The organism is Devosia neptuniae (assembly GCF_025452235.1).
Lineage (GTDB): Bacteria > Pseudomonadota > Alphaproteobacteria > Rhizobiales > Devosiaceae > Devosia.
In genome coordinates, this window is sequence record NZ_CP104965.1 from 2,865,359 (window position 1) to 2,976,970 (window position 111,612).

The window sequence follows — 111,612 nt, forward strand, 5'->3', positions numbered from 1 at the left end:
AGAGCGACCTGGAAGGCTCAGCCGGCATTTACCGCCTCAAGGAAGAGCTGACGCGCCGCGTCAATGTCGCGATCTATCCGCAGCGGGTCGAGAGCATCCTGTTCAAGGAAATCCTGGTGCAGTGATGGCTGGACCAACCGATCAAGACAAGCTGTCGGAAAACTGGGGGCTCGACGCCGCCGGCAAATCCGAGGAAGCGCGTGCCGCCGAAGCCGCTGCCGAATGGGCGGCGATGATCGAAGGCGTCGCCGGCGACGGGGAAGATAGTGGCGACCGCGTCCTCAACCAGGACGAAATCGATAGCCTGCTCGGTTTTGACGCCAGCGTGGGCAGCAATGTCGAATTGACGGGCGTGCAGGCGCTGATCAATTCGGCGCTGGTCAGCTATGAACGCCTGCCCATGCTCGAAATTGTCTTCGATCGCCTGGTGCGGCTGACGACTACCTCGCTGCGCAATTTCACCTCGGACAATGTCGAAGTCACACTCGACTCCATTTCCTCGGTGCGCTTCGGCGATTATCTCAATTCCATCCCGCTGCCGGCGATCCTGTCGGTGATCCGGGCCGAGGAATGGGAGAATTACGGGCTTTTGACCGTCGATTCCTCGCTGATCTATTCGATGATCGACGTGCTGCTGGGCGGCCGGCGAGTCGGGGGCAATATTCGCGTCGAGGGCCGGCCCTATACGACCATCGAGCTGGCGCTGGCCCGGCGGATGATCGAGGTCATTCTCGACGATACCCACCGTGCGTTCGAGCCGGTGACGCAGGTCAATTTCAAGCTTGAGCGCATGGAAACCAATCCGCGCTTTGCCGCCATTTCCCGGCCGGGCAATGCCGCCATCCTGATCGAGCTGCGCATCGAAATGGACGATCGCGGTGGCAAGATCGAAATCCTGCTGCCCTACGCCACCATCGAGCCGATCCGCGAGCAGCTGCTGCAGATGTTCATGGGCGAAAAATTCGGCCGCGACCCGATCTGGGAAGGCCATCTGGCCACCGAAATCTATTCGGCCGATGTCGAGATCGAGGCTGTGCTGCATGAGCAGGAATTGCCCTTGTCGCGTGTGCTCAACCTCAAGACCGGCGACATGGTGATGTTCGAGCGCACGCCGAGCGATCCGGTGCGCCTGCGCTGCGGCGATGTGGAACTCACCGAGGCCATTATGGGCCATATCGGCAATCATGTTTCGGTGCGGGTTACCCGGCCGCTCAATCCTCCCAAGGTTACCATGGCGGCCTTTGAGGAACTCGACGACACAGTGGAAGGACGATGATGTTCGGTTTGCCCCTCGGGATATTCGTGGAAGGCGCGGTTGCCGTACTTCTGGCTCTGACCATCGGCTATTGTACGGTCCTCAACCAGCGCCTCAAGCGGCTGCATGCCGACAAGGATGTGATGCGCCAGATGGTGGCGGATCTGGTGGGCGCCACCAATCTCGCCAATCAGGCGATCAAGGAACTCAAGCAAACCGCGGTGGAAGCCGATCTGGCGCTCAATTCCCGCCTTGAGGAAGCCGAGCGCTTCGGTATCGAACTCGCCAATCACGTCACCTCCGGCACGGCCGTGCTGGAGCGCATCGCCAAGATCACCAGCGTTGCCCGGCAGAGCCAGGCCCCCGAGCCGGTGGAGCAGCCCAATAAGGTGCAATCGGCGCTGGAACAGCTCTCCTCCCGCGTTCGCAATCGCGGGGTTGCCGCGTGAAAACGGTTCGCCTGCTTCCTGTCGTGGTTATGGCAGTTGCGGCCCTCCTGGTGTTCAAGACCATCGGCCTGGTCACCAACGGCGGCTATGTGCTTACTGGCGTGACCGCCGCACGGGCGGCAGGTGCCAGCGGCGGCGAAGCTGCCTCGAGCCAGCCGGGCGAACCCACTCTCGACGATTCCGCACCGACACTGTCCGATACGGCTCCGACCCTGGGGGGCTCCGAGACGGCAGCGGGCGGTCATGGTGAGCCGGCGCCGGCCGAAAGTCCCGCGGCCGATCATGCCACTCCGACCGCTGCGACATCGGGCGACAATTGCGTCGCTGTCGATGCCGAGTTGAAGGAAAACGGTTCGGTGACCACGACAGCCCCGGCTGCCGCCGCCGGCCATGGCGAGACCGCGCCTGCCGAAGGCGCCGCCGCGGACCCCGGGACCAGCAGTTTTGTGGATTCCATGGCGCTGGATTGTTTCCCCTCCGGCGACGCCGTGCCGATGCAGGTCGATGCCAACGGCGTGCCGGTGCCCATGACCAATGTGCAGGGCGGCTCGGCCACGCAGGATACCATTTTGCAATCGCTGGCGGCGCGCCGCACGGAACTCGAAGCCTACGAGAAAGATCTGGCCCTGCGCGCCTCGCTGGTCGACGCCGCCGAAAAGCGAGTGGCCGAGCGGCAGACGACGCTGGAGGCGCTGGAAGCGCAGATTTCTGCGCTGGTCGATCAGCGCCAGGAAATGGAAGCCGGGCAATTTGCCGGAATCGTGGCCATGTACGAGACCATGAAGCCGCGCGACGCCGCCAATATCTTCAATGCCCTGGACATGGATGTGCTGCTGCGCGTCGCCAAGACCATGAATCCGCGCAAGATGTCGCCCATCCTTGCGGCCATGGATGCCGCCCGGGCGCAGGAACTCACCGTGCGCATGGCGGCACTGGCCGACCAGCCGGCCGCCGAGATGACACCGGACGACCTGGCGGCGCTGCCGCAGATCGTGGGACAATAGGGCTTTGTCCCTATTGGAGTAAGCCGCCGTTAAGCCCGGCACGCTATGGGTTAGGCACAAGAGTTTGTGTAACCCACGTGTTTTCAAATTCCCGGCAAGAATAGCCGGCGGAGAAGACGCGTCAGAGTGCTCGGGGTAGCGGCCGGTGAAGACCGCAATACTTGCAACCTGGCAGAAGGCCAGGCGTGCGTTGGCAATATGTGCGGCGGTGACGCTTTGCGCTGTTGCACCCGCTTTTGCCCAGGAGCAGGGCCAGCTCTACGTGACCCAGGAAGACGGCTACGGCCGGCTGATCCTGAGTTTCCCCGGCCTTGATCGCCTGCCCAGCTACAAGATGCGCATCGAAAACGGCGTGCTTTCGATCGAGTTCGGCGAGCAGGTTTCGATGATCCTGCCCGATGTCGGCACCACCATGTCCGATTATCTGTCGGTGGCCCGCGTCGATCCCGATGGGCGCGGGCTGCGCATGGGCTTGCGCAAGGCCTTCAATTTCAACCGCATCGAGGCCGGCGAGAAGCTGTTCATCGATCTGCTGCCCACCACCTGGCAGGGCATGCCACCGGCTTTGCCGCAGGAAGTGGTGGACGAATTGGCCGAACGGGCGCGGCTGGCTGCCATCCGCGCCGAGCGCGAGCGCAAGGCGGCTGATGCCGAAGCGCTGAAGCCGGAAGCGAATGTCCGCATCGGCCGCAATCCCACTTTCCTGCGCCTGCAATTTGATTGGACCGTGCCGACCACGGCGGAATATGTGCAGGATGGACAGACGGGCCATATCGCCTTCGAGTGGCCGGTCGGCGTCGACATGCGCGGTCTTTTGGCTGATCTTCCCGCCGAGATTGTCGGGGTCGACAGCGCCGTCACGCCCGATGGCGCCAATGTCACGCTGCAACTTGCCGAGGGGGTGACGCCTCGTTTTTACCAGAATTCGTCGCGGCAATTCGTGCTCGATATCGATATTGCCGGGCAGGCTCTGCCCAGCTTCCAAGCGGCCGAACTAGCCGAAGCCGTCAAGATTCCGGCCAGCGCCGGTCCAGCCGGGGAGGTGGGTGGCGCCCCCCGCATTGGCGCCTTGCAGGCCGAGACGCCGGGCGCCACGGTAAAACCCTTCGTTAATGTGGTGGGCTCGACCATCCGCGTCGTGTTCCCGTTCGAGCAGGATACGCCTGCCGCGGTGTTCCGGCGCGGTGATACCGTCTGGATGATTTTCGACACCACGGCCGGCATTGCCCCGCCGGCCCAGTCGGACGAGCTTGACGCTTTGGCCGACGAATTCTCGGTGGTCGCCGCCGGCGATACGCAGGTGGTGCGGGTCAATCTCAACCAGGATCGCTTGGCCAGCCTTGGCTCGGAAGGCATGGCCTGGGTGCTGTCGCTGGGCGACACCGTGCTGACCCCGACCGAGCCGATCCAGCTCAGCCGCCGCCGCGATGTCGAAGGCTCGTTCGAGATCACCGCCAATATCGCCCGTCCGGCCAAAGTGCATGATTTCCGCGACCCCGATGTGGGCGACATGCTCAAGGTGGTCACCGCCTATCCCCCCGCGCGTGGCATTACGCGCGCGCTGGACTATGTCGATTTCTCCGCGCTGCGCAGCGTGCATGGCCTCGTGATCAAGCCGGAAACCGAAGGCCTCGCCATGGCCATTGACAGCGATCTGGCTGTCATCTCGGCGCCGGGCGGGTTGACCGTTTCGGCGCTCGATGGTCCGCGGAGCATTGGCGGCGCTGCTGCCGGGGAGGGCGCGCGCGGCAGTTTTGTCGATTTGGCCCGGCTCGAACAGCCCGACCCCAAGGCCTTCGCCACCCAGCGCGATGCCTTGCTGGCGACTGCCGCCGAGGCTGACGGTGCGCAGCGCGACGTGGCCCGGCTCGATCTGGCGCAATATTACCTCGCCAACCAGCTGTCCTATGAGGCGATCGGCGTGCTGCGCGTGCTCGAAAGCCAGCTGCAATCCATGGCGCTGACCCGCAAGCTGCGGATGAGCCTGGCCATTGCCGATACCGTGGCGCACCGCCCCAAGGAGGCTCTGGCCATCCTCAATACCTCGGCCATGGCGCAAGAGGTCGATGGCCTGTTCTGGCGCACCATTGCCCGCGCCGACGCCTACGATTTCAAGGGTGCCAAGCTGGATGCCCTCGAAGCAGCCAGCGTGGCCGGCTCCTACCCCGCCTGGGCGCGCAATCGCTTCTATTTCGCCGCCATGCGGGCAGCCGTCGAAACCGGCGATAGCGCCGTGGCCGAGCGCTTCCTCGGCCAGGTGGATTTCGCCAGCCTCGATGCCGAGGACAGCAGCCTCTATCACCTGATGTCGGGCCGGGTCGACGAGGCCAATGGCCGGGTCGATGAGGCCATCGACACCTATGGCCAGGTCATTGCCGCCGATATCCGCCCCACCCGCGCCGAGGCGGTCTATCGCACGCTCTATCTGCTCGATCAGGCCGGACGGCTTGATCTCGCCAAGGCCTCGCAGACGCTGGCTGCTGAAGCCCTGCTATGGCGCGGCAATCCGCTCGAAGCCGACATGCAGAAGCTGTTGGCCGAATTCTATTTCCGCGAGGGCGACTACCGGCTGGGCTTTGAAGTGGTCAAGCAGGCGGTCGGCACCTATCCCGATGGCACCTCGACCAATGCGATGCGCGACGAAGCGCAGGCCGAGTTCGGTGCGCTGTTCCTCGATGGCAAGGCCGATACGCTGGGACCGGTCGAAGCCCTCAGCCTTTACTACGACTTCCGTCATCTCACGCCGCCCGGCCGCCGTGGCGACGAGATGATCCGCAATCTGGCGCGCCGGCTGGTACGGGTTGACCTGCTGCCCCAGGCCGCCGAATTGCTCGAATACCAGCTCGACAATCGCCTGCGCGGCGTGGCCAAGACGCAGGTCGCCACCGATCTTGCCGTGATCTACGTCGCCGATCGCAAGCCGCAGGATGCCCTCCGCGTGCTCAACGCTACCCAATTGCCGGGCCTGCCGGAATCGCTGGTGCGCCAGCGCCGGCTGCTCGAAGCCCGCGCCATGATCGACCTGGGCCGCGACGTGCTGGCGCTCGATATGGTGCGCGACATGGATGGGCGCGACGTGAGCCTGTTGCGCGTCGATGCCCATTGGAAATCCAAGCGCTATGTCGAAGCCAGCGAAATGCTGGAAGCATTGTATTCCGCGCCCAACCAGACCGATCCCTTGGGCCAGCCCGAGCGCATGAGCGTTATCAAGGCGGCGGTGGGCTATGTCATGGCCAATGACACGCTGGGCCTCTCCCGCCTGCGCTCCAAATTCGCCGATCGCATGGTCACTTCGCCGGAATGGCCGATGTTCGACTACGTCACTGGGCCGATCCAGGTCGATAGCCTCGAATTCAAGAAGGTGGCGAGCCAGGTATCGGGGACTGATGGCCTCAACGCCTTCCTTGCCGCCTATCGCCAGACCTATGGCGGCGAGGACGCCCTGGCGCCGCTCTCCGCCAGCCAGCCCGATGCAGGATTGGCGGCGCTTTAACTGCTGACGAAACTTCGCACCAGCGAGCCAGCCACCAGGTACCAGCCGTCCACCAGCACGAAAAAGATCAGCTTGAACGGCAGCGAGATCACCACCGGGGGCAGCATCATCATGCCCATGGACATCAGCACCGACGCCACCACCATGTCGATGACCACGAAGGGCAGGAACAGCAGGAAGCCAATTTCGAAAGCGCGGCGCAGCTCCGAAATCATGAAGGCGGGCACCAGCAATTGCAGCGGGATAGCTTCGGGCTCCGCCGGCGGTTCGGCGTTGGTCAGGTCGAAGAACAGCTGCAGATCCTGCTCGCGCACATTGGCGCGCATGAAGGCATGCAGCGGGGCCGATCCCGCCTCAAAGGCTTCGGCAACCTCGATCTGACCCGCCAGCAAAGGCGCGATGCCCTGGTCATAGGTCTGTTGCAGCGTGGGCTGCATGACGAACAGCGTCAGGAACAGCGCCAGCGACACCATCACCGAATTGGGCGGCGCGGTCTGTAGCCCGATGGCCGTGCGCAGCAGCGACAGCACCACCACGATACGGGTGAAGCTGGTGACCATCACCAGGATTGATGGGGCCAGCGACAACAGTGTGATCAGCCCGATGAGCTGGACGGCTCGCTCGGTCAGCGTCGCTTCGTCACCGAAATCGATGGAAAGGTTTTGCGCATAGGCCAGGCCCGGCAGCGCCAGCAGGACAAAAGCGGCAAGGCCGGCGACAACGATCAGACGTCGCGCACGGCGCGGCGATGCGTCAGTTCCGGTTGGCCGTGCTATCGCCGTCGACAAGATCAGTGCCTTCCACGTCCTGCTGTGCACTGTCTTCTTTAGCTGAGTCGGCGGGTCGCGAAGCCGCTTTGTCGGAGTTTCCCGCCTTTACTGCGGGTTCGGCGGGTTCCACCGACCGCATCAGCCCGGTCTGCCGCAAGGAGCGGGGCCCGCGAGGCTTATCGGCCAGCTGCTCGACCACCGCGACAGGTGCGACAGTGGGCGCGACCACCGGCTCTGGCGCCATAGCTTTAGGGGTAGGGGCCACTGGCTGCATCGGCTTGCGGCCCAGCATCGGCACGGGCCGGCGACTGGCGAGTGCGGTTTCATCGACCGCTATGCCGGTTTCGATCACTACGTCCTGCGGCCCGCCGATCAGCACCAGATGTTCGACATTGTCGCGCCGCACGATGAGCAATTGCCGCTTCTGGTCGATAGCGAGGCTATCGATGACCGACAGCCGCCGATTGCGCCCGCGCGCCACATTGCCGGTGGCGCCGTACAGCAGCTTGAGCAGCCACACGGCCAGCACGATGAGCACCAGCACGATGCCGAGCGCAAAGACCACCGTGAGGATGGAGTTTTCCGTACCGCCGAACAGGCTGGTGATGAATTGCATGATGGCTCCCAGAACGTGCCGACCCGAATCCGGACGGTATAAGCGGCATATATTGCCTATTTGGCGGCGGCAATTTGCAAATTGCGAGGCCGGCGCCGGTATTGCAGGGGTTAATTAACACTTGATTAACCATGACCCGGCAAGATTTGCCCATCGCGCATTATCAGAAGACTCGCGGGGGTATCGGCCAATGGGCCTTATGGACATGCCGGTTTTTGCCGCGCTCACCGACAAGATGCGCTGGCACCAGGCCCGTCAAGGCCTGCTTGCCGAAAACGTTGCCAATGCGGAAACGCCCAATTACCGCGGCCGTGATCTGGCGCAGTATGATTTTGCCGACCAGATGAGCGGTTTCTCCTCTGCCAGCGTCACCACGCTCGCCACCCAACCGATGCACTTTTCCGTGTCCAGCAGCGAAGGCGGGGCCTTCGGCGCCCAGCGCATGGCCAATTTCGAAATCACGCCGGAGGGGAATGGCGTCTCCCTCGAAGACGAGATGATGAAGGTGACCACCAACATGATGGACTATCAGGCCGCCACCACGGTCTACCAGAAGTCGATCAAGATCCTCAAAACCGCGCTTGGCCGCTCGGCCTAGGAGCCTTAAACATGGATTTCAATTCCTCGCTCCGCATCGCCGCTACGGGCCTGCACGCGCAGACCGCCCGCATGCGCGTCATCGCCGAAAACATCGCCAATGCCGACTCGGCCGGCAAGGCGCCGGGCGAGGAGCCCTATCGCCGCCGCGTCCCCACCTTTCAGGCGCAGTATGATGCCGAAGTAGGGGGCAAGGTCGTCGAAGTGGGGCGCCTGGCCTATGACATGAGCGATTTCACCAGCCGCTACGAGCCCGGCCATCCGGCCGCCGATGCCAGCGGCTATGTGCAATATCCCAACGTCAACACGCTGATCGAGACGATGGATATGCGCGAGGCCCAGCGCACTTATGAAGCCAATCTCAACGTCGTCACCGTCACCCGGCAGATGCTGGGCCGCACGCTCGATATTCTGCGCGGCTAAGCGCGACAAGGATAAGCCAGATGGTCACCACCCCGTTCAACGCCGCCACCGCCGCCTACGGCAATGCCAGCCGCCTGATCAACCAGGCCGCCAAGCCCACCACCGATCTCAGCGCTGCCGCCGGCGGCTCGGGCAATAATTTCGCCAGTATGCTGGCCCAGCAGGTGCAGGGCGTGATGGATGCCGGCAAGACTTCGGACGCCATGGCGCTCGACATGGTCAATGGCAAGGCCAATGTGGTGGATATGGTCACCGCCCTCAGCCAGACTGAACTGGCCATCGAAAGCATGGTCACGGTGCGTGATCGGGTGATCTCGGCCTATGAAGAAATCATGCGGATGCCGATCTGACACTGACCCCCGCGCGGGAATGACGCGAGGGGAGTAGACTGGGCGCGTGGGCGACGATTCGCCCGACAGGACCTGCAATGACCGGCGCCGAAGTTCTCGATATTTCCACCGATGGCATCTGGACACTGATCATCGTCGCCGCGCCGATGATGATCGTGGGTCTGCTGGTCGGCGTGGTCGTCGCGCTGTTCCAGGCGCTGACGCAGATCCAGGAACAGACCTTGGTCTTCGTGCCCAAGATCATCGCCATTTTCATCACCATGCTGATCACCCTGCCGTTCCTGGGCGCCACCATGGGCGGCTATATGAACCGGGTGATCGACATGATCATCGTGGGCGGCTGATGATCACGATCGGGCTGGATTGGCTGCCCAATACCGCCTTTGTCTATTTGCTGTTGTTTTCCCGCATCGGCGCCATCCTGATGCTGATGCCCGCGCTGGGCGAAACCATGATCCCGGCGCGCATGCGGCTGGCTTTTGCCCTGGCCTTCACGCTGGTGGTCTATCCGCTGCTGGCACCCAACCTGCCCAATATGCCGGTGGATTTCATGGGCATTGTCGGACTGATCTTCCACGAACTGGCCATAGGGCTCATGCTGGGCGCCATTGCCCGCATCACGGTAATGGCGACGCAAGTTGCGGGCGCGGTCATCGCCTTCCAGTCCGGGTTGAGCGCCGCCATGGCCGCCGATCCGACCCAGGCGGGTGTGCAGGGCGCGGTGTTTGGCAGTTTCCTGTCCTTCCTCGGTGTCACGCTGATCTTTGCCACCGACCTGCACCACGTCGCCTTGGCCGCCACCTATGACAGCTATGTGGTGTTCGGCATCGACGCTCCGCTGATGTTCGACGATGCCGCTCAATTGGCGCTGCGCACTGTCGCCAGCGCTTTTTCCATCGGCATCCAGATGTCGGCGCCGTTCATCGTTTTCGGCCTCGTGTTCAACCTGGGCGCCGGCATCCTCGCCCGCCTGATGCCGGCGCTGCAGGTGTTTTTCCTGCTGATGCCGGCCAATGTGATGGTGGGGCTCATTCTTTTTGCCCTGCTGTTGACCATGATGATGGGCTGGTACATCACCGGCTTTGAGAACCATCTGGCGATGTGGAGGGGCTGAGTGTCAGACGAAGCTCCGGAACAAGCCAGTAAAACAGAAGACCCTTCTCAAAAGAAGCTGGAGGACGCCCATCAGAAGGGCGATGTCGCCAAGAGCCAGGAGGTGACCACCTGGTTCATGCTGCTCGGCTCGGCCACCATTTTCGCCATGATGGCGCCCTCGACCAGCGCGAGTCTCATGGAATCGCTCAAGGTGGTGATGACCAATGCCGATCAGTTCGAGTTGGGCGGTTCGGGCTTTGCGGTGTTCTTCAATGGCTTGGCGCTGGCGCTGCTCGGCACAATTCTCGTGCCGCTGGCCATTCTGACCTTTTGCGGGGTGGCCGCCAATCTCATCCAGCATCGGCCTCTGATCTCGACCGAACCGATCACCCCGAAATTCTCCAAGATTTCCCCGCTCGCCGGTTTCAAGCGACTGTTTTCGACGGAATCCCTGGTCAATTTCGGCAAGGGCCTGCTCAAGATCTGCATCGTGGGCACGGTGCTGTTCTACGTCGTCTGGCCCGAGCGCGACCGCCTCGACACCATGATGACGGCCGACCCGCTCATCATCCTGGCTGATTTCCAGGAGATCGGCCTCAAGATTTTCGGCGCAACGCTTGCCGTGCTGACCATCATCGCCTTGGCCGATTACATCTATGTCCGCCAGAAATGGTGGAAGCGGCAGATGATGACCGTGCAGGAAACCCGCGACGAATATAAGCAGATGGAAGGCGACCCCAAGATCAAGGGCCGCATCCGCCAGATGCGGCAGGATCGCGCCCGCAAGCGCATGATGGCCTCGGTGCCCGACGCCACCGTGGTGATCACCAACCCCACCCACTTTGCCGTGGCGCTGAAATACGACCGCTCGATGGGCGCCCCGCAATGCGTCGCCAAGGGTGCCGATGCAGTGGCCTTGCGCATCCGCGAAGTGGCCAAGGAAAATGACGTGCCCATCGTCGAAAATCCCCCGCTGGCCCGCGCGCTGTTCGCCAGCGTCGATATCGACGACGTCATCCCGGGCGAACATTTCCAGGCCGTCGCCGAAGTCATCGGCTTCGTCATGCGCCTCAAGAAACCCGGCGGCTGGAAGGCGGGGTAGGGGCGCCTCCTTCCCACCGCTCTCCCTCGGGCTCGACGCGAGGGCCACTCGCCACTTGCGCCGGGCCAGACGTGTGGCGCTTTTTCACGCCGGTGTTTATAACTTTGTTCACCCTCCCAACGGGTCGGTTCCTTTGCTAGACCTGTCGCAGGCCCTGATTCGCCCCGACTCACCGTCATCCGGAGCACCACGACCCATGGCATCGACGCCGCTCGGCGAGGACACCTATCCCGATCCACTTCTGGCCTCCGAGCGCAGCAGCGCCGGGCTGTGGCGCGTTGTGGCCCTGGGCGTGGCGCTGGTAGCGTTGGCCGTCGTCTTTTCCTTCTTCAGCGACCGGATCCCGATGGATCTGGTGATGACCTTTGTCGGCATCCTGGCCGTGGTCGGCGTGTTCTGCCTGTTCGGGTTGGCCGCGGGCCTGTTCCGCTTTGCCGGCAACGCGGAACGCCGCACCATTTCCCGCGCCGTGGTCGATAGCCTGCCCTTCGGCGCGGTGGTGTCCGATCGCGACGGCAAGATTTCCTACGTCAACGCCCACTATGGCAATTTCAGTGGCGCGCTGAACAATGGCTTGCCCGTGGGCGTGCCGCGCCTGTTCGCCGGCCAGTCCGACGCCAGCGAAGCGATTTATCGCCTCTCCCGTGCCGCCAAGGATGGCCGCAGTGCGGTCGAAGATATCCGCCTCGTCGGTGGACTGGGTGGCTCGCAGGCCGAGAGCGCACGCCCCTTCTGGTATCGCGTCGCCGTGCGCCCCTTGCCCGAGAGCGACGAAACCAAAAAGCCGCTGGTCATCTGGTCGGTGGAAGACATCACCCGCGACCGCGACAACAATGAGAGCGCCTTCCGCGACCTGCAGCGCGCCATCGATTATCTCGATCATTCCCCGGCCGGCTTCTTCTCGGCCGACGCGCATGGCCGCATTCAATATCTCAATTCGACGCTATCGGATTGGCTCGGCTACGACCTGGCCGAGTTCAATGCCGGCCATCTGGGCCTCTCCGACATCGTGCGCGGCGACGGCGCGACGCTGTTGATGCGTGGCCGTGGCGATGGCGAGATTTCGACGGAAGTCATCGATATCGACCTGGTCCGCCGCAATGGTACCAGCCTTCCCGTGCGCCTGCTGCATCGCGCCGCCCGCATGGCCGATGGTGAATTGGGCGAGACGCGCACCTTGGTGCTCGACATGTCGAGCGCCCCCGACACCGAGGAAGAGCTGCGCGCCGCCGAAGTGCGGTTCTCGCGCTTCTTCAACGACACCCCGTTTGCCATTGCCACGCTGGATGGTGAAGGTCGCATTATCCGCACCAATGCCCCGTTCGGGCGCATTTTCAAATGGTCGGGCGAGGAAAAAAGCCTCGAAATGCAGCCGCTGAGCGAACTAATCGGGGAGGGCAGCCGCGACAAGTTTGCCCGCGCCATCGGCGACGCTACGGCGAACCGCTCCGAGGTCGAGCCGGTCGATGCTCTGCTCAATGCCGAGGGCGATCATGCCGTGCGGCTTTATCTGTCGGCATCGGAGCTCAGCGAAGGCTCGGCCGAGCAGGTCAATGTCTATGCCCTCGACATGACTGACCAGCGCAAGCTGGAAGCTCAGTTCGCCCAGAGCCAGAAAATGCAGGCTGTGGGCCAACTCGCGGGCGGCGTAGCGCATGATTTCAACAATCTGCTGACCGCCATTATCGGCTTTTCCGACCTGCTCCTGCTCAAGCACAAGCCGGGCGATCCCTCGTTCAGCGAATTGATGCAGATCAAGCAGAATGCCAATCGCGCCGCGGGCCTGACCCGGCAATTGCTGGCGTTCTCGCGCCGGCAGACGCTGCGTCCGCAAGTGCTCGAACTGCCGCTGATCGTTGATGATCTGACCGTGCTGCTCAAGCGCATGATCGGGGAGAAGAATACGCTCACCGTCGAGCATGGCCGCAATATCTGGCCGGTCCGGGCCGATGTGGTGCAGCTCGAACAGGTCATCATCAACCTCGTGGTCAATGCCCGCGACGCCATGCCTGATGGCGGCGCCATCACCATCCGCACTTCCAATGTCGAGCAGGCCGAGGCCGAACGTCTGACCTTCGAGGGCATGGTGCCGGCCGATTTCGTTTTGATCGACGTGCAAGATACCGGCACCGGCATGAGCCAGGACGTCATCGCCAAGATTTTCGAGCCCTTCTTCACCACCAAGGAATTGGGCAAGGGCACGGGCCTTGGCCTCTCGACGGTCTATGGCATCGTCAAGCAGACCGAGGGCTATATCTATCCGGTCTCGACCGTCGGGGTCGGCACGACCTTCAAGATTTTCCTGCCCCGCCATGTGCCCAATGAGAACGAAGTGGCCAGCAAGGTGGCTATTGCAGCCCCGGCGCGCGATCTCACCGGCCAGGAACGTATTCTGCTGGTGGAAGACGAGGAAAGTGTGCGCGCCTTCTCCGCTCGCGCCCTGCGTGCCACGGGCTATGAAGTGTTCGAGGCCGATGGCGGCGAAGAAGCGCTCGAGGTGCTCGAAGATATCGACTTCAAGATCGATCTGATGATTTCCGACGTCGTGATGCCGGAAATGGACGGGCCGAGCCTGCTCAAGCATGTGCGCAAGCAAATGCCTGACCTCAAGGTGATTTTCGTCTCCGGCTATGCCGAGGAAAGCGTGCGCCGCGATATCGAGGACGACCAGAGCGTGGACTTCCTGCCCAAGCCCTATTCGCTCGATCAGATCAATTCCAAGGTCAAGGAAGTGCTGCAGCGGCTGGGCAAGGGCGAGGTCAATTGAACGAGTTGGGTCGCTTCGGCGGCGCCGAGTTCAATGTGCTAGGAGAGCCCCTGCAACCCTGTTCCAGTGATCCGCTCACCGGCTTTTTCCGCACCGGCTATTGCGCCGCCGGACCAGACAGCGCCGCTGTGCACCTGGTCTGCATTGAGGCGACCGACGAATTCCTCGAATTCTCCGCCTCGGTCGGCAATGACCTCTCGACACCACATCCGGAATTCTCGTTTCCGGGTCTGGTGAGCGGCAACCGGTGGTGCCTCGTTGCCGGCCGCTGGGCCCAAGCCCATGCCGCTGGCAAGGCGCCAAAGGTGTTCCTGCGCTCGACCAATCAGGCGGTACTCGGACTTATCCCCCTTGGCGTGCTCAAGGCTTATGCTCTGGATTTGAACTAGGGCAGTAGAGACCTCATGGTGAGCCTGTCGAACCACGAGGTCGCGCGAGTGGAGATTGGGGTGCCACGACCTCGTCCTTCGACAAGCTCAGGATGAGGTCTACTGGGGGCGGGTCAGGAACCCCACCCCTCCGCCAGCAACGCATCGAGATGCTGGAAACTCATCTCCATGCCCTCGGCCATGCCCGTCGCCGCAATCTGATCCCGCAGGGCCTTGGACGCATAAGTCAGCCGATTGACCACCGTGGTGCCCTCCGGCTTTTCCGCAAAATCCACCGCAGACTTCGACGTCCCACCTGTCGCGTCCTGATCGAACGCCTCTTCGCTCAGAATATGCTCCGGCACAGCGATGGCATGGATCACGCCGGACATGGCCAGACGTTCCTCGCCCTTGTGCCATTCATAGCGGTAGCGGCCACCCGGCCGGGGCTCAAAGACGCAGACTGGCATGGTCCAGCCCGGCGGGCCGGTAAGCCAGCGCTTGATCAGCGGCGGCTGGGTGTAGCAGGCAAAAACCAGATGCCGGGGCGCAGCAAAGTCGCGCTCGGTGAGAATTTCGGTGTCGCTGGGCATGGATATCCGCAACGGTCCGCCAAATGCCATCCTGCTCTCCCTCAGGTCTTGCCCGTCATCGCCTCGAGCCGCTTGAGTTCATCCAGCAGGTCATCGAGCCGATCGAACTGGGATTCCCAATATTTGCGATATTCGATCAGCCAGCCTGTCGCCTCGGCCAGCGGCTGCGCCTCGAGCTTGCAGGGTCGCCGCTGGGCGTCGCGGCCACGGGAAATCAGCCCAGCATTCTCCAGCACTTTGAGATGCTTGGAGATGGCCGGCTGGCTCATATCAAAGGGCTCGGCAAGCTCCATAACCGATGCCTCGCCCTGCGCCAGCCGCGCCAGAATGGCGCGCCGGGTCGGGTCGGACAGGGCCTGGAACGTGGCGTCGAGATTGGCAGACGTCGGCATGAATGACCTTTGGTTGCAAAACCGTTTGGTTATTCAACGCCTGTTCGGCGTAGTCGTCAAGCGACGCCGCCCGGAATGGGTGTCCCCACCGCCAGCAGCCCCTGATTGGCCAATTCCCCCCACAGCGCATCCGGAATTTTGGCGTCCCACCACTTGAGAATACCATCCAGCTCTTCGGGAGATTTCGGTCCCGGCAAGACATTGCACACCGCCGGATGCGTCAGCGGGAATTGCAAAGCCGCGGCGGGCAGGGCCACGCCAAAGTCCTGGCAGACGGTTTCCAGCGCCTTGACGCGGTCGACAATGGCCTGCGGCGCCTTGGCATAGTTGAAGGTGGAGCCGCCCACCAGAATGCCCGAATTGAACGGTCCACCGATCACCACCGAGGCGCCGCGCTCCAGGCATGTCGTCATGAAAGGACTGAGCGAAGTCTGTTCGAGCAAGGTATAGCGCCCGGCGAGCAGGAACACGTCCCAATCGCCCAGCGCAAAGGCGTCCATCAGCACCTGCCACTCATTGACGCCCAGCCCGATCGCCTTGACCGCGCCGCTGTCGCGCAGCTCCCGCAGGGCCCGATAGCCGCCGGTCTCGAGCTGCTTCCACAAGGGCTTGTTGCCCTCGATGCCATGGGTCGCCGTGCCAATATCGTGCACATAAAGAATATCGACGCCATTCATGCCCAGCCGCTGCAGGCTGTCCTCATAGGAGCGCATCACGCCGTCATAGGAATAGTCATACACTTGGTCAAAGGGCAGGGGATTGACCCAGTTATGCGGCTCGCTCCACCCCGTCACCGGCTTGAGCTTGCGGCCCACCTTGGTCGAGAGCACCGTGCCGGCCCGGCGCTCCCGCAGTACGTCGCCGACCAGATGTTCGGAGCGGCCATAGCCATATTGAGGCGCCGTATCGACATAGTTTATCCCCACATCGAGGGCGTGGCTTATCGTGGCCCTCGCCTGGTCGGCCGGCACATCGGTGAAAATGCCGGCCAGGGAGGCGCAACCGAGCCCCAGTGTGGTGATTTCCAGACCGGTTTTACCGATCTGGCGCTTCTCGATTATGCGTGCCGTCATGACGTCCTCCCAGGTGAGGGATAACTGACATGTTAGTTGGCCGCCGTAAAGCCGCTGCGCTTAATAGACGTTGCCGACGATGACGGGATGCTCGGTTTCCACACGGATCGGGTTGCGCAGCGCCGCGCCGAACTGGGCTTCCTCAATCTCGAAAATATCGTTGGGCTTGGTCGAAATGCCGTCGGCAAAGCTCAGCGTTGCCGTGCCGAAGCAATGCACATGGATGTCGCCGGGATTGCGGAACAGCTCGTATTTGAAGTGGTGATATTCGAGGTTGGCGATGGTGTGGCTCATATTGTCCTCGCCGCTGAGGAACGGCTTTTCCCAGATCACCTGGCCATCGCGCCAGATGCGCGACTTGCCCTCGATATGGGCCGGCAGATCGCCCAGCCGCAGTTCCGGCCCAAACGAGCAGGCGCGCAGCTTGGAGTGCGCCAGGTAGAGATAGTTGATCCGCTCGGTCACGTGATCGGAAAATTCATTGGCCAGGGCAAAGCCCAGCCGACGCGGCTGGCCATTGTGATCGATGAGATAGATGCCAGCGATTTCCGGCTCTTCGCCCGCGTCGAGCGCAAAGCTGGGCGAGGGAATGGGGTGGCCGGGATTGACCACGGTGTAGCCATTGCCCTTGTAGAACCATTCGGGCTGCACGCCCTTGGTGCCGTCTGTGGGCTTGCCGTTATCCAGGCCCATGCGGAACATCTTCATGGAATCGGTCAGGTTGTCCTCGGTCTTGGTGCCGTTGGACTTGTGCATGGCGTCGCGCGTTGCTGCGGAGCCCAGATGGGTTAGGCCCGTGCCTGTGACATAGAGATGGGCCGGATCAGGATGATCCACCGGCGCCAGCAGCCGGCCCTCGGCCAGCAACGCTGCCTTGTCGACCGTCTCGCCCAGTCCCTGCTGCGCAATCAGCGCGCCAATGCCGGTTTGAGCGGCAATGGCGGCCTGGGCCAGGGCATAGACGCTGGTCGCGCCATTGACCTGGCGTGTGACATCGCCATCCACCGCGCCCACGGCTCGTTCGCCATTGAGATCGAAATACTGGATCAGATTCATATGTGTTCCTCCCGCGGGGCGGCCCGGCGGGCCAGACTGGTGGCAGGCATAGAACGCAACAGGGGTACTCTAGGCAAGCCCAAAAATCATACTAATAAAATCTTGCCGCACCTGCGCCTTGCGTTGGATTGTGCCAAGTCCCTGGCGTCTCTATATCCAGGGCTGCGCCAGGGCGGCGCCGGGGATGACTTGACCATGCTGGATAGCGTCGAAAGTGCGCTCGCGGCGATTGCCGCAGGTGAACTCGTGGTGGTGGTGGACGATACCGACCGCGAGAACGAGGGCGACCTGATCATGGCGGCCAGCAAGGCGACGCCGGAAAAGATCGCCTTCATGATCCGCCACACCAGCGGCATCATCTGCGTGCCCATGACGCTCGAGCGCGCCGCCGCGCTCAATCTCGATCCCATGGTCGCCAACAATATCGATCCATTCCGCACGGCCTTCACTGTCACGGTCGACTATCGCGTCGGCATGACCACCGGCATTTCCGCCACCGAGCGGACCGCGACGATCCGGGCGCTGGCCGGCGGCAATGCGCATGCTGGCGATTTCATCCGCCCCGGCCATATCTTTCCGCTGCTGGCCCGCGAGGGCGGCGTGCTCGCCCGCTCCGGCCATACCGAGGCGGGTATCGATTTGGCCCGCATGGCTGGGCTTGAGCCGGCCGGCGTGCTGGCCGAAGTGGTCAATGACGACGGCACCGTCAAGCGCCTGCCCGAACTGATCGCCTTCGCTCAGGAGCACAATCTCAAGATCATCTCGATCGAGGATTTGATTTCCTATCGTTTGACACAGGAAAAGTTCCTCTCGCGCCAGGCCGTCGTGCCCACCATGGTGGCTGGCTTGCCCGCCGTGGCCTATGCCTATCAGACCCCGTTCGATCCCGTGCAGCAGGTGGCTTTGGTGCTGGGCGACGTCGAGGGCAAGAGCAACGTGCCGTGCCGCATCGTGCGCGAGCAGCCCTTGCGCGATCTGCTGGGCCGGGCCGCCGGCGATGCCGATCCGGTGGAACGCGCCGTGGCCGAAATCATCGCCCGCGGCGGCACTGGCATTGTCCTCCTGCTCCGCGGTGCCTCGGCCGGAGACCGTGAAGAGGATAGCCGCCGCTCCCCGACCCAGGACGGGCAGGGCGGCGAGCATCACGGCAGCGCCGTCAAGCGCATGAAGGGCTGGCGCGAGATTGGCGTGGGCTCGCAGATGCTGCGCGATCTGGGCGTCAAATCCATTGCCCTGATGACCACCTCCGGCCGCCAATATGTCGGCCTGGGCGGCTTTGGCCTCGAAATCGGGGAAACGATTCTGCTCTCCTGACGTCCCGGGCCTGTTTTCTTATTTTGTTCTGGTTCCCTACTTGACACTCGGGAAACAAAATGAGAACAAATAGGGCACATTAAATGGACAGCGACCTGCGGTGCCAACGCGTTGCGCGGCCCCCCAGAGCGTGAAATAAGGAGAGAACTATGGCTAGCTCGCCGCTTCGCGTTGTTGAGGGTGGAACGATGGATAAAGAAAAGGCACTTGCCGCTGCACTCGGCCAGATCGAGCGCAGCTTTGGCAAGGGCTCGATCATGCGGCTGGGCGAGGCTGCATCGATCGAAGTGGAGGCCATCTCCACCGGTTCGCTCGGCCTCGACATCGCTTTGGGCATTGGTGGCCTGCCCAAGGGCCGCATTGTCGAGATTTTCGGGCCGGAAAGCTCCGGTAAAACTACGCTGGCGCTGCATGTCATTGCCGAGGCGCAGCGTGCCGGTGGCATTTGCGCCTTCGTCGATGCGGAACATGCGCTCGATCCGATCTATGCCCGCAAGCTGGGCGTCAATGTCGATGATCTGCTGATCTCCCAGCCCGATGCTGGCGAGCAGGCTCTGGAAATCACCGATACTCTGGTGCGTTCCGGCGCCATCGATGTGCTGGTGGTCGATTCGGTAGCGGCGCTGACGCCGCGTGCGGAACTCGAGGGCGAGATGGGCGATTCTCTTCCCGGTTTGCAGGCCCGCCTGATGAGCCAGGCTATGCGCAAGCTGACCTCGTCGATTTCCAAGTCGAAATGCCTGGTCATCTTCATCAACCAAATTCGCATGAAGATCGGCGTGATGTACGGTTCGCCCGAAACCACGACGGGCGGTAACGCGCTCAAGTTCTATGCTTCGGTCCGTCTCGACATTCGCCGGATCGGCGCGATCAAGGATCGCGAAGAAATCGTGGGCAACCAGACCCGCGTGAAGGTGGTCAAGAACAAGCTGGCGCCCCCGTTCCGCCAGGTCGAATTCGACATCATGTATGGCGAAGGTATTTCCAAGACCGGCGAGTTGATCGATCTGGGCGTCAAGTCCGGCATTGTCGAGAAATCCGGCGCTTGGTTCTCCTGGGATAGCCAGCGTCTGGGGCAGGGCCGCGAGAATGCGCGCCAGTTCCTCAAGGACAATCCGGATGCAGCGGCGACCATCGAACGCGGTGTGCGCGAAAGCTCGGGCCTGCTTGGCGAAGTGCTGCTGGTCTCGGGTGGTGACGAAGAAACCACCGACGAATAGTCATCCTGCCCATGCAAGACATTTGGGAGGTGGCGCGAAGGCGCTGCCTCCTTTGCTTTTTCGGCCACGATTGGCTGCTCTAGATGCCCTCTTGCTGCCGCAATGCTGGACAGAGGCGTAAACCCCGCGATAGAAAGCCCGCGACCTTCTGCGGCGCGCTCGCGCCATTCCGATGAAAGCCTGTTGATGACCAGCGTAAACGATCTCCGCTCGAGTTTTGTCGATTACTTCGCCCGCAATGGTCACGAGGCCGTGCCGTCGAGCCCATTGGTGCCGCGCAACGATCCGACGCTGATGTTCACCAATGCGGGCATGGTGCAGTTCAAGAACGTCTTTACCGGCGTCGAAAAGCGCCCCTATTCGACGGCAACCTCGGCGCAGAAATGCGTGCGCGCCGGCGGCAAGCACAATGACCTCGACAATGTCGGCTTCACCGCGCGCCATCACACCTTTTTCGAGATGCTCGGCAATTTCTCGTTCGGCGATTATTTCAAGGATCGCGCGATCGAATTGGCCTGGAATCTGCTGACCAAGGATTGGGGCCTGCCCAAGGACAAGCTGATGGTCACCGTCTATGAGGACGATGACGAGGCGCTTGAGCTCTGGAAGAAGATCGCGGGCCTCTCCGAGGATCGCATCGTGCGGCTCGGCGCCAAGTCCAATTTCTGGCAGATGGGCGATACCGGTCCCTGCGGCCCGTGCTCGGAGATTTTCTACGACCACGGCGATCACGTCTGGGGCGGCCCTCCGGGCTCGCCGGAGGAAGATGGCGATCGCTGGATCGAAATCTGGAACCTGGTGTTCATGCAGTTCGAGCAGCATGCCGATGGTTCGCGAACCGGCCTGCCGCGCCCCTCGATCGACACCGGTATGGGCCTCGAGCGCGTCGCCGCCGTCATGCAGGGCGTGCACGACAATTACGATATCGACCTGTTCAAGGCGCTGATCAGCGCTGCCGCCTCGGCAACCGGCGCCGATATCAATGGCGAAGGCAATCGCAGCCTGCGCGTCATTGCCGATCATCTGCGCTCGATGTCTTTCCTGATCGCCGAAGGCGTGTTGCCGTCGAACGAAGGCCGCGGCTATGTGCTGCGCCGCATCATGCGTCGCGCCATGCGCCATGCGACCCTGCTGGGTGCCAGCGAGCCGGTGATCCACAAGCTAGTGCCGACCCTGGTGCGCGAGATGGGCCAGGCTTATCCCGAGCTCAGCCGCGGCGAATCCATGATCAGCGAAACCGTCAAGCTCGAAGAGGGCCGCTTCCTCAAGACGCTGGGCCGTGGCCTGCAGATTCTGGCCGACGAAAGCAAGGATCTGAGCGAAGGCCAGGTGCTGAATGGCGCCACCGCCTTCAAGCTCTACGACACCTATGGCTTCCCGCTCGATCTGACCGAGGATGCATTGCGCTCGCGCGGCATTACTGTCGATCAGGCCGGGTTCGATACCGCCATGGCCCAGCAGAAGGCCGAAGCCCGCAAGAGCTGGTCCGGGTCGGGCGAAGCTGCCACCGACACGATCTGGTATGGCCTGGCCGACAAGCTCGGTCCCACCGAATTCCTGGGTTACGAAACCGAGATCGCCGAAGGCGTCGTCATCGCTCTGGTCAAGGGCGGTGCGGAAGTCGCGTCGCTGGCTGAAGGCGAAGAGGGTTTCGTGGTCGTCAACCAAACCCCGTTCTATGGCGAAAGCGGCGGTCAGGTCGGCGATACCGGCGCCCTCAAGGGCGAAGGCGTTGCCGCCACGGTCTCAGACACGCAGAAATTCCACGGTGTCTTTGCCCACAAGGTGACAGTAACCGCCGGTGCCCTCAAGGTCGGCCAGCCGCTCGAATTGCTGGTGGATCACAGCCGCCGTTCGTCGATCCGCGCCAATCACTCCGCCACCCATTTGCTGCATGAAGCACTGCGCATCGTGCTGGGCGATCACGTCGCTCAGAAGGGTTCGATGGTTTCCCCCGATCGGCTGCGCTTCGATTTCGTGCACACCAAGCCGGTGAGCGACCAGGAAATGGCTGAGGTCGAAGACATCGCCAATGCTATCGTGTTGCAGAACACGCCGGTCGAGACGCGCCTGATGGGCGTGGAGGAAGCCAAGGAATCCGGCGCCCGCGCCCTGTTCGGCGAGAAGTATGGCGATGAGGTTCGCGTGGTTGCCATGGGTGAACCGACGGGCAATGGCCTGGGTTGGTCGGTCGAATTGTGCGGCGGCACTCATGTGCGCCGCACTGGCGATATTGGCCTGATCTCGATCGTTGCCGAAAGCGCGGTCGGCGCCGGCGTGCGCCGCATCGAGGCTTTGACCGGCAAGGCTGCCCGCCATCGCGGCAATACCAATGTCGCCATCGTCAATGCGGCTGCTGGGCTGCTGCGCTCGGGCAGCCACGAAGTGCTCGATCGCATCACGGCGTTGCAGGACAATATCAAGAAGATCGAGCGTGAGCTGAGCGATGCCCGCAAGAAGCTGGCTCTGGGCGGCGGCAGTTCCGGCGCTGCTGCCGCGGTGGACGAAACTGTCAATGGCGTCATCTATGTGGGTCGCACCGTCGAGGGCATCGAGGCAAGGGACGTCAAGGGCCTGGTCGATACCGAGAAGAAGCGCATCGGCTCGGGCGTGGTCACCGTCGTGCTCAAGGGCGAAGACGGAAAGGGCACTGTAGCCGTCGGCGTGACGCAGGACCTGACAGCGCGCTACGCGGCCGGCGAATTGATCAAGCTGGCCACGGCGGCTTTGGGCGGGCAGGGCGGCGGCGGCCGTCCCGACATGGCGCAGGGCGGCGGACCGGACGGCTCCAAAGCCGCCGAGGCCATCGCCGCCGTGCGGGCCGGGCTCTAAAAATATCAAGACCTCATCCTGCGCTTGTCGCAGGGTGAGGTCATTGCCTACAGGCCGGTGCGGTAGAAGAACAGCCGCGGCTTCCAGACGATCTTGATCTTGTCGGTCAGCACATTGGCAAGGCCCGCAGTCAGCACAATGACGAGGCCGACAATGGCCACCCAGTCGGGGTACTCGCCAAAAAACGCCGCGCCGAACACGATGGCCCAGATCAATTGGCTATATTGCACCGGCGCCAACAGATTGGCCGGCGATCGCTTCGCCGCCGAAATCAGCAGCAGCCCGCCAGTGCCGCCCATCAGGCCGATGCCGACAAACACTGCCAATTGCTCGAGCGACGGCAGCACGAAAAACGGGATCATCAGCAGCCCGTTGACCAGGCCCGAATAGATCACCTGCAGCCCCACCAGGCTCACCCGACGCTCCCGCGGCGCAACATGCCGCAGGATGATGGTGGTCACGCCGCCGAAAAACACGCTGCAGAATATCGCCAGATGCCCCAGCTGCAGCTCGCGCACGCCGGGGCGGATCACCAGCACGACGCCGAGAAAGCTGATGATCAGCAGCAGCCAGCGATGCACCGCCACATGTTCCTTGAGCACCAGCACGCCGAGCAGGGTGACCATGATCGGCGTCAGGAAACCCACGGCATAGACGTCGGCAAACGGAATGTGGGTAAAGGCATACATGACGCAGGCCGTGCCACCGATTGCCGTGGCGCAGCGCAGATGCACCAGAAAGGGGTGCTTGAGCTTGTAGAGGTCGCGCCAGCGCTCATTGCGCTTGGTCAGCATGGCGGGAATGATCGAAAAACTGGTCGTAAAGAACGCGATCTCGAAAACCGACATGGCGGGGCCGGTTGCCTTGATCAGGGCGTCGGCCATTGAAAAGCTGGCATAGGCCAAAAAGGCCAGAATGACGCCGACCGGCATCGCAATATCCAAAATATGAAGAGGACTCGGGGAAACAAATCTACCATACGAGTTTGCCGCGAAGCCGTCGACCGCCGAAAGCCCAGCAAACCCGCTAAATTTCGGGGCCCTGCACCTCGGTAATATTGGTCTTGGGGCCGGGTCGGGCGCGGTATTCGGCAAAGCGCCCGGCAATGCGGGCGCGAGCGCCGTCGATGAACACGTTGACGAGCCCGCTAAGGATCACCACGGCGAGACCCGCATAGGCGAGCAGATCGGGGTGCTCGGCATAGAAATAGGCGCCCAGGCCGATGGCCCAGACGATCTGCACATACTGCACGGGCGCGACCTGGCTGGCCGGGGCGTTGCGCGTGGCGGCAATCAGCAGGATATGGCCCATGCCGATAAAGCTGCCGCTGGCGAGCAGCAGGGCAAATTGCTGCCAGTTCGGCATGATGAAGCTGGGCGCCATGAGCAGGGCATTGACCACCAGTAGATAGAGCGCGGGCAGGGCGATTAGGCTGACGCGCTTTTCCTCGCTCGCCACAATGCGCAGCACGGTGGTGGTGGTCGCGCCGAAAAAGGCGCAGCCCAGAGCCGCCAGGTGCCCCAGTTCCAATTCGCGAAAGCCGGGCCGCACCACGAGCATGACGCCGGCAAAACCAGCCAGCAGCATGGTCCAGCGCATGGCATGGACGCGCTCCTTGAGCAGCAGCACCGACATGACCGTGATGAACAGCGGCATCATGAAGACCAGCGAATAGGTCTCGGCAAAGGGGATGGTAACGAAGGCGAAGGTCACCAGCGACGAAGACGCCACGCCGCTGAACGAGCGCAGATGCACGAGCGCAGGATGCTTGAGCCGGAAACTGTCGCGCCAGCGTTCGCCCTTGGGCTTGGCGAACATGGCCGGCACCAGCGAGAACAGGGCGATGAAAAAGCCGATCTCGAACACGCTGAGCGTCTGCCCGAAACCCTTGATGATTGCGTCACCGCAGGCATAGATCGAATAGGCGGCAATCGCGTAAAGCACGCCGATCGGCATGATAAATCCGGAAAAATCGAGGACAGGCAGGAGTATGACCTTAAGGCCGCTCCTTGCCTGCGTCGATGGGCATTATGCCGGCAATCAGTCGTCGAGCGAAATGTCGCCGCCGCTCGATGAGTCGAAATCGGTCTGGGCTGGATTGCCCTCTATGTCGATATCGCCGCCGCTTGAGGCTTCAGCTTTGACGCTTTGGCTGGCATGCACGGCAATGTCCGCCCCGCTGGAGGCTCCGGCTATAGCCGTGGCGCAGACCAGGTCGCCGGCGTCGATCCCAGAGCCGCTCGAGGCTTCGGCGTCAATGCTGGTGCAGGTGCCGGAGAGATCGATGCTAGCGCCGCTCGAGGCACCGGCGCGAACCGCGCCGAGGGTCGCGCCGGTCAACTTGACGTCGGCGCCGCTCGATGCCTCCAGATCAAGCTGGTCGGATTTGATGCCGGTGGCGCGCACGTCCGCGCCGGAGCTAGCCGAAACGCCGGAGATGGCGGGCAGGGTGATGTTGATGGTGACCGCATTGCCGCTGTTGAGCAGCATACCGACCAGCCCGCCGCTGATGATGAAATCGAGGAAATCCTGATCGAGGCGGGCGGTGAGCACGCCATCGGCGACGCTGAGTTCGAGATTGTTGAGGGCATCGGCGCTGCCTGACTCAGCGCGAACAGCGAAGCTGTCGCCAATGGTCACGACGGCATCTAGCCCGGTGGCGATATCGATGCGGTCGAAATTGTTCAGCGCGAAATCGCGGCTTTCCGCCTTGGCCGCACCTCCGAATGTCAATCCAATCGCCGTGGCGAGTGCAAGTGTGGCAATGGTCCGCATAGTCTTCGCTCCCTCGTTGACTGCCTGGCATATGGTGGTTGGCGGCGGTCGCTCAAGAGAGCTTGGCGATATAAAGGGGCCGGAGCATGGCCCCGACCCGCTGTCCTAGAACGATGCCTTGGCGCTGAAGCTGAAGGCCAGGACGCTGCCGATATCCCAGGTTTCCCCCAGCGCATTGGTGCCCGCTTCGATCATGGAATAGGACACGCCGCCGGACAGTTCGAAATTTGCGCTGGGCTTATAGGCGGCGCCCAGGTTGGCGCCCCAGCGATCGGCCTGCGTGCCATTGGCCAGGATTCCGGCGCCGTTTTGGCGCGACGTGCCCTTGTCCCAGACCAGGCCGGCGAGGATTGTCAGGTCCTCGGTGAGTTGGTGACCAACGCCGGCCGATACAGTCCAGCCGTCCTCGTAGTTGAGCACAGTGGTCAAGGTGGGGCCGGGCGTGGTCACCGTCAGTGCATCGACCACGGACCAGTCCACCCACTTGATCCCGCCCAGCACCAGCCAGCCGGGTGCGATGCCGCTCTGCGCCTTGACCTCAAAGGCCTGGGGCGTGGTGACGCTGGCTGCCGCCGGCAGACCTGCCGCAAAGGTGCCGGACAGGTCGTAATCGATGGGGGCATTGTAGATGGCGCTGACGCGCAAAGCCATTTCGGGCACTTCATAGGCCGCGCCGATGCGCCAGCCAAAGCCGTTTCCGTCCAGCTCGACCGGGAGCGTTCCCAGGGTCGGGCCGGGCAGCAGAGCGGGGACCAGGGCTTCATAATTAAGGCTTTGCGCCGAAACGCCGCCGATAATGCTGAGGCTGCCGGGGCCGACGTCAAAGCCATAGGAGCAGGTCAGGCCCAGATCGTTGGACCAGATGCGTTCGCGGGCCGACTGGCCGGTGACTGCGGCATAGGTCAGCAGACGGTCGGTGCCCGAACCCCATGGATTTTGCGCCGAAACCAGGCAGGAAACGTTCTCGAACAGATCCCCCTTGGCGGCGAAGTTGTAATAGGTGCGGTTGGACGAGGTGGCGACAGTGCCCAGGCCAGGCGCGGCAAGGCTGGTAATGTCATGGTCGATAATGACCCGGGTCACCGTGCCCTTGCCGACATAGGTGCCGGGGTCGAACAACAGGTCCCAATTATAGCCATTGGCTTCGAGGCCCCCGGCATGGGCTGCGCCCATGCTCGAGGCGGCAAGCAGTGCGGCCAGCGCGATGCTGCGAATACGTGGCATGTAGAATCCTCCCAGATTTAGTGCGGCATATTTTCGCCGCTTCGTCCGTCGGGCCGTTTGCCGGCCACGTTGACGTTAACGTCTAGTAGGTCTTGTTTGCGGCAGGTCGTCAACCGGCGCGGCCGTCGGATTAAGACTAAAATGTGTCATTGACGCAGGGGTGCAACACTGTTGCGCGAACGGCACAAACAAAAAGGCCGGAGCAATGCTCCGGCCTTTCGGTATCTATCGGCTTGTGGCGGTTACGCCATGGCCTTCTGCAGGTTCTGGTCGATCGCGTCGAGGAAGCCGATGGTGGAGAGCCAAGGCTGATCGGGGCCGACGAGCAGGCTGAGGTCCTTGGTCATCTTGCCTTCTTCGATCGTGTCGACGGTGACTTTTTCCAGCGTCAGCGCGAACTTGGCCAGCGCCTCATTGTCGTCGAGCTTGGCGCGGTGGGCTAGGCCTCGGGTCCAGGCGAAGATCGAGGCGGTGGAATTGGTCGAGGTTTCCTTGCCCTGCTGGTGCTGGCGGTAGTGACGGGTCACCGTGCCGTGGGCGGCTTCGGCTTCCACGATCTTGCCATCGGGCGTGGCCAGAACCGAGGTCATCAGGCCCAGCGAGCCGAAGCCCTGCGCCACGATGTCGGACTGCACGTCGCCGTCATAGTTCTTGCAGGCCCAGACGTAGCCGCCGCTCCACTTGAGGGCCGAGGCGACCATGTCGTCGATCAGGCGGTGTTCGTACCAGATCTTCTTGGCTTCGAACTGTTCCTTGAACTCGGCCTCGTAGATCTCCTGGAAGATGTCCTTGAAGCGGCCGTCATAGGCCTTGAGAATGGTGTTCTTGGTGGACAGATACACCGGCACGCCGCGGGCGAGGCCGTAATTGAAGCTCGAATAGGCGAAGTCGCGGATCGAGTCGTCGAGGTTATACATGGCCATCGCAACGCCGGCGGCCGGAGCCTGGTAGACTTCGTGCTCGATGACCTTGCCGTCTTCGCCGGTGAACTTGATGGTGAGCGTGCCCTTGCCGGGGAACAGGAAATCGGTGGCGCGGTACTGATCGCCAAAGGCGTGGCGACCCACGATGATCGGCTGGGTCCAGCCGGGGACGAGGCGCGGCACGTTCTTGCAGATGATGGGCTCGCGGAAAATCACGCCGCCCAGAATGTTGCGGATGGTGCCGTTGGGCGACTTCCACATCTTCTTGAGCTTGAATTCTTCGACGCGCTGCTCATCGGGGGTGATGGTGGCGCATTTGATGCCGACGCCGTGCTGCTGGATGGCGTGGGCGGCATCGACCGTGATCTGGTCATTGGTGGCGTCGCGGCTTTCCACCGACAGATCGTAATATTCGATGGGCAGGTCGAGATAGGGATGGATCAGCTTGTCCTTGATCGCCTGCCAGATGATGCGGGTCATTTCATCGCCGTCGAGATCGACGACCGGGTTGGCGACTTTGATCTTGCTCATCGGCTGGGCTCCCTTTGCCTATGCAATATGGCCCGGTTTGGCCGGGCAGTTCATGGTGCGCCCCTATAGCATTGGCAGCCGGCAGCGCAAAGGCGCGTTATGGCATGGGGGCTTGCCCAGCTTGACGCCGTGTATATGCACGACTATATCGCGGCGATGCAGGACGATTTTTCACAATGTCTGGTGCTCAATACGCGGATGGCGGCGCGCGCCATTACCCGGCGGGCCGACCGCAAGCTGCGCCCCTATGGCGTGACAGCGGCGCAGTTCACTATACTGACGTCGCTGCAGAGCCAGCCCGGCCTGTCGGTGACCGAGATGGCGGACCGGATTGCGATGGACCGCACGACACTGTCGCGCAATCTCGACCTGCTTGAGACCAAGGGCGTCGTCATTTCGACACGCCCGTCCGGTGTGAATGGCCGCGTCTGCGTGCTTACCGATGCGGGGCGGGAACTGGTTGCGCAGACCGTGCCGGTATGGCGGGCCTCGCAGGCCGAGTTGCGCGAAATACTCGTCCGCCCCGATTTCGCCGTGGTCATCACGGCACTGCAGCAACTTTCCCGGCTCTAGGCCGGACACAATCGCAACCCAAGGAGACAGAATGCTGAAACCCGATCCCGCCGATCCCATTGTCGTCACCGGCATGGGCGCCGTGAGCCCGATGGGCGTAGGGGTGGAAACGCTCTGGACGCGATTGGTGGCTGGCGAGAGCGGGGTGGTCCGCAATGACCGCTTCGACACGACTGGCTTCACCTCGGGCATTGCGGGCCTGGTGCCCAGCAAGGCCGATGTGCCGCATGGTTTCGATCCCGCCGATTTCATCGACGGCAAGGAAATCAAGAAGATGGACCTGTTCATCCAGTATGGCATCGGCGCCGCTGCCGAGGCGCTGAACCAGGCTGGCTGGCATCCGACTTCCCCCGAAGATCAGGCCGCGACCGCCACCATTATCGGTTCGGGCGTCGGCGGATCGCCGGTGATGGCGCGGGCCGTCGAGATCATCCAGGAAAAAGGCCCGCGGCGGCTCTCGCCGTTCACCGTGCCGTCCTTTCTCGCCAATCTGGCAGCCGGCTGGATTTCGATTCTGCATGGCTTCAAGGGCCCGATCGGCGCCCCGGTGACGGCCTGTGCGGCTTCGGCCCAGGCCATTGGCGATGGTATGCGCCTGATCATGACCGGCGAGGCCGAAGTGGCCGTCGTAGGCGGCGCCGAAGGATCGGTCGATCCCATCTCCATCGGCGGCTTCGGCGCCTCGCGCGCCCTGACCTCCTCGCATAATGACGCGCCGCATCTGGCCTCGCGCCCGTTCGACAAGGGCCATGACGGCTTCGTGCTGGCCGAAGGCGCTGCCGTGCTGGTCATCGAAAAGCTCAGCCATGCCAAGGCGCGTGGCGCGATCCCGCTGGCGATTCTGGCGGGTTACGGCACTTCTGCCGACGCCTATCACCTGACGGCGGGCTCGCCGGATGGTGCCGGCGCGCAGGTCGCCATGCGCAATTCGCTGAAGATGGCCGGGCTTGAGCCCAGCCAGATCGGCTATGTCAACGCGCATGCCACCTCCACTCAGGTGGGCGACAATGCCGAAATTGCCGGGATCACCGCGGTGTTCCCCGGCCGCGGCAAGGATCTTGCCGTGTCCTCGACCAAGTCGGCCACCGGCCACATGCTGGGTGCTGCTGGCGCAGTCGAGGCGATCATCTCGGTTCAGGCGTTGCGCACTGGCATCCTGCCGCCAACGATCAATCTCGAAGACCCCGAGGAAGTGGCCGATATTTTCGACCTCGTGCCCAAGGTCGCCAAGCCCAAGGCCATCGACTACGCGCTGTCCAATTCCTTTGGCTTTGGCGGCGTCAATGCCAGCCTGGTGTTTGCGCGTATCTAACGCGGGTCGTTTCGCTCCCGATAGGTCTGGTGCCGTGGCAGGTGATCTGCCACCAGGTCCCAGGTCTGTTGGGAGCGAGCGAAAATCAGCTGATTGGGATCAAACCACTGATTCTGCCCGGCAAAGAAGCCGACCGGCAGCATGCGCACATCCGGCGCCCGCGAGGATTGTCCGTAGAGCGGGGTGCCGCAGACGGGACAAAAATGTCGGGTGAAGATCGCACCGGAATCGGCGGGCCGCGCGAAATTCGCCGTTGCTCCGGCCAGGGTAACAGCCTCGGCTGATACCAGCGCCACCGTGGAATGGCCGGTGCCGGTGGCGCGCTGACAATCCAGACACGAACAGACCAGCATCGACAGCACGCGGCCGCGCAGCGTCATTACCACGGCGCCGCACGCGCAGGCGGCGGTCACATCCACCATGAGCCGATCGGGCTTGTTCATGCCGCAGAAGCTTGCACGGCCCGCCTGTTGCGGCAAGGCGCGGCTCTTGCCTTTGTGAACGAGCTTGGCAAGAGTGCGCGCGCCAAAGCTGGAGGACGCAAATTTGCACCCGGACTATCCGCTTGAAACGGCGCGGTTGCGACTGCGTCCCTTCACGCGCGGCGACGTCGACGCCGTGTTCGACTATCGCCGGCGCGAAGATGTCGCACGTTATCTGTTCGACGTGCCGCTGAGCCGGGAGGAATGCGCGCTGGCGGTACAGCAGCGCATCGGCCAGGTGGCGCTGGAGGCCGACGATGACAAGATCATCCTGGGCGTGGAGCTGGCGGACGAGGGCGCGCTGATCGGCGAGGTTTCGCTGATCCTGCGTAATCTCGACGCGCGGCAGGGCGAAATCGGCTGGATTTTTCATCCCGATTATCAGGGACATGGCTATGCGACCGAAGCGGCGGTGGCCTTGCTGGACCTGGCGTTCAAGGACGGCGAAATTCACCGGGTCATGGCGCGCTGTGATGCCCGGAACAGTGCTTCCGCCAAGTTGATGGAGCGGTTGGGCATGCGCCGTGAAGCACATTTCCGCGAGCACGCCCTGTTCAAGGGCGAGTGGGACGAGGAATTTGTCTATGCCATTCTGGAGACGGAATGGCCAGAAAAACGCTATATTTTCTTCGCTCGTTGATTCAGGTTTGCCGTCGCAATCTCTTGATATAACTCGATTTTGGCAGGTTGAGTTGGCCGGTCGCCGCTTGCTCGCAGCTCGGCGCCATCATCCGAAATCGTTCCCGGCGCTGGGGTAGAATATTTCTCTGGCTGGCAGGAACGTCTCGGACTCCCCTCGCGTTGAGTTTTCGCAATGCCCAGCGGGAGGGAGCGCAATCATGTCGTCACTGAGTCTGCCCATCGAAACCGAGCGGTTGACCCTTCGTACCTTTGAACGAGGGGATTTGGAGTCGCTCAACGCCTATTTGTCGCTGCCTGCGGCACAGCGTTATGCAGTCAGCAAGGCACGGGACAAGAATGAGGTGGCTCGGGCGCTCGAGGTGATGCGCAGTCATGTCAGCCTGCAGCGGCCGGGCGACACGCTAACCTTGGCCATGGTGCGCAAGGGCGACAAGCAATTGATTGGGCATGTGTCGCTGCATTGGTCCGATGCCACGGCGGGGCAGGGCGAAGTGCGCTTCGTGATCAATCCGAGCTATTCGGGACAGGGCTTTGCCTGCGAGGCGCTGGGTGCGCTGTTCGACCTGGCCTTTGAGCACTTCCGCATCCATCGCGTCTTTGCACGCTGCGACGGTCGCAATCACCATTCCATCAAGCTGATGCAGAGCATGGGCATGCGGCTCGAGGCACATTACCGCGAACATGCCCTGTTCCAGGGCGAATGGGACGAGGAATTGCATTTTGCCATGCTGGATCGGGAATGGAACCGACCGAGCAAAGTGCGGGAATTGCCGCAGCGGCATCGCGTCGCCTGATTTGCATCCGGCCCGGCAAATGCGATATGTGCGCCTGACTTCACGGATTGGGCGCCATGGCCGGTACGGATTCTTCGAAACAACCCACGCTTGCGCCGACCCCGGCGATCATCCTGTGCGAACCGCAGCTGGGTGAGAATATCGGCACGGCGGCGCGCGCCATGGCCAATTTCGGGCTCTGGGATTTGCGCCTGGTGCGGCCGCGCGATGGTTGGCCCAATGAAAAGGCCATCAATGCCGCCTCCCGCGCCGATCATGTGATCGAGCGGGTGCGGGTATTCGAAACGCTGGAAGAAGCGATTGCCGACCTGACGCTGGTCTACGCCACCACCGCCCGCTCGCGCGATATGCAGAAGACTGTGCTGGGACCCGAAGAGGCAGCAACCAATCTGGCTGCCCAGATCGGTTCGGGCCGTCCGGCTGGCCTGTTATTCGGGCGCGAGCGCTGGGGCCTGCTGAACGAGGAAGTGGCGCTGGCCGATGCCATTGTCACCCTGCCGGTGGAGCCGGCCTTTGCCTCGCTCAATATCGCCCAAGCCGTGTTGCTGCTGTCTTATGAATATCGCCGCCACAGCGAAGCCGGCGCGGCCCTGCCATTCTCCGACGCCCTGGCAGAAGTCGCGCCGCGCGAAGAGCTTGTGGGCCTTTTCGGACATCTTGAATCCACTCTGGACCAGTCCGGTTTCTTCACCGCCCCCGACAAGCGTCCGACCGTGGTCAACAATCTGCGCACCATGCTGGAGCGCGGCAAATTCACCAGCCAGGAAATCCGCACCTTGCGCGGGGTGATTTCCTCGATTGACCGGCGCCACCAGCGGCCAAATCCCAATCGGCAGAAGCCGGGCAGCAACACGGACTGATAAAGCACGCAGGCGAACCGAATTTACCCGTTCCGCCTTTGACTGCGACACTTTGTCATGCGATCTGCTTGCCCCATGAGCACGCCCGCCCCGCAAGACAAATCCCGCATCGCTTTCACCTATGTCGGTTTCCGCTTTTTCTGGCTGACCACGCTGCTGGTCAGCTTTGCGGTACAGATCATGTCGGTGTCGATCGCCTGGCAGATTTACGATGTCACCGGCAATGCCTTCCTGCTGGGGCTGGTGGGCCTGTGCCTGTTCCTGCCCGCGCTGCTGCTGATCCTGGTCACCGGGCTCACCGCCGACCGCTTGAACCGCCGCTTCATCATGGCAATCTGCCTCGGCGTCGAGCTGGTCTGCGCCATGGGCTTCCTGGTTTTCGTCAACGCGGAAGCCCATGAAGTCTGGCCGATTTTCGGTATTCTGATCGTTCTGGGCACGGCGCGCGCCTTCTGGGGCCCCGCTGCGCAGTCGCTGGCGCCCAACCTGGTGCCGCCCGAAGCCCTATCTAACGCCATCACCGTAAATGCCTCGGCCTGGCAGTTCGCCGCCATCATGGGCCCCGCCGCCGGTGGCTTGCTCTACGGCCTCGGGCCTGCGGTGCCGTTCGCAACAGCCGGGGTGCTGCTGCTCGCCGCCGCCATCAGCGTATTGCTGATCCCCAAGCCCGCGCAGCGGGAATCGCATCAGGCGACCAGTCTTGAGACCATGCTGGCCGGCTTCCGCTATATCTTCTCCAACAAGGTGGTGCTGGGCGCCATCTCGCTGGACATGTTCGCCGTGCTGATGGGCGGGGCCGTGGCGCTGCTGCCAGTCTATACCAAGGACATCCTGCATGCCGGCCCGCAGGAACTCGGGCTGCTGCGCGCCGCGCCGGGGATCGGCGCTATCGTCATGGCACTGTTCCTGACCCGTTTCCCGATTCGCAATCATGCAGGCAAAATCCTCTTCCTCTTTGTCGGGCTGTTCGGCGCTTTCACCGTAGTGTTCGGCCTCTCCAGCACCGTATGGATTTCCATTCCCGCGCTGGCGCTGGTGGGCGCCTCCGATATGGTCAGCGTCACCATTCGTGAGACGATCATGCAGCTTTGGACGCCCGAGGAAGTGCGCGGGCGGGTCAATGCGGTCAATTCGGTGTTTATCGGGGCTTCCAACGAATTGGGCGAGTTCCGCGCCGGCACGGTGGCGCACCTGATTGGCCCGGTGCCTGCTGTGGCGCTGGGCGGGCTGGGGGCGATTGCCGTGGCGGTGATCTGGAGCCAGGTCTTCCCCGCGCTGCGCGAGCAGAAGACGCTCGACAAGAAAATGGCCTGAGGCCCGCGCTGGCTTGACTCCTGGGCCGTCCAACTATATCACGCGGCCACCTATCGAGGCTTTCGAGCCTATAGGCGCACCCGGGATCTCCTGAATTTTTGGGGTCTGTCGGTCATCCCTCGGGATGGCAGAGGAGGGCGCGATCCATTCACCTGTTAAGAAGGATACGCGATGTCGAAGCGTCATTCAGTCAAGTACAAGATCGATCGCCGTCTTGGCGAAAATATCTGGGGCCGTCCGAAGTCCCCGCTCAACGCCCGTGCTTATGGCCCCGGCCAGCATGGTCAGCGCCGCAAGGGCAAGCTCTCGGACTACGGTCTGCAGCTGCGCGCCAAGCAGAAGCTCAAGGGCTATTACGGCTCGGTCACCGAAAAGGCGTTCAAGCGCCTCTATACCGAAGCTGCCCGCGTTAAGGGCGATACCGGTGAGAACCTGATCGGCCTGCTCGAGAGCCGTCTGGACGCGATCGTCTACCGCGCCAAGTTCGTTGCCACCGTGTTCGCTGCGCGCCAGTTCGTGTCGCATGGCCACATCCTGGTCAATGGCAAGCGCGTCAATATCCCGTCCTACCAGGTCAAGGTCGGCGACAAGATCGAAGTGCGTGAGCGCTCCAAGCAGCTCGCCGTGCTGATCGAAGCCACCCAGCTGGCCGAGCGCGACGTTCCTGATTACGTCGAAGTCGACCACAACAAGATGACCGCCACCTTCGCCCGCGTTCCCGCGCTGTCGGACGTGCCGTACCCGGTCCAGATGGAACCGAACCTGGTCGTCGAATTCTACTCGCGCTAAGCGAAGCAGAATAACAGATTTGAAAAGGCCGCCCCTCGGGGCGGCCTTTTTTGTTTTGGGCGTGTGGAAGGGCGACCCTGGTTGGTGCTGCCGCAAGGGGACAGACGCGGCATCGGAGTACCCCCTCCTAGCCTCCCCCTGATAGGGGGAGGGACCGCCTTGTGGTTAGAACTCGACCCTGCCCCAAGAGTGGAGAGATCCCTCCCCCTATCAGGGGGAGGCTAGGAGGGGGTACTCCGATCTAGCCAGATTCAACGAACCCCACCCATCCTACTGCACAGCAGGTGGCACCCCGCGGAGCGATACATTGATCGGCTCCTGATCGATCGGGATATAGCTCTCGAACTTGCGCAGACGCATGAACACCGATTGCAGTTCCACGATCGTCGTCCAGGCCCGGGCGAAGAACTGGAACGAGCTCGACACCTGCCCGAAGGCCAATTGCACCTGTTGGTAGAGGCCCATGGTCAACGCGCCCGCCAGGATTGACGGCGAGAGCGCCAGCAAGGGCACGTAGCCAACCATGTTTAGATAGGCGTAACGCGCCAGGTTGAAGTAGGTGTAGTGGAAATAGAGCCGGAAATAGTTCTTCTGCACGCCGGCAAAGAGTTCCTTGACGGTGGGCGGGTCGGCCCGATCGGCGTGATCCTCACCGAACACCAGTTCCTTGCGATACGCCGCTTCGACGCGCTGATTGGCGAAGTTCAGGCCTGGCAGCTTGACGCCCACCACCGCGAGCAGCAGCGTGCCGAAAACCGCGGTGGCCAGCGCCACCCAGACCAGGCTGCCGGGAATATCGCCGACAATGGGGAGGCCGGTAATGTTCTGGGAGAGGTTCCAGAGCAAGGGCAGGAACACGACAAGCGTAATCAGCGACCCGAAGAAGGCAGTGCCCAAATCCTCGACGATGGTGGCGAAGCGCATCGTGTCTTCCTGCACACGCTGGGCCGCGCCTTCCGTTTCGCGGATTTTTGGCCAATGCTCCATGTAGTAAAAGTTCATCGCCTTGCGCCACCGGAACACATAATGCGAGGTGACGAAGGCCAGCAGCACGGCCACGATGATGGTGGGCATGAGCACGGCGAAGAGCGTGAAGACCTCGCCATAGAATCGCTCGGGCGTCACTGAACGCGGTTGCGTCAGCGCCAATTGGATCATGTCGAAGAACACGCCGGACCATTCGTTGACGAAGGCGTCCACCTGAACCTGGAAATAGATGACCAGCAGGATGCCCGTCGAGCCGACGACCGACCACCAATACCACTCGTTGCGTTTGTAGAAATACCAGAACAGGCAGAACAGCAGCGAGATCAGCAGGACATATTGGTAGAGCCAGACGCGCTCGCCATTGAGAAAGTTGGCGGCCGAGGATTCATTGGCGCCTGCCGCTGCGGCCTGCTGGGAGGGGCTGGCGCTCTCGGTCGTCGCGGGCGCGTTGGGGTTGGCCTCCCCGGGGGTAGCGGCCGGCTGGGCTTGATCGGTCGCGGCGGGCGTTGCTGCTGGGGGCTGATCGGGAGTGGCCGGGGCCGCGATCACCGGATGGGTGAAGCGGTCGATGCTGATGGCCGATCGCAGCGGCGTGCCGATGGCGAACCAGGCGACGACGGCAAAGAGCAGCCAGAGGACTGCGGAGGAAAAGAAGATTTTGGGTTCAGGGAAGAAAGAGCGAAACACCACGAGACTCCTGGGTGCCGGTGAGGTGTGTCATGTAACTGCCGCAAAACGTCCAAAGCAAGAATGGGAAATTAAAGCTTGGTAATGTTCCCCAAGGCCGGTTTTGCTTTCCTCGCGGGGGCAGGGGCGATATCAGCTACGACATGATTGCCACAAGAGTTCTGCCATGAGCGCCGTTATGGATGCCGCCCCCCAGGCCGAAGCCGACGAAGCCGAATCCGGCGCGCACCCGATTTTCGCCGGGGCGCCGCGCAGTGTGGAGTTCAACAAGCTGCGCAAACGCCTGATCCGCAATACGCGCGAGGCGCTGGACCGGTTCGCCATGGTGCGGGCGGGCGAGAAATGGCTGGTGGCGCTGTCGGGCGGCAAGGACAGCTATGGCATGCTGGCGCTGCTGCTGGACCTCAAATGGCGCGGGCTTTTGCCGGTGGAATTGCTGGTCTGCAATCTCGATCAGGGGCAGCCCAATTTCCCCAAGCATATCCTGCCCGAATTCCTGGGCGGGCTGGGGATTCCGCACCGGATTGAATACAAGGACACCTATTCCATCGTCACCGACAAGCTGCCGGCGGGGGCGACCTACTGCTCGCTGTGCAGCCGGTTGCGGCGCGGCAATCTCTATCGCATTGCGCGGGAAGAGGGCTGCACGGCGCTGGTGCTGGGCCATCATCGCGACGATAGTCTGGAAACCTTCTTCATGAACCTGTTCCATGGCGGCAAGCTCGCGGCCATGCCGCCGCGCCTGCTCAATGACGAGGGTGACATCGAAGTGTTGCGGCCGCTGATCTATTGTGCGGAAGACGATCTGCAGCGGTTTTCCGACGCCATGGCCTTTCCCATCATCCCTTGCGATCTGTGCGGCAGCCAGGATGGGCTGGAGCGCAATGCGATGAAGGCCATGCTGAGCGACATTGAAAAACGCATGCCGGGGCGCAAGGACGTGATGATCCGCGCGCTCGGGAACGTCAATCCTAGCCATATGCTCGATCCGAAACTGTTCGATTTTGCAGGGCTGTTCGAACGAAGGACCGGAGTATGAGTGTTGATATCGGCAAGCTTGCCACCATTCTGCGCGATGCGGCCAAGGCCGAAGTGCTGCCCCGGTTCCGCCGGCTGGATGCGGGCATGGTCAAGATCAAGACCTCGGCAATTGATCTCGTGACCGAGGCCGACGAGGCTGCCGAGCGTTTCATCAAAGCCCGGGTGGCCGAATTGGCGCCCGACGCGCTGTTTGTGGGCGAAGAATCCGTCGCGGCCGATCCGGCTTTGCTGGACGCGCTGGCGCATGCTGATCTTGCCGTCGTGGTCGACCCGATCGATGGCACGGCCAATTACGCAGCTGGCCTGCCGCTCTTTGCCGTGATGGCGTCGGTGGTGTCCAAGGGCGAGACCATTGCCGGCATCATTTATGATCCGATGGGCGATGACTGGATGATGGCTGAAAAGGGCAGTGGCGCCTGGCTGCGGCGGCCCGATGGCGAGGCGGTGCGCATGCAGATCGCCGAGCCACTGCCGCTGGCGGAGATGGTGGGCTGCTGTTCGGTGGCCTTCATGCCAGTCGAGTCGCGCCCCCAGGTGTTGGCCAATTTCGCCAAGCTCCGAGTGGTGTCCAATTATCGGGTGGCGGGGCATGAATACCGCACCTTCGTTTCCGGCCACGCACAATTCCTCTGCTACAACAAGCTGATGCCCTGGGATCACCTGGCCGGCACGCTGATGGCGCAGGAAGCCGGCGGCTATGCCGCCCGGCTGGACGGCTCGCCCTATCTGCCCCATCACGTCGATGGCGGCCTGATCATCGCCACCGACAAGGACAGCTGGCAGCAATTGCGGCGCGAGGTGTTTACCTACTAGGCGGGGCAACCCAATCCATCCTCCCCGCCGCTCTCCCTCGGGCTCGACCCGAGGGCCACTCGCCGCACGCACAATGCTTTGTGCAAACCTGACAGGTCACCCACAGTGTCATTCCCGCGAAAGCGGGAACCTCCGTTTCGGGATGCTGAAGAAAGCAAACAGAGGTCCCCGCTTTCGCGGGGATGACCCGGTGGTTTGAACGATCACGAAGCCGTGGCCCCCGCTTCCACACGCCCCTTGCTCGACTCATAAGTCTGTGCTTATGTGTAGCCCATGAGCGAAGCGGATATTTTCAAAGTGCTGGCTGATCCGACGCGTCGAGCGGTGTTCGAGCGATTGGCGACGGCCGAGATGACAGCGACGGAACTGCGCGAGGGCTTTGCCATTTCGCAGCCGGCCATGTCCCAGCATCTGGCGGTGCTGCGCGAAGCGGGGCTGGTCAGCGAGCGGCGCAAGGGGCGCTATGTCAATTACCGGATCGAGCCGGCGGGGCTGGCGCCCTTGCATGGCTGGCTGGCGCGCCATCGCGCGTTCTGGCCTCAGTGGATCGATCAGCTCAAGGACCTGCTCAAGGAGATGGACCAATGATGGACGAGGCGTTGGTATATGAATGTGCGCTCGACGCGACGCCGGAAAAGGTGTGGCGGGCGCTGACCATCCCCGAATATCTCGAGCGCTGGCTGGCGCCGGATGCAGCATCGGGCGAAGCGCTCGACCTGACCATGCTGGCGGCCGAGGAGAACAAATCGCTCAGCTATCACTGGCGGGAAGCCGGGCAGGGCGCCATTGGCGATGTCGAGGATAGCGTCGTCACCTTCGAGCTCAAGCCCATGGCCGACGGGCGGACCTGGTTCCGGCTGACGCATGAGCCGGTGGTGATGCCGGTGGCGGCCAACAGCAATCTGGCCGGCCCGCTGATGCTGGCCGCCTAGCCCTTTTAAAACCTAGATCAGAACGGAGGTCGCCGATGCGCGACATGATGCAACTCGTCCCTATGGTGGTCGAGCAATCCAGCCGCGGTGAGCGGTCTTTCGATATCTATTCGCGGCTGCTGCGCGAGCGGATCATTTTCGTCAATGGCGAGATCGAGGACAATATGGCCGCGCTGGTCTGTGCGCAGTTGCTGTTTCTTGAGGCGGAGAATCCGAAAAAGGAGATAAGTCTTTATATCAACTCGCCTGGTGGCGTCGTGACCTCGGCGCTGGCCATGTATGACACGATGCAGTTCATCAAGGCGCCGGTGGGCACGCTGTGCATGGGCATGGCCATGTCGGCTGGCTCATTCCTGCTGATGGCGGGCGAGGCGGGCAGCCGCATCTGCCTGCCCAATGCATCGATCATGCTGCATCAGCCCAGCGGCGGCTACCAGGGCAAGGTCACCGATATCGTGCTGCATGCCGAGGAAAGCCAGCGGCTCAAGCGGCGTATGCACAGTCTCTATGCCAAGCATTGCGGCCGGACCTATGAGGAAGTGGAGGCCGCGCTGGAGCGCGACCACTTCATGACCCCCGAACAGGCCAAGGCCTGGGGTCTGGTCGATCATGTCTATCATGACCGCAGCGAGATCGAGGCGTTGAACCCGCCAACTGCTGATTAGTGCGCGGCGTGGTGGCTCATGTCGGTGTGGGCATTTTCGCTGCCCACGCCGAAGAGCCGGCCATTCTCGGCGATCAGGATGAAGATCAGCGTCAGCACGCCCATGACGAAATAGCCGGCGGCGACGGGCACTACGGTGCCGTTGAACTGCTGGCCGATAAAGCCGCCGATCACGGCGCCGCCAATAGTCTGGATGAAGCCGAACACCGATGAGGCGGTGCCCGCCACCGAGCCCAGCGGCTCCATGGACAGCGAATTCATGTTCGATGCGGCCCAGCCGAAGCAGAACATGATGACCGCCAGGATTGGCAGGAACAGCCAGATTGGCAGGAAGCCGATCCAGGCCAGCAGCAGCCAGACCGCGCTCATGCCGGTGAACACCAGCATGGCACCATGCGACAGGCGCCGCATGCCGACGCGCGAGACGATGCGTGAATTGGTGAAGGATGACACGGCCATCAGCGCGGCCACGGCAGCGAAAGCGACCGGGAAATAGACGCCAAGGCCGTAGATATCGACATAAATCTGCTGGGACGAGCTGATGAAGCCGAACAGGGCGCCGAAGGTGAAGGTGCCGGCCAGGCCGTAGCAGAAGGCCACGCGGTTGGTCAGCACAATGCGGAAGCCATCAAGGATGACGCCCAGCGTTAGTTCGCGGCGATTGCCCAGCGCCAGCGTCTCGGGCAGGCGGATGAAGGCCCAGAGGCCGAACACGGCGGCAAGGCCACCCATGAACAGGAAAATGGTGTGCCACGGGCCGGTCAGCAGCAGCACCTGGCCGATGCCGGGCGCGATGATCGGGATGGCCATGAACACCATGAAGGTCAGCGACATGACTTCGGCCATGGCGCGGCCCGAATACATGTCACGCACGATCGAGGTGGCGATGACACGGGTGCCCGCGGCGCCCATGCCCTGCAGGAAGCGCAGCGCCAGCAAGATGCCGAAAGTGGGCGAGAACACTGCTGCCACCGCGGCGAGGATGTAGACGACAATGCCGATGAGCAGGGGCGCACGGCGGCCGTAGCGGTCCGATAGCGGGCCGAAGGCGAGCTGGGCCAGGCCAAACCCCATCATATAGGCGGAGATGACATATTGGCGCTCGTTCTCGCTGCTGATGCCCAGGGCTTCGCCCATATAGGGCAGGGCGGGCAGCATGACGTCGATGGCGAGGGCGTTCAGCGCCATGAGTGCTGCCATCAGGGCAATGAATTCTGGACGGGATAAAACCCGCGAAAAATGATCGGACATGAATGAAACTCAGGCAGGCCACGGCAAAACGCGCGGCGGAAAGACAAGGCCGACCATGAACCTCATGGCCCGCTTTGGCAAGGCGTCAATCGGCAGATGACGATATCAGGCCGGTTTCAAGGCGAAGGCTGGCGCGGTGCGGTCGTTGATCGGCAGATGCAATGCCGCCGAGCCCAGGCCGAGCAGAATGCCCAGATACCAGACCAGATCGTAATGCCCGGTCAGATCGAAGGCGACGCCGCCCAGCCACACACCCATGAACGAGCCGAGCTGATGGCTGAAAAAGGCGACGCCATAGAGCATGCCCATATAGCGGGGGCCAAAGAACACCGAGACGAGGCCCGCCGTCGGCGGGACGGTGGAGAGCCAGAGCAGGCCCATGGCCGCCGCGAAGGTATAGGCCGTGATTTCGGTGACCGGAAACAGCATGAAGAGGCCAATGGCCACCGCACGCAGGAAATAGATGCTGGCCAGCAATATCTGCTTGGGCACACGGCCGCCCAGATACCCCGCCGACAGGCTGCCGACGACGTTGAACAGGCCGATCACGGCAATGGTCCAGCTGCCGACTTCGGGCGAGAGACCGCATTGCACCAGATAGGCGGGCATGTGGACGTTGATGAAGGCGAGGTGAAAGCCGCAGACGAAAAAACCGATCACCAGCAGCCGGTACGAGCCATGGCCCCAGGCACGGGACAGCGCCTGCATGAAGGGCATGTCCACCTGGCCCGCGGTGCGCTCGCTGCGGCCGCGCAGGGCAAAGGACAGCGGGATGATCAGCAGCAGCATGGCGCCGAGATAGATCAGCGCGGTCTGCCAGCCAAAGGCATTGATGAAGCCCTGGCTGATCGGGGCAAAGGCGAACTGCCCGAACGAGGAAGCGGCGGTGGCGACGCCAAAGATCAGGCTGCGCTTTTCAGCTGGCACGGCGCGGCCGAAAGCGGCCATGACCACGCTGAACGAGCAGACGGCAATGCCGACGCCGGTAATGACACCACCGGTCAGCGTCATGATGCCGGCATTGGGCGAAAAGGCCATGAGCACGACGCCCAAGGCGTAGACGGCGGCGCCGGCGGCCACGGTGCGGGCGGTGCCGACGCGGTCGGCAAAGGCGCCGGCGAAGGGCTGTGCTATGCCCCAGGCCAGGTTCTGGATGGCCATGGCCATGCCCCAACCCTCGCGGCTGAGGCCCAGATCGCTGGTCATCGGCAGGGTGAAGAGGCCAAAACTGGTCCGTACGCCATTGCCGATCGCCGCGACGATACAGCCGGCGATGATGATGACGATAAGGGGAACGGCAGGGCGCAGGGCCGATGAGGTCATGAGGGGGCATCCATATATGGATGTTCTATCTACGCCCGCGACATCATCACGCAAAGCAATATTGCTGAATGGGATCTATCAAGCCTGGTGATGGGTTGACCATTGCGTCAATCGCATCGACAAGTCGCGCCACTATTCGGGAGTCTGAGCGTGATCCGCCATATCGTCTTTTTCACCGCCAAGTCGGATGACCATCTCGACGCGATTTGCGAGGGGCTGAGCCTGCTCGGCACCATTCCGCACAGCACTCATTTCGAGGTGTCGCGGAACAGCAAGGTGGACCAGATTTCCAACGAAGTCGACGTGGTAGTCTACGCCGAATTCGCCGACTCAGCGGCGCTGGCAGCCTATAAGGCGCATCCCACTTATGCCGAGGCGACACGCCGAGTGCGACCGTTGCGGGAGTTGCGGCTTTCGGCGGATTTCGAGGCCAAATAGAAAACGCCGGCCGCTGGGGCCGGCGTTTTGGTTATGAGCTGGTAGAGTTAGGCCGAAAGCTTGACGGGAATGCCGGCGCTTTCGAGATGGGTCTGGAGTTCACCGGCCTGGAACATTTCGCGCACGATATCAGCGCCACCGACGAATTCGCCCTTCACGTAGAGCTGGGGAATGGTCGGCCAATTGGTGTAGGCCTTGATGCCGTCGCGCAGTTCGGCGCTTTCCAGCACGTTGGCGCTGCCATAGTCGACGCCGAGATAGCTCAGAATCTGCACGACCTGGCCGGAGAAGCCGCACTGCGGAAAGTCCGGTGTGCCCTTCATGAACAGGAAGATGTCGTTATTCTTCACCTTGTCGTCGATGAATGCATTGATGTCGGTCATTGCGGCAGCCTTTCTTGGGTCCGGGGGAAACCGGGAAAATCGTTGGTCCATAAATAGGAGCTTGACGAGGCGCTGTCGAGGCCTGCCATCGTCAATTGCCGATCAAGTGTTGTAGCCGGAATGGCTAAAGTCGCTCAGCCACCCAGGGGTGGCTGGTGAAGTCATCGACCGTGTTGAACAGCACCGCCTCCCACCCGCCGGCGCGAGCGCCATCGATCACTTTGGGTGTGTCGTCGAAGAAGAGGGGCTGTTCGGTCTGCGGGCCGATCTTGCTCATGGCGAAGTCGAAAAAGGCCGGGTCGGGTTTGCGCACACCAACCCGGGCCGAATAGAACATATCGTCGAATAGTTCATTGAGCCCCAGATGGCTCCAGAGCCAGCTGGCGCGCAGATGCTCCTGATTGGTGGCGATGTAGAGCCGGATATCGGCTTTGCGCTTGAGCTGGCGGATGCCTTCGAGCAGGGGTTGGTTGAGTTCGCTGTCGTTGATCAGCCAATAGTGGTGAAAGGCGACAGGCGAGCCCTTGTAGCCGAGCGAAGGCAGGCGGCGTTCAAGGGCGTCGATCACCGACATTTCGCCGGTCACGACCTTCTTGACGAAGATATCGAAGATGAACTCGTCGACGAACCGCTTTGGGTCCACGCCCATGTCGGCCAGCAGGTTCTTATCCCAGCGGCGGGTCAGGTCGGGGCGGGCGTGAAAGCCATGGATCAGCACGCCATCGATGTCGAAGAATACGGCACGGGTCATACGGGCTCCGTGTGGCGCAGGCTCACTTGCCCCTGGCCGGTGATGCGCCAAGGCCAGCAAGGACTTCGCGGGGAATGCTGAGGTCCTGAATCACGTCATTGTGGCGCCGAAAACCGATCAATTCGCGATGCACGAAATATTCCCAAACGGCCTGGCGGGCCGCTGCAAGGGCGGGTTCGCTGTGGGCTTCCGCCAGGGCAGCGAGGGTGGCGATCACTTTGCGCTCGGCGGCGCTGATGGAGGAGGCGCGTTCGGCGGCGATTTCATGCTCGAGCGCAGCCGTCCCGGCTTCGGGACGGACCATGCGGATCAGCTCGAGCGAGTCGCGCAGCGACACTGGTCTATTCGGGGGCGCTGGTCTGGAGGGCTAAGGCGTGTAGCGCGCCGCCCATATCGCCCTGCAGGGCGGCATAGACCAGCTGGTGCTGCTGCACGCGGGATTTGCCCTTGAAGGCAGCGGAAATAACCGTGGCGGCGTAGTGGTCGCCGTCGCCGGCCAAGTCGCGAATCTCGATGTCGGCGTCGGGCAACGCGGCCTTGATGCGGCGCTCGATCTCGTTGGCGTCCATGGGCATTGCTCAACTCCTTGGTCAGTCCGGCGACAGCGCCGACTCCACCAAGATATGGCACGGGGCAGGGCGCTTCAATACGAGCGCTGCGCCAAGCTGCTATTGCGTGGGGGCAATCGGAGCGGTTTCAACGGATTTGGCTTCCGCGCCGACGCAGCATTCGGCATCCGAGCGGGTCGAGAAATTGGCGATGATGAAATCGACAATCGGCCGAGCCTGGGCGGCGATCTCGGTGGCAAAGAGGCAATCGAGGGTATAGCCGCGCCCGGTATCGACCGCTTCGGTGTGCACGATGGTCAGCGGGATGCCCATGGGCGAGTCGGTGCTCTGGCCGTCGTAGAGCAGCGCCGGGCCGCTCTGGTAGGGCGTGGTGGTCTTGGTGCCCAGGGTGAAGCCGGGGAAGGTCTTGGCCCAGCTGGAAGCGACTTCGTTGTCATTGAGGCTGGAGAGCGCGCTTTGGGCGGTCCAGTCGGTATCCTGCACCGGCACAATGGTGAGGTCGCATTGCAGCGGCACGCTGGGATGGGTCAGGTTCAGTGGCTCGGTGGCGCCGCCCGAGGGCACCATGACGTCCGGGTAGATCACCGTGTAGGGCTGATCCTGCAGAATCGAGCGCGTGACGTTGACGCTCTGCGCATAGGCGGCGGCCGGCAGCAGGCCCATGGTCAATGCCGCTAGACCACTGATCGCCGGTCGAAAATTCATGGTCGTCTCCGAAATGATAACGCCGCCGCAACAGCACTCCAGCGGAGTGCTGTCACTTCTTTGTTTTGGGGCGTTTTCGAACCGGAAAGCGGTAGCCACTTTTCCTGAAAACGCCCCGGAGTGTCAAAGCACTCCAAAGAGCGGCGATCATAAGGCAGGCAGATTAATTGATAGCCTTACCCGTTCATGTAGTCGGGGAACCAGCCTTCATGCGCTGCGGCCAAGTCGCGGACGGGCAGGGGGCGGGCGGCGCCGAGAACCAGATCGGTGCCGCCGGTCGTGCCGATCCAGGGGGCGTGGATGCCCAGGGATTTGGCCTCGGCCCAGAGGGTAGCGATCTCGTCGCCCTGCGGGTCGAGATTGACGGTCAGCAGGTAACGACCCTGGTCTTCGCCGAAATATTGCAGAATCGGGCTCTGGTCGGTGAGATCGACAATGGTGGCGCCAATGCCCGAGGCAATAGCCATTTCGGCCAGACCCACGGCAAGGCCGCCATCGGACAGGTCATGGCAGGCGGTGGCGGTGGCGGAGCGGATCAGCTTCCGGACGAAGTCGCCCGTACGCTTTTCATGGGCGAGATCAACTGAGGGGGCCGTGCCGTCGCGGCGGCCGAACAGGTCGCGCAGATAGATGGATTGCCCCAGATGTGTGCCACGCGCAGCGGGCGAGCCGACCAGCAGGATGACCTGATTTTCGGCGGCAAAGCCGATGCGGGCCATCTTGTTCCAGTCGGGCAGCAGGCCGACGCCGCCAATGGTGGGGGTCGGCAGGATGCCGCGGCCATTGGTTTCGTTGTAAAGGCTGACATTGCCCGAAACGATGGGGAATTCGAGCACACGGCAGGCTTCGCCAATGCCTTTCACGGCGCCCACGAGCTGGCCCATGATTTCAGGACGTTCGGGATTGCCGAAATTGAGGTTGTCGGTGGCGGCAAGGGGATCGGCGCCGGTGGCGGTGAGGTTGCGCCAGGCTTCGGCCACGGCCTGCTTGCCGCCTTCATAGGGGTCGGCTTCGCAATAGCGCGGGGTGACGTCAGAGGTGAAGGCCAGCGCCTTGGTGTCGTGGCCTTCGACGCGAATGACGCCGGCATCGCCGCCGGGGCGCTGCAGGGAATTGCCCTGGATCAGGGTATCATATTGCTCATAGACCCAGCGGCGCGAGGCGATCTGGTGGCTGCCCATCAGCTTGAGCAGGGCATCGGCCACGTCCATCTGCGGGATGTCGGTGGCGGCCAGCGCGGCCGGCTTTGGCGACTCGATCCAGGGGCGATCATATTCGGGGGCTTCGTCGCCCAAGTCCTTGATCGGCAGATTGGCGACTTCATCGCCCTGCCAGAGCACGCGGAACCGCAGATCGTCGGTGGTCTTGCCGACGGTGGCGAAGTCGAGTTCCCATTTGACGAAAACGGCGCGGGCTTCGGCTTCCTTTTCGGGATGCAGCACCATGAGCATGCGCTCCTGGCTTTCGCTGAGCATCATTTCATAGGCCGTCATATGGGTTTCGCGTACCGGCACCTTGTCGAGGTCCAGCTCGATGCCGAGGTCGCCCTTGGCGCCCATTTCGACGGCCGAACAGGTCAGGCCCGCCGCGCCCATGTCCTGAATCGCGATAACCGCGCCGGTGGCCATCAGTTCAAGGCAGGCTTCGAGCAGGCGCTTTTCGGTGAAGGGGTCGCCGACCTGCACGGTGGGGCGCTTTTCATCGATATCATCGCCGAATTCGGCCGAGGCCATGGTGGCGCCGCCGACGCCATCGCGGCCGGTTTTGGCGCCCAGATAGACGACGGGCAGGCCTACGCCTTCGGCCTTGGAATAGAAAATCTTGTCGGTATCGGCCAGGCCCGCCGCGAAGGCATTGACCAGGGTATTGCCGTTATAGCGCTCGTCGAATTCGACTTCGCCGCCCACGGTTGGCACGCCAAAGGCATTGCCATAGCCGCCAATGCCGGCCACGACGCCGGAGACCAGGTGGCGGGTCTTTTCATGACCGGGCGCGCCGAAGCGCAAGGCGTTCATCGCCGCGACGGGGCGGGCGCCCATGGTGAAGACGTCGCGCAGAATGCCGCCCATGCCGGTGCCCGCGCCCTGATAGGGCTCGATGAAACTGGGATGGTTGTGCGATTCCATCTTGAAGACCACGGCCTGGCCATCACCGATATCGACCACGCCGGCATTTTCGCCGGGGCCCTGAATGACACGTGGCCCGGTGGTGGGCAGGGTCTTGAGCCACTTCTTGGAGCTCTTGTACGAGCAATGCTCGTTCCACATCGCCGAGAAAATCCCCAGCTCCGTATAGGTCGGCACCCGGCCGATCAGCGCGACGATCTTGTCGTACTCATCGGGCTTGAGGCCATGATCGGCGACCAGCTGGGGGGTAATGACGATGTCGTTGGGGAGGGTCATTCGAGATTTGTCCGGGTTTGGCGGGCAATGAGCTTGTCGGCGGTGACGACTGCGATGCAGAGCAGCGCGAGGGCGGCGGCCATGAAGAGGGCGTTGAGCAGCACCTGGCCATAGCCAAGCTGGACCACGTTGAGCACGGGATAGGGATATTCCTGCACCCAGACGCCGCGCGCCAGGATGTAGAGAAAATAGACCAGCGTGGGCGCCAGCATGATGGGCAGCTGGGTCCAGCGGAGCTGGCCGTGGCGCTGCGCTATCAGCCAAAACAGCAGATACAGCGTGGGGCACAGATAATGCAGGATGTTGTCGGCCAGCAGGGCCACGCCATCCAGCGAGCCGAGGAAGCGCAGCACGAAGTAAACATAGAGCCCGACCAGCGCGATATTGGCGGCCATCAGCCCGCGGGTCACGGGGCGTCGGAACAGTTCGAGGCGGGACGTGGGCAGGATTTCGGAGAGGTAGATCAGCACCAGGACGATATTGGTCAGGATGGTGTAAAAGGCGAAGAAATGCCCGAGAAAGCCCAGGAAATCACGGCCATTGGTGGCGGCCCCCTGCATCGACAGGATGAATTGCATGATCAACCCGGTCACGCCGAACCCCAGCCCTAGCCAGGTCAACAGCACTCGCGGTTTGACTGGCGCCCGCAGGGTCATCTCAAGCCGCCTGGCCCAGCAATCCTGAGAACAGGGCCCGTCCATCACTGCCGCCATGCGCGGCCTCGATGAGGTTTTCCGGGTGGGGCATCAGGCCCAGCACGTTCTTCTGCTCGTTGAAAATGCCGGCAATGTCGTTGATCGAGCCATTGGGATTAGTGCCCTCGGCATAGCGGAAGGCCACCTGGCCATTGCCCTCGAGGCGGGCAATGGTATCGGCGTCAGCGAAGTAATTGCCATCGTGATGGGCGACGGGGCAGCGGATGATCTGGCCCTCGGTATAGCCGCGCGTGAACTCGGTCGCGGCATTGGCGACTTCGAGCTTGACCTCGCGGCAGACGAATTTGAGGCTCATATTGCGCATCAGCGCGCCGGGCAGCAGGCCCGCTTCGATCAGGATCTGGAAGCCGTTGCAGACGCCCAGCACCTTGACGCCCTGGGCAGCGCGCTCGCGGACCTTGTCCATGATGGGCGAACGGGCAGCGATAGCGCCACAGCGCAGATAATCGCCATAGGAGAAGCCGCCGGGGATGACGAGGAGGTCGACATCAGGCAAATCGGCATCCTGATGCCAGACCACCTGGGGGGCGGTGCCGGAAATCTTGGTGAGCGCCGCGATCATGTCGCGGTCGCGATTGAGGCCGGGGAAGACGATGACGGCTGATTTCATCGGCAGGTCCTCGCTATGTCTGGGGTTGCGCGAGGCCCTTGTCGTGAGTCTTGGGCAAAAAGGCAAGGGGCGAGATAGAATATCCCGCCCCTGTGGCCCGCTTTGCGATGTGGTTTGCTATTCGGCCGGCGCTTGCACTGCGCGGGGTTCTTCGCGGCGCGATCCGCTGGTGCCGGGCAGGTGGGCCCAGGCGGGGCGCTCGAACAGGAAGCCGCCCCAGCCGGTGCGTAGCACCAGCCAATAGAGGATCAGCGGGGAGATGATGGCGATCGCCATGATGGCGAGGCTAAGCAGGGTCGGCTCGATGAAGCCCAGCTTGATCAGCACAGTGCGGGCAATGCCCATGGGCAGCACGAAAGCCACATAGATGATCAGCGATTTACTGCCCATCCAGCGCAGCCAGTTCATCCAGGGCAGCCGGGTGAGGAGCGCGGCGATGGTGCAGAGCGCGGATGTGCCGACCAGGGCCAGGATGAGATGCACGCCCGGCAAGCCGGCAATGCCCATCACGGGGTGGATGGGGTGCATGGCAAAGCCGGGAGAGAAGACCAGCGCAGCATTGAACGCGGCCCAGACCAGGAGGCCGACAATAGCGAGGATGACGTTCTCACCAGCCCAGTTGGCCAGGCGGAACAATTGAGGCGCCAGGATATAGCCCGAATAGAAGAACACGAAATAGGCCGCGAACTGATCCACGGCGTAGCTGCCGGTGTGGATGGAGGCCATTTGCAGGACGGCGGCAATGATGAACACGGCCCAGCGCGGCGCGCGGATATCGTGCAACAGCTTGGCAACAGCGCCGCAGACGGCCAGCATATAGATGAACCACAGCACGCCATAGGGCTGGACCACGGCCCAGGCCAGTTCGCTCACGGCGCCAACGGGATTGGCAGAGAGCAGGCCGGTCTTGAAGACGATGTGGATGAACGCCCAGAGCACGTAGAAATAAAGGTAATGCACGACGCGGCGGTCGGCGAAGGCTTTCCACGGGCGGTCGATGACCTGGGACAGGAACAACCCGGAAATCAGAAAGAATTCGGGCATGCGGAACGGCGTGGCAAAGGCAATGGCCCAGTGCAAGGCACCGACGCCGCCAGTGTCCTCGCCGACGCTTGAGGCTGCATACATCATCACGACGAGGAAAATGGACAGGCCCTTGGCCATATCCACCCAATCAAGGCGCCTTGCCGATCCAGTCATTGCCAGAACTCCCCAGAACTTGCGGGGCATAATAGCGGCAATGATCAGAGGAAGCGTAAAAGCCTGCGTGAAGGCTTAATGGAAATGCTTAACTGGTAAGGATTTAGCTAAATCCCGCCCAAGCATTTACCCTAGACGGGCACGGACGCGTAAGCGGCGAAGAGCAGGCCCATGGTAGCGAGGAACATGACTGTGAGCGAGATGGTCTTGAGCATGACAATATGGTCCTGCGCCTCGGTTCGGCGCGCCCGAATAGAATAGGAGCGAAAGATTAATTGGAGATTTCGATCGCGTAGTTTTCGATCACCGTATTGGCGAGGAGCTTTTCGCACATATTGGTGAGGGCGGTGCGGGCCGCGGCTTCGTCGCTGCCATCGAGAGCCAGATCGAACACCTTGCCCTGGCGGACAGCGCCGACGCCGGAAAAGCCGAGGCTTTTCAAGGAGCCTTCAATGGCCTGACCCTGCGGATCGAGAACGCCATTCTTGAGGGTGACGGTAACACGTGCCTTCATGATGCCGCTCCGCTGCAACGCTTACTGAACCAGGCGCGGGCCGGTGGCCAGCGCGTTGTCGGTCTCGACCAGGATGCCAAGGCGCTGGGCGACTTCGCGATAGCTTTCGACGAGGCCACCAAGGTTCTCGCGGAAGCGGTCCTTGTCCATCTTGTTGCGGGTCTTGACGTCCCACAGGCGGCAATTGTCCGGGCTGATTTCGTCGGCCAGGATGATGCGCATCAGGTCGCCCTCATAGAGGCGCCCGCATTCGATCTTGAAATCGATGAGCTGGATGCCGACGCCCATGAACAGGCCGGAGAGGAAATCGTTGACCCGGATGGCCAGGCTCATGATGTCGTCGAGTTCGGCAGGGGTGGCCCAGCCGAAGGCGGTGATGTGCTCTTCACTGACCATGGGGTCGTGCAGGGCATCGTCCTTGTAATAGAATTCGATGATCGAGCGGGGCAGTTGCGTGCCGGGCTCGAGACCCAGGCGCTTGACCAGCGAGCCGGCTGCGACATTGCGCACGACGACTTCAAGCGGAATGATCTCGACTTCCTTGATCAGCTGCTCGCGCATGTTGATGCGCTTGAGGAAGTGAGTCGGGATGCCCAGGCCGTTGAGCTTGGTGAAGATGAATTCGGAAATGCGATTGTTCAGCACGCCCTTGCCATCGACAACTTCATGACGTGCGCCGTCGCCAGCGGTCGTGTCGTCCTTGAAATACTGGACCAGCGTGCCCGGCTCGGGACCCTCGAACAGGATCTTGGCCTTGCCTTCATAGATTTTACGACGACGGTTCATGGAACTTCCGGACCGATGAAGGAGGGGATGATTTCGGCCGCTTCATGCGCCACAAAGGCACAAAAATGCAAGCTCTTTCGATAGAAGGCAGGGGATAGATGGAGCGGGCAGCATAAGGTCGCAGCGCTCCGGGCGGCGTTGATTTGGCAGGCTGAACCGCCTATGTCGGTTGGCGAGCGCCGGAAAGGCGCCCCATCAGAGCCAGCGGGAGACATTGATGAGCGGGTTTGACGATCGACAGAAGGGCCAGGAAGCCAAGTTTGCCTTCGACGCCGAGAAGAAGTTCAAGGCCGAAGCGCGCCGCAATAAGCTGCTGGGCATCTGGGCCGCCGAACTGCTGAGCCTGACCGGCGACGACGCCAAGACCTATGCCGCCGAAGTGGTTGCTGCCGATTTCGAAGAAGCCGGTGACGAAGACGTGTTCCGCAAGGTCTCAGCCGATCTCAAGGCCAAGGGCGTGGCGATCGGCGACGACGTGATTCGCCAGAAAATGGCGCAACTGGTGCTGGTCGCCAACGAGCAGGTCGCAGCCGAAGGCTGATCTGCCTTTTGTTCGGATTTTGAGGGAGCCGGACCATGAGGTCCGGCTCCCTTTTTTATTCGGCGGCGACCGATTGCTCGCCGGCGGCGCGCAGGGCTTGGTCGAGGTCGGCCAGGATGTCGTCGATATGCTCAATGCCGATGGAGAGGCGCACATGGCCGGGGGTGACGCCGGCTGACAGCTGTTCTTCGGGGGAGAGCTGGGAATGCGTGGTGGTGGCCGGGTGGATGGCCAGCGAGCGGGCGTCTCCGATATTGGCAGCGTGATAGAGCAACTGGAGGGAATCCACGAAGCGGGCGCCGGCCGCCCTGCCATTGGCCAGCTCAAAGCCGATCAGCGCGCCATAGCCGCGCGTCAGGTATTTGTCGGCATTCTGCCGCTTGGGGCCGGTCTGCAACGAGGGGTGGTTGACCAGGGTGACCTCGGGCCGCTCGCTCAGCCATTTGGCGACCTTGAGGGCGTTTTCAAAATGCCGGTCGACGCGCAGAGCCAGGGTTTCGAGCCCCTGAATGGTGAGGAAGGCATTGAATGGGGAGAGCGCCGCGCCATGGGTGCGGAGCAGGGTGGTGCGGGCTTTCAAAATATAGGCGATGGGACCCAGTGGCTTGGCGGCCTCGACCCAGACAGCGCCGTGATAGGCCTGATCGGGCGTGTTGAGCAGCGGCTGACGCGCGGGATGAGCAGCCCAATCGAAATTGCCACCATCGACGATGACGCCGCCAATGGAAGTGCCGTGGCCCCCCAGATATTTGGTGGAGGAATAGACCACCACAGCCGCGCCATGCTCGAAGGGCCGGGCAGTGAGCGGGGCGGCGGTATTGTCGACGATCAGCGGAATGCCCAGCGGGCGGCCGATGGCGGCGACTTCGGCAATCGGCAGCACGGCGAGCTTGGGATTGGGCAGGGTTTCGGCGTAATAGGCGCGGGTCTTGTCGTCAGTAGCGCGACGGAAATTTTCCGGGTCGGATGGATCGACAAAGCGCACTTCGATGCCGGCTTCGCGGAAGACATTTTTGAACAGATTGTAGGTGCCGCCATAAAGGTCGGTCGAGGCGACGATATTGTCGCCGGACACGGCCAGGTTTTGCACGGCATAGGCCGAGGCCGCCTGACCCGAAGCGACGGCCAGTGCTGCAACGCCACCCTCAAGCGCGGCAACGCGCTTTTCCAGCACATCGGTGGTGGGGTTGCCCAGGCGGGTATAGATATTGCCCAGCTTTTTCAGCGAGAACAGATCGGCGGCGTGTTCGCTGTCTTCAAACTGGAAAGACGTGGTCTGGTAGATCGGCACCGCCACCGAACCGGTGGCTGGATCAGAGCGCCAGCCTGCATGCAGGCCTTGGGTTTCGGGGTGTTTCGACGTCACGGCCATTGCAGCCTCCTGTTGCGAGCGTTCGCGAGGCAAGCAGCTTAGGGCGGGGAGCCTGTTGCGGGACAGGTTTAATCTACTAATTTTGTAGAGATTAAACGAAAAGCTCGCCCCCGAAGCGGGAGCGAGCAGAATCTGGGCGCGGCGGCCCGTTCGATCAGATTGAGTGATCAGGTGTTGAGTGATCGGCTGTTCTAAACTTGGCCGCCGCGGTCCATGCGCTGGAGGTTATCCCAGCGTGACGCTGCTCGCGTCATATTCCTTGCCGTTCTGCTGCCACTTCACAGTGACCTTGGAGCCGGCCTTGAGCCCCGGGTCCTTGAAGGTGGCCGGCAGCTTGTAAGCGACGCCATTGGCCAGGGTCAGCGTGTGGGATTTGAGATCGAACGCCTTGACCGTGCTGCTGATGGTCTGCGGCCCGGCAATGGTTGCGGCGGCAGCAGGCTTGGCGGCGGGCGCCATGGGCGTGGTGGTCGCAGCAAATGCCATGCCGGAGGTGCCGACAACGAAGGCGAGGACAACAGGAACGATGATCTTGCGCATAGTAATGTCTCCGTAAAGACGCCGGGACTGGCCCGGAATTGGCTGGTTTACAGATCGCGTCGTGTCGCAGGTCGTCTTCGAGATGCCGGCGCGGTCCAAACCTGCGAGTAGGAAGCTAGGACCGGAAAAATGCCTTCTCAAGTTAAAGTAATTTAATTCCGCGCACGGGAAAACAGCCACAAAGTCATGGAGTTAGGCTTATCTTGGGCAGGGCAGTGTCGGCGCCGCGATGATTGCGGCTTATGTTGGCGCATTGCGGCGGATTTGGCGCTAAGAGGCCTGTTTCCAGGCTTGGTATGCCAGCTCCCGCAGCATCAGGGATTCTTCCCAGCGGTCGGTGAGGTCTTCGCCATCCGCCCCGGAAATGGCGTAGGGCTGCGGCCCGAGTTCGCACACGAAAGTAAGCTCGGCATCGGCCGCCGCGCGGGCGCGCCAATCGGCGAAGCCAGCCGCCCACCAGGATACGAATTGGTCGACCCAGGGCCGATGCTGGGGATAGGCCAGCGGCAACTGCACCTGACCGCTGCCGGCAATGCGGCCATGAAAGGCCCAGGCGTGGGCAAGCATGGTCAGCATCTGCTGATTGGCCACGGCGTCGATCGGCAGCTCCATCTCGCGCGCCACCACATAATGAGAAAGGTCCGCCAGGAGGCGAAGATCGGGATGCCGGTCGAGCAGTTCCAGGGTGAACAGCAGATCATTGGTCAGCCGGCCGCGATGGGTTTCGATATAGACGGGGACATCGGCCTGATCGATAAGCCGCTGGATGGCCCCGATCAGCCGCGAGGCTTCATCCAGGGTGCGCGGCAGCATCCTCAATTGCAGGTTGAGGTGATGCAGTCGGAAGCGGCTTGCACGGTCCAGCGCCGTTTCCACGTCGGCCAGGCTGGTGGGGATGCACAATCCTTCAAGGACCAAGCCTTCCGCAGTGGCGAGGGCGGCGGCGCGGCTTGCCGTTTCGTCGTCTTCCCACATCGTGCCGAAGCCATCGAACCCGGCCGCCTTGATGCGCGCGACATTGTCTTCGAGCGAGCGGTGGGCCGGGGCGCCGCGCAGGTTCTGCATGGCCCACAGGGACTGAAGCACGAGGAGTTTCTGCATTGTTCAGCCAATCCGCGTCGCCATGCCGATCGAGGCGGGCATGACCGGTTCAAAGCCATATTTGGCGTAGAGGTGGCGCGCGTCACCATCAGCGATCAGGCTGACATAGGCGGTGGCCGGAGCATGCTGGCGCAGATGACCCATCAGGGCCGCCATGATCTGTTTGCCGAGGCCCTTGCCCTGATGGGCCGGTTCGACGGCGATATCGACGATCTGGAAAGCGGTGCCACCATCGCCGATGACGCGGCCCATGCCCACCACGGCGGTGCCGTGGCGGATGATGACGGCGAACCAGCTATTGGGCAGGCCGGCTGCCGCCGCTTCCTGCGATTTGCCGCTGAGGCCCGCGACTTCGCGCAGGCGGCGGTAATCGGCAATGCTGGGCGTTTCGGCGGCGAGGACGTAGTCGGACACGGGTCAGATCCGTTGCATCAGGCGGGTGAACATCAGCAGTCCCTCGGGCCAGGGGCCGTGCCCGGAGGCGACGTTGATGTGCCCGACTTCGCCCGCCTGGTGGAAATCGGAACCCCAGCACGTGGCGAATTCGACGGCGCGGTCGATGCTGCACAGCGGATCATTGCTGGAGGCGACCAGCAGGGACGGGAAGGGTAGTGGATCGCGCGGGATGGGGCGGAAGGGATAGGTTTCTTCCGGCGCGTCGGGGCTGAGCTCGATATCGGGCGGCGCGACGAGAAAGGCACCGCGCACATTGGAATCGATCAGCCGGCTCGCCGTATGGGCCACAGCGATGCAGGAGAGCGAATGGGCGATCAGTACGACCGGGCGGGTGGCGAGCAGAATGGCCTGCTCGATGGTGGACACCCAATCGTCGAGGTCCGGCTCGTCCCAATCGGCCTGCTCGACAATGGCGGCATTGGACATGCGCTCGGCCCAGCGCAATTGCCAATGGCCGGGGCTGGAGCCGCCAAGGCCAGGCAGGATGAGGATGTCGGCTTCCGATATCTTCATGAGCGGTGGGTCCTGTCACGATAGAAGGCAGCATCGGTTTGGGTGAGGCCGATCTTTTTGTAAAAGCCCTCGGCGCCCGGCAGCGAGAGCAGCGCGATGGTCACGCCCGGCCCGAGGACTTCGGCCGCCTTGTCCATCAGCGTGCCACCGATGCCCTTGCCCTGATAGCTTTCGGCGACGGCGAGATCGGCGCAATAGCAGACCCAGTTCCAGTCCGTCATGCCGCGGAACAGCCCCACCAGCGTTCCATTGGTGTCACGCGCCGTGACGATGATGTTGGAGCTGTCGAGATAGGCCTGCACCCGCTCGGTATTGCTCAGTGGCCTTGTCGGTCCCAGCGCCGACTGGCCGACGCAGGCAATGTATTCCTCGGCGGTCAGGCCGGTTTCCTGGGCGCAGATAATGCTCATTTGAAGACCCGGCGGAAAATCGTATCGACATGCTTGAGATGGTAGGCATCGTCGAACATGGCGTCGATTTGTGCGTCGCTCAGGCTGACTTCGGGGTCGGCCTTGAGGTTCTTGGCGAACTGGCCGGCGCGATCGCCGCGCATTTCCCATACCTTCATGGCGTTGCGCTGCACGGCGGCATAGCTGTCCTCGCGGGAATAGCCGGCCTGGGTGAGGGCCAGCAGGACGCGCTGGGAATTGTGCAGGCCCCCGAGCAGGTCCAGATTCTTGCGCATGTTCTCGGGGTAGACGACCAGTTTGTCGATGACATTGGTCAGCCGGGCCAGGGCAAAATCGAGGGTGATCGTGCCATCGGGGGCGATCATGCGTTCGACCGAGGAGTGCGAAATATCGCGCTCGTGCCACAGCGCAACGTTTTCGAGCGCCGGGGTGACCATGCCGCGCACCAGGCGGGCGAGGCCCGTGAGGTTTTCCGTCAGCACCGGGTTGCGCTTGTGCGGCATGGCGGAGCTGCCCTTTTGGCCGGGAGAGAAGAATTCCTCGGCTTCGAGCACTTCGGTGCGCTGCAGGTGGCGGATTTCGACGGCAACGCGCTCGATGGAGCTGGCGACGACGCCCAGCGTAGCGAAGAACATGGCGTGGCGATCGCGCGGAATGACCTGGGTCGAGACCGGCTCGATGGCGAGGCCCAGCTTTTCGGCGACATATTCTTCGACCTGGGGGTCGATATTGGCGAAGCTGCCAATGGCCCCGGAAATGGCGGCGGTGGCGATTTCCGCGCGAGCGGCGACGAGGCGCGCCCGGTTGCGGGTGAATTCGGCATAGGCCTCGGCCAGCTTGACGCCGAACGTGGTCGGCTCGGCATGAATACCGTGGCTGCGGCCGATGGTGATGGTGTCCTTATGCTCATAGGCGCGGCGCTTGAGTGCAGCGAGCAGGGCATCACAATCGGCAATCAGGATATCGGCGGCGCGGGCCATTTGCACCGACAGGGTGGTGTCCAGAATGTCCGAGCTGGTCATGCCCTGATGCACGAAACGGGCGTCGGGGCCGACGATTTCGCTCAAATGGGTGAGGAAGGCGATGACGTCGTGCTTGGTGGTGCGCTCGATTTCGTCGATCCGCTCGACATCAAAGCCATAGTCACCCAGCTCTGCCTTGCGGGCATTCATCACGTCCCAGATTTTCTGGGCGGATTCCTTGGGGACGACGCCCAGTTCGGCCAGCTTGGTGGTGGCGTGAGCCTCGATTTCAAACCAGATGGCGAAGCGGTTTTCGGCCGACCAATTGGCAACCATTTCGGGGCGGGAATAGCGCGGAATCATGGGCTTAGGCCTTCGCGTTCAGAATTTGAATCAGTGTGTGGCGGCGGCGCGGAGCGCAGCAATGCGGGAGGCATAGGTGGCCGGGTCGTTGCCAGCAAAAATGGACGAACCGGCGACGAAGACATTGGCGCCGGCGCGGGCGATCTCCCCGATATTGTCCACGGTCACGCCGCCATCGACTTCCAGATCAATGGGGCGGGCGCCGATCAAGGCATGCGCCTGGCGCACCTTGTCCAGCGTGGCCGGAATAAAGGTCTGGCCGCCAAAGCCCGGGTTGATGGTCATGACGAGCAGCAGGTCGATATCGTCGAGCACGTGCTCGATCGCCGACAGCGGAGTGGCCGGATTGATCGCGACACCAGCGCGCTTGCCCTCGGCCTTGATGGCCTGGAGGGAGCGATGCAGATGCTGGCCGGCTTCAGCATGCACGGTAATGCTATCGGCGCCCGCCTTGGCGAAGGCGGCGATATAGGGATCGGCCGGCGCAATCATCAAATGGGTATCGAAGGGCTTGGCCGTATAGCTGCGGACCGCCGCCATGACCGGCATGCCAAAGGTGATATTGGGCACGAAATGGCCGTCCATCACATCGACATGGATATAATCGGCACCGGCCTTGTCGATGGCTTCGATCTCGGCGCCCAGGCGCGCGAAATCGGCCGACAGAATCGATGGCGCAATGCGGATGGGTCGGGTGGTCATGGGTGGGCACCTCGGCCGGAACGGGATGAGGTTGCTATAGGGCGCGCGCGAACGGGGGGCAAGGGGAGGGGCTTTCCGTTCACCGAACGGAAAGCCTTCTTGTATTGAAGAAATGCGTGTCCGGGGGTACTGGCTTACTTCAGGTTCTCGGCAAAGAAATCAGCGAACGAACTCTCCACCAGCGCTGATACATCCGGCTGGTCGCTGTAAAAGCCGTAGCCGTGGTCAGCCTCAGGTACGAGCACAATGCTGGCCTTGGGATAGGCAGCAACCACCGCTTCGTTGACCGCAGCCGGAACCACCACGTCCTTGTCGCCGTGAACAACCAGCATGGGACCTTTATAGGCGCTGATGGCGTCCAACGGCTTGGAGGCGATCAGTTCGTCAAACCAGGTCTTGCTGAGCTTTTGCTCCTGCCCATACTGGGTTGTGTAGTCGGCATAGCCCTTGTCGGTCGAGGCCTCGGCATAGAGGCGCGCATATTCCTCCGGGCCGCCGAAGAAGCCCTGCAGCAGCTCTTCGCCCCAATTGGCGGAGGGTGCCAGCAGCCCCACGGCCTTGTAGGGATTGTCTGGCGAGCCGGCGATAGTCAGCGCGATACGGCCGCCCATGCTGTAGCCCAAAATCCCGAGCTTGCCGGGGTCTACGGGATAGTTTTCGAGCATATAGGCGAGGCTGGCATTGGAGTCCGAGATCATGTTGGACAAATAGCCCTCGGTGAAGGATTCCTTGCTGTCGCCGTTGCCGGGGAAATCCATGCGGATGGTCAGGATACCGGCATCGGCCAGGGCCTTGGCGAGACGGGCAAAGCCACCGCCTTCCTGCCGGCCGCCACCGTGGCCGTGATTCATCACCACTGCCGGAAAGGGACCGTCGCCATCGGGAATGACCACCGTGGCCGGAACAGCGCGGGCGCCGTTCATCACCGTGATATCTGTGCTGGTTTCGGCCCGGGCGGCGGAACCGGCGGAGAGGGAGAGCGAGGCGGCTACCAGGATCGTCATTGCGGCTTTCACGGCTTGCATATTATTGGTTGTTCCCTTTGAAACTCTTGGCAAAATCCCACTCGCTGACGAAGAGTGGCCCTTCGCGTGCGCTTGTCAACAGCGGGCCCCCGGTAGCGGATAATCTGTTCGCCCCCGCCGCCGTCCGCTTCACAAACCGGCGATGCGGCGAAGCCGCGCATTGCTTTGCAAACACTTCGGGTTAGAAACAGCGCACAAAAGGAGCGTCGGTTGGAATTTTCATTGCCCATGGTGTTCGGCGCCGGCGTGCTGAGCTTTCTCAGCCCCTGCGTGCTGCCGCTGGTGCCGCCCTATCTCACCTATATGAGCGGGGCGAGTTTTGACCAATTGCGGGCCGATGGGACCGGTGCGGCCGCGTTGCAGCGGCGGGTGGCTTTCACCTCGCTGTTCTTCATCCTGGGCTTTGCGGTGGTGTTCGTGCTGTTGGGCGCGACCGCTACGGTATTCGGGCAGGCTTTCCGGCAGGCGCTACCGATCCTGACGCCGGTCGCGGGTATCATGATCATCGCCATGGGCCTGCATTTCATCGGCGTCTATCGCATTGGCCTCTTGGACCGGCAGGTTCGGCACAATGGGCCAGGCGTGGCGAGCGGGCCGCTGGGCGGGTTTTTGCTGGGGCTGGCCTTCGCCATTGGCTGGACGCCCTGCATCGGGCCGGTGCTGGCGGCGGTGTTGTCGGTGGCGGCGAGCAAGAGCACTGCGCTGGAAGGAGCCTCGTTGCTGGGGCTTTATTCGCTGGGGCTGGGCGTGCCGTTCTTTCTGGCCGGCATTGCCATCGGGCCGTTCCTGACCTTCTTCAACAGCTTCAAGCGCCATCTGCATACGGTGGAGCGGGTGATGGGCGTGTTGCTGGTGATTACCGGCGTTTTGTTCCTCACCGGCAATTTCACCCGGCTGTCCTACTGGTTCCTCGAGACATTCCCCGTGCTGGCCAATTTCGGCTGACAGTAATCTCCGCTTAACCGCATGACGCGGCTTTTGCCGCTACGGTGTTTTGCTAGGCTCTTGTTTAGCTCTGATTCATTGTCCCAATGCAAAGTGCTGCCGGAGATTGCAGGGGGCGGGAACTGATACTCAACGCGGCACTATCGGCGCTGCCGGAAACGGCATCGGACACACCTACCGCATCCGGCTTTGCCGTGGCGGGGCTTGATCTGTCGCGCGCGGATATCGCCGCCAGTGTCAGCCATGACATTGAGGCGGTCGAAACCGTGTGGCGGGCCCTGTCGGCCAACGGCATCGAATCGCCGGGCCAGAGCTATGATTTCATCCGTCTGTGGATCAGGGACCGCCGTATCGCGCCGGCCGATCAGCGCTTTGTCGTTGGCACGCTGGATGGCCAGCCCGTGGCGCTGCTGCCGCTACACCGCAAGACGGTGCGCGGCGTGCCGGTCTTTACCTGGTTTCCGGGCGCCCATGCCGGTTGCTATGCGCCCGTGGCCGATATTCCAAAGCTTGCGGCCCTGGGTCCCGCGGGGCGTGCCGCGCTCTGGCAGGCGATGATCGGCCAGTTGAGCGGTGCCGACCTGGTCTATCTGCGCTCGATTCCCATCGAAGTGGATGGCCAAGCCGGCCTGTTTGATGAACTGGGATCGACCCTCACCGTCGAAACGCTCTACCGTTCGCAATATTCCAGCTGGGAAGAATGCGACAAGCTGCAGCGCAGCAAATCGCGCCGCAAGCATGACCGGCAGCAGGGCGACCGGCTGGCCGCCATGGGCGAGGTCGGGTTCGAAGAAATCCGTAATGGCGGCGATATGCGCCAGGCCATCGAAACCATGTTTGTGCAGCGCGCCGCGCGCTTCAAGGTCATGGGGGTGCGCGATCCTTTCGTGCATGACCGGCTGACCGATTTTTATCACGCCATGGCGGCGCAAGGCTCGGGCGTGGATGTGCGGCTGCATGTCTTGCGGCTCAACGACGCCATCGTGGCGGTGCGCTACAACGTCGTCCACAACGACCGCATGTTCTGCCTGATTTCCTCGATGAGCGACGATCCGGCCATCCAGAACGGCTCCCCGGGCAAGCAATGCCTGCTGCGGGTTATGCAGACCGTGTTCGACCAAGGCATGCGCGTGTTCGACATGGGCAGCGGCTTTACCGACGAGAAGCGGCATTGGTGCAATGTGCAGACGCCGATGCGCCAGCACTATATCGGGCTCAATGCGCGGGGCACCCAGATCGTGGGGCTGCACCAGACCTTCCAGAAGGCGCGGGCCAGTATCAAGGCTAACAAGCAGCTCAAAGCCGCGGTGCGCAATATCCAGGCGCTGATCTACCGGCTGAGCGGCCGCAAGACCGTCGAGACCGCCGAAAAATCAGATTAGCTTGAGGCCGCGCAGCGAGGTGTGGCCGGCCTTGCCGATGATCAGGTGATCATGCAGCGTGATGCCGAGTGGCTTGGCGATATCAGCGATTTCCTTGGTCATCCGCACATCGGCGGAGGAGGGCGCGGGGTCGCCCGAGGGGTGATTATGCACCAGGATCAGCGCGGTGGCCGATAGCTCGAGCGTGCGCTTGATCACCTCGCGCGGATAGACCGGGGTGTGATCGACCGTGCCGGTCTGCTGCACCTCGTCGGCGATCAGCCGGTTTTTCTTGTCCAGAAACAGAATGCGGAACTGTTCGATGGTTTCGTAGGCCATCTGGCTGTTGCAATAGTCGATCAGCTGCGACCAGGAGCTCAGGATCGGCTTTTCGGTGGCGATGCGGTCGCGGCCGAAGCGGGCGGCAACGGCCTGGATGACCTTGATATGGGCAACGGACGTGGCGCCCAGCCCATCGATTTTTTCCAACCGCGCCTGGCTGGCGTTGAACACGCCCGAAAAGGTGCCGAATTCGCGCAGCAGCGTCTTGGCCAATGCCTTGGTGTCGCGGCGCGGCACGACGAGCTGCAGGATCAGCTCCAGCAATTCGTAATCTTCGAGCGCGTCGCCGCCCACCTTGAGAAAGCGCTCGCGCACCCGCTGGCGGTGGCCGGCGTGATCATCAATGGGCGAAGGGGCGGGAAACGAGGCTTCCGAGAGTTCGTCCGGCCGATCGCTCATCAGGCGGCCCGCGCAGCGAGCGGGTTGAACAGCCCACCGGGGGAGAGCGTAAAAATCTCGCAGCCGGTTTCGGTGATGCCGATGGAGTGCTCGGCCTGCGAGGACAAGGTGCGATCGCGGGTCACGGCGGTCCAGCCATCCGACAGGATTTTGACGTGCGGGCGCCCCAGATTGATCATCGGCTCGATGGTGAAGATCATGCCCGGCTTGAGCGGCACCCCGGTGCCGGGCACGCCGAAATGCAGAATATTGGGCTCGTCATGGAACAGGCGCCCCACACCATGGCCAACGAAATCGCGCACCACGCTCATGCGTTCGCCCTCTGCCACGGCCTGGATGGCAGCGCCGATATCGCCGGTGGTATTGCCCGGCTTGGCGGCGGCAATACCCGCCTCAAGCCCCTCATAGGTGACTTCAATCAGCCGCTCCGCCTTGCGGGAAATTTCGCCCACCGGATACATGCGGCTGGAATCGCCATACCAGCCATCGACGATCAGCGTCAGGTCGATATTGACGATATCGCCTTCGCGCAGCGGCCGTTCGTCGGGAATGCCGTGGCACACGACATGGTTGATCGAGGTGCAGAGCGAGTGGCGATAACCCTTGTAGAAAATGGTGGCCGGGATGGCGCCATTGTCGCGCGCGAATTCATAGGCGACCCGATCGATGGTGGAGGTGGGCACGCCTGCCTCGACATAGTCGACCAGGATATCGAGTGCCTGCGCCGTCAGCTGACCCGCCTTGCGCATGCCGATAAAGCCTTCCTCGCCATGCAGCGGGATGACGCCAGCGGTGCGGCGGGCTTTGGAACTGGCATCGACATAGGTGGTCATCTAGAACTCCGCAGGAAACGCCATAAACTTAGTCGCTCGTTTTGCCGATGGGAAGGGCGACACACTTGCTTGACGCGGTTATCGGGGGCGGGCATTGCTGGCTGACAGCAAGCCACGGATTTTTACCATGTCGAGCCCTGCCAGCATTACCGCCGCGCTGATCGTTATCGGCGATGAAATTCTCTCGGGACGCACCAAGGACGTCAATATCGGCGCCACCGCCGATTTCTGCACGGATCTGGGGATCGAGCTCAAGGAAGTCCGCGTCGTCAGCGACGAGACCGACGATATCATCGATGCCGTCAACGCGTTGCGCGCCCGCTATACCTATGTGTTCACCACCGGCGGCATCGGCCCGACGCATGATGACATTACCGCCGACGCGGTGGCCAAGGCATTCGGCGTGGCGCTGCCGATCAATCCGCAGGCACGCGCCATGCTCGAAGCGCGCTGGAAAGAGACTGGCACCGAGGTCAACGAGGCCCGGCTGCGCATGGCCCGCATTCCCGAAGGCGCCGACCTGATCGTCAATTCGGTCAGCGCTGCCCCAGGCTTCCGCATCGGCAATGTGCATGTCATGGCGGGCGTGCCGATCATCATGCGCGCCATGCTCGAAGCGCTGGCTCCAACCCTGCAGGGCGGCAAGAAAGTGCTCTCGATGACCGTCAAGGCGGCGGTGGGCGAGGGGACCGTCGGCGGGCCGCTGGGCGAATTGCAGGCGCAATATCCGGACGTCAAAATGGGCAGCTATCCCCAGATGGGCAAGGACCGGGTGATGACCGAGCTGGTGCTGCGCTCGTCCGATCCGGCGCGGCTGGAAGAGGCGACCGCCAAGGTGCGCGCCATGGTGGATGCCGCCCATGCCAAGGCCGGCGTTACGCCACCTGAGGATTAAGCTTCCGGCGCAATAGCGCAGGGCCTGCGCTTTTGCTAAGACGCCAAATTCAATTATTCGGACGCCACGGCGCCGGCGCAGGAGAGATCGAGTGAACAATCCGAACGAAAAGTCCTTCCCGGTCAGCTGGGATCAGTTCCATCGCGATAGCCGGGCGCTCGCCTGGCGGCTGGCGGGCATCGGATCGTTCGACGCCATCGTGGCGATTGCCCGCGGCGGGCTGGTGCCGGCGGCCATCGTGGCGCGCGAACTCAATATCCGCACGGTCGAAACCGTGGCCGTCAAGAGCTACGATCACCAGAGCCAGAGCGGCATCAAGGTCCTCAAGGAAATCAGCGCCCCCGTGCTGGACCTCGCCCGCAATGGCGCCAAGATCCTGATCGTCGACGATCTGGTCGACACCGGCTCCACCGCCCGCGTCGTGCGCGAAATGCTACCCGGCGCCCACTTCGCCACCGTCTACGCCAAGCCCAAAGGCCGCGAACTGGTCGACACCTTCATCACCGAAGTCAGCCAAGACACCTGGATTTTCTTCCCCTGGGATTTGGATGTGGCCTATGCGGCACCGATTAGCGGTGGGACGGACTGAGGGAAGAAACCCCAGGCGAGACGTTAAATCGGTAGATCGAGATTTCGTATCCGCCGGTTTGTCTGGTCCGTGGTATCGTGGATGAATTCAATATAGTGCAACTTGGCTATGTTACCGAGAATCAGAGCCAATCTATCTTCTTCCTCGTATGACAGCTTCGGAACACCGAGCCGGAGAGGCCGCTCCTTCTTTCGATAAATGAGCAGGTTTCGCCCAATAGGCTCGAATTTGGAACCCACCGGCGAGTGCACGAGGGCGACAAGATAGATACTTGACCAAGTGACGTAGGTTGCACCCCACAATGGGGACTCTCCGAGGATTCGATCTTCATCGAAAGCCAGAGGTGTGGCGGGCCCTCCCCAAAACCAGCGGCGCGTGTAAACCAAGGCAAGGGGAGTTAAGATCGCCGCCGCGAATATTGCGATCAGAAGTTTCTGGAGTTCACCTGAATCTATGGCCCAGGACAGCGATATCAAAGTGACGACACATGCCGTGACAATAATCACGTGAGTTGGAGCTATTTGGAATTCGCGCCAGGGTACGAAAACCTTGTTGGATGTGACGTCAAGATCGGCGGTGGGGCCGGACGGCACACTCCAGCGTCGCCAAATTGCGGCTAAAGCAGACAACAACGGCGTTCACCCTAGGCAGGTCAGCGCACTTCGATAGACTTTGCTAGCGCTGGTTTAAAACGAATGCGAGCTAGTTCCGTACGCCGATAGGTCCTGTCCACGTTAGGCCGAATCAACATTCAGCTTTGGATCAATTTGAGGAAGCAGCCGCAAATAGGGACACTGCCGAGGCTACCTCTCGAGGTAATCGGCAGTGCTTCGGTGTGCTGCTGTGATCTCAGAACGAACGCCGTATGGAATTTTAAAACATTCTTCCAGCATCCATTCCCTTGTCCGGAACGCCGCGCATCAATTTAATATTTAGCCACGCTCTTCACCGAAAGAAAGCACATAACTCTTTGCAAAATCATATGGGTCAGACACATATTCTGTGGCGACATCGATCGGACTTTCTGACCAAGCATGGTGTGACCACTTCCATTTCTTGGTGCCTTCATATTCGTTGAACGAACCCCAGCCAGACCGGCGTTCTGTAGAGTTGCATGTCAGTATTAGACACTCTGTCAGGCGCGGCAAGAATACAATTTCTGAGAAAATCCGATTGAGCGCCATCGATTTGGGTTCGAAGTAGATGCCGACATGCACGGACTCCAATTTGCAGTGGTTTAACAAATTGTAGGTCTCGTCGTATTCGTCTGGCATACCAAGCGCGGCGAGTGCACTGAAGCCAAGCCCGCCAAAAGGTTTGCGCCGCTTTGTTTTTTCAATGTCACACTCGACAAAGGAGTCAGAGCCGCCGCGACGTTCCAACAAACTGACAATTGACCGCTTGTTCTGAGCATATTCAAAGTCATCATGTTTAACTATTCGGATCTCAAAGAAATCTGACAGATCTAAAGAAAATTCAGAGTTGCTCAATGCTGCTTCGAATACTCCGTCAATGAACGCTTGTGCATCTTCCTTAGTCGGCACACGGGCCTCAATCCCGTCGATTGCTGCCTTCGCCAATGCGAAGGCTGATACCGTTGACACTATCTCTTCTTGCGCGTCATCGTTGTCCGGACCTGCCAAGAATGTCTTTCGAAGGTCATCAAGACAGCTGGCGTCGGTGCAGAATTTCTCCTGTGATGTCCCTTGACGTATGAAATGGGGCGTCTGACCTGAGTTGGTTAGGAAGGCGTCTCGCAGAGCACCTTCCACATCAGAATAATAAACAGCACCTTGTTCCTTTTTTAGGCACGCCTTGATAAATTCACTCGTGAAGAGGCTCAGTTGATCGCCAGCCAGAGAATATTGACTCTCTGTGCATGATGAAAATTGTACAAAGTTCGTGAATCCAGATTTCAGCGACCGCGCGAGTGGTGCTATGTCGCTCTTGATTAGATTGCGGCCCGCTTCGCAGGCGTCGATGACAATTACTGAAATTTCGGCTTTAAACTGCCTAACTAAGTCAAATGCCTCCGTACGTGACATTCCGGTAGTGTTTGGTGAGGACTCCTTAAATCCCTCAAAGCACATATAGAAATCTTCAGAGTTTGAAAGGCCGTGCCCTGTGAAGTAGATGAATATCTCTTCAAATCCACCTTCCATATCTGATAGTCTTCGTAATTCATCTTTTACGAAGGAGACCGACTTATCTATGAATTCTACGATCTGGCTGAATTTACGAGTCGCTGAAAGCAATTCGCGCATTTGAGCAACATCGTTCGCGCAGCAGTCCAAGCGCGACAATTCAGCGTACCTTGTATTTCCAACCAAGAATGCAATGCTTTGTCCCATACTGTCCCCAAACTCTGGGCGGCGCGTCAACTCTAGCGCTACCAACCTTTGTCAAATTTATAGGCGAGTAATCGCTTTGGCTAGGTGATGCGGGATCCTTCAATGGCGGGGTTTGGGAAACAACAGTGGGACGTGGAACGACCGCAATGAGTCGAAATCGCCCCGCAAAAAACTTATCCCCGCTCCCCCAACCCCGTGTCACTATACCCTCATTCCCGCCAGTTACGCGGCCCCGACGCAGGGCCGGGTGGGGAGACCGTGGGATGGGGGCGCCTGTCCAGTGGGGTTGGAAACTCGGCAGCCGGACCTGCAAGAATGGTACCGCCTGAACCGGACCCTGCATAAAAAGCGGATCGTGACGGGCGGCCATTGGCCCACTCTATTAGTTTCGGAAGGTCCAATGGCCGCCCGTTACCGTATAACCGCGACGCCTCAGGGCCGGGCGGCGCTTTCGGCTGTCTGGGCTGGAACGGCTGCGCATTCGCATGTTCACACTGCCGTTGAGACGCGGAGGATCAACTCGCCACTTGTTTATGGCAATGTTCTCTCCGAGTTTTCAAATGCGCGTTATTGCCGACCGAGTTGGCGCCAGATTCCCAGGTGCCAGTTTCTACATTATGGAAGTGCGGCCATTTGAATGAGTACTGTGGCGCAGGTGGCGCGGCTTGTTGAGCCGTTTTTGGCTCGGCACCCCGAGTTTGTCCGGATTGGGCGCACTTTGGAGCGCAGGCCGGTGGGCCATCTTAGTGTGGGCTTTGACATTCGCCGCACGGCGTATAAGGGGCATATTAGCCCGATGTGGGGCGCGGGTATCACTTTTGGTCCGCCGCCGCATTTTGGCGGGGGCATAGGCCGCACGCTGGATCGGGCAGACGGTTATCTGGATGCGCCGGACCTGCAGGCCCGATTGCTTGATGAACTCGAGCTGGCTAATGAGACAATTCTGCAGCGGTTTACCTCGCTGGAGGCGCTTGTCGAGCTTGAGATGGCCGTTCATCCGAGCTTTGCGATGATCCGATTTCTCAAGGCGGTGCTGTTGGCGGGAGTGGGGCGTCTTGCGGAGGCGGACAATCTGCTCGCGGCCGATATTGAATATCGTATCCGGGAGGGCGAACGCTTTGACCCGCTCTACGTCAAGCTGAGGACCGGTAGCAAAGCTTGGCACAGCCGGCAGGAAGAGGTCAAAAATCGAAGGCTCTTCATAGGCCATCTCAAGCACTTGCACGGCTTCATTGAGCGGCGGGACTTGGCAGGATTGGCGGCCCTGCTGCACGACTGGGAGGCACAGGGCGTTGCGGCCAGAAAGATGACCGACTATTGGCAGCGATCGCCATTTCCTCTTGAATTGGGCGGTGGTGACTAGCTGGATAACGCGCTTCCCGGGGGAGCTTCAGATCAACTTGAGCAAGCCCCGATCCAGTCCCTCCTCCTTGTGGCGAGCGATTGAGGGTGGGGTGCCGAGTGTGCTACCAGCATGGATTCTGGCCGAGTTCCGAATGTCGCCGGACCGTCTGACCACCCTCAGTGCCGCGCTGCTTTTAGAAACTGCGCCGACGGCGAGATGTGTTGTCCGGCAAAGTCAATATCTCGACCCGCAGCAGTTTCTACAAAACACCGCCCTCGACGAGACAGGGAATTAAAGGATAATTAAGCATTATATTCGCAACATTGGGCATTACTTATTTAGTTTTTAGCCCGGTTGTGATGCAAAGAAGCCATTTCCTCTCAGGTATTTGGCCGTCTCGCCAATGCCTGCTCATGTCGAGCGCGCCATTCGTTGTCGCGCTGGCGACGCTCTCGCCGGCATTGGCGCAGGTGTCCATTGGCGGGGATAGCACGCCGTTAGATCCTGCATCCATCGATGGCAGTGTCGACCTGACTATTGGTGTGACCGGTGCTGGTAGCTTGACCATTCTCAATGGCAGCACATTGACCAATGCTAACGGTTATGTGGGGTTTGGTGGCGGCGGCGTCGGTGTCGTCACGGTTTCCGGCCAGGGCTCGCGCTGGGACAATCTCGGTGACGTTGTCATTGGACAGTCTGGCAATGGGGCGCTTGACATCGAGGCTGGCGGGTTCGTGGGTGGAGAAACTGGTCATATAGGCGCCAGTCTGGGGGGCGTCGGTGTGGTGACGGTGTCGGGCGCCGATGGTTCGGGCAATGCTTCGACCTGGTCACTTCGGCAAGATCTGAACATCGGCTATCCGGGGACAGGAACGCTCAATGTGGAGGCAGGCGGTCATGTCGCGGTTGGTGGGCGGATCGATGTTGGTGTTGCGGGGCAAGGCAAAATGGAGCTCTCGGATGGTGCCACTCTATCGAGCAACGACGGCGTCGTCGGCACCGACGCCTACGGTGAGGCCATCCTGACTTCGGGCGCATCCTGGACCATGGTAGGGCAGCTCACCGTCGGTCTGGTCGCCCAAGGCGACCTGCGCATTGAAGACGGCGCCAGCGTCACCAGCAACCAGGGCTATGTGGGCGCCCACCCCGGTAGCGACGGCAGTGTCACCGTGACGGGGCCGGGGTCGAGCTGGGAGATGACCAACTTCAACCTTACCCTCGGCAATTACGGGGTCGGCGCGATGACCATCGAAGATGGCGCGCGGGTTTACGCGAACACCGGCGTCTATCTCGGCATTTCGGACGCGACGGCAAGCGGCACGCTCAGTGTACTGGGCACACCAGGTTCGCGCGGGGTTCTGGAGACCAGCGGTTTCCGGGGCGGGCTGGGCACGGCAGACGTCACCCTGGATGGCGGCATTGTTCGGGCCATCCGGAACAATACGAATTTCTTCAGCACTTATGGCGCTCAGCAGGTTACCCTTGGCGCCGGCGGCGGCTTCATCGACACCAATGGCTACAATATCGGCATTGCCCCTGTCATGATCGGCGCGGGCAGCCTGACCAAGGATGGCCTGGGCACGCTGACGCTCACCGGCGCCAATAGCTATAGCGGTGGCACGACGATCACGGCCGGCACCTTGCAACTGGGCAATGGCGGAACGACCGGCAGCATTGTGGGGAATGTCGCCAATAGCGGCGTGCTGGCCTTCAACCGCTCGGATGTGGTGACCTTTGGCGGGACGATCGCCGGGACGGGCGGCGTCTGGCAGGTGGGCTCCGGGCAGACCATGCTCACCGCCGATAGTTCGGGCCTGTCGGGCGTCTCCCGCGTGTATAACGGCATTCTCTCGGTCAATGGCACGCTTGGCGGCTCGATTGAGGTCATCGGTGGGCGGTTGCAGGGCATCGGCCAGGTGGGGACGACGACGAATTTTGCCGGGGGCACCATCGCTCCGGGCAATTCGATCGGCACCCTGACCGTGGCCGGTAATTATCTCGGCAATGGCGGCACGCTCGAAATCGAAACGGTTCTGAGCGATGATAGCTCGGCCACGGACCTGCTGGCGGTGACCGGCGACACGGCCGGTAGCACCAATGTTCGTGTCATCAATGTCGGCGGCAATGGCGCACAAACCAGTGAAGGCATCAAAATCGTCGATGTCGGCGGCGCCTCCGACGGCGATTTCACGCTGCTGGGGAGCTATACTTTCGAAGGGGCTCCCGCGGTCGTTGGCGGCGCCTATGCCTATCGCCTGTATCAAGGGAGCGTCAGCACGCCTACCGATGGTGACTGGTACCTGCGGTCCGCCTTGATCAATGGGACTACCCCGACGGGGCCGCTTTATCAGGCCGGAGCTCCGGTCTACGAGGCCTACGCAGCGATGCTGCAGAGTTTCAACGAGCTTGAAACCTTCCAGCAGCGCGTAGGCAACCGGTCCTGGACGGCCGGTATGATCGAAACGGGCGCCTTGCCCGAAGCGGCTGGCGCCAAGAGCGGCATCTGGGGCCGGATAGTCGGCCGCCATGCCGATATGAATTCCAGGTTCTCCACGACCGCCGCAGATTTCGACGTCGATACCTGGCAAGTGCAGGCCGGGGCTGATCAACAGCTCTATTCGGGCGAGGCCGGCAAGCTTGTCGGAGGACTTTCAGCGCGATACGGCACCATTGCGGGTGATGTAACCTCGGTGTTCGGAAACGGTTCAGTCAGCAGCACCGGCTATGGTCTGGGCGGATCACTGACCTGGTATGGCTCGTCCGGCTTTTACCTCGATGCCCAGGCCAACCTGACCTGGTATGACAGTGCGCTTGCCTCCTCTACCGCCGCGACCAGTCTGGTTTCGGGCAATGGCGGCTTTGGCTATGCAATCGGCGTGGAGGCGGGCCAGCAGGTCGCGCTCAACCAGAACTGGTCGATCACGCCCCAGGCGCAGCTGACCTATTCCGATGTCAGCTATGATGGCTTCACCGATGCCTTCGGTGCTGCCGTTTCGCCGGCCGAGGGCGATGACCTCACCATCCGGCTGGGCCTTTCGGCCGACTACCAGGACGCCTGGATCGATGAAACCGGCGACACCAGCCGTCTGCATGCCTATGGCATTGCCAATCTCTATTATGACGTCCTTCCCGATAGCAGGACCGACCTTGCCGGAGTGGAACTCGTCAACACACAGGACAATCTGTGGGGCGGCTTAGGGATCGGCGGCACATATAGCTGGGGCGACGACAAATACGCCATCCATGGCCAGGCCGGCGTCAACACAAGTCTGGTCAATTTCGGCAGCAGCTACAGCCTAGCCGGCACGGCCGGGCTCACCGTCAAGTTTTAGGGTGTTTCGGGGGCTAAACCAGCCCCCGCCAAAAACTTATCCCCGCCCCCAAGTCCCTCCCGCATACTCCGTCCATTCCCGCCAGTTACGCGGTCCCGACGCAGGGCCGGGTGGGGAGACCGTGGGACGGGGGCGCCTGTCCAGTGGGGTTGGAAACTCGGCAGCCGGACCTGCAAGAATGGTACCGCCTGAACCGGACCCTGCACAAAAGCGGATCGTGACGGGCGGCCATTGGCCCACTCTATTCGTTTCGGAAGGTCCAATGGCCGCCCGTTACCGTATAACCGCGACGCCTCAGGGCCGGGCGGCGTTTTCGGCTGTCCAAGGGACAGCTTGTCATTGACCAGTATTGCACAGAGGAACCGTAGCGACCTCTGGGACACGAGCCTGGTGCGGGCGGCGGGAATCGAACCCGCAAGGCCAAAGCCGAGGGATTTTAAGTCCCTTGTGTCTACCAATTCCACCACGCCCGCTTGGCTCGGCGGCCTGTGTTTGTCACAAGGCGAAGGGCATGACAATTGGTGCCGTTGATTCTGAAAGCAGGTGTTGCATGATCGAACGTATCGATAGCGGGATCGTGGCCGGAAGCTCGCCGGTGAATGACGCCATCAAGGCGGGCAACCAGGTTTGGCTGGTGGCGATTGCCGAGGACCCGGTGAGTGGCGAGATCGTCGCCGGCGGCATCGAGGCGCAGACGCGGCGGACGATCGAGAATCTGCAGATGGCGGTGAATGCCGCCGGTGGTACACTGGCCAATATCGTGCAGGTGCAGGTGTTTTTGATCGATAGCGCCGACGCCAAGGGCATGAACGCGATCTATGCCGAATATTTCAAGCAGCCCTATCCGGTGCGGGCGACCGTGGTGGTCAAGGAATTGCTGGCCAAGGGGTTGCGCGTGGAAATGCTGGCGACGGCGGTGGTGGGGTAAAATGCTGCTCAAGCGGGAACTGCTCGAAGAGATCAAGGCTGGCAAGGTCGACCTGATTTTCCGGCGCTGGAGCAAGCCGACGGTGAAAGCCGGCGGCACGCTCAAGACCAAGGTGGGGCTGCTGTCGATCAAGGCGATCGATGACATGTCGCCAGACGATGTGAGCGAGGCCGAGGCCCGGCGCGCCGGCTTCAAGGACGTCGCCGATTTCCGCAAATGGCTCGACACGATGAAGCCGGGACATTTGTTCCAGCGCATCGAAGTCGGGTATCTGGGCGAGGTTTAGGCCTCCTAGAGCCCCAGTTTCAGCACCTCATAGCCGCGTTGCATGACCGCATTGTTCTGGCTGGCAAAGCGTTTGGCGGTGTCGGCCAGGGATTCGCCTTCGACTTCGATGGTGACCACGGCGACGAAGAAGGATGCGACGGTTTCGACCGCCAAGCTGGGCTGGGTGTCGGCCGTGCTGGGCTGGGCGAGGAGCCGGTCGGTGATGATGGTGCCGGCTTGCTGGGCCTGTTCTGCGGTGCCGAAGGGCAGGGCGATGCGGACTGCGGCGGCGCCACCATCCTGCGTCAGGGCGATAATGGCGTGGGGGAAGACCGGCAGTGCGGCGCTGGCCGGTTGCTTGGTTTTGGCCGAATCCGGGTTGAGCAGGACCTGGGCCGGGTCGCCGACATCAAGGAAGCCGACGGCGTTCCAGCCGATGGCGGTGTCGAGCCAGCTTTCACCGCTGGCCTGGCGCAGGCCCGCAATGGTGGCGCGCCAGAGGGCGGTTGTGGGGACCGGATTTTCGAGATTGGCGAGCGCGGTGTTCAGTTCGGGCCAGCCGGCGCTGCGGAGCAGAAAGTCCTCGCCCAATGCGAGACGCTGCGCCTTGCCCATGCCGCTGCCGAGCAGATCATCGGCGCTGGCGAGATCGAGGGCATAATCTTCGCCCTTGCTCATCACGGTCAGGCTCGCGACCTCGGAGCGGGTAAAGCCGCGCTTGGTCAAGGCCGCTTCGCTGGCGTCGAGGAAGCCGGGCTTGCCGAACAGTACGGTCAGCTGGCTCGGCGGCTGGCCGGTACTCAGCATGCCGGTGACCTGCGGGAAATCGATGCCGGTGCTGGCATCGACGCCCGTGCCATCGATCAGGGCGTTGAGCAGGACATAGTCGTCGGTGCCATAGAGAGCGGGGTTATCGAGGGTGAACCCACCCAGCGGCGCGACATAGGTGAAGACCAGCGGATTTTGCGGATCGTCGGAAAACAGCGGGGCAAAGCGCTCAAGCTGATCGAAGGCGATCGCGGCTGGCGACGTGGCGGCGATGGCCAGGGCGGCCAAAGTGGCGAGAATCTTGTTCATGGCGCCAGAATAACGGGGAGCCGAAAACCCGGCGAGCCTAAAATGGTGTGGGGGCGGTGAACACCATGAACTCGCCAGTTGTGGGGTGGGTAAAGCCCAGTTCGGCGGCATGCAGTTGCAGGCGATCAGCGGCGGCAAACGTGGCGGAATCGCCATAAAACGCATCGCCCAGAATCACATGGCCGATGGCCTTCATGTGAACCCGCAACTGGTGGGTGCGGCCGGTAAGGGGGTGGAGGCGCACCCGGGTGACGTCGGCCTCGCGCTCAATGACGCTCCATTCGGTTTGCGAAGGACGGCCATTTTCATAGTCCACGCGCTGGCGGGGCTTGTTGTCCCAATCGGTGGCGAGGGGAAGATCGACCAGCCCCGAATCCTGTTCGATCAGCCCGGCGACGCGGGCGACATAGCTCTTGGTGGTCTTGCGATGCTCGAACTGGCTACCGATGCGGCCATGGGCCCGCTTGTTGAGCGCCATGACAAGAACGCCGGAGGTGTCCTTGTCGAGGCGATGCACGATTCCGGCCGTGGGCCAGGTCTGGCGGGCGCGATATTCGACGCAATCCCAAAGGGACGGGTCCTTGCCGGGCACGGTGAGCAGGCCACTCTGCTTGTCCAGCACCAGGATATCGTCGTCCTGATGCAGCACGTTGAGATAGGGATCGAGCGGGGGAAAATAGTCGAGCAATGTGGGCATGGGACCGGGCATGGCGCGGTCCTAGCATTGCGCATGCCAGTTGAACAACTCTCCGCGCCGATTTGGCCCGCAAACGAGGACGTGACGGAACGCTCGGCCCCGTCATCCCGTTGTATCAGGACAACGAGTGGAGGAGCACGTAATGCAGAAGGAACACGTCAAAGGCGCCGGCAAGCAGGCCAAGGGCCATGTCAAGGATGCCGTCGGCCGCATGACCGGTAACGAACGGATGCAAGCCGAGGGCAAGATGGACAAGGCCGAAGGCAAAGCCCAGCAGAAAATGGGCGATGCCAAGGACCGGATGCGAGATACGCTCAAGCACTGACGCTTGCCAATCGCCCGACGAGACCGCCCCCAGGGGCGGTCTTTTTATGCGGTCAATCGAACCTGTAATGCAGGCGGGCGCAACTGGTGTGCAGCGCCTGGGCCGAAATCAGCTTGGGGCTGGCGCGCAGGCCGGTGGGCGGAAACAGCGGAATGCCGCCGCCGATGATTTCGGAGATGATGTAGATTTCGATCTCGTCGAGAGCGCCTTGCTCCATAAAGGTCATCTGCAGTTTGCCGCCGCCCAGCATCCACACATCGCCATCCTCGAGCGCACGCAATTCAGCGATTAGCGCGGGGATATCGGAGCGCGTTTCGAGCGGACCCTTGGGATTGTCGATCGGGCGGGAGGTGACCACGATTACCCGTTTGCCGGCGTACTCCCAGTCGCCGGGATAGCGCGCGATCCAGTCATAGGTGCCGCGACCCATGACCACGGTGCGGATACGCGCAATGAAATTGCGATAGTCGAATTCGCCTAGGTTGAGATCGGGTTGCTGGGTGAGCCAATCGAGGTTTTCATCCGCGGTGGCGATGAAGCCATCGAGACTGGATGCGATGTAACCGACGATTTTCGCCATTTGCCTGCTCCCGTTGCGTGGTGGAAGCGCTGTTTGGGAAATTGTCGTGACAGGATATGTCAGTAGGGTGCGCGGCCATGGTCTTTGCCTCTGGCAAGCGGCGAGTTGGGGTCTTAGGATTGCGCTATGGAAACCGCGATTTTCAACACGGCTTTAGGTGAGTTTGGCATTGGCTGGACCGATGCCGGGCTGGCGCGGTTGCAATTGCCGGGTTTGGATCGGGACGGGCTTGAACAGCGGATCAATCGCGGTGATGCGCAACCGGGCGAGCCGAACCGGGATATCGAGGCGTTAATCAATAGCATTGAGGATTATGCCGAGGGGGCCGTGGTGGATTTCAGCGCCGTGCCGCTCGATCTAGGGGGCGTGCCGGAATTTCATCGTCGCGCTTATGCGCTGCTGCTGGGAATCGGCTGGGGCGAGACGACAACTTATGGAGCGCTGGCGCGGCAATTGGGCGATGTGACCCTGTCGCGCGCAGTCGGGGCTGCGATGGGTGCAAACCCCATTCCGCTGGTTATTCCGTGCCATCGAGTGCTGGCCAGCGATGGCAAGCCGGGCGGCTTCTCGGCACCGGGGGGAGCTGAATCCAAGCTCAGGATGTTGTCGCTGGAGGGTGTCGCCGTTGGCGCGCCGGCCGGACAGATGACGTTTGGGTTTTAGGCAGGGTATGGGTCAGGAAATAGAGCGCAAGTTTCTCGTCGCCAACGATGGATGGCGGATTGGAGCCACCAGCAGTTCGCTGCTGCGACAGGGCTATTTGTCATCCAATGCCAAAGCCACCGTGCGGGTGCGCAGCAAGAACGATGAACAGGGCGTGCTGACGCTCAAAGGCAAGACTGAAGGCATTTCGCGGAGCGAATATGAATATGAGATCCCGATCGAGGACGCGCGGGAACTGCTGGCGATGGCGGAGCCGCTGGTGCTCGAAAAGCGGCGCTATATCGTGCCGTTTGGCGGGCTGATCTGGGAGGTCGATGTTTTCGAGGGGCGGCATGCAGGGCTGGTGATCGCCGAGGTCGAGCTGGACAGCGAAGATCAGGCAGTACAATTGCCGGACTGGGTGGGTGTCGAAGTCAGTGCTGATGAGCGGTATTTCAATGCCAGTCTGGCGCGAAGCGATGGTGTGCCGAAATAACGCATTGGGCGGATGACGGCGGACGCGGATCGGGATAGGTCAGGTCGTCATCCCAAGCCGCAGGTTCACCACTTGTCCGTTACCAAATCCAATCCCACTGCGGCTCTGTGGCTCGCGACCTTCGGTCTGGTTGCCATGGCGGGGATGTCTGCCTGCATTCATGAAGCGGCCAAAGTCGCGCCGGTCGGGCAATTGGTGTTCTGGCGCAGCTTTGTCGCGCTGCTGCCCATTGTCGGCTACATGGCGATACGCGGGCAGATCGGGCCGTCGCTGCGCACCAGATATCCCCACAAGCATCTGATCCGTGGGCTGCTGGGCTGCGTGGTCATGGTGCTGTCGTTCATCTCGCTGGCCTATCTGTCGGTCGGGGTAGCGACGGCGCTGACCTATCTGGCGCCAATTTTTTCGATTTTGGCGGCCATGGTGTTTCTACGCGAGCGACCGACCGCGACGGTGTTCCTGGGTGTGGCGCTGGGCTTTGCCGGCATCATGCTGATGCTGTTTCCGGCGCTGGTCGGGGCGGAACTGCGCGATGGCACGTTGATCGGGATTGCCGCGGCGATCGGCATGGCAGCGGCCAATGCGCTGTCGCGGGTGCAGGTCAAGGACCTGACGCGAACCGATCCACCGGCCAGTATTGCGCTGTCCTTCGCGGTGATCTGCAGCATTGCCGGCTTAGCATCGAGCCTGTGGGGCTGGGCCGAGCTGGACGCGGGCGCATTTTCGCTGCTGATCGCCGCCGGGGTTCTGGGCGGCATGGGGCATGTACTGATGATGGAGGCGACCGCCCGGGCGCCGGTATCGGTGCTGGCCGCCTATGAATATACCGGGATCATCTGGGCATTTTTGTTCGACATCGCGCTGCTGGGCGTTGGCCTCGATGCTTGGGTCGTGGTCGGGGCGATTGTAGTGGTCGGCGCAGCGGCACTGGTGGCCCATGGGCAGGGGCGGTTTGCCAGCAAGCCCGTTGCCGCTGAGTAAGACGAGCTATTGCCAGCGCTTGAAGCTCTTGAGGTGGTCGAGTGATTTGAGCACCGTCTGGGTGATCTTTTCAACACTGTCGGTCACCGGAACAGGCAGTACGTTTTCGCTGGCCGGGTCGGGCACTTCGAGGGTGGCGAACTGGCTGTCGAGCAGGCTGGTCGGCATATATTCGTGCTTGCGACGGACCATGCGCTCGGCAATGACCTCTTTGGTGCCGTCGAGATAGACAAACAGGATCGGCTCGCCCGCCTGTTCGACGAGGAAATCGCGATAGGTTTGGCGCAGCGCCGAGCAGGCGCCGGCTGCCGCGCCTTTCAGATTTGCCGCCTCATGCAGGGCCTTGGCCAGCTTTTCGAGCCAGGGCCAGCGATCCTCGTCAGTCAGGGGGATGCCGGCGCGCATTTTCTCGACATTGGCTTCGGGGTGGTAACCATCGCCATCCAGGAATGGCACATGCAGCCGCCGGGCAATGGACTGGCCGATGGTGGATTTGCCGGACGAGCTGACGCCCATGACGATGACGATGCGGGCGGGGGTGAGAGACATGAACGCTCCTGGTCAGACGGTGGCAGTGAAGGCGCCATCGACATAAAGGATATGTCCGTTGACGAAGCGTGAGGCCTCCGAGGCGAGGAACACGGCGGCCCCGCCGAGCTCTTCGGGCTGGCCCCAGCGGCCCATGGGCGTGCGGCTTTCGATCCAGGCGTTGAACTTGTCGTCCTTGAGCAGGGCGTCATTCATCTCGGTGGCGAAATAGCCCGGCGCAATGGCGTTGACGTTAAGGCCATGCCTTGCCCAATCCACCGCCATGCCGCGCGTCAGGTTTGCCACGGCGGCCTTGGTCGCCGCATAGGGGGCGATTGAGGGGCGGGACAATTCGGACAGCAGCGAGCAGATATTGATGATCTTGCCAGCGCCGCGAGCGATCATGTGGCGCGCGACGGGCTGGCTGACATTAAACACCGAGGTCAGGTTGGTGGCGATGACCTGATCGAATTTTTCGGGCGGGAAGGCTTCGAGGCTCGAGCGAAATTGCATGCCGGCATTGTTGACCAGAATGTCGATTGGCCCGATTTCGTCTTCGATATGGCTGACGGCATCGTTCACGCTGTCGCGGCTGGTGACGTCGAAGGCGACCGCTTTAACGCTGGCGCCGGTGGCCGCCAGATCCTGCGCGGCAGCGCCGAGGGCAACATTGTCGCGGGCATTGAGCACGATCGCCGCGCCGGCCTGGGCCAGTGCCTTGGCCATAGCCAGACCGAGGCCGCGGCTCGATCCAGTGACGAGGGCGCGTTTGCCGGTGAGGTCGAACGGGGATGGTGTGTGCAAGGCAGCCTCCATAGATGGCCGGAACCTAGGGTGCACGGCCTAACCGCGCAATAGCATCTTCCATACAAGCGTGTTGAATAGCCGTTTTTTGCGCGAATACGGCTTCCGTATCGGCCCAGTTTGTGGTCAGTTCCCGGCCGCGCGGCATGCGCTGCGTGCATGGATTGCACAAGACGATCTCGGAAGGACAGACATATGTCGACAGCGGATATCGGCCTGATCGGGCTGGCGGTTATGGGCTCCAATCTGGCGCTGAATATCGCCGAAAAAGGCTACACGATCGCTGTCCATAACCGGTCGCCCGGGCGCATTGACGAATTCGTCGCCGAAGCCAAGGCCGAGGGCCTGGATGGCAAGACCGTTCCCAAATATGACCTGGCCGAATTCGTGCAGGCCGTGAAGGCGCCGCGCTCCATCATCATCATGGTCAAGGCCGGCAAGCCGGTGGACGAGATGATCGAGCAACTGCTGCCGCTGCTGGACAAGGGCGACGCGATCATCGAGTGCGGCAATTCGCTGTTCACCGATACGCAGCGCCGGTTTGATTACCTGACGCCCAAGGGCATAGGCTATCTCGGCGTCGGCGTTTCCGGCGGTGAAGAAGGTGCGCGCCACGGTCCCTCCATCATGGTGGGCGGCTCCAAGGAGCAGTGGCACAACGCCGAGGCGGTGCTGACCGCCATCGCCGCCAAGTTCAATGGCGAAAGCTGCTGCGCCTATCTAGGCGAAGGCGGCGCGGGCCATTTCGTCAAGACCATCCACAATGGCATCGAATATGGCGACATGCAGATGATCGCCGAAGTCTATGGCGTGATGCGCGACGGGCTGGGCATGAGCCCGGGCGAATGCGCTGACGTGTTCAAGGAATGGAACAAGGGTCCGCTCAATTCCTACCTGATCGAAATCACCGGCCATGTGCTGGCCGCCGTCGACGGCGAAACCGGCAAGCCGCTGGTGGAGCTGATCCTCGATAAGGCAGGCCAGAAGGGCACCGGCGTCTGGTCGGCAATTGCGGCTCAGCAGATGGGCGTCCCGGCTACGGCCATCGAGGGCGCCGTTGCGGCCCGCTCGATTTCCTCGCGCAAGGAAGAGCGCGTGGCGGCCGAGGCGATTTATGGCAAGCGCGCTGCCGGCAAGGCCGACGTGACGCTGGCGGATCTGGAAAAGGCGCTGCTGGCGGGCAAGATCGTGTCCTATGCGCAGGGCTTTGCGGTAATTGCGAAGGCTTCGGAAGAAAACGGCTGGAACCTGCCGCTGGCGACCATCGCCAAGATCTGGCGCGCCGGCTGCATCATCCGCTCGCGCTTCCTCGACCAGATGTCGGCTGCCTATGAAAAGGGCGGCAATGTGAACCTGCTGGTGGTGCCGGACTTCGTCACCCTGATGAAGGACGCGCATCCGAGCCTGCGTAAGGTCGTGGCGGCAGCAGCTGTCGGGGAATTCCCGATGATTTGCCTCTCGGCGGCGCTGAGCTATTTCGACAGCTATCGCCAGGCCCAGGGCACGGCCAATTTGATCCAGGGCCAGCGCGATTTCTTCGGTGCGCATGGCTTTGAGATTGTTGGCCGTGGCACCGATCTGCACGGCACCTGGCCGAGCACGCTGGGCAAGTAGGGCTTAGGCCAGCGGCACCCAGCCGGTTTCGGTCTTTTCCAGCATTGGTGAATTGAGTGGCGCGACAATCCTGTCGCGCCACTTTTGCATTGGGGCGTGCCACTTATTGCCCTGCAGCATGGCGGCGCCGATGGCAACGGGCTCGATGCCGGCTTTGGTGAGCAGGCGCATGACAGCGGCCATTGAGGTGCCCGAGCTGATGACATCATCGATCACCGCGACGCGCTTGCCCTCGAGCAGCGGCAACATGCGAGGGTCGATGAACAGGGTTTTGGAGTGACTGGGGCTGGTGATCGAGCTCATTGGCTCGGAAAGGGCGTCGTCGTACCAGAATTTACGCGAGGTGCCGAGCGGCACGATGCGGCTGTGTCCGAGGCGGCGGGCGACATTGGGGGCCAAGTGAAGGCCAAGGGTGGGGACGCCGATGATGATGTCCGGCGCGAAGGGGCGCAGCAGATCGGCGAGGCCATCGGCCAAGGCGTCGGCGACGGTGAAGCTGGCCTGGTTGATGATCAGCGAGGCGACCGCGCGCGTGCCGTCGCCGGGCAGGATGCGGATGGGCAGCAGGAGCCGGCGTCCGTCCGGGAGCGTGGCCGGGTAGGCTTCGGCAAAGCTGCCCGTGGAGGCGGCGTGCGGGGGCAGGATATCCTGCCAGAACTGGTGCGGCAGCAGTGACAAAAGCGAGGTTTTCCTTGCTGGCGGGAGGGGATTGGCCGAAAAGTCACCTATCCCAATTTGACGAGCTTGTCCCGTGACTCTTCCTGACGGCAATGATCCTTTCGACCTCGACACCATGATTGCGCTGCGGCGCGATCTGCATGCCCATCCCGAACTCGGTTTTGAGGAGGTGCGCACCAGCGCCATCGTGGCCGAGCAGCTGGAGCAGGCAGGCATTGCGGTGCATCGCGGGCTGGGTAAGACCGGCGTGGTGGGCACGCTCAAGGTGGGCAACGGCACGCGGCGGATTGCGCTGCGGGCGGATATGGATGCGCTGGCCATGCCCGAGCTGGCGGAGCGGGACTATGGCTCGACCGTGCCCAATACCATGCATGCCTGCGGGCATGACGGGCACACGGTGATGCTGCTGGCGGCGGCGAGGCATCTGGCGCGGACGCGCAATTTTTCCGGGACCGTGCATTTCGTGTTCCAGCCGGCCGAGGAAGGGCGCGGCGGGGCCAAGGCCATGATCGATGACGGATTTTTCGAGCTGTTCCCGGTCGACGCCGCCTACGGGCTGCACAATATGCCGGGACTGACGACGGATGAAATGGCGGTGGTGGCGGGACCGCAACTGGCGTCGTCGGATAGCTGGGAAGTGGTGTTCCGGGGCATTGGCACGCATGGCGCCAAGCCGCATCTGGGGCGTGATGCAGTGACGGCGGCGGGGCAGTTTCTGCTGGCGCTGCATACCATCGTGGCGCGCCGGGTCGATCCGTTACAGCCGGCGGTGGTGAGTGCCTGTGCGGTGAGCGCCGGGGACTTCAAGGCGCTCAATGTCATTCCCGACGAGGTGCGGATCGGGGGCACGGCGCGGGCCTATTCGGCTGCGGTGCGGGACCAGTTGGAAGACGAAATCGGCCTGTTGGCGCGGGGTGTGGCGGCGACGTTCGGGATCGAGGCGGAATATGAATTCCTGCGCCGCATCCCGCCGGTGGTGAATGATGCTGATGCAACGCGGCGGGCGCTGGCGGCGGCGCAGGCTGCGACGGGTAGAACCGTCGTTACCGATTTCCCGCCGTCGACAGCAGGCGATGACTTTGCGTTTTTCGGGTCGGCCGTGCCGGGGGCTTATGTCTGGCTGGGTAATGGACCGGCGGTGGACGGGGCGCTGCACCACAACTCGCGCTATGATTTCAACGACGATGCGATCGTGACAGGCGCGCGGTATTGGACGGCGCTGGTGGAGCAGGAATTGCGCTAGGCGCGCATCAGACCCGTTGCGAGCAAAGCCAGCGCGCCCTCGGCATTGACGTGCATGGCGACTTTCACGGGCGGGACTCCGGCGCGGGCGGGCTTGAGGGCCCCAGACCCGTTGCGAGCAAAGCCAGCGCGCCCTCGGCATTGACGTGCATGGCGACTTTCACGGGCGGGACTCCGGCGCGGGCGGGCTTGAGGGCCCCGGCGTCGCCATCGTCACCAAGATCGACAGCAAGATGGCGTTCTTCGATGCCGAACAGACTGGAGTCGAGCGCCAGCAGCATGACGCAGGGGTCGTGCAGAGGGCGGCTTTGCCGGCCGTCGCCAAAGTATAGCGCGATGACATCGGCGGCGATGGTGCCGGCTGTCGTACCGCGCAGGCTATTCATCCAAGTGGCGTCGGCGCGCACTTTGCGGGTGACGTCGAGCGGCACCAGGGTCAGGTCCAGCCCGGCGCGGAACACAATATCGGCAGCCTCCGGATCGGTGGCGAAGTTGAATTCGGAGCGGGCGCCGATATTGCCCGGCTCGTCCACGGCGCCGCCCATGGCGATAACCTGCCCGATCCGCGCTGCCGCAGCGGGATGGCTGGTGATGAGCTGGGCGATATTGGTCAGCGGGCCGAGCGCCAGAATGTCGATGGTGCCGCTCGGCTCGGCCAGGAGCCGAGCTGCCATCCATGCCACTGCATCGGGCAGCGGTTCGACCGCCGGCTCGGGCAGCACGAGGCCCTGCACGCCATCGGCGCCATGAACCGCCACGACATCGATGCCCCAGCGCCGCAACGGCTTGGCGGCGCCGATGATGACCGGGATATCGCTGCGGCCCATGGCGGCCAGCAGCCTTCCGGCATTGCGGGTGGTGTTGTCGATGCCGATATTGCCGGCCACGGTTGTCAGCCCCAGCACGTCGAACCGCCCGCAATTCAGCGCGTGCAGGATTGCGACGGCGTCGTCGAGGCCGGGATCGGTATCGATGATGATGCGGCGATTAGTCATAAAGCGGCTGCAATATCATTTCGGGGACCTTGACCAGGCCTTTATCCGTAATGCGGATTTCGGGGATGACCGAAAGCGGGATGAGGTTAAAGCCCATATAAGGAATGCTGCAGCCGGCGGCCTCCCAAGCGGTTTTGAGCCTGCGGTTTTCGGCGGCGACGTCATGGACGCGTTTGTCGGAGATCAGGCCCGCGACGGGCAGGCCGACGAAGGCTGTGACCTTGCCGTCCTGCACCACGACGATGCCGCCTTTGGCGGAGTCGATGGTTTCGAGGGCCAGTCGCATATCGGCCTCATTGGTGCCAGCGAGCAGGATATTGTGGCTGTCGTGGCCCACGCTGGAGCCGACGGCGCCGTTCTTGAGGCCAAAATCCTGCAGCAGGCCATGGGCGATGCCGCCCTTGGATTTGCCGTGCCGCTCGATAACGGTGACGAAGCTGAGATTGTGCTTGTCCAGAATACTGGCCCAGTCATTGGCCGGCTCGATTGCCACCTTGCGGTGGGGCAGGACAATGCCGGGCAGTTCGATGCCGATGGCATTGGCGGTGACCGGGACGGTGGGCAGTTCGGGCGTGAGCTTGAGGCCCTTGGGCAGGTGGACGGTATTGTAGGCCGCCTCGGGATAGCGGTAGCGCTGGTTGAGGGTTTCCTCGAGGATCGGCATGACCTTGCGCTGATCAACGACCAGCTCGCCGCCATACCAGGTGCTCTGCGGCTTGAGGTCGTCTCCGAGTAGGACGAGATCGGCGCGTCGACCGCCGCCGAGGCCGCCGATTTCATCGCCCAGACCAAAGCGGGTGGCGCCATGCAGCGAGCCCATGGCCCAGGCCTGTTCGGGCTTCATGCCCAGGCGAATGGCTTCGCGGACGACCCAATCGAGGCCGAAGGTCAGCAGGTCATCGGCGTCGCGATCATCGGTGCAGACGGCGAAGCGCTTGTGGCTGGCGCCGCCTTCGGTGATCGGCTTGATGGCTTCGACGATGGAATTCCACGGCGTGGCAGGATTGCCGCCGCGCAGGAAGACCCAGATGCCGGCGTCGATGAAATCGCTGGAAATGTCGCGGTCGATGGCTTCGTGCGTGTCGGTGACGCCCGAAGCGGCGTAGGGCGCGACGAAATCGCGGCCGTAGATATGACCGGAAACCGGGCGGTTACGCTTGAGCGATTCCGCGATGATGGCGTGGCTGCGCGGATCGCCCATGGCAACGGGGACGAAATCCATCTTTTCGCCCAGCGCCATGGCTTCGGGCCATTTGTCGAACAGGGCGCCGATCTTGTCCGGGGTGAGGTCGCCACCGGCGGTTTCAAGCTCCGGGGAGGTGGCGGGCACGGTGGAGGGAACAGTCAGGAAGATCGAGAGCGGGGCAAGGCGCGCATCTTCGAGCATGGCTTCAACGCCCGCCACATCCATGACATTGCCGATCTCGTGGCTGTCACAGAAAATGGTGGTGGTGCCATTGAGCAGCGCGGCTTCCGCATAGGCGCAGGCGGTGACCATCGAGCTTTCGATGTGGATGTGGGGATCGACGAGGCCTGGCGCGATAATGCCGCCCTTGGCGTCGTAGACGGCTTTGGGCGTGGGGGCCTTCTTGTAGGTGCCGGCGGGGTGGATGGCGGCGATGCGGCCACCGACCAGCCAGATTTCCTTATCGGCGGCGATGCGCTCGGAATAGGTCGAGAGCATGCGGGCGCCGGTGATGACCAGATCGGCGGGGGCGGCGCCGCGGGCTACGGCGGCGAGGGCCTGGGTCTGCTGCCAGAGCGGGGTGACGGAAAAGCGAGTGAGGGCCATATGGTCTACTCCTTGAAGGCGTGGAGGATGCGCACCCAGGAGCGGATGCCTTTGTGGAAGCTCGACAGGTCGTATTTCTCGTTGGGCGAGTGGATGCGGTTGTCGAAGCGGGCAAAGCCGATCAGCATGGAATCCATGCCGAGGCGCTTCTTGAATTCGCCCAGAATGGGGATGGAGCCGCCGGTGCCGGCCAGGGCGGTTTCGCGGTTCCATTCGGCGGTGAGGGCGGCGCGGGCCTTGGTGTGCAGGGGGCCATCGAGATCCATGATCTGGGCGGGCGCGGCGGCATAGGCCTTGAAGGTGACGCTGCAATCAGCCGGTAGCAGATCGGTTACGAATTGGCGGAACAGGGCGCGGATACGGTCGGGGTCCTGGCCCGCGACGAGGCGGAAGCTGAGCTTGGCGCTGGCCTGGGCGGGGATGACGGTTTTGAAGCCATCGCCGGTATAGCCGCTCCACACGCCGTTGATTTCGCAGGTGGGGTGGGCCCAGACCTGTTCGAGTACTGAGCGGCCGGTTTCCCCGGCGGGGACGGAAAGGCCGACATCGGCGAGGAACTTTTCGGCGTCGAAGGGCAGGCGGTTCCATTGGTCGATTATGGCGGCGGGAACCTCCTGCACGCCATCGTAGAAGCCGGGAATGGCGACCGCGCCGTCGTCGCTACGCAGCTTGCCGATAACGGTGCCGATGAGCTGGGCGGCATTGCGGGCGGCGCTGCCGAACATGCCGGAATGCAGGTCCCGGTCACCCGCCGTGATGGTGAATTCCTCGCTGACAAAGCCGCGCCACATGGTGGTAATGGCGGGGGTGTCATGGTCCCACATGTCGGTGTCGCAGACCAGGATCGTATCGGCCTTGAGGTCCTCGGCGTTGGCCTCGAGGAACGGCCCGAGCGAGGGGCTGCCGGCTTCTTCCTCGCCTTCAAACAGCATGGAAATGCGGATCGGTAGCGTGCCGGTTACTGCTTTATAGGCGCGGCAGGCTTCGATGAAGGTCAGCAATTGGCCTTTGTCGTCGGAGGCGCCGCGGCCCAGGATGAAGGTTTCGCCGTCCGCTTGCGGGGCGAGGGAAGGCTCGAAGGGCGGTGTGGTCCAGAGGGCGAGTGGATCGACGGGCTGGACGTCGTAATGACCGTAGAACAGGACATGGGGGCCGGCGATTTTGGGGCCGTGGCCGACGACCATGGGGTGACCCGCCGTGTCGCGGACCGAGGCGTCAAAGCCCATGCCGGCCAATTCGCCCGCCAGCCATTCGGCAGCGCGGCGGCAGTCGTCCTTGTAATGGGGTTCGGTGGAGACCGAGGGGATGCGGATCAGCTCGAAGAGGCGGCTTAGGCTATCATCGAGATTGGCATCGACGGCGTCGAGAATGGCGGTGAGTTCGGTCATCGTGCAGCCTCGTCGATGCGGGTCATTTCGGTCTTGAATTGGGTGGCGATCTGCATGGCGTCGCGCAGGGTCTTGTGGGGATCAAGCGTCTGCACCTGCCGGTTGCGCATCAGCCAGCGGCCGGCGACCATAGTGTCGGTGACGTCGCTTGGCATGGCGGCGAAAACCAGCATGGAATAGGCGTCGTAAATCGGATGCAGGCGTGGGGCGGCGAGGCTGATGCGGATCAGGTCGGCCTGTTTGCCGGTTTCGAGCGAGCCGGTTTTCAGATTGAGGCTGAGGGCGCGGGCGCCTTCGATCGTCGCCATGCGGACGACATCGAGAGCGGGCAGCGGCTTGCGGGAGCCGCCGAGCAGTTTGGCGAACATGGAGACGGGGGCGAATTGGCTGAACAGGTCCAGCGTGTTGCCGCTCATGGCGCCGTCGCTGCCGATCCCGGTCGGGATGCCGGCATTGCGCAGCTTTTCGACCGGGGCGACGCCGCGGCCGGCCTTGCCATTGGAGCGCGGATTGGTGACGGCGCAGACCTGGGCTTCGGACATCATAGTGATGTCGGCGTCGTCCAGTTGCAGGCAATGGGCGCAGATCAGGTTTGGTTTGAGCAGGCCGGCATCGCGGGTGACGGCGACGGTGGACTGATTGTGAGTGTCGCGGGCCCAGGCGACTTCCAGCGTGCTTTCGGCCAGATGCATCTGGACGGGCACGTCGGGATGGTCGGCGGACCAGCGGGCGACGCGCTCCATGACCTTGAGGCCAGTGGAATAGGGGGCATGGGGGGCGATGGAGGGGGTGACGAGCTTGTGGCCGGCGAATTCATCGACCAGTTCCTCGACACGGGCAAAGCCCTGGTCGAAATCCTTGTGGTCGGGCGGGTCGAAATCGGCCAGCGTCTGGCCGACAATGGCGCGCAGGCCCGATTGGGCGGCGACGCGGCCGACGTCGGTTTCGAAATAATACATGTCGGCGACGGTGGTGACGCCACCCTGGATCATTTCCAGCGCCGAGAGGGCCGAGCCGGCACGGACCATTTCGCGGGTGACGAATTTGCGCTCGAGCGGGAGGATGTAGCGATAGAGGCGGTCATCCACGTCTTCGCCCAGGCCCCGGAACACTGACATGCCCATGTGGCAATGGGCGTTGACCATGCCGGGCATGACGATATCGCCGTTGCAGTCCACGATTTCGGCGTTTTCCACGGTGGGCGGGGTGCCGGAGCCGAGGGCGGTGATGGTGTCGCCGTCGATCTGCAGCCAGCCCGGGCGATGCTCAGTGAGGGCGTCGTCGAGGGTGAGCAGCCAGGCATTGGTCAGGATGGTGGTCACGATACCATCACGCCGCCGGTTCCGGGGCCAGGATCGTGCATTGCTCCGCGACCGGCACCAGCTTTGCCGTGGCACCGGTTTCGAGCGGCCGGGTCAGGGGACCGTTGGCCACCAGGGGACCGGCTGGGGTTTCGCATTGGTATTGGTAGGCGCGGCCCAGATAGGTGCGCAGGCCCAGCGTCGTTGGGATGCCATCGGTGCCCGTGTCGGTGACGGCCAGGCCATCGGCCCGGCAGGCGAGGATGAAGCTATTGGGGATGGGGCCGAAATCGTCCTGGCTCAGGGTGAGCTTGGCGCCGCCGGTCATTTGGGCGGTGACTGTGGCGCCGTCGCGGGCGGTGACGCTCATGGGGATCAGGTTTTCGAAGCCGACGAAGCGGGCGACGAAGGCGTTGGCGGGGCGCTGGTAAAGCACTTCGGGGGTGTCGAGTTGCATGACGCGACCGGCATGCATGATGGCGACGCGGTCCGAGATCGAGAAGGCTTCTTCCTGATCGTGGGTGACATAGACCGAAGTGGTGCCATTGGCCTGTTGCAGCTTGCGGATTTCCACCCGCATGTCGACACGCAGCTTGGCGTCGAGATTGGACAGGGGCTCATCGAACATCAGCAGCGGCGGCTCGATGACGAGGGCCCGGGCGAGGGCGACGCGCTGCTTCTGGCCGCCGGAGAGGGCGCCGGGGAGGCGTTCGGCCAGGTGGGCGAGGCCCACGCGTTCGAGCATGGCGGTGACGCGCTTGGTCTTAGCATCGCCGGAAATGCCGCGTTGCTTGAGGCCGAAGGCGACGTTTTCGGCGACGCTCAGATGGGGGAACAGCGCATAGCTCTGGAAGACCAGGCCGATATTGCGCTGGTGAGCGGGCAGGCGGGTGAGATCCTTGCCGCCCAGCTCGATCTTGCCAGAGGTGGGTTCGAGGAAGCCCGCGACGAGGCGCAGGGTCGTGGTCTTGCCGCAGCCGGAGGCGCCGAGCAGGGAGACGAGTTCGCCTTCGGCAATTTCCAGCGACAGGTCTTCGAGGACTTTGGTGGAGCCGTAATGCGCCGTGATGTTTTGAATCGAGAGGTTTTGGGTCACAGCTGGCTCACTTGGCAAGGAAGGTCAGGCCCAGGGTGCGCTCGACAATGGCCATGACGGCCACGGTGAGCGCCATGAGCAGCACCGAGACCGACGCGACGGTCGGATCGAAGAACTGCTCCATATGGGCGAGAATCTGGATGGGGAGGGTGGAAATGCCGGGGCCCGTCAGGAAGATCGAGATCGACACGTCGTTGATCGAGGTGATGAACGACAGGATGAAGGCCGCGATGACGCCGGAGCGCACATTGGGCAGGAGGATGGTGAAGAAGGTTTTGAGCGGGGGCGAGCCGAGGCTGATCGCGGCCTCCTCAATGGAGAAATCGAACGAGGCGAGTGAGGCGCTGATGACGCGGACCACATAGGGCAGCACGAGCAGGGAGTGGCCGACGACCAAAGAGAGGTAGATGGGCGCGTTGAACTGCACGGCGACGTTTTTGAGCAGGGAGAAGCCCAGCACCAGTTCGGGCACCAGAATGGGCAGCACGAAGAGCGTCGAGAGCCAGCCGGGGAGCTGGACGCGGTAGCGGTTGAGTGCGTAGGCGGCCGGGATGCCGATCAGCAGCGCGATGAAGGTCGAGAGAAACGCGATCTGCAGGCTGGTGATGATGGTGCGGCGGAAGGCCGAAATGGCAAAGATATTCTCGAACCAGCGCAGGGACAGGCCCTGCGGCGGGAAGGTGAGATAGGTCGTGTCGCTGAGGGCGGCGCCGACCACGATGATCAGCGGGCCAATGAGGAACACGAAGACCAGGGCGGTGAAGGCGATCAGGGCCGGGTGGAGTTTTGTGGTCATCAGACGGCCATGGGGTTGAGGCGCTTGGCCACGCGGGTCATCAGCAGCACGATGGCTATGGTGATGACGACCATGATGGCGGCGATGGTGGAGGCCGAGACCCAATCGAAGGTGACCATGGCCTGCTGATACATCAGCGTGCCCATGACCATCTGGCTTTCCCCGCCCAGCAGCTGGGGCGTGGCATAAGCGGTGAAGCTGCCGGTGAAGACCAGCACGGCGCCGACGATGAGGCCGGGAACGGCAAGCGGCAGGATGACCTGGGTGAAGGTGGCCATGGGCTTGGCGCCCAGCGAGGCGGAGGCCTGGATCAGGTCATCGGGAATGGATTCGAGCACGCCGACCAGGGTGAGCACCATGAGCGGCACGAAGAGATAGACCATGGCGACGATAACAGCGCCTTGCGTATAGAGCATGGTCATGGGCTCGGCGATGATGCCGGAGCCGACCAGCGCACTGTTGAGAATGCCGTTTTTGCCCAGGATGATCATCCAGGCGAAGGAGCGGACGACGACGCCGGTCAGCAGCGGGAAGACCGCGGCGATGATGAGAATGGATTTGAGCCAGCCGGGCGAGCGCGACACGACATAGGCGGTGATGAAGCCGATAAACAGCGCGATCACGGTGGTGATCAGCGAGACCTGAATGGTGCGCCAGAGAACGGTGCGCCGGAAGCCGCTGCCGAAAAAGCCGATATAGGGCGCAAGCGGGCCCGCCGGGGTGAGGAAGGTGGTGATGATGGTCGCGACGACCGGCAATACCAGGAAGATGACGACGGCGAGCGTCGCGGGGGAGGCAAGGCTCCATCCGGCGAAGCGTTTCATGGGTCAGGCCTTTACTGCACGCGATGCGCCAATATCCACAATGTCATTCCGGCGAAGGCCGGAATCCATCCTGAGATATTGCCAGGTCTGACATCTCAGAATGGGCCCCGGCCTGCGCCGGGGTGACATCGCGGGTATGGAGCGATCGGGGCTCTGCTTAATCGAGGCGTTTTAAAAGGCGCGGGAGGCGGATGCTACCCCTCGCGCCTTCACGATTACATGCCGAACAGTTCGTTCCAGCGGTCGATCCAGCCGCTCTTGGCGGCGTTGAGCTTGGTGTAGTCGACGCGCTGCAGGCCGGCGATCACGTCGGCGCCATAGGTCCACAGGGCGGCCTGCTCGGGCTCCAGCTTGACGGCGGTGTTGACCGGAGCATCGACGCCCTGTTCGGCCAGTTGCTGCTGGATTTCGGGGCTCAGGATGAAGTTGATGAATTGGTAGGCCAGTTCGGGCTCGGCAGCACCGGTCGGGATGTTGACGGTGTTGAGAGTGGCGATCGAGCCTTCCGACAGGTCAGCCCAGACTGTGGTCGGGACGGCGGCCTGAATCTGGGCCAGGGTGAAGTCCTGTGCGATGGCGGCGGAGATTTCGCCGGTCGAGAACAGGTTGATCATTTCCGAGCCGGTATTGTAGTTCTTGACCACGTTGGGCTTGAGTTCTTCGAGGCCCTTGAAGGCGCCATCGGCATCCGCATAGGCATCGACGCCGGCATGATCGCCGGCCTTGAGCACGACCATCGGGCCGGCCGTGGTGGTGATGCCGGGCAGCGAGAGCGAAGCGGCGAGATCAGCGCGCCACAGATCGTTCCACGAGGTGATCGGGGTGGTGACCTTGGCCGAGTCATAGACTACGCCGACGCGGCCGATGGAGTAGGCCGGGCCGTAGCCGCCTTGCGGGTCCTTCGCGAGGTCGTAGAGACCGGCCAGGTTTGGCAGCTTGGCGGGATCGATCTTCTGGAACAGGCCGGCTTCGATGCCCTGTTGGCTATAGCTATCCGAGAAATAGGCGACGTCGACGCCGGCGCCATTACGGATCTGAATCTTGTTCAGGCGCTCGCCATTATTGCCGGTTTCGAACACGATCTCGCAGTCGCACTGCGCGCGGAACGGCGCCAGGATAATGGATTCGAGCTTGTCGCCGTTAAAACCCCACCAGGAAATGGTCAGGGTTTTGGACTGGGCCATGGCCGGAGCGGCCGAGAGCAGTGCCGTCGCGGAGATCGCCAGCGCCAGGGCTTTGACGAGGGTGTTCTGCATTCTTGAGTGTTCCTTTGCATCGCAGGCTGTCGCCCAGCGATTGCTGGCCTTGACAGCCTCCCTGGACGGACAGCCTATTTTTGTGGCGTGCCGCGAGCAAGCACAAAGAATAGGCCAGAGCTTTCGTCAAGCGGTTTATTAACGCGATTTTAGCGAGTTGAGCCGGTCAGGCGCCCATCTACCCAGACCTGTTCGATATTGGCGCGGCTGGCGCCATAGAGGATTTTCTCGAAGACGGCGTCGGGCTGGGTTTCGCCGAACAGGCGGATAGAGCCGGATGGCGCTGATGTATCGATGACCAGGGCGTCAAAACGATAGCCGGGGGCGAAGATTCCGATGGGCAGATCGAGCGCTATGCCGCCGCCGGCCGTGGCCAGGTGGAAGGCGGTCTTGAGGTCGATGGCCGAGCCCGGCGTGCCGCGATTTGCCGCAGGCAAAGTTGGGTCGACGCCGTCCTGCAAGAGGCGTGAAGCCTGGACCGTGGTGCGGCACGCTTCGAACATGGAGGCGCTGGGGCCGCCGGATATGTCAGTGCCCAGGCCCACATGGAGGTGCTTTTCCAGCGCGCGTCGCAGGGGGAAGACGGCATTGGCGAAATAGATGTTGGAGAGGGCGCAATGGGCGACGGCGGATTGGCGGGCGACCAGCCGGTCCATATCGGCGTCGGTGAGGAAATTGGAATGGGCGAGGACTGACTTGCGGGTCAGAAGGCCAAAGCTATCAAGGGCTTGCGCGTCGGTGTGGCCATATCGATTCAGGACGTGGCCGTGAGCCCAGTCGCTTTCCGAGCAATGGGTCTGCACGTGGCAATCGCATTCGGCGGCGAGTTGGCCCAGGGCACTCAACGCTTCGTCGGTGCAGGAGGGGATGAAGCGCGGGGTGATGACGGGGAGGACGCGAGCATCCGCATTGGCGGGGTGGCTGCGGATGTGGTCGATCACCGCGCGGGTGCCGGCTATCGCAGCCTCGGGGGAGGCATCGCGGTAGAACTCAGGGCAGGCGGCGGGGTCGTCCATCACCACTTTGCCCACCAGGGCGCGCTGACCTTTGTCGATGCAGATGTCGGCCAAGAGCTTAGTGGCTTCGGTGTGCTGGGTGGCGAAATAGAGGGCGGTGGTGGTGCCGTTGGCGAGCAGGTCTTCGACGAGGGCGGTGTAGCGCGGGCGGGCAAAGTCGAGGTCGGCGTAGCGGGCTTCGAGCGGGAAGGTGTATTTCTGCAGCCAGACTTCGAGCGGCTCGTCGAGGGCCTGGCCGAGCTGGGGGTATTGGGGGGCGTGGACGTGGAGGTCCACGAGGCCGGGCAGGATGTAGCGGCCTTCGGGCAAGCGTAGCAGGGCGTCGCCATAGCGCGTGATGGCGGCAGGCTGGGCGGGATCGTCGGCGCCGATGACAGCGGCAATCGTGCCGGTGGCGTCGATCTCGATCAATGTGTCGGTCAGCGCTTCCAGCGCGCCCTGCTGCGGGGCGTGGAAGAAGGTGCCGAGAATGGCGCGTAGGGTCATATTTTGCTCAGAGTGCGCAATTGGCGGGCGCGCAGGGCGCGGTAGCTGAAGAGGGTCAGAGCCAAAAGGGTGATGACGAAAGGGATCATGCGGATTAGTTCGGGCGGAATCCAGTTGAACAGGCCCGGCATGACCACGGCGAGGGCTTCAAAGACGCCGAAGAGCAGGGCGGCCAAGAGCGCGCCGACGGGATGGCGGGCGCCGAGCAGGACGGCGCCGAGGGCGATGAAGCCGCGACCGGCGGTCATGTCGCGGGTGAAGCCGACATAGTTGAACATGGCCAGTTGGGCGCCGCCGAGGGCCGCAAGGCCGCCCGAGACCAGCAGGCTCCAGGTGCGGATGGCGTTGACGGGAATGCCGGCGGCTTCGGGGGCGGCGGGATATTCACCGACGCCGCGCAGCCAGAGGCCCCAGGGGGTGCGGTAGAGGAAATACCAGATAGCGAAGACCAGAAAGGCCGCGACCCAGGACAGGATCGAGTGGCCGGAGAGGAACTGGACCAGGGTGTGGCCGATGCCGGGAATGACCCCGAGAAAGGAGAGGTCGAGGGCCGGGATGGCCTTGGAGGGCAGGTTGATCGAGGTGCCCTTGTCGCCGCCGGTGGCGAGGGTGAGGGCGAAGACGGTGCCGCCTGCAGCGAAGATGTTGATGGCGAAACCGACCAGGATAATGTCGGCCTTGAGGCGCAGATGGAAGAAGGCGATGACCGCGCCGAGCAGGGCGCCGGCGGCAATGGCGGCGAGCACCGCGATGTACCAAGGGGCAAAGACCGAAACGATGACGGCGGTGAGGCAGCCGACCAGCATCATGCCTTCGAGCGCCACATTGAGCGCGCCGGAGAGATCAGCGATGAGGCCGCCCAGGGTAGCGAGCAGGAGCGGGGTGGAGGTGCGGATGACGGTGACGAAGAAGGTCGCGGAAAAGACCGTCATGAACAGTTCGATCATTTGCCCCCCTCCATGACGGCAGAGGGCGTGGCGTTGCGCCCCAGAATGCGGGCGAAGACTTTGCGGCCTGGTATTGAGAAGGACGAGGCGACCAGCAGGATGATGATTGCAGTGACCAGGCCAATGACCTCGGCGGGCACGTCGGTGCGGATATTCATCAGCTGGGCGCCCTGGCGCAGGTAGCCATAGAAGAGTGCGACGACCGGCACGGCGAGCGGGCGGCTGCGGGCGACGATGGCGACCAGGATGCCCTCAAAGGCCAGGCCCCCTTCGAACAGGATGGTGAGCTTGCCGAAGGACTGGCCCTGCACGAACATGGCGCCAAGCAGGCCGCCAAGGGCGCCGGCCACGGTCATGGCCGAGACCATGATCACGGTGGAGCGGATGCCGGAATATTCGGCGAACTGGGCGTTGTGGCCGACAAGGCGGAGTTTGAGGCCCCAGGCGGTGCGATAGAGCGCGAACCAGACGGCGAGCACGGCAACGATAGCGAAGATCAGCCCGATATCGATGCGGGTGCCAGCCACGAGGGCGGGGAAGACAGCGGTGGCAGGGAAATCATTGGTGGTGAGCACGCCGCTGCCGGGGGGCACGAGCTGGGTACGGACCAGATAATTGCACAGCTCGAGGGCGATATAGTTGAGCATCAGCGAGGAGACGATCTCGTTGGCACCCAGCTTGGCCTTGGCGATGCCGGGGATGAAGCCATAGAACCCGCCCGCGATCATGGCGCAGAGCACGCCGACGGGGATAGCCAGCCAGGTGGCGCCGATGGGGGAGAGGGCGACATAGGCAGCGGCGAGGCCTCCGACATAGACCTGGCCTTGCACGCCCATGGAGAATTGGCGGGCCTGGAAGACGAGGCTGAAGGCGAGGCCCGTAATGGTCAGCTTGGCGACGTCATCGATCCATAGGCCAATGGTGCGCGGCCGGGAGATGGGGGCGGTCAGCAGCACATTGAAGGCCTCAAGCGGGGCCTTGGAGGTGAGCAGGATGATAACAAAAGCGACGCTCAAAGCGATGAGGGCGGCGGCAAGCGCGCGGCCGGTTTCGCGGCGGATATTGGCCCAGCGGGCCTTGCGGCCGAGCACGGCCTCAGTGGTCATACTCATCGCAGGGCTCCCTGCATTTCGGCGGGGGGCTGTTTGGCGATGCCCAGCATATAGGTGCCCAGGGTTTCGGGGGTGAGATCGTCGGAGTTGAGGAAGGCGGCGACGATCTTGCCGCGATAGAGGACGACGAGGCGGTCGGCCAGCGCCAGCAGTTCGGACAGATCGGCGGAGCTGAGCAGCACGGCGGCGCCAGCGTCGCGGGCGTCGGTCAGCGAGTGCCAGATGAACTGGGTGGCGCCCAGGTCAACGCCGCGAGTGGGTTGGTTGACCAACAGTAGCTTGGGCTGTTCGGAGAGCTCGCGGGCGACCACGACCTTTTGCATATTGCCGCCTGAGAGCGTGCCGACGGCGGCGCCGGGGCCGCCGACGCGGATGGAAAAGCGCTCGATGAGCTTTTCGGCATTGGCCTTGATAGCCTTCAGATCGAGCAGGCCATTGCGGACATAGCGCTTGTCGTCCAGCCGTGTGGCGACGAGGTTTTCGGCGACGCTGGCGCCGGTGGCGAGGCCCCGCGCGAGGCGATCTTCGGGGATGCTGGCAAGGCCAGCGGCGCGGCGCTCGAGAATGGTTAGGGGGGCGAGACTCTTGCCGTTGAGATAGGCGACACCATCGGCAATGGGGCGCAGGCCCGCGACGGCTTCGAGCAATTCGGACTGGCCATTGCCCTCGACGCCGACCAGACCGACGATTTCGCCGGCATGGACGCGCAGGTTGAGGTCATCGACCAGGGTGGCGCCGCTTTCGCCGGTGACCTTGAGGGCCTTGATCTCGCAGGCGAGAGCCCCCTGATTGGCGGCGCGGTCGACGCGCAGAGCAACTTCGCGGCCGACCATCATGGTGGCGAGGCTCTTTTCGGTGACCTCGTTGGCGGCGACTTCGCTCACCGATTTGCCCGCGCGCATGACGGTGATGCGGTCCGAAATTTCGAGCACTTCAGGCAGTTTGTGAGCGATGAAGATGACGGTGCGGCCCTGGTCGACCAAGGCGCGGACGGCGACGAACAGCTCTTCGACTTCCTGCGGAGCGAGGACGGCCGTGGGCTCGTCGAGAATGAGGATGCGCGCGTCCCGGTACAGTGCCTTGAGGATCTCAACGCGCTGCTGCTGGCCGACAGGGAGTTGGCCGACCGGCGGCAGAGGATCAACGGAGAGACGGAACTTTTCGGAGAGCGCGCGCACCGCCTCGATCGCCTTTTGGCGGTCGAACCGGACGCCGGTGCGGGGCTCGGAGCCCAGCACGACATTTTCGTAAACGGAGAAGGAGGGCACCAGGGAAAAGTGCTGGAACACCATGCCGATGCCGGCGTCGATCGCCTCGCGCGGATTGGTGAAGCTGACAGGCTTACCATCGAGCAGGAGCGTGCCGCGATCGGGGCGCTCGATGCCGAAGAGGATTTTCATCAGAGTGGATTTGCCGGCGCCGTTTTCGCCAACCACGGCATGGACCTCGCCCGCATTGATGGTGAGGTTGACCCCGTTATTGGCGACAACGCCGCCCGGATAGGTCTTGCCGATGTCGATCGCTTGCAGCAGCGGGGCCATGCAGGTCGTTCCCGTAGGTGGAAGGTGGCGCCGCCCGGAGGGGCGACGCCGGAATTTGTCACTTCATTGCGGTGGCGGGGACCAGTTCGCCCGAATTGATCTTGGCTTCGAGAGCGTCGATCTCGGTGCGGACTTCGGCGGGAACGAGCTTTTCATAATAGCTGTTCTTGGAAATGCCGACCGCGCCTTCGGGCATGCCGAGCAGCACGGCCGAGCCATAGGGAGCGGTGCCGTCAATGGTCTGCTGGAGGGCGAGGAACAGGGAATCCCCGACCTTCTTTTCAACCGAGGTGAAGATGACGTCGGCCTGGGCCGGATCGGAATCGGCGAAGATTTCCGCCTGGTCGCTATCCACGCCGACGGCCAGCTTGCCGGCATCGCGCACGGCCTGCAGAGCGCCAATGCCGGTGCCGCCGGCAATCGGGAAGATTACGTCGGCACCCTGGCCGAGCTGGGCGATAGCCATTTCCTTGCCCTTGGCCGGATCGCTGAACGTGCCGGCGACGGTGTTCAGAATCTGGATATTGGGATTGGCGGCCTTGGCGCCCTCGTCAAACCCGACCTTGAAGTCGGTGACGGTGGGGAATTCCATGCCGATAATAGTGCCCAGAATGCCGGTGGTGGAGAGCTTTGCCGCTGCGAAGCCCGCGAGATAGCCAGCGGCCGAAGTCTGATATTGCAGGGCCAGCACATTCGAGCAGCAGCCGGTGGAGAAATCCGGGCTGTCGTCGAAAATGATGAACTTGGTATCGGGATAGTCGGGCGCCAGCTTGGCGACAAAGCCGGTCATGTCGAAGGTGCCGGCGATGATGACGTCATAACCGGTGTCGGTGGCATCGGCCAGAGCCGGTTCCCAGCGGCCGCGGTCATAGCCGGCTTCGATGATCTTGATCTCAACCGGCAGCTCGGCCGCAGCACGCTCTACGCCCGCTGTCGCGCTGTCGAGAAAGCTCTTGTCGCCCCGCGTGCCATGCAGCACGAGCGCGACGGTGAGCGGATTTTCTGCAGTATATTCCTGAGCCTGGGTGGCAATCGGGGCTGCTGAAGTCAGCAGGCCCGCAGCCAGCAGGAGGCCCGCCGAACGACGGGTCAGGGAACGAAACGACATGGGCGCACTCCGAGTTGGGATTATCCGGGGATGTAGGCGATGGACGCTTTGTAGAGATCGACCAGGCGGTCGATTTTGGCTTCTTCGACGAGGGTCACCATGGGCGTGCCGAGGCGGCCGGACGGATCGACCACGGTCATGCCGCGGGTGATGCCGGGGGCCAGCGCCACATCCATGGAGGCGCGTAGCGACTTGGTGACGATGCTGGGATCGACCACGACGGCGGCAGCCAGTGGATCGACAAAGCGGAACACGTCGCCCCCGCCATAGCTGGCATTGGTGCGCCGGGCGTGATCGGCCAGGGCTTCCGAGAAGGCCTTTTCGGGGCCGGCAGCGACGCTAGCGAAAGCAGTGTCGACGTCGGCGCCGCTCATATTGTGGGTGACGCAGGGCTCCCACGGGATGACGACGATGTCGATATCGGCCGAGAAGACCACCGAGGCGGCTTCGGGATCGGCATAGATATTGAATTCGGCGGCAGGGGTGGTGTTGCCGCGGCCATAGACGGTGGCGCCCATAATGGTGAGCTGGCCGATGCCGTTGATGATGGAGGGCTCAAGCCGCAGCGCCAAAGCCAGGTTGGTCAGCGGGCCGATCATCAGGAAATCGATCTTTTCGCCCTTGCCGCCGGCTTCGCGGAAGGTCTGGCGCAGGAAGCCGATGGCGTCCTCGCTGGCGGGCTTGGCATTTTCGAGCGGCCGCGGAGCGCCGCCCAGGCCGTCTTCGCCATGGATATACTTGGCGTCGATGATCTTTTGCGTCAGCGGGCGGTCGGCGCCCATATGCACGGGCACGTCGGCACCGGCGATAGCCAGGGTGGACAGGATGTTGCGCGTGGCTGCATCGAGGCCGACATTGCCGAATACGGTGGTGATGGCGTCGGGCGTGCGGCCGCCAGCGATCAGCATCAGCAGGGCCTGCGCGTCGTCAACGCCACCGTCGGTATCGAGAATCAGTTTGTTCAAATTTGCCTCATGCGACCTGGCGCGCAAGTTCGACGCGCGCCCAGAAGTCCTGGTAAGTGGCCGAATAATTCGACCTGATGGATTGGTAGTCGGCGCGCTGTAGCATGCGATCGCGGACGATGTCTTCGCCGGCGACCCAGACATGGGTAACGTCCCGGCCGCTGCCAGAATAGACGAGCACGGTCTCGATGTCCGGGGTTTCCGAATAGCCGGGGCCGCGCATATCCACAGCGATGATATCGGCGGCCTTGCCGATTTCGAGCGAGCCGATCTCGTGATCAAGGCCCAAAGCCTTGGCGCCTTCGATCGTGGCCATGCGGACCAGCTCGGCGCTGGAAATCGGCTGCGCCACGCCTTCGCGGTGGGAGGCGACGAGACCGGCCACCCGCATTTCGGCGATCATGTCATAGGAATTGTTGGCGGCGACATTGTCGGTGCCCAGGGCGACGGTGACGCCTGCGGCCTTGAGCTTGACCACGGGGCAAATGCCTTCACGGCCCGAGCGTAGGCCCGCCGTGGCATTGTAGGACACCGAGGCGGCTGGGGCGGCGGCGAAAATGGCTATGTCTTCGTCGCTGAGATCAAGGCAATGGGCCGCATGGACGCGGCCGGCGAAGAACCCGTCGCGGGAGAGGGCCTGCGTGGCTGTCAGCCCATAGCGCGCCAAGGTCTCTTCATTATCCTCCGGTCCCGCCGCCATGTGCAGGTGCATCCCGACGCCGTATTTGACGGCCATGTCGACCTCGGCGCGGAGCAGGTCCTCGGAATTGTCGACATAGGGGGCGTGGGGGCCGAACCAGGGGATGACTCGGCCATCGGCGGAGCGCTGCTTTTCGATAAAGGCGGCGGCTTTGGCGAGTTCGTCCTCGCCGCGGTCCTTATCGCCCAATTGCACAATGCCATAGGCGATGACGGCACGCAGGCCGCTAGCGGCGGCGGCCTGGGCGATCTCTTCGGCAAAGAAATACTGGTCGCAGAATGTAGTGGTGCCGCTCAGCGCCATTTCGGCGCAGGACAGCGCGACGGCGGGGCCGATATCGGAGGCGATTAGCGACAGCTCCGGCTCGCGGATGGAATTGTACCAGCCTTCCATGGTGAGCAGGCTCTGGCCTTCCGAGCGGCCACGGAACAAGACCATGGCGGAATGAGTGTGGGCATTGACCAGACCGGGCATGATGAGTTGGCCGGGCAGTGCGGTTGCTTCGTCGAACCCGGCAGGGTCAGGTTGGGTCGATTTGGGACCGGTTCCGGTGATGCGACCATTTAGAAAAGCAACCCAGCCGCCTTCAAAGACGGTGTTTTGCGTATCGACGGTGAGGATTGTAGCGTCGTAGATAAGAACAGAACTCATTTGACCCGGCTTAGTAAACCGCTTTACATTTCGAATTAACGTCAGTTATCAGCACAATGTCAAATGCTATCGCAGTTCATTTGCACAAACCATATGCGAATATCGGAAATGCACAAGACGGGGGCATGGTCGTGTGGTGCGCTGATGGCCGAGGATGGGCAATGAGTCCGAGAATCAGAGGCAGATCATGGCTACGCTGAGCGATGTCGCGGAAGAAGCGGGTGTGTCGCCGACGGCGGTGTCGCGCTATCTCAACAACAGGATTGAGCTGCCGCAGGGTACGCGCGACCGGATCGACGCGGCGATTGCCAAGCTCGATTATCGGCCCAACCTGCTGGCCAAGCGGCTATCCACCGGAAAGGCGGAGGCGATTAGCCTGGTGACGCCGGAAATTGGCAATCCGTTTTTTGCGGAACTGGCCGCGGCAGTAGAGGCCGAAGCCGAGCGGCATGGCTACGCGGTGTACATGTCCTCGACCCGGGGCGACCGGACGCGGGAGGTTGACGCGATCAAGCGGCTGCATGACCAGCATGTGGATGGCTTGATCATGATGACCAACCAGCCCGATGACGGCACTCTGGCCGAGCTTCTTGCGCGGCACGACAATGTGGTGCTGCTGGACGAGGATATTCCCGGTGTGTCGGTGCCGCGCGTATTCGTGGAAAACGAGCAGGGCGCTTATGCCGCGACGCAATTGCTGATCGAGGCCGGGCACCGCGATATTGCTGTCATCAGCGGGCCGGGCGGGCTGATGAGCGTCAAGGAGCGACTGGCGGGATTCCGGCGGGCGATGGGCGAGGCAGCTATTGCGGTTCGCGAGGATTGGGTGCTGCTGGGCCAGTATTCGCGCGAATTCGGGCACGAGGCGGCAGGGCGCCTGCTGGCAAACCAGGAGCGGCCGAGCGCTATTGTGGCGTGCTCGGATTATCTGGCGATAGGCGTGCTGCAGGCTTTGCGGCAAGCAGAGATTGCCGTGCCCGGGGATATGTCGCTGGTGGGGTTTGACGACATGCCGTTCGCCGAATTGGTGGACCCACCTTTGACCACGGTACGCCAGCCGGTTGCCGAAATGGGGCGGCTTGCCTTTACGCGACTATTGGCGCTGATCAACAAGACTGAAACCGAGACTATGACCCGCCTGCCGGTGGAACTGGTAGTGCGCAAATCGGTCGCGCGGTTTGGGGGATAAGGTCTCGTTGATCCCCGCTCACGACTTGGATAAGCAGGGCGCGGCTTGGATCGCAGGAGAATTATAGACATGGATTTGCCGGACGATCTGCTGATCAACGCTGCCGATGAGGTTCGCATTCGCCAGCATCTGGCGCTGGTGGCGCTGGGCAAGCGCCCGGCGGATCGCGCAGTGCGCGTTGGGCGGCTGCTCGATGTGCATGGGCGGCGCTGGCATGAGGATCAGGAGATCGTCATATCCGGGCGGCGGATCGCCTGGTTAGGGCCGGCGGGCGCCTATAAGGGCGAGGTTGCCGAGCGGGCAGAACGGCTAAATCTGCATGCCGTGCCAGGGTTTGGCGAGGTTCATAAACATATCGAATCAAGCCATTTGACGCCCGAGCATGAGGCGGCATTGGTGCTGCCGCATGGCAATACCTGGACCTGCGAGGCCAGCCACGAATTTTCCAATGTGGATGGGCCGAACAACCTCGAATTCTGGCTGACGGCGCGGCGCGCCGGATCGCCAATGAAGATATTTCCGCTGCCTGGATCGGCTGTGCCCCCAACGGCCTACGAGTGGGGCGGCGGGCATTTTGGCTATGACGAGCAGCAGAGCTTTCTCAAGCAGCAATTAATGGTGGCCGGGCTCGACGAGGTGATGGATTGGCCGGCGGTGTGGAACCCGGAAAATCCGTCCTATGAGCGGCTGTGGGGGATGATCCGGGCGACCTTCGAGCAGCGCGGCGTGGTCGAGGGGCATGCCGCGGGCATGCGGGCCATTGATGATATCAATGCGTTCGCGGCGGCCGGCATGGCTTCGGACCATGAGGCGTGGACGGCCGAGGAAGTGCGCGACAAGCTGCGGCGCGGGCTGTTCATGGAATTGCGCCCGCATTCGGTCAAGGAGATGATCGGCGGGCTATTGGCCGAGGGGCAGCAGGATTGGTCGCAGTTTGCGCTGTGCACCGATGACCGCTCGTGCTCGGACACGATGAAGCTGGGCGCGACCGACCACAATGTGCGGTTGGCCATCGAAGCGGGGCTGGCGCCCGAGATTGCCATTCAGCTGGTGACGATCAATCCGGCGCGGCATATGCGGCTGACGCCGTGGGTCGGGGCGATTGCGCCGGGGCGGTTTGCCGATCTGGTGCTCCTCGATGATGTCGCGAGCCTGTCTATTGCGCAGGTTTGGGCTGATGGCCAGCAGGTTTCCGAGGGCAAGACCTATAGCGGGCCGCTGCCCAAGATTGCCTGGCCGGGCTGGGCGACGGGGACGGTGAATATCCAGCGTGAGATGCTGGCCGAAGACTTTGCGATTCCCGCTGAGCCGGGGCGCCAGACCATGTCGGCGGCGATCCTGCGGCCGTTCCATTGGGCGGATGAGTTCATCACCATGGACCTGCCCGTGGCCGATGGCCTGGTGCAGCGCGATGCCGGGCGGAATGTCACCAAATTTGCCATTGTCGACCGGTTTTCGGGCAAGGGGCTGACGTCCAAAATGTTCTGGCTGGGTACGGGGCCGAAGACGCCGGAGACGGCGCTGGCCTGCTCGATGGGGCATGACAAGCACAATATCTGGGTGGTTGGGTCGTCGGACGCCGCCATGGCCAAGGCGGTCAATGCGCTGCGGGAAACGCAGGGCGGCTGGGCGCTGGTACGCGAGGGCGAACTGGCGGCGACGGTGCGTTACGAGGTGGGCGGGCTAATGACCTGTCGTCCGCCGGCGGAGTTGGATGCCGAAATGCAGGCGCTGTATGCCGCGGCCGAGGGGATCGAGTGGATGTATGAACCCACCTTCTCGCCGCGCTGGTGGCCGGGTTTCCCCGAGCGGCTAGCCTTTGCCACGCTGACCTGTGCGCCCTGGCGGTGGGTGCTGGTGGCGCCTTCGCCACTGGCGCCGGAGGGATTTGTGAATGTCGCGACCGGCGAGACGCATCCCATTGTGTGGTGAGGCGTCCTCTACAGCGTCTTGAACATCACATAGCTGTCCACATAGCCGTGCACGGGGTGGTTGAACGCCTTGGGCAGGGTGCCGACAATATCGAACCCGAGGGATTGCCAGAGCGCGACGGCGCGGGTGTTGATGGAGACGACGTGGTTGAACTGCATGGCGCGGAAACCGCGTTCGGCGGCACGGGTCAGCGAGTGTCGGCACATGGCTCGGGCGACGCCTTTGCCCTGGGCGGTGGAGGCGGTCATGTAGCCGCAATTGGCGACGTGGGCGCCGCCGCCCTGTTGATTGGCCATGAGGTAATAAGTGCCAAGGATCACGCCATTTTCCTCGGCGACGAAGACTTCGTGGGTGGGGCCGAGCCAATAGGCGAGGACGCCGGCGTCGTCGAGGTCGGTGGCGATGGCGTAGGTTTGTCCGGCGGCCAGGGTGGGCGCGACGATGGCGAGGATTTGCGGGATATCTGCCTCAGCGGCGGGGCGGATTTGCAGCGTCATTATCGTCTTCATCCATGGGTGGAACGCGGATCTGGCCGGGGGGTGCCATGTCGGGGATGATGGGTTTGTTGGCGATGGATGGGCGGTGGCCGAGCTCGAACCGCCAGGCGGCTGTGGCAAACAGGATAAGTGCGAGGACGACGCAGCCGGCGGCAGCGACCCAGGGAGCGCCGGGGAAATAGCCGGGCGAGTCGGGGGCCGAAGTGAAATAGGAAAAGATCTGCGTGGCGACGACCGGGCCGATAATGGTGGCCAATGAATTGGCGGCGTTGACTGCGCCCTGCAATTCGCCCTGGGCGTTGTCGGGCACCTGGCGCGAGAGCACGCCATTGATGGCCGGTGGGGCCAGGCCACTGATCGCGCCGATCATGATGAAAACGTAGAGATAAACCACCTGATCGGTGAAGGCGACGCCGATAAAGGCAGCGATCGCGGCCAACAGGCCCAGCATAGCCACGGGCGGTTCGCCAATGCGTTTGACCAGGGGGCCGACAATAAAGGCCTGGCAGATGGCAAAGCCGATGCCGAAGGCGCCCAGTGCACGGCCGATATTGGACGAGGTGAAGCGGTAGACCTCGACCGTGAAATAGCTGAACACGGTAGGCAGCGCCTGGGCGGCCAGCGAGAAGGCGAACAGCACAGCCAAAAGCCACAGCACGACCGGATAGCGGCGCAGCGCAACGACGGCGCCGAAGGGATTTGCGCGGCGGATGTCGAACTTGCGGCGGGCGTGGCGCGGCAGGCTTTCGGGCAGGATGAAGAGGCCGAAGAGGAAATTGGCGAAAGCCAGGCCAGCGGCGGCAAAGAAGGGGACGCGGGGACCCAGTTCGCCGAGTTCGCCGCCAATGACCGGGCCAATGATGAAGCCGAGACCGAAGGCGGCGCCGATCAGTCCGAACCGGTGCGTGCGCTTATGCGGCGGGGTGATGTCGGCCATATAGGCGGTGGCGGTGGCGACGGCGGCGCCGGCCACGCCGGCAATGATGCGGCCGATGAACAGGTACCAGACGAAGGGGGCGATCGCCATCATCAGGTAATCGAAGGTGAGGCCGAGCAGAGAGCAGAGCAGCACGGGGCGGCGGCCGAAACGGTCGGAAAGATTGCCCAATACTGGCGAAAAAACGAATTGCATCAAGGCGTAAGCGAAAACGAGGTAGCCGCCGATGACGGCCGCATTGGCGACGCTACCGCCGGTCAGTTCTTCCAGCAGCTCGGGCAATACCGGCACGATGATGCCGACACCGATCATGTCGAGCAGAATGGTGACGAGGATACAGGCCAGCGTCAGGCGGGAGCGGGTCGCAGCTTGCATAAAGTGGCGCTAACCTTCTGATTTTCAGGGCCCCAGCGGGCTGGTTGGTGTCGCGCAGTTGACACAGCCGGATCGGCCAAAGCAAGGCCGAACGGTGTCGGGTGTGGTATGCGCGACAGCTTGAAGCGGCGGGAAGCTGAATCTCTTCAGAGGTTTAACTCGGGTGCTTCGCGGGATGATTCAAGGCCTTAGGGCTGCGCATCATGCCCGTAGAGCCAGGCGAGGCGCTTGAGGTGACCGCGCGGGCCCTGGGCCGATATGACCAGGTTGCGGGCGGTGCTGAGGGGCCAGGGAAGATGAAAAATCTTGCCGTTGGAGCGGGAAACCTTGGCGACGCGCTCGACGCGAGGGCGGCGGATGGCGTCGAATTTGGCGAAGGCAGCTTCGGCATTTGGCTCCTCGATCAGCAGGGGTGCGAGGACGGCGGCGTCTTCGATGCCCATGGCGGCACCCTGGGCCTGGAAGGGGAGCATGGCGTGGGCGGCGTCGCCGATAAGGCCGGTATTTTCGCGGTGCCAGGCGGGGGAATCGACCGTGTAGAGGGGCCAGGGCGTCCAGCTCTGTCCGGCGGCGGCGCGGATGGCTTCGAGCCTGGCGGGGAGGCGGCGGGGTAGGTGGGGCGCGCCCCGATCGGGGAGTTCGTCGCGATTCGAGGCCGTAGCGAAGAGGGCGATATTGACCTGCTGGCGGTGGGGCAGCGGGTAGCAGACGACGTGGTAATTGGGGGCGAAGAGCACGGAGACGCGGTCGAGCGCGATCTGGCCGGTAAGGGCTTCGAAGGGCAGGAGGGTGCGCCAGGCGACGCGGCCGCGCCAGGTGGCGGGTGGACCATTGAGCAGCGTCGTGCGGGTTTTTGAATGCACGCCATCGGCCCCGATCAATGCGTCGCCACGCAGGGAACGGGTTTGGCCGCTGGCATCTTCGAGTGTGATCGAGACGCCATTCGCACTGGTGACAGTATCCCATGCGCGGACGCCGAAGAGGATATCTATGTTGGCGAAGCGCCGGCAGGCCTTGTAGAGCGCGTCGGCGAGGTCGGCGCGGTGCATGACGGCGTAGGGGGCGCCGAAGCGGGTGCGCATGATGGCGCCCAGTTCCAGCGTGACCAGCGGGCGCTTGGCGCGGGCTGGGTAGAGGTCGATGCCGGTGGGTTCGAGGCTATTGGCCGCGATGGCTTCCTCAAGCCCCAGGGAATCGAGGACGCGGCGGGCATTGGGGCTGATCTGCAGGCCCGCGCCCAATTCGGACACGGCCGGGTTGCGCTCGAGCACGGTAACATTGGCGCCGAACTTGGCGAGCGCCAATGCGAGCGTGAGTCCTGAGATGCCTGCACCGACGATAAAGAAGGTGCGGCCGCTGCTATTCATTTAGGAAAAACTCAAGCGGCGTCAGCGTGATAGACGGCCGAGAGCGGATTGGCGGTGCCGGCGGCGAGCGCTGGATTGTAGACGTAATGCGTCGAGCAATAGGGGCAGACGGCTTCGCTGTCCTTGCCCATATCGATGAAGATATGGGGATGATCGAAGGGCGGCAGGGCGCCGACGCACTGGAATTCCTTGGACCCGACCTCAATCTGGCGGAGGCCTTCGGTGTTGTGGAAGTGGGGCGTGCTGCCGTGGGCTGCCATCGGGGATAACCTGGATAGATGATTTGCTGGCCGGACCATAAACAATGGGCCGGGCGAAAGAAAGGTCTTCCGGGCAGTCACATTTGCCCAAACAGGTGGCACCGATTGGGCGAATAGGTTAGCGGACTGTGCACGTTGAGATGTTGCTGGGTGAACCAATTGCCAAACTTTCAATCCGATGGTCTGACGCTGGCCTATGAATCCTTCGGCGATGGCTTCCCGGTATTGTGCATCCATGGCTTTGCCTCGAGCGGGAAGGTCAACTGGATCGATACGGGCTGGGTCGAGGCGCTGACATCGGCCGGATATCGGGCGATCACGCTGGACAATCGCGGGCATGGGCAATCGGACAAGCCCTATGACACCGAGGCCTATTATCCACAGGTGATGGCCAAGGATGCGGTGGCGCTGCTGGACCATCTGGGGATCGAGAAGGCCGCGGTGCTGGGCTATTCGATGGGCGCGCGGATTGCGGCATTCATGGCCTTTCAGGATGAAGAGCGGGTAGTGTGCGCGATCTTTGGCGGGATGGGGATGAATCTCATCAATGGGCTGAGCGACGGCAATGACATCATTGCCGGATTGCGGGCGCCGGCCCTGGCGGGGCTGACGCATCCGACGGCGCGGCAGTTCCGGATTTTTGCCGAGCATACTGGCGCGGACCGGGAGGCGCTGGCCGCTTGCATGGAGACGTCGCGCGAGCCGATGGCGCGGGCCGATGTGCGGCGGATCAATGTGCCGGTGCTGGTGGCAGTGGGGGAGGCCGACGTGATGGCCGGCCCGCCCGAACCACTGGCGGAATTGATTCCGGGCGCGGAAGCGTTCGTCATTCCCAAGCGCGACCATATGCGGGCGACGGGTGACGCAAAATTCAAGGCTGCAGCGATCGAATTCCTGGGCAGGACATTGCCTGCCAACAGCCATTCGTGAACCAAACGGCCCGTAAGGGCTTTGTTTTGGAGCATGAGATGGCTTATATCGGTAAATCTCGATGAAGCGGAGTGTCGCCCCATGAGCGTCAGCGCAAAGAAATCAGCCGAAATCCAGGCCGTGGACCCCGTTTGGGAAGCTGTGCGCGCCGGAGCCAGGCAGATCGTGGCGGCCGAGCCTTCTTTGTCGAACATGGCGATCTCAGCGATTCTCAATCACGAAACGTTCGAGCAGGCGCTGGGGCATCGCCTGGCGGCGCGGCTGGACCATGACGATGTTTCGGCCGATCTGATCCGGCAGGCCTTTGCCGAGATGATCACGGATTTCCCCGATATCGGGCATGCGGCGCGGGTCGATCTGGCGGCGACGCTGGAGCGTGATCCGGCCTGCCACCGGGCGGTCGAGCCGCTGCTGTTCTTCAAGGGCTATCAGGCGATCCAGACGCACCGCTTTGCCCATGCCATGTATCTGGCGGGGCGGCGGGATTTTGCGCTGTATCTGCAAAGCCGGGCCAGCCAGGTGTTTCAGGTCGATATCAATCCGGCGGTGCCGATGGGCAAGGGCATCATGCTCGACCATGGCACGGGGCTGGTGATCGGGGAGACCGCGACGGTCGGCGACAATGTGTCGATGTTGCAGAATGTGACGCTGGGCGGCACGGGCAAATCCGATCAGGACCGTCACCCCAAGATCGGCAATGGCGTGCTGATCGGGGCCGGCGCCAAGGTGCTGGGCAATATCCGCATTGGCGATTGCTCGCGGATCGGGGCGGGTTCGGTGGTGCTCAAGGAAGTGCCGCCGCGGGTGACCGTGGCGGGGGTTCCGGCCAAGGTGATTGGCGAGGCTGGATGCGCGCAGCCGGCGCTGGTGATGGATCAGGAATTCCTGGTTCACGATCTGAACAGCTGATTTTCCGGTGATGCCGGCCTGCAACCGGCACTCGTCTGCGCTTCCGGTGCTCACGTACAAAAAGTACGCTCCGCTCCGGTTCTCGACGACCACCGGTTTCGACTCGGCCTGACCGGAAACTCAACCGTTCAGTGCTGACTGAGGCTTGAGCGCGGTGTGCTGGACCCTCGTGGCAAGCCCGAGGGCAGGCTTTCATAGTTCGGGAGCCACGATCGGCCTCCCTCCCCCTTGTGGGGAGGGATTGAGGGTGGGGGTGCTGAGCTTTCCACCGGCAAAGCACTTGCGGAGAGTGCAGACCCCCCGCCCTAACCCTCCCCACAAGGGGGAGGGAACCAGATTGGGGCTCTCCACCTATCAGCAGAGCTGAATGTTGATTGGAGCTACTGAGCACGACACTGTGGGTGGGGGCGATGGGTGCAAACCCTCGTACCTTCAGCATGGATCCCGGCCTGCGCCGGGATGACGTTGTGGGGAGGATGGGTTTGCGCTGTGGGGCGGGGCAGGATGAGGCGGGGCGCTGGCTTTGCTGCGCTGCAACTGGTCATCGCGGCTTGTCACCGCTAAAATGGGGCGGAACAGGGGTTGTTTGCGTTTAGCGGGTGACTAGATTGCCGCCTCAACCCAAATCAGCAGGATACGCATCGTGAACCATCCCGAGATCATCAAGCTGCAGAAATTCCTGCAACTCAAATTCAACAACAAGAATATCGACGTGCGGCCGCGCGCCAAGCTGAATGACTCCGTCGAAGTGTTCATCGGCGATGAATCGATCGGGCTTATTCATCTGGACGACGAGGATGGCGACAAGTCGTACATCTTCAATATGTCGATCCTGGATATCGATCTGGACGAAGTCTGAGACGTTTGCAGCGTCCGCCGGGCCTTCCTTCTCCCCTTGAGGGGGAAGGTGCCCCGCTTGAGGCACCGAATTCGCGAAGGCGAATTTCGGTTGGGATGAGGGGGTGTCTCCATTGGCATTGAAGCGATGGGATGGCGCAGTACCCCTCACCCTGAAATTCTGCTGAACGCAGAATTTCTGTCCCTCTCCCTCAAGGGGCGAGGGGAAGATAGAATCTTACCAAGCCCCGATTTTTTCTAGCCAGAGTTTCATCTGGGTGTCGAACTGGCGCCAGGATTGCAGGGCTTTGGCGTCGAAGACGTAGACGGCGGCGATGCCGCTGGGCAGGTAGACGGTGCGCACGCATTGTTCGGGCGCGCCGGGTTCGATGGGGGCCATGCATTTGGCGACGAAGGCATTGGCCGAGAGCGGGTCGTACCAGACGCGTTCGCCTTCGTAGCCGGCTGCGGCGCCGAGCGGTTTGCCGACGAGGCCGGGAATGCCGGCCAATGTTTCATCACCAAATTGGTGCAGATAGACGGCGTCGAGCAGGGCGCTGCTGGTGCGCGCGCGGCTGCGGGGCAGCAGCATGACTTGCACGGGCAGGGGCGTGGCGCCGTCGGGCGCGAACATCAGGGTCAGGTCGATCTGATTGGTGAAGCCGTCGCGGATTTGCTCGCCATAGCGGAACCAGGCGGTGGGAATGGTCAGCTCGCGCCCGGAAATGGTTTGCACGATGGGATTGCCATCCTCGAGCGCGGGGGTGGGCGTGCGCGAAGTGCGGCCCATTTCGTCGAGCAGGTAGGCGGCGCCAACGGCCAGCAGCAAAGCCAGCACGGCGATGCCGGCCAGATTGAATCCCAGGGAGGCGGGAGGATGGCGGGGCGTGGCGGGCGCCGATTGCGAGCTCATGACCAGCATTAACCAGATTTGGCGAGCGGAGGTGACAATCGATAGGGCGGTCAATATGCTTAATGAAGGGTTAATTTCAGGCGCGCGGCACAATAATGCCAGCGCGGAACAGGGCGGTTGGGCATGGCCAAGGAATTGCTGCTGGCGGCGTTTCTCATCGGGATCGGGCTATGCGTGGCAGGGGCGGGGACGCACCTTTACCAATGGCTGGCGCGACAGCAGGCCATTTTGCGCTTTGACGGCAAGACCTACGTGGCTGCGATGGGGCACCTGGCGATGAGCTTTATCTGCGGGCCCTACATCATGTTGCAGCTGGGCTGGCAGCACGAGGATAACAGTACGCTGTCGATGACCTCGATGCTGGTGGCCTCGGTGGTGGCCTTTGGCTGGGCGTTCGTGACGGGGATGCTGTTCATGGGTGTTTACGTGGCTATTCGGTATTAGGAGCGACAGCATCAGTAGACCTCATGGTGAGCTTGTCGAACCACGAGGTCGT

The 111,612-nt window shown here is 62.5% G+C and carries 114 protein-coding genes and 1 tRNA gene (1 of these 115 running past the window's edge); 50 read left to right on the forward strand and 65 right to left on the reverse strand.

The window, feature by feature from the left end:
- The 5 genes from N8A98_RS16845 to N8A98_RS16865 form a co-directional block, all read left to right on the forward strand.
- Positions 1-125: the end of a flagellar basal body-associated FliL family protein gene (locus tag N8A98_RS16845; protein ID WP_262166996.1), read on the forward strand. Its footprint begins 370 nt before the window's first position; 125 of the gene's 495 nt are visible here — the last part of the coding sequence; the start codon falls outside the window, past its left edge; its stop codon occupies positions 123-125.
- Complete coding sequence (gene fliM, locus N8A98_RS16850) at positions 125-1,276, forward strand: flagellar motor switch protein FliM (RefSeq protein ID WP_262166998.1); 1,152 nt, start codon at positions 125-127, stop codon at positions 1,274-1,276. Before N8A98_RS16845 ends, fliM begins: the two co-directional genes overlap by 1 nt.
- On the forward strand, positions 1,273-1,704 hold the full coding sequence (locus N8A98_RS16855; RefSeq protein ID WP_262167000.1) for a DUF6468 domain-containing protein: 432 nt from the start codon (positions 1,273-1,275) through the stop codon (positions 1,702-1,704). The genes fliM and N8A98_RS16855 overlap by 4 nt, the downstream gene beginning before the upstream one ends.
- Positions 1,701-2,708 carry a MotE family protein gene (locus N8A98_RS16860; RefSeq protein WP_262167003.1) on the forward strand — a complete coding sequence of 336 codons (1,008 nt, stop codon included), beginning with the start codon at positions 1,701-1,703 and terminating at the stop codon, positions 2,706-2,708. The genes N8A98_RS16855 and N8A98_RS16860 overlap by 4 nt, the downstream gene beginning before the upstream one ends.
- Positions 2,709-2,853: 145 nt before the next feature.
- A complete protein-coding gene (locus N8A98_RS16865) occupies positions 2,854-6,201 on the forward strand; it encodes a tetratricopeptide repeat protein (RefSeq protein WP_262167005.1) in 3,348 nt (1,115 codons plus the stop codon).
- On the opposite strand, the gene fliP is transcribed toward N8A98_RS16865, so the two are convergent.
- Positions 6,198-6,989, reverse strand: a complete 792-nt coding sequence (fliP, locus tag N8A98_RS16870) for a flagellar type III secretion system pore protein FliP (RefSeq protein WP_390888779.1) — start codon at positions 6,987-6,989, stop codon at positions 6,198-6,200. The two genes, N8A98_RS16865 and fliP, sit on opposite strands and share 4 nt — an antisense overlap.
- Positions 6,955-7,587: a flagellar biosynthetic protein FliO gene (locus tag N8A98_RS16875; protein WP_262167007.1), complete on the reverse strand. Its 633-nt coding sequence runs from the start codon at positions 7,585-7,587 to the stop codon at positions 6,955-6,957. The genes fliP and N8A98_RS16875 overlap by 35 nt, the downstream gene beginning before the upstream one ends.
- Positions 7,588-7,777: 190 nt before the next feature.
- On the opposite strand from N8A98_RS16875, the gene flgB reads away from it, so the two are divergent.
- From flgB to N8A98_RS16915, 8 genes are all read left to right on the forward strand, one after another.
- Positions 7,778-8,185, forward strand: a complete 408-nt coding sequence (gene flgB, locus N8A98_RS16880) for a flagellar basal body rod protein FlgB (RefSeq protein ID WP_113121163.1) — start codon at positions 7,778-7,780, stop codon at positions 8,183-8,185.
- Between the two features lie 11 nt (positions 8,186-8,196).
- Positions 8,197-8,607: a flagellar basal body rod protein FlgC gene (gene flgC, locus N8A98_RS16885; protein ID WP_262167009.1), complete on the forward strand. Its 411-nt coding sequence runs from the start codon at positions 8,197-8,199 to the stop codon at positions 8,605-8,607.
- Between the two features lie 20 nt (positions 8,608-8,627).
- Positions 8,628-8,957, forward strand: coding sequence for a flagellar hook-basal body complex protein FliE (locus N8A98_RS16890; RefSeq protein WP_113121165.1), 330 nt, complete (start codon positions 8,628-8,630; stop codon positions 8,955-8,957).
- A 77-nt stretch (positions 8,958-9,034) separates the two neighbouring features.
- Positions 9,035-9,301: a flagellar biosynthesis protein FliQ gene (gene fliQ / locus N8A98_RS16895; protein WP_262167012.1), complete on the forward strand. Its 267-nt coding sequence runs from the start codon at positions 9,035-9,037 to the stop codon at positions 9,299-9,301.
- Positions 9,301-10,071: a flagellar biosynthetic protein FliR gene (gene fliR, locus N8A98_RS16900; RefSeq protein WP_315974498.1), complete on the forward strand. Its 771-nt coding sequence runs from the start codon at positions 9,301-9,303 to the stop codon at positions 10,069-10,071. Before fliQ ends, fliR begins: the two co-directional genes overlap by 1 nt.
- A complete protein-coding gene (gene flhB / locus N8A98_RS16905) occupies positions 10,072-11,154 on the forward strand; it encodes a flagellar biosynthesis protein FlhB (protein ID WP_262167014.1) in 1,083 nt (360 codons plus the stop codon).
- A 196-nt stretch (positions 11,155-11,350) separates the two neighbouring features.
- A complete protein-coding gene (cckA, locus tag N8A98_RS16910; protein WP_262167015.1) occupies positions 11,351-13,921 on the forward strand; it encodes a cell cycle histidine kinase CckA in 2,571 nt (856 codons plus the stop codon).
- Positions 13,918-14,310, forward strand: a complete 393-nt coding sequence (locus N8A98_RS16915; RefSeq protein WP_262167017.1) for a DUF2237 family protein — start codon at positions 13,918-13,920, stop codon at positions 14,308-14,310. Before cckA ends, N8A98_RS16915 begins: the two co-directional genes overlap by 4 nt.
- A 113-nt stretch (positions 14,311-14,423) precedes the next feature.
- On the opposite strand, the gene N8A98_RS16920 is transcribed toward N8A98_RS16915, so the two are convergent.
- Genes N8A98_RS16920 through araD1 form a run of 4 tightly spaced genes read right to left on the reverse strand, consistent with a single transcriptional unit; the run spans position 14,424 to position 17,403 of the window.
- Complete coding sequence (locus N8A98_RS16920) at positions 14,424-14,912, reverse strand: SRPBCC domain-containing protein (protein WP_262167019.1); 489 nt, start codon at positions 14,910-14,912, stop codon at positions 14,424-14,426.
- Positions 14,913-14,923: 11 nt separating this feature from the next.
- The gene (locus N8A98_RS16925; protein WP_262167021.1) at positions 14,924-15,274 is read right to left on the reverse strand and encodes an ArsR/SmtB family transcription factor; all 351 of its coding nucleotides are present in this window, start codon (positions 15,272-15,274) and stop codon (positions 14,924-14,926) included.
- Between the two features lie 56 nt (positions 15,275-15,330).
- Positions 15,331-16,347 carry an aldo/keto reductase gene (locus N8A98_RS16930; RefSeq protein WP_262167023.1) on the reverse strand — a complete coding sequence of 339 codons (1,017 nt, stop codon included), beginning with the start codon at positions 16,345-16,347 and terminating at the stop codon, positions 15,331-15,333.
- Between the two features lie 60 nt (positions 16,348-16,407).
- Positions 16,408-17,403 (reverse strand): AraD1 family protein, encoded by a 996-nt coding sequence (araD1, locus tag N8A98_RS16935; protein ID WP_262167025.1) that lies wholly within the window; start codon positions 17,401-17,403, stop codon positions 16,408-16,410.
- A gap of 195 nt (positions 17,404-17,598) precedes the next feature.
- Here araD1 and ribB point away from each other — a divergent pair, with 195 nt between their 5' ends.
- The 3 genes from ribB (at position 17,599) to alaS (ending at position 22,769) form a co-directional block, all read left to right on the forward strand.
- Positions 17,599-18,717: a 3,4-dihydroxy-2-butanone-4-phosphate synthase gene (gene ribB / locus N8A98_RS16940; protein ID WP_262167026.1), complete on the forward strand. Its 1,119-nt coding sequence runs from the start codon at positions 17,599-17,601 to the stop codon at positions 18,715-18,717.
- Positions 18,718-18,866: 149 nt separating this feature from the next.
- Positions 18,867-19,937: a recombinase RecA gene (recA, locus tag N8A98_RS16945; protein ID WP_113121172.1), complete on the forward strand. Its 1,071-nt coding sequence runs from the start codon at positions 18,867-18,869 to the stop codon at positions 19,935-19,937.
- 186 nt (positions 19,938-20,123) lie between these two features.
- Positions 20,124-22,769 carry an alanine--tRNA ligase gene (alaS, locus tag N8A98_RS16950; protein ID WP_262167029.1) on the forward strand — a complete coding sequence of 882 codons (2,646 nt, stop codon included), beginning with the start codon at positions 20,124-20,126 and terminating at the stop codon, positions 22,767-22,769.
- Between the two features lie 47 nt (positions 22,770-22,816).
- Here alaS and N8A98_RS16955 read toward each other — a convergent pair whose 3' ends face one another.
- From N8A98_RS16955 to N8A98_RS16975, 5 genes are all read right to left on the reverse strand, one after another.
- Positions 22,817-23,701 carry a DMT family transporter gene (locus tag N8A98_RS16955; RefSeq protein WP_162740163.1) on the reverse strand — a complete coding sequence of 295 codons (885 nt, stop codon included), beginning with the start codon at positions 23,699-23,701 and terminating at the stop codon, positions 22,817-22,819.
- A gap of 94 nt (positions 23,702-23,795) precedes the next feature.
- Positions 23,796-24,725 carry a DMT family transporter gene (locus tag N8A98_RS16960; RefSeq protein WP_262167030.1) on the reverse strand — a complete coding sequence of 310 codons (930 nt, stop codon included), beginning with the start codon at positions 24,723-24,725 and terminating at the stop codon, positions 23,796-23,798.
- A gap of 84 nt (positions 24,726-24,809) precedes the next feature.
- Positions 24,810-25,544 (reverse strand): head GIN domain-containing protein, encoded by a 735-nt coding sequence (locus N8A98_RS16965; RefSeq protein WP_262167031.1) that lies wholly within the window; start codon positions 25,542-25,544, stop codon positions 24,810-24,812.
- 105 nt (positions 25,545-25,649) lie between these two features.
- Positions 25,650-26,768 carry an OmpP1/FadL family transporter gene (locus tag N8A98_RS16970; RefSeq protein WP_262167032.1) on the reverse strand — a complete coding sequence of 373 codons (1,119 nt, stop codon included), beginning with the start codon at positions 26,766-26,768 and terminating at the stop codon, positions 25,650-25,652.
- A 242-nt stretch (positions 26,769-27,010) separates the two neighbouring features.
- Entirely contained in the window at positions 27,011-28,222 is a 1,212-nt protein-coding gene (locus N8A98_RS16975) for an NADP-dependent isocitrate dehydrogenase (RefSeq protein WP_262167033.1), read from the reverse strand.
- Between the two features lie 135 nt (positions 28,223-28,357).
- Between N8A98_RS16975 and N8A98_RS16980 the strand changes: the two genes are divergently transcribed.
- Positions 28,358-28,795, forward strand: coding sequence for a MarR family winged helix-turn-helix transcriptional regulator (locus N8A98_RS16980; RefSeq protein WP_162740165.1), 438 nt, complete (start codon positions 28,358-28,360; stop codon positions 28,793-28,795).
- 31 nt (positions 28,796-28,826) lie between these two features.
- A complete protein-coding gene (gene fabF / locus N8A98_RS16985; RefSeq protein WP_262167036.1) occupies positions 28,827-30,107 on the forward strand; it encodes a beta-ketoacyl-ACP synthase II in 1,281 nt (426 codons plus the stop codon).
- On the opposite strand, the gene N8A98_RS16990 is transcribed toward fabF, so the two are convergent.
- On the reverse strand, positions 30,104-30,550 hold the full coding sequence (locus tag N8A98_RS16990; protein WP_262167038.1) for a GFA family protein: 447 nt from the start codon (positions 30,548-30,550) through the stop codon (positions 30,104-30,106). The two genes, fabF and N8A98_RS16990, sit on opposite strands and share 4 nt — an antisense overlap.
- A gap of 73 nt (positions 30,551-30,623) precedes the next feature.
- Between N8A98_RS16990 and N8A98_RS16995 the strand changes: the two genes are divergently transcribed.
- The 5 genes from N8A98_RS16995 (at position 30,624) to rpsD (ending at position 34,988) form a co-directional block, all read left to right on the forward strand.
- Positions 30,624-31,229: a GNAT family N-acetyltransferase gene (locus N8A98_RS16995; RefSeq protein WP_262167039.1), complete on the forward strand. Its 606-nt coding sequence runs from the start codon at positions 30,624-30,626 to the stop codon at positions 31,227-31,229.
- A gap of 199 nt (positions 31,230-31,428) precedes the next feature.
- Positions 31,429-32,025 carry a GNAT family N-acetyltransferase gene (locus N8A98_RS17000; RefSeq protein ID WP_262167041.1) on the forward strand — a complete coding sequence of 199 codons (597 nt, stop codon included), beginning with the start codon at positions 31,429-31,431 and terminating at the stop codon, positions 32,023-32,025.
- A 56-nt stretch (positions 32,026-32,081) separates the two neighbouring features.
- Positions 32,082-32,885: an RNA methyltransferase gene (locus tag N8A98_RS17005; RefSeq protein ID WP_113121200.1), complete on the forward strand. Its 804-nt coding sequence runs from the start codon at positions 32,082-32,084 to the stop codon at positions 32,883-32,885.
- Between the two features lie 75 nt (positions 32,886-32,960).
- Positions 32,961-34,199 carry an MFS transporter gene (locus N8A98_RS17010; RefSeq protein ID WP_262167044.1) on the forward strand — a complete coding sequence of 413 codons (1,239 nt, stop codon included), beginning with the start codon at positions 32,961-32,963 and terminating at the stop codon, positions 34,197-34,199.
- 171 nt (positions 34,200-34,370) lie between these two features.
- Positions 34,371-34,988, forward strand: a complete 618-nt coding sequence (gene rpsD / locus N8A98_RS17015) for a 30S ribosomal protein S4 (RefSeq protein ID WP_035098936.1) — start codon at positions 34,371-34,373, stop codon at positions 34,986-34,988.
- A 270-nt stretch (positions 34,989-35,258) separates the two neighbouring features.
- Here the strand turns inward: rpsD and N8A98_RS17020 are convergent, their stop codons facing one another.
- Entirely contained in the window at positions 35,259-36,662 is a 1,404-nt protein-coding gene (locus tag N8A98_RS17020) for a peptide transporter (protein ID WP_315974499.1), read from the reverse strand.
- Positions 36,663-36,828: 166 nt separating this feature from the next.
- Here N8A98_RS17020 and ttcA point away from each other — a divergent pair, with 166 nt between their 5' ends.
- The 5 genes from ttcA to N8A98_RS17045 all read left to right on the forward strand — a co-directional run bounded on the left by ttcA (position 36,829) and on the right by N8A98_RS17045 (position 40,113).
- Positions 36,829-37,701: a tRNA 2-thiocytidine(32) synthetase TtcA gene (ttcA, locus tag N8A98_RS17025; RefSeq protein ID WP_262167047.1), complete on the forward strand. Its 873-nt coding sequence runs from the start codon at positions 36,829-36,831 to the stop codon at positions 37,699-37,701.
- A complete protein-coding gene (locus tag N8A98_RS17030) occupies positions 37,698-38,516 on the forward strand; it encodes an inositol monophosphatase family protein (RefSeq protein WP_262167048.1) in 819 nt (272 codons plus the stop codon). Before ttcA ends, N8A98_RS17030 begins: the two co-directional genes overlap by 4 nt.
- 273 nt (positions 38,517-38,789) lie before the next feature.
- Positions 38,790-39,104, forward strand: a complete 315-nt coding sequence (locus N8A98_RS17035; RefSeq protein WP_262167050.1) for an ArsR/SmtB family transcription factor — start codon at positions 38,790-38,792, stop codon at positions 39,102-39,104.
- On the forward strand, positions 39,101-39,448 hold the full coding sequence (locus tag N8A98_RS17040; RefSeq protein ID WP_262167052.1) for an SRPBCC family protein: 348 nt from the start codon (positions 39,101-39,103) through the stop codon (positions 39,446-39,448). Before N8A98_RS17035 ends, N8A98_RS17040 begins: the two co-directional genes overlap by 4 nt.
- Positions 39,449-39,483: 35 nt before the next feature.
- Positions 39,484-40,113 carry an ATP-dependent Clp protease proteolytic subunit gene (locus N8A98_RS17045; RefSeq protein ID WP_262167054.1) on the forward strand — a complete coding sequence of 210 codons (630 nt, stop codon included), beginning with the start codon at positions 39,484-39,486 and terminating at the stop codon, positions 40,111-40,113.
- On the opposite strand, the gene N8A98_RS17050 is transcribed toward N8A98_RS17045, so the two are convergent.
- Positions 40,110-41,363 (reverse strand): multidrug effflux MFS transporter, encoded by a 1,254-nt coding sequence (locus tag N8A98_RS17050; RefSeq protein ID WP_262167056.1) that lies wholly within the window; start codon positions 41,361-41,363, stop codon positions 40,110-40,112. The two genes, N8A98_RS17045 and N8A98_RS17050, sit on opposite strands and share 4 nt — an antisense overlap.
- Before the next feature lie 105 nt (positions 41,364-41,468).
- Positions 41,469-42,686 carry an MFS transporter gene (locus tag N8A98_RS17055; protein WP_262167057.1) on the reverse strand — a complete coding sequence of 406 codons (1,218 nt, stop codon included), beginning with the start codon at positions 42,684-42,686 and terminating at the stop codon, positions 41,469-41,471.
- 150 nt (positions 42,687-42,836) lie between these two features.
- Here N8A98_RS17055 and N8A98_RS17060 point away from each other — a divergent pair, with 150 nt between their 5' ends.
- A complete protein-coding gene (locus N8A98_RS17060) occupies positions 42,837-43,124 on the forward strand; it encodes a Dabb family protein (RefSeq protein WP_113123614.1) in 288 nt (95 codons plus the stop codon).
- 47 nt (positions 43,125-43,171) lie between these two features.
- Here the strand turns inward: N8A98_RS17060 and grxD are convergent, their stop codons facing one another.
- The 11 genes from grxD to purC all read right to left on the reverse strand — a co-directional run bounded on the left by grxD (position 43,172) and on the right by purC (position 51,760).
- The gene (gene grxD / locus N8A98_RS17065; RefSeq protein WP_113123613.1) at positions 43,172-43,507 is read right to left on the reverse strand and encodes a Grx4 family monothiol glutaredoxin; all 336 of its coding nucleotides are present in this window, start codon (positions 43,505-43,507) and stop codon (positions 43,172-43,174) included.
- A gap of 124 nt (positions 43,508-43,631) precedes the next feature.
- The gene (locus N8A98_RS17070; RefSeq protein WP_262167060.1) at positions 43,632-44,258 is read right to left on the reverse strand and encodes an HAD-IA family hydrolase; all 627 of its coding nucleotides are present in this window, start codon (positions 44,256-44,258) and stop codon (positions 43,632-43,634) included.
- A 22-nt stretch (positions 44,259-44,280) separates the two neighbouring features.
- Positions 44,281-44,595: a DUF6665 family protein gene (locus tag N8A98_RS17075; RefSeq protein WP_262167062.1), complete on the reverse strand. Its 315-nt coding sequence runs from the start codon at positions 44,593-44,595 to the stop codon at positions 44,281-44,283.
- 4 nt (positions 44,596-44,599) lie between these two features.
- Positions 44,600-44,833 carry a BolA family protein gene (locus N8A98_RS17080; RefSeq protein ID WP_262167063.1) on the reverse strand — a complete coding sequence of 78 codons (234 nt, stop codon included), beginning with the start codon at positions 44,831-44,833 and terminating at the stop codon, positions 44,600-44,602.
- A gap of 93 nt (positions 44,834-44,926) precedes the next feature.
- The gene (locus tag N8A98_RS17085; RefSeq protein WP_262167065.1) at positions 44,927-45,532 is read right to left on the reverse strand and encodes a hypothetical protein; all 606 of its coding nucleotides are present in this window, start codon (positions 45,530-45,532) and stop codon (positions 44,927-44,929) included.
- Positions 45,533-45,708: 176 nt separating this feature from the next.
- Positions 45,709-47,934, reverse strand: a complete 2,226-nt coding sequence (purL, locus tag N8A98_RS17090; RefSeq protein ID WP_262167066.1) for a phosphoribosylformylglycinamidine synthase subunit PurL — start codon at positions 47,932-47,934, stop codon at positions 45,709-45,711.
- Positions 47,931-48,590 (reverse strand): Pr6Pr family membrane protein, encoded by a 660-nt coding sequence (locus tag N8A98_RS17095; RefSeq protein WP_262167068.1) that lies wholly within the window; start codon positions 48,588-48,590, stop codon positions 47,931-47,933. Before N8A98_RS17095 ends, purL begins: the two co-directional genes overlap by 4 nt.
- 1 nt (position 48,591) lies before the next feature.
- A complete protein-coding gene (purQ, locus tag N8A98_RS17100; RefSeq protein WP_262167069.1) occupies positions 48,592-49,260 on the reverse strand; it encodes a phosphoribosylformylglycinamidine synthase subunit PurQ in 669 nt (222 codons plus the stop codon).
- 117 nt (positions 49,261-49,377) lie between these two features.
- Complete coding sequence (locus N8A98_RS17105; protein ID WP_262167071.1) at positions 49,378-50,460, reverse strand: acyltransferase family protein; 1,083 nt, start codon at positions 50,458-50,460, stop codon at positions 49,378-49,380.
- A gap of 271 nt (positions 50,461-50,731) precedes the next feature.
- Positions 50,732-50,977, reverse strand: a complete 246-nt coding sequence (purS, locus tag N8A98_RS17110) for a phosphoribosylformylglycinamidine synthase subunit PurS (protein WP_262172046.1) — start codon at positions 50,975-50,977, stop codon at positions 50,732-50,734.
- A gap of 18 nt (positions 50,978-50,995) precedes the next feature.
- Positions 50,996-51,760: a phosphoribosylaminoimidazolesuccinocarboxamide synthase gene (gene purC, locus N8A98_RS17115; RefSeq protein WP_262167073.1), complete on the reverse strand. Its 765-nt coding sequence runs from the start codon at positions 51,758-51,760 to the stop codon at positions 50,996-50,998.
- Between the two features lie 214 nt (positions 51,761-51,974).
- Between purC and N8A98_RS17120 the strand changes: the two genes are divergently transcribed.
- Positions 51,975-52,301 carry a DUF1476 domain-containing protein gene (locus N8A98_RS17120; RefSeq protein ID WP_262167075.1) on the forward strand — a complete coding sequence of 109 codons (327 nt, stop codon included), beginning with the start codon at positions 51,975-51,977 and terminating at the stop codon, positions 52,299-52,301.
- Positions 52,302-52,356: 55 nt separating this feature from the next.
- Here N8A98_RS17120 and N8A98_RS17125 read toward each other — a convergent pair whose 3' ends face one another.
- The 9 genes from N8A98_RS17125 to N8A98_RS17165 all read right to left on the reverse strand — a co-directional run bounded on the left by N8A98_RS17125 (position 52,357) and on the right by N8A98_RS17165 (position 59,724).
- Positions 52,357-53,673 carry an O-acetylhomoserine aminocarboxypropyltransferase/cysteine synthase family protein gene (locus tag N8A98_RS17125; RefSeq protein WP_262167076.1) on the reverse strand — a complete coding sequence of 439 codons (1,317 nt, stop codon included), beginning with the start codon at positions 53,671-53,673 and terminating at the stop codon, positions 52,357-52,359.
- Positions 53,674-53,898: 225 nt separating this feature from the next.
- Positions 53,899-54,213: a DUF1344 domain-containing protein gene (locus tag N8A98_RS17130; RefSeq protein WP_113123602.1), complete on the reverse strand. Its 315-nt coding sequence runs from the start codon at positions 54,211-54,213 to the stop codon at positions 53,899-53,901.
- A 270-nt stretch (positions 54,214-54,483) separates the two neighbouring features.
- Positions 54,484-55,314, reverse strand: coding sequence for an IolE/MocC family protein (locus N8A98_RS17135; RefSeq protein WP_262167079.1), 831 nt, complete (start codon positions 55,312-55,314; stop codon positions 54,484-54,486).
- A 3-nt stretch (positions 55,315-55,317) separates the two neighbouring features.
- Positions 55,318-55,728 carry a GNAT family N-acetyltransferase gene (locus N8A98_RS17140; protein ID WP_262167080.1) on the reverse strand — a complete coding sequence of 137 codons (411 nt, stop codon included), beginning with the start codon at positions 55,726-55,728 and terminating at the stop codon, positions 55,318-55,320.
- 3 nt (positions 55,729-55,731) lie between these two features.
- Positions 55,732-56,283 carry an RBBP9/YdeN family alpha/beta hydrolase gene (locus N8A98_RS17145; protein ID WP_262167082.1) on the reverse strand — a complete coding sequence of 184 codons (552 nt, stop codon included), beginning with the start codon at positions 56,281-56,283 and terminating at the stop codon, positions 55,732-55,734.
- On the reverse strand, positions 56,280-56,693 hold the full coding sequence (locus tag N8A98_RS17150; protein WP_262167084.1) for a GNAT family N-acetyltransferase: 414 nt from the start codon (positions 56,691-56,693) through the stop codon (positions 56,280-56,282). The genes N8A98_RS17145 and N8A98_RS17150 overlap by 4 nt, the downstream gene beginning before the upstream one ends.
- Positions 56,690-58,018 carry an adenylosuccinate lyase gene (purB, locus tag N8A98_RS17155; protein ID WP_262167086.1) on the reverse strand — a complete coding sequence of 443 codons (1,329 nt, stop codon included), beginning with the start codon at positions 58,016-58,018 and terminating at the stop codon, positions 56,690-56,692. The genes N8A98_RS17150 and purB overlap by 4 nt, the downstream gene beginning before the upstream one ends.
- Positions 58,019-58,048: 30 nt before the next feature.
- Positions 58,049-58,720, reverse strand: a complete 672-nt coding sequence (rpe, locus tag N8A98_RS17160; protein WP_262167088.1) for a ribulose-phosphate 3-epimerase — start codon at positions 58,718-58,720, stop codon at positions 58,049-58,051.
- A gap of 134 nt (positions 58,721-58,854) precedes the next feature.
- On the reverse strand, positions 58,855-59,724 hold the full coding sequence (locus tag N8A98_RS17165; protein ID WP_262167089.1) for an alpha/beta hydrolase family protein: 870 nt from the start codon (positions 59,722-59,724) through the stop codon (positions 58,855-58,857).
- Between the two features lie 231 nt (positions 59,725-59,955).
- Here N8A98_RS17165 and N8A98_RS17170 point away from each other — a divergent pair, with 231 nt between their 5' ends.
- A complete protein-coding gene (locus tag N8A98_RS17170) occupies positions 59,956-60,690 on the forward strand; it encodes a cytochrome c biogenesis CcdA family protein (protein WP_315974500.1) in 735 nt (244 codons plus the stop codon).
- 86 nt (positions 60,691-60,776) lie between these two features.
- Positions 60,777-62,072, forward strand: a complete 1,296-nt coding sequence (locus N8A98_RS17175; RefSeq protein ID WP_262167091.1) for a GNAT family N-acetyltransferase — start codon at positions 60,777-60,779, stop codon at positions 62,070-62,072.
- Here the strand turns inward: N8A98_RS17175 and radC are convergent.
- Together radC and map are read right to left on the reverse strand one after the other, a co-directional pair.
- Entirely contained in the window at positions 62,064-62,792 is a 729-nt protein-coding gene (radC, locus tag N8A98_RS17180; RefSeq protein WP_262167093.1) for a RadC family protein, read from the reverse strand. The genes N8A98_RS17175 and radC overlap by 9 nt on opposite strands.
- Positions 62,792-63,625: a type I methionyl aminopeptidase gene (gene map, locus N8A98_RS17185; RefSeq protein WP_262167095.1), complete on the reverse strand. Its 834-nt coding sequence runs from the start codon at positions 63,623-63,625 to the stop codon at positions 62,792-62,794. Before map ends, radC begins: the two co-directional genes overlap by 1 nt.
- Before the next feature lie 127 nt (positions 63,626-63,752).
- On the opposite strand from map, the gene N8A98_RS17190 reads away from it, so the two are divergent.
- Positions 63,753-64,520 carry a competence/damage-inducible protein A gene (locus tag N8A98_RS17190; RefSeq protein WP_113123590.1) on the forward strand — a complete coding sequence of 256 codons (768 nt, stop codon included), beginning with the start codon at positions 63,753-63,755 and terminating at the stop codon, positions 64,518-64,520.
- A gap of 91 nt (positions 64,521-64,611) precedes the next feature.
- Positions 64,612-65,109 carry a xanthine phosphoribosyltransferase gene (gpt, locus tag N8A98_RS17195; protein WP_262167098.1) on the forward strand — a complete coding sequence of 166 codons (498 nt, stop codon included), beginning with the start codon at positions 64,612-64,614 and terminating at the stop codon, positions 65,107-65,109.
- A 932-nt stretch (positions 65,110-66,041) separates the two neighbouring features.
- Here gpt and N8A98_RS17200 read toward each other — a convergent pair.
- Complete coding sequence (locus N8A98_RS17200) at positions 66,042-67,460, reverse strand: caspase family protein (RefSeq protein WP_262167100.1); 1,419 nt, start codon at positions 67,458-67,460, stop codon at positions 66,042-66,044.
- 637 nt (positions 67,461-68,097) lie between these two features.
- Here N8A98_RS17200 and N8A98_RS17205 point away from each other — a divergent pair.
- Positions 68,098-68,823: a hypothetical protein gene (locus N8A98_RS17205; protein WP_262167102.1), complete on the forward strand. Its 726-nt coding sequence runs from the start codon at positions 68,098-68,100 to the stop codon at positions 68,821-68,823.
- Between the two features lie 395 nt (positions 68,824-69,218).
- A complete protein-coding gene (locus tag N8A98_RS17210) occupies positions 69,219-72,137 on the forward strand; it encodes an autotransporter family protein (RefSeq protein WP_262167103.1) in 2,919 nt (972 codons plus the stop codon).
- A gap of 388 nt (positions 72,138-72,525) precedes the next feature.
- On the opposite strand, the gene N8A98_RS17215 is transcribed toward N8A98_RS17210, so the two are convergent.
- Positions 72,526-72,610: transfer RNA gene (locus N8A98_RS17215), tRNA-Leu, on the reverse strand.
- Between the two features lie 77 nt (positions 72,611-72,687).
- Between N8A98_RS17215 and N8A98_RS17220 the strand changes: the two genes are divergently transcribed.
- Both N8A98_RS17220 and N8A98_RS17225 read left to right on the forward strand, forming a co-directional pair.
- Positions 72,688-73,065: a RidA family protein gene (locus tag N8A98_RS17220; protein WP_262167104.1), complete on the forward strand. Its 378-nt coding sequence runs from the start codon at positions 72,688-72,690 to the stop codon at positions 73,063-73,065.
- Position 73,066: 1 nt separating this feature from the next.
- Positions 73,067-73,351 carry an ASCH domain-containing protein gene (locus N8A98_RS17225; protein ID WP_262167105.1) on the forward strand — a complete coding sequence of 95 codons (285 nt, stop codon included), beginning with the start codon at positions 73,067-73,069 and terminating at the stop codon, positions 73,349-73,351.
- A 5-nt stretch (positions 73,352-73,356) separates the two neighbouring features.
- Here N8A98_RS17225 and N8A98_RS17230 read toward each other — a convergent pair whose 3' ends face one another.
- Positions 73,357-74,409, reverse strand: coding sequence for a hypothetical protein (locus N8A98_RS17230; protein ID WP_262167108.1), 1,053 nt, complete (start codon positions 74,407-74,409; stop codon positions 73,357-73,359).
- A 37-nt stretch (positions 74,410-74,446) separates the two neighbouring features.
- On the reverse strand, positions 74,447-75,118 hold the full coding sequence (locus N8A98_RS17235) for an RluA family pseudouridine synthase (RefSeq protein ID WP_262167110.1): 672 nt from the start codon (positions 75,116-75,118) through the stop codon (positions 74,447-74,449).
- Positions 75,119-75,248: 130 nt separating this feature from the next.
- Here N8A98_RS17235 and N8A98_RS17240 point away from each other — a divergent pair, with 130 nt between their 5' ends.
- A complete protein-coding gene (locus N8A98_RS17240; protein ID WP_113122967.1) occupies positions 75,249-75,431 on the forward strand; it encodes a CsbD family protein in 183 nt (60 codons plus the stop codon).
- 52 nt (positions 75,432-75,483) lie between these two features.
- On the opposite strand, the gene N8A98_RS17245 is transcribed toward N8A98_RS17240, so the two are convergent.
- A complete protein-coding gene (locus tag N8A98_RS17245; RefSeq protein WP_262167112.1) occupies positions 75,484-76,011 on the reverse strand; it encodes a dihydrofolate reductase family protein in 528 nt (175 codons plus the stop codon).
- Positions 76,012-76,137: 126 nt separating this feature from the next.
- On the opposite strand from N8A98_RS17245, the gene N8A98_RS17250 reads away from it, so the two are divergent.
- The 3 genes from N8A98_RS17250 to N8A98_RS17260 all read left to right on the forward strand — a co-directional run bounded on the left by N8A98_RS17250 (position 76,138) and on the right by N8A98_RS17260 (position 78,130).
- Positions 76,138-76,674: a methylated-DNA--[protein]-cysteine S-methyltransferase gene (locus N8A98_RS17250; RefSeq protein WP_262167114.1), complete on the forward strand. Its 537-nt coding sequence runs from the start codon at positions 76,138-76,140 to the stop codon at positions 76,672-76,674.
- Positions 76,675-76,681: 7 nt separating this feature from the next.
- Positions 76,682-77,149: a CYTH domain-containing protein gene (locus N8A98_RS17255; protein WP_262167116.1), complete on the forward strand. Its 468-nt coding sequence runs from the start codon at positions 76,682-76,684 to the stop codon at positions 77,147-77,149.
- 72 nt (positions 77,150-77,221) lie between these two features.
- Positions 77,222-78,130, forward strand: a complete 909-nt coding sequence (locus N8A98_RS17260; RefSeq protein ID WP_262167118.1) for a DMT family transporter — start codon at positions 77,222-77,224, stop codon at positions 78,128-78,130.
- A 6-nt stretch (positions 78,131-78,136) separates the two neighbouring features.
- Here N8A98_RS17260 and N8A98_RS17265 read toward each other — a convergent pair whose 3' ends face one another.
- Together N8A98_RS17265 and N8A98_RS17270 are read right to left on the reverse strand one after the other, a co-directional pair.
- On the reverse strand, positions 78,137-78,679 hold the full coding sequence (locus N8A98_RS17265) for a gluconokinase (RefSeq protein WP_262167119.1): 543 nt from the start codon (positions 78,677-78,679) through the stop codon (positions 78,137-78,139).
- A gap of 12 nt (positions 78,680-78,691) precedes the next feature.
- Complete coding sequence (locus N8A98_RS17270; RefSeq protein ID WP_262167121.1) at positions 78,692-79,474, reverse strand: glucose 1-dehydrogenase; 783 nt, start codon at positions 79,472-79,474, stop codon at positions 78,692-78,694.
- Positions 79,475-79,657: 183 nt separating this feature from the next.
- On the opposite strand from N8A98_RS17270, the gene gndA reads away from it, so the two are divergent.
- A complete protein-coding gene (gene gndA / locus N8A98_RS17275; RefSeq protein ID WP_262167123.1) occupies positions 79,658-81,076 on the forward strand; it encodes an NADP-dependent phosphogluconate dehydrogenase in 1,419 nt (472 codons plus the stop codon).
- Positions 81,077-81,079: 3 nt separating this feature from the next.
- Here the strand turns inward: gndA and N8A98_RS17280 are convergent, their stop codons facing one another.
- Positions 81,080-81,754, reverse strand: coding sequence for a phosphoribosyltransferase (locus tag N8A98_RS17280; protein WP_262167124.1), 675 nt, complete (start codon positions 81,752-81,754; stop codon positions 81,080-81,082).
- Between the two features lie 115 nt (positions 81,755-81,869).
- Here N8A98_RS17280 and N8A98_RS17285 point away from each other — a divergent pair, with 115 nt between their 5' ends.
- On the forward strand, positions 81,870-82,997 hold the full coding sequence (locus N8A98_RS17285; RefSeq protein ID WP_262172047.1) for a M20 aminoacylase family protein: 1,128 nt from the start codon (positions 81,870-81,872) through the stop codon (positions 82,995-82,997).
- 64 nt (positions 82,998-83,061) lie between these two features.
- On the opposite strand, the gene N8A98_RS17290 is transcribed toward N8A98_RS17285, so the two are convergent.
- The 15 genes from N8A98_RS17290 to N8A98_RS17360 all read right to left on the reverse strand — a co-directional run bounded on the left by N8A98_RS17290 (position 83,062) and on the right by N8A98_RS17360 (position 100,970).
- Positions 83,062-83,991: a nucleoside hydrolase gene (locus N8A98_RS17290; protein WP_262167126.1), complete on the reverse strand. Its 930-nt coding sequence runs from the start codon at positions 83,989-83,991 to the stop codon at positions 83,062-83,064.
- Positions 83,984-85,783, reverse strand: coding sequence for an adenine deaminase C-terminal domain-containing protein (locus tag N8A98_RS17295; protein ID WP_262167128.1), 1,800 nt, complete (start codon positions 85,781-85,783; stop codon positions 83,984-83,986). The genes N8A98_RS17290 and N8A98_RS17295 overlap by 8 nt, the downstream gene beginning before the upstream one ends.
- 5 nt (positions 85,784-85,788) lie before the next feature.
- On the reverse strand, positions 85,789-87,171 hold the full coding sequence (locus N8A98_RS17300; protein ID WP_262167130.1) for a M20/M25/M40 family metallo-hydrolase: 1,383 nt from the start codon (positions 87,169-87,171) through the stop codon (positions 85,789-85,791).
- The gene (locus tag N8A98_RS17305) at positions 87,168-88,493 is read right to left on the reverse strand and encodes an amidohydrolase family protein (RefSeq protein WP_262167132.1); all 1,326 of its coding nucleotides are present in this window, start codon (positions 88,491-88,493) and stop codon (positions 87,168-87,170) included. Before N8A98_RS17305 ends, N8A98_RS17300 begins: the two co-directional genes overlap by 4 nt.
- A gap of 7 nt (positions 88,494-88,500) precedes the next feature.
- Positions 88,501-89,568, reverse strand: coding sequence for an ABC transporter ATP-binding protein (locus tag N8A98_RS17310; protein WP_262167134.1), 1,068 nt, complete (start codon positions 89,566-89,568; stop codon positions 88,501-88,503).
- A gap of 7 nt (positions 89,569-89,575) precedes the next feature.
- Positions 89,576-90,364, reverse strand: coding sequence for an ABC transporter permease (locus N8A98_RS17315; RefSeq protein WP_390888780.1), 789 nt, complete (start codon positions 90,362-90,364; stop codon positions 89,576-89,578).
- Complete coding sequence (locus N8A98_RS17320) at positions 90,364-91,188, reverse strand: ABC transporter permease (protein ID WP_262167136.1); 825 nt, start codon at positions 91,186-91,188, stop codon at positions 90,364-90,366. The genes N8A98_RS17315 and N8A98_RS17320 overlap by 1 nt, the downstream gene beginning before the upstream one ends.
- A 215-nt stretch (positions 91,189-91,403) precedes the next feature.
- Positions 91,404-92,444 carry an ABC transporter substrate-binding protein gene (locus tag N8A98_RS17325; RefSeq protein WP_262167138.1) on the reverse strand — a complete coding sequence of 347 codons (1,041 nt, stop codon included), beginning with the start codon at positions 92,442-92,444 and terminating at the stop codon, positions 91,404-91,406.
- 149 nt (positions 92,445-92,593) lie between these two features.
- Positions 92,594-93,946: a guanine deaminase gene (guaD, locus tag N8A98_RS17330; RefSeq protein ID WP_262167140.1), complete on the reverse strand. Its 1,353-nt coding sequence runs from the start codon at positions 93,944-93,946 to the stop codon at positions 92,594-92,596.
- The gene (locus tag N8A98_RS17335; protein ID WP_262167142.1) at positions 93,943-94,893 is read right to left on the reverse strand and encodes an ABC transporter permease; all 951 of its coding nucleotides are present in this window, start codon (positions 94,891-94,893) and stop codon (positions 93,943-93,945) included. The genes guaD and N8A98_RS17335 overlap by 4 nt, the downstream gene beginning before the upstream one ends.
- On the reverse strand, positions 94,890-96,005 hold the full coding sequence (locus tag N8A98_RS17340) for an ABC transporter permease (protein WP_262167144.1): 1,116 nt from the start codon (positions 96,003-96,005) through the stop codon (positions 94,890-94,892). The genes N8A98_RS17335 and N8A98_RS17340 overlap by 4 nt, the downstream gene beginning before the upstream one ends.
- Positions 96,002-97,546 (reverse strand): ABC transporter ATP-binding protein, encoded by a 1,545-nt coding sequence (locus tag N8A98_RS17345; RefSeq protein WP_262167146.1) that lies wholly within the window; start codon positions 97,544-97,546, stop codon positions 96,002-96,004. Before N8A98_RS17345 ends, N8A98_RS17340 begins: the two co-directional genes overlap by 4 nt.
- 58 nt (positions 97,547-97,604) lie before the next feature.
- The gene (locus N8A98_RS17350; protein ID WP_262167148.1) at positions 97,605-98,654 is read right to left on the reverse strand and encodes a BMP family lipoprotein; all 1,050 of its coding nucleotides are present in this window, start codon (positions 98,652-98,654) and stop codon (positions 97,605-97,607) included.
- A 20-nt stretch (positions 98,655-98,674) separates the two neighbouring features.
- Positions 98,675-99,619: a nucleoside hydrolase gene (locus N8A98_RS17355; RefSeq protein WP_262167151.1), complete on the reverse strand. Its 945-nt coding sequence runs from the start codon at positions 99,617-99,619 to the stop codon at positions 98,675-98,677.
- Between the two features lie 7 nt (positions 99,620-99,626).
- Positions 99,627-100,970, reverse strand: coding sequence for an amidohydrolase family protein (locus N8A98_RS17360; protein WP_262167153.1), 1,344 nt, complete (start codon positions 100,968-100,970; stop codon positions 99,627-99,629).
- Between the two features lie 187 nt (positions 100,971-101,157).
- Between N8A98_RS17360 and N8A98_RS17365 the strand changes: the two genes are divergently transcribed.
- Positions 101,158-102,159, forward strand: a complete 1,002-nt coding sequence (locus N8A98_RS17365) for a LacI family DNA-binding transcriptional regulator (protein ID WP_262167155.1) — start codon at positions 101,158-101,160, stop codon at positions 102,157-102,159.
- Positions 102,160-102,228: 69 nt separating this feature from the next.
- Positions 102,229-104,091, forward strand: a complete 1,863-nt coding sequence (locus N8A98_RS17370; protein WP_262167157.1) for an adenine deaminase — start codon at positions 102,229-102,231, stop codon at positions 104,089-104,091.
- Between the two features lie 8 nt (positions 104,092-104,099).
- On the opposite strand, the gene N8A98_RS17375 is transcribed toward N8A98_RS17370, so the two are convergent.
- From N8A98_RS17375 to N8A98_RS17390, 4 genes are all read right to left on the reverse strand, one after another.
- On the reverse strand, positions 104,100-104,582 hold the full coding sequence (locus tag N8A98_RS17375; protein ID WP_262172050.1) for a GNAT family N-acetyltransferase: 483 nt from the start codon (positions 104,580-104,582) through the stop codon (positions 104,100-104,102).
- Positions 104,560-105,900, reverse strand: coding sequence for a TCR/Tet family MFS transporter (locus N8A98_RS17380; RefSeq protein ID WP_262167158.1), 1,341 nt, complete (start codon positions 105,898-105,900; stop codon positions 104,560-104,562). Before N8A98_RS17380 ends, N8A98_RS17375 begins: the two co-directional genes overlap by 23 nt.
- 188 nt (positions 105,901-106,088) lie before the next feature.
- Positions 106,089-107,267, reverse strand: a complete 1,179-nt coding sequence (locus tag N8A98_RS17385; RefSeq protein WP_262167160.1) for an FAD-dependent oxidoreductase — start codon at positions 107,265-107,267, stop codon at positions 106,089-106,091.
- Positions 107,268-107,278: 11 nt separating this feature from the next.
- Positions 107,279-107,527, reverse strand: coding sequence for a zinc-finger domain-containing protein (locus N8A98_RS17390; RefSeq protein WP_113124056.1), 249 nt, complete (start codon positions 107,525-107,527; stop codon positions 107,279-107,281).
- Positions 107,528-107,686: 159 nt separating this feature from the next.
- Here N8A98_RS17390 and N8A98_RS17395 point away from each other — a divergent pair, with 159 nt between their 5' ends.
- The 3 genes from N8A98_RS17395 (at position 107,687) to N8A98_RS17405 (ending at position 110,225) form a co-directional block, all read left to right on the forward strand.
- The gene (locus N8A98_RS17395; protein WP_262167165.1) at positions 107,687-108,457 is read left to right on the forward strand and encodes an alpha/beta fold hydrolase; all 771 of its coding nucleotides are present in this window, start codon (positions 107,687-107,689) and stop codon (positions 108,455-108,457) included.
- Positions 108,458-108,538: 81 nt separating this feature from the next.
- The gene (gene cysE, locus N8A98_RS17400; protein WP_262167167.1) at positions 108,539-109,366 is read left to right on the forward strand and encodes a serine O-acetyltransferase; all 828 of its coding nucleotides are present in this window, start codon (positions 108,539-108,541) and stop codon (positions 109,364-109,366) included.
- Between the two features lie 643 nt (positions 109,367-110,009).
- Positions 110,010-110,225, forward strand: coding sequence for a DUF3126 family protein (locus tag N8A98_RS17405; RefSeq protein ID WP_035101906.1), 216 nt, complete (start codon positions 110,010-110,012; stop codon positions 110,223-110,225).
- 216 nt (positions 110,226-110,441) lie between these two features.
- On the opposite strand, the gene N8A98_RS17410 is transcribed toward N8A98_RS17405, so the two are convergent.
- Complete coding sequence (locus tag N8A98_RS17410; protein WP_262167179.1) at positions 110,442-111,116, reverse strand: hypothetical protein; 675 nt, start codon at positions 111,114-111,116, stop codon at positions 110,442-110,444.
- 123 nt (positions 111,117-111,239) lie between these two features.
- Here N8A98_RS17410 and N8A98_RS17415 point away from each other — a divergent pair, with 123 nt between their 5' ends.
- The gene (locus N8A98_RS17415) at positions 111,240-111,560 is read left to right on the forward strand and encodes a DUF6949 family protein (RefSeq protein ID WP_262167181.1); all 321 of its coding nucleotides are present in this window, start codon (positions 111,240-111,242) and stop codon (positions 111,558-111,560) included.
- Positions 111,561-111,612: the final 52 nt, after the last annotated feature.

Excerpts from the sequence above, each read along its gene's own strand:
- fliM (WP_262166998.1), top strand. The coding sequence starts at position 125 with ATGGCTGGACCAACCGATCAAGACAAGCTGTCGGAAAACTGGGGGCTC.
- N8A98_RS16855 (WP_262167000.1), top strand. The coding sequence starts at position 1,273 with ATGATGTTCGGTTTGCCCCTCGGGATATTCGTGGAAGGCGCGGTTGCC.
- N8A98_RS16875 (WP_262167007.1), bottom strand. The coding sequence starts at position 7,587 with ATGCAATTCATCACCAGCCTGTTCGGCGGTACGGAAAACTCCATCCTC.
- flgB (WP_113121163.1), top strand. The coding sequence starts at position 7,778 with ATGGGCCTTATGGACATGCCGGTTTTTGCCGCGCTCACCGACAAGATG.
- flgC (WP_262167009.1), top strand. The coding sequence starts at position 8,197 with ATGGATTTCAATTCCTCGCTCCGCATCGCCGCTACGGGCCTGCACGCG.
- N8A98_RS16890 (WP_113121165.1), top strand. The coding sequence starts at position 8,628 with ATGGTCACCACCCCGTTCAACGCCGCCACCGCCGCCTACGGCAATGCC.
- fliQ (WP_262167012.1), top strand. The coding sequence starts at position 9,035 with ATGACCGGCGCCGAAGTTCTCGATATTTCCACCGATGGCATCTGGACA.
- fliR (WP_315974498.1), top strand. The coding sequence starts at position 9,301 with ATGATCACGATCGGGCTGGATTGGCTGCCCAATACCGCCTTTGTCTAT.
- cckA (WP_262167015.1), top strand. The coding sequence starts at position 11,351 with ATGGCATCGACGCCGCTCGGCGAGGACACCTATCCCGATCCACTTCTG.
- N8A98_RS16920 (WP_262167019.1), bottom strand. The coding sequence starts at position 14,912 with ATGGCATTTGGCGGACCGTTGCGGATATCCATGCCCAGCGACACCGAA.
- N8A98_RS16925 (WP_262167021.1), bottom strand. The coding sequence starts at position 15,274 with ATGCCGACGTCTGCCAATCTCGACGCCACGTTCCAGGCCCTGTCCGAC.
- N8A98_RS16930 (WP_262167023.1), bottom strand. The coding sequence starts at position 16,347 with ATGACGGCACGCATAATCGAGAAGCGCCAGATCGGTAAAACCGGTCTG.
- araD1 (WP_262167025.1), bottom strand. The coding sequence starts at position 17,403 with ATGAATCTGATCCAGTATTTCGATCTCAATGGCGAACGAGCCGTGGGC.
- ribB (WP_262167026.1), top strand. The coding sequence starts at position 17,599 with ATGCTGGATAGCGTCGAAAGTGCGCTCGCGGCGATTGCCGCAGGTGAA.
- recA (WP_113121172.1), top strand. The coding sequence starts at position 18,867 with ATGGCTAGCTCGCCGCTTCGCGTTGTTGAGGGTGGAACGATGGATAAA.
- alaS (WP_262167029.1), top strand. The coding sequence starts at position 20,124 with ATGACCAGCGTAAACGATCTCCGCTCGAGTTTTGTCGATTACTTCGCC.
- N8A98_RS16955 (WP_162740163.1), bottom strand. The coding sequence starts at position 23,701 with ATGCCGGTCGGCGTCATTCTGGCCTTTTTGGCCTATGCCAGCTTTTCA.
- N8A98_RS16960 (WP_262167030.1), bottom strand. The coding sequence starts at position 24,725 with ATGCCGATCGGCGTGCTTTACGCGATTGCCGCCTATTCGATCTATGCC.
- N8A98_RS16965 (WP_262167031.1), bottom strand. The coding sequence starts at position 25,544 with ATGCGGACCATTGCCACACTTGCACTCGCCACGGCGATTGGATTGACA.
- N8A98_RS16970 (WP_262167032.1), bottom strand. The coding sequence starts at position 26,768 with ATGCCACGTATTCGCAGCATCGCGCTGGCCGCACTGCTTGCCGCCTCG.
- N8A98_RS16975 (WP_262167033.1), bottom strand. The coding sequence starts at position 28,222 with ATGAGCAAGATCAAAGTCGCCAACCCGGTCGTCGATCTCGACGGCGAT.
- N8A98_RS16980 (WP_162740165.1), top strand. The coding sequence starts at position 28,358 with ATGCACGACTATATCGCGGCGATGCAGGACGATTTTTCACAATGTCTG.
- fabF (WP_262167036.1), top strand. The coding sequence starts at position 28,827 with ATGCTGAAACCCGATCCCGCCGATCCCATTGTCGTCACCGGCATGGGC.
- N8A98_RS16990 (WP_262167038.1), bottom strand. The coding sequence starts at position 30,550 with ATGAACAAGCCCGATCGGCTCATGGTGGATGTGACCGCCGCCTGCGCG.
- N8A98_RS17000 (WP_262167041.1), top strand. The coding sequence starts at position 31,429 with ATGTCGTCACTGAGTCTGCCCATCGAAACCGAGCGGTTGACCCTTCGT.
- N8A98_RS17005 (WP_113121200.1), top strand. The coding sequence starts at position 32,082 with ATGGCCGGTACGGATTCTTCGAAACAACCCACGCTTGCGCCGACCCCG.
- N8A98_RS17010 (WP_262167044.1), top strand. The coding sequence starts at position 32,961 with ATGAGCACGCCCGCCCCGCAAGACAAATCCCGCATCGCTTTCACCTAT.
- rpsD (WP_035098936.1), top strand. The coding sequence starts at position 34,371 with ATGTCGAAGCGTCATTCAGTCAAGTACAAGATCGATCGCCGTCTTGGC.
- ttcA (WP_262167047.1), top strand. The coding sequence starts at position 36,829 with ATGAGCGCCGTTATGGATGCCGCCCCCCAGGCCGAAGCCGACGAAGCC.
- N8A98_RS17030 (WP_262167048.1), top strand. The coding sequence starts at position 37,698 with ATGAGTGTTGATATCGGCAAGCTTGCCACCATTCTGCGCGATGCGGCC.
- N8A98_RS17035 (WP_262167050.1), top strand. The coding sequence starts at position 38,790 with ATGAGCGAAGCGGATATTTTCAAAGTGCTGGCTGATCCGACGCGTCGA.
- N8A98_RS17040 (WP_262167052.1), top strand. The coding sequence starts at position 39,101 with ATGATGGACGAGGCGTTGGTATATGAATGTGCGCTCGACGCGACGCCG.
- N8A98_RS17045 (WP_262167054.1), top strand. The coding sequence starts at position 39,484 with ATGCGCGACATGATGCAACTCGTCCCTATGGTGGTCGAGCAATCCAGC.
- N8A98_RS17050 (WP_262167056.1), bottom strand. The coding sequence starts at position 41,363 with ATGTCCGATCATTTTTCGCGGGTTTTATCCCGTCCAGAATTCATTGCC.
- N8A98_RS17055 (WP_262167057.1), bottom strand. The coding sequence starts at position 42,686 with ATGACCTCATCGGCCCTGCGCCCTGCCGTTCCCCTTATCGTCATCATC.
- grxD (WP_113123613.1), bottom strand. The coding sequence starts at position 43,507 with ATGACCGACATCAATGCATTCATCGACGACAAGGTGAAGAATAACGAC.
- N8A98_RS17070 (WP_262167060.1), bottom strand. The coding sequence starts at position 44,258 with ATGACCCGTGCCGTATTCTTCGACATCGATGGCGTGCTGATCCATGGC.
- N8A98_RS17080 (WP_262167063.1), bottom strand. The coding sequence starts at position 44,833 with ATGCCCATGGACGCCAACGAGATCGAGCGCCGCATCAAGGCCGCGTTG.
- N8A98_RS17085 (WP_262167065.1), bottom strand. The coding sequence starts at position 45,532 with ATGAATTTTCGACCGGCGATCAGTGGTCTAGCGGCATTGACCATGGGC.
- purL (WP_262167066.1), bottom strand. The coding sequence starts at position 47,934 with ATGACCCTCCCCAACGACATCGTCATTACCCCCCAGCTGGTCGCCGAT.
- N8A98_RS17095 (WP_262167068.1), bottom strand. The coding sequence starts at position 48,590 with ATGACCCTGCGGGCGCCAGTCAAACCGCGAGTGCTGTTGACCTGGCTA.
- purQ (WP_262167069.1), bottom strand. The coding sequence starts at position 49,260 with ATGAAATCAGCCGTCATCGTCTTCCCCGGCCTCAATCGCGACCGCGAC.
- N8A98_RS17105 (WP_262167071.1), bottom strand. The coding sequence starts at position 50,460 with ATGACTGGATCGGCAAGGCGCCTTGATTGGGTGGATATGGCCAAGGGC.
- purC (WP_262167073.1), bottom strand. The coding sequence starts at position 51,760 with ATGAACCGTCGTCGTAAAATCTATGAAGGCAAGGCCAAGATCCTGTTC.
- N8A98_RS17125 (WP_262167076.1), bottom strand. The coding sequence starts at position 53,673 with ATGGCCGTGACGTCGAAACACCCCGAAACCCAAGGCCTGCATGCAGGC.
- N8A98_RS17130 (WP_113123602.1), bottom strand. The coding sequence starts at position 54,213 with ATGCGCAAGATCATCGTTCCTGTTGTCCTCGCCTTCGTTGTCGGCACC.
- N8A98_RS17135 (WP_262167079.1), bottom strand. The coding sequence starts at position 55,314 with ATGCAGAAACTCCTCGTGCTTCAGTCCCTGTGGGCCATGCAGAACCTG.
- N8A98_RS17145 (WP_262167082.1), bottom strand. The coding sequence starts at position 56,283 with ATGAAGATATCGGAAGCCGACATCCTCATCCTGCCTGGCCTTGGCGGC.
- N8A98_RS17150 (WP_262167084.1), bottom strand. The coding sequence starts at position 56,693 with ATGAGCATTATCTGCGCCCAGGAAACCGGCCTGACCGCCGAGGAATAC.
- purB (WP_262167086.1), bottom strand. The coding sequence starts at position 58,018 with ATGATTCCGCGCTATTCCCGCCCCGAAATGGTTGCCAATTGGTCGGCC.
- rpe (WP_262167088.1), bottom strand. The coding sequence starts at position 58,720 with ATGACCACCCGACCCATCCGCATTGCGCCATCGATTCTGTCGGCCGAT.
- N8A98_RS17165 (WP_262167089.1), bottom strand. The coding sequence starts at position 59,724 with ATGACGATCCTGGTAGCCGCCTCGCTCTCCCTCTCCGCCGGTTCCGCC.
- N8A98_RS17175 (WP_262167091.1), top strand. The coding sequence starts at position 60,777 with ATGCAAAGTGCTGCCGGAGATTGCAGGGGGCGGGAACTGATACTCAAC.
- radC (WP_262167093.1), bottom strand. The coding sequence starts at position 62,792 with ATGAGCGATCGGCCGGACGAACTCTCGGAAGCCTCGTTTCCCGCCCCT.
- map (WP_262167095.1), bottom strand. The coding sequence starts at position 63,625 with ATGACCACCTATGTCGATGCCAGTTCCAAAGCCCGCCGCACCGCTGGC.
- N8A98_RS17190 (WP_113123590.1), top strand. The coding sequence starts at position 63,753 with ATGTCGAGCCCTGCCAGCATTACCGCCGCGCTGATCGTTATCGGCGAT.
- N8A98_RS17200 (WP_262167100.1), bottom strand. The coding sequence starts at position 67,460 with ATGGGACAAAGCATTGCATTCTTGGTTGGAAATACAAGGTACGCTGAA.
- N8A98_RS17205 (WP_262167102.1), top strand. The coding sequence starts at position 68,098 with ATGAGTACTGTGGCGCAGGTGGCGCGGCTTGTTGAGCCGTTTTTGGCT.
- N8A98_RS17210 (WP_262167103.1), top strand. The coding sequence starts at position 69,219 with ATGTCGAGCGCGCCATTCGTTGTCGCGCTGGCGACGCTCTCGCCGGCA.
- N8A98_RS17220 (WP_262167104.1), top strand. The coding sequence starts at position 72,688 with ATGATCGAACGTATCGATAGCGGGATCGTGGCCGGAAGCTCGCCGGTG.
- N8A98_RS17225 (WP_262167105.1), top strand. The coding sequence starts at position 73,067 with ATGCTGCTCAAGCGGGAACTGCTCGAAGAGATCAAGGCTGGCAAGGTC.
- N8A98_RS17230 (WP_262167108.1), bottom strand. The coding sequence starts at position 74,409 with ATGAACAAGATTCTCGCCACTTTGGCCGCCCTGGCCATCGCCGCCACG.
- N8A98_RS17235 (WP_262167110.1), bottom strand. The coding sequence starts at position 75,118 with ATGCCCGGTCCCATGCCCACATTGCTCGACTATTTTCCCCCGCTCGAT.
- N8A98_RS17240 (WP_113122967.1), top strand. The coding sequence starts at position 75,249 with ATGCAGAAGGAACACGTCAAAGGCGCCGGCAAGCAGGCCAAGGGCCAT.
- N8A98_RS17245 (WP_262167112.1), bottom strand. The coding sequence starts at position 76,011 with ATGGCGAAAATCGTCGGTTACATCGCATCCAGTCTCGATGGCTTCATC.
- N8A98_RS17250 (WP_262167114.1), top strand. The coding sequence starts at position 76,138 with ATGGAAACCGCGATTTTCAACACGGCTTTAGGTGAGTTTGGCATTGGC.
- N8A98_RS17255 (WP_262167116.1), top strand. The coding sequence starts at position 76,682 with ATGGGTCAGGAAATAGAGCGCAAGTTTCTCGTCGCCAACGATGGATGG.
- N8A98_RS17265 (WP_262167119.1), bottom strand. The coding sequence starts at position 78,679 with ATGTCTCTCACCCCCGCCCGCATCGTCATCGTCATGGGCGTCAGCTCG.
- N8A98_RS17270 (WP_262167121.1), bottom strand. The coding sequence starts at position 79,474 with ATGGAGGCTGCCTTGCACACACCATCCCCGTTCGACCTCACCGGCAAA.
- gndA (WP_262167123.1), top strand. The coding sequence starts at position 79,658 with ATGTCGACAGCGGATATCGGCCTGATCGGGCTGGCGGTTATGGGCTCC.
- N8A98_RS17285 (WP_262172047.1), top strand. The coding sequence starts at position 81,870 with ATGATTGCGCTGCGGCGCGATCTGCATGCCCATCCCGAACTCGGTTTT.
- N8A98_RS17290 (WP_262167126.1), bottom strand. The coding sequence starts at position 83,991 with ATGACTAATCGCCGCATCATCATCGATACCGATCCCGGCCTCGACGAC.
- N8A98_RS17295 (WP_262167128.1), bottom strand. The coding sequence starts at position 85,783 with ATGGCCCTCACTCGCTTTTCCGTCACCCCGCTCTGGCAGCAGACCCAG.
- N8A98_RS17300 (WP_262167130.1), bottom strand. The coding sequence starts at position 87,171 with ATGACCGAACTCACCGCCATTCTCGACGCCGTCGATGCCAATCTCGAT.
- N8A98_RS17315 (WP_390888780.1), bottom strand. The coding sequence starts at position 90,364 with ATGACCACAAAACTCCACCCGGCCCTGATCGCCTTCACCGCCCTGGTC.
- N8A98_RS17320 (WP_262167136.1), bottom strand. The coding sequence starts at position 91,188 with ATGAAACGCTTCGCCGGATGGAGCCTTGCCTCCCCCGCGACGCTCGCC.
- N8A98_RS17325 (WP_262167138.1), bottom strand. The coding sequence starts at position 92,444 with ATGCAGAACACCCTCGTCAAAGCCCTGGCGCTGGCGATCTCCGCGACG.
- guaD (WP_262167140.1), bottom strand. The coding sequence starts at position 93,946 with ATGACCCTACGCGCCATTCTCGGCACCTTCTTCCACGCCCCGCAGCAG.
- N8A98_RS17335 (WP_262167142.1), bottom strand. The coding sequence starts at position 94,893 with ATGATCGAACTGTTCATGACGGTCTTTTCCGCGACCTTCTTCGTCACC.
- N8A98_RS17340 (WP_262167144.1), bottom strand. The coding sequence starts at position 96,005 with ATGAGTATGACCACTGAGGCCGTGCTCGGCCGCAAGGCCCGCTGGGCC.
- N8A98_RS17345 (WP_262167146.1), bottom strand. The coding sequence starts at position 97,546 with ATGGCCCCGCTGCTGCAAGCGATCGACATCGGCAAGACCTATCCGGGC.
- N8A98_RS17350 (WP_262167148.1), bottom strand. The coding sequence starts at position 98,654 with ATGTCGTTTCGTTCCCTGACCCGTCGTTCGGCGGGCCTCCTGCTGGCT.
- N8A98_RS17360 (WP_262167153.1), bottom strand. The coding sequence starts at position 100,970 with ATGAGTTCTGTTCTTATCTACGACGCTACAATCCTCACCGTCGATACG.
- N8A98_RS17365 (WP_262167155.1), top strand. The coding sequence starts at position 101,158 with ATGGCTACGCTGAGCGATGTCGCGGAAGAAGCGGGTGTGTCGCCGACG.
- N8A98_RS17370 (WP_262167157.1), top strand. The coding sequence starts at position 102,229 with ATGGATTTGCCGGACGATCTGCTGATCAACGCTGCCGATGAGGTTCGC.
- N8A98_RS17380 (WP_262167158.1), bottom strand. The coding sequence starts at position 105,900 with ATGCAAGCTGCGACCCGCTCCCGCCTGACGCTGGCCTGTATCCTCGTC.
- N8A98_RS17385 (WP_262167160.1), bottom strand. The coding sequence starts at position 107,267 with ATGAATAGCAGCGGCCGCACCTTCTTTATCGTCGGTGCAGGCATCTCA.
- N8A98_RS17390 (WP_113124056.1), bottom strand. The coding sequence starts at position 107,527 with ATGGCAGCCCACGGCAGCACGCCCCACTTCCACAACACCGAAGGCCTC.
- cysE (WP_262167167.1), top strand. The coding sequence starts at position 108,539 with ATGAGCGTCAGCGCAAAGAAATCAGCCGAAATCCAGGCCGTGGACCCC.
- N8A98_RS17410 (WP_262167179.1), bottom strand. The coding sequence starts at position 111,116 with ATGAGCTCGCAATCGGCGCCCGCCACGCCCCGCCATCCTCCCGCCTCC.
- N8A98_RS17415 (WP_262167181.1), top strand. The coding sequence starts at position 111,240 with ATGGCCAAGGAATTGCTGCTGGCGGCGTTTCTCATCGGGATCGGGCTA.